General features: G+C 46.8%; 96 protein-coding genes, 1 pseudogene and 1 riboswitch (1 of these 98 running past the window's edge). Of the genes and pseudogenes, 15 read left to right on the forward strand and 82 right to left on the reverse strand.

Features of this window, described 5'->3' with window-relative positions:
• Window positions 1-81 precede the first annotated feature (81 nt).
• The 10 genes from Q0V21_RS16900 to Q0V21_RS16945 form a co-directional block, all read right to left on the reverse strand.
• On the reverse strand, window positions 82-855 hold the full coding sequence (locus Q0V21_RS16900; RefSeq protein WP_024631358.1) for a sigma-70 family RNA polymerase sigma factor: 774 nt from the start codon (window positions 853-855) through the stop codon (window positions 82-84).
• Window positions 852-1,304: an anti-sigma B factor RsbW gene (rsbW, locus tag Q0V21_RS16905; protein WP_062325833.1), complete on the reverse strand. Its 453-nt coding sequence runs from the start codon at window positions 1,302-1,304 to the stop codon at window positions 852-854. The genes Q0V21_RS16900 and rsbW overlap by 4 nt, the downstream gene beginning before the upstream one ends.
• 18 nt (window positions 1,305-1,322) lie before the next feature.
• Window positions 1,323-1,661 carry an STAS domain-containing protein gene (locus Q0V21_RS16910; protein WP_063566600.1) on the reverse strand — a complete coding sequence of 113 codons (339 nt, stop codon included), beginning with the start codon at window positions 1,659-1,661 and terminating at the stop codon, window positions 1,323-1,325.
• Between the two features lie 86 nt (window positions 1,662-1,747).
• Window positions 1,748-3,421, reverse strand: coding sequence for a response regulator (locus Q0V21_RS16915; protein ID WP_079350059.1), 1,674 nt, complete (start codon window positions 3,419-3,421; stop codon window positions 1,748-1,750).
• A 16-nt stretch (window positions 3,422-3,437) separates the two neighbouring features.
• Window positions 3,438-4,310 (reverse strand): CheR family methyltransferase, encoded by an 873-nt coding sequence (locus Q0V21_RS16920; RefSeq protein WP_301248852.1) that lies wholly within the window; start codon window positions 4,308-4,310, stop codon window positions 3,438-3,440.
• 71 nt (window positions 4,311-4,381) lie between these two features.
• On the reverse strand, window positions 4,382-8,101 hold the full coding sequence (locus Q0V21_RS16925; protein WP_079350061.1) for a response regulator: 3,720 nt from the start codon (window positions 8,099-8,101) through the stop codon (window positions 4,382-4,384).
• Window positions 8,098-9,267 (reverse strand): PP2C family protein-serine/threonine phosphatase, encoded by a 1,170-nt coding sequence (locus Q0V21_RS16930; protein ID WP_024631364.1) that lies wholly within the window; start codon window positions 9,265-9,267, stop codon window positions 8,098-8,100. The genes Q0V21_RS16925 and Q0V21_RS16930 overlap by 4 nt, the downstream gene beginning before the upstream one ends.
• 389 nt (window positions 9,268-9,656) lie before the next feature.
• Complete coding sequence (locus Q0V21_RS16935) at window positions 9,657-10,001, reverse strand: YflT domain-containing protein (RefSeq protein ID WP_301879813.1); 345 nt, start codon at window positions 9,999-10,001, stop codon at window positions 9,657-9,659.
• Between the two features lie 93 nt (window positions 10,002-10,094).
• Window positions 10,095-10,628, reverse strand: coding sequence for a hypothetical protein (locus tag Q0V21_RS16940; protein ID WP_079350063.1), 534 nt, complete (start codon window positions 10,626-10,628; stop codon window positions 10,095-10,097).
• A 65-nt stretch (window positions 10,629-10,693) separates the two neighbouring features.
• On the reverse strand, window positions 10,694-11,206 hold the full coding sequence (locus tag Q0V21_RS16945; protein WP_024631367.1) for a DUF948 domain-containing protein: 513 nt from the start codon (window positions 11,204-11,206) through the stop codon (window positions 10,694-10,696).
• A 219-nt stretch (window positions 11,207-11,425) separates the two neighbouring features.
• Here Q0V21_RS16945 and Q0V21_RS16950 point away from each other — a divergent pair, with 219 nt between their 5' ends.
• Together Q0V21_RS16950 and Q0V21_RS16955 are read left to right on the forward strand one after the other, a co-directional pair.
• Window positions 11,426-11,590 (forward strand): DUF1328 domain-containing protein, encoded by a 165-nt coding sequence (locus tag Q0V21_RS16950; protein WP_017692264.1) that lies wholly within the window; start codon window positions 11,426-11,428, stop codon window positions 11,588-11,590.
• 402 nt (window positions 11,591-11,992) lie between these two features.
• Window positions 11,993-12,496, forward strand: coding sequence for a hypothetical protein (locus Q0V21_RS16955; RefSeq protein ID WP_079350064.1), 504 nt, complete (start codon window positions 11,993-11,995; stop codon window positions 12,494-12,496).
• 114 nt (window positions 12,497-12,610) lie between these two features.
• Here Q0V21_RS16955 and Q0V21_RS16960 read toward each other — a convergent pair whose 3' ends face one another.
• Window positions 12,611-13,501, reverse strand: a complete 891-nt coding sequence (locus Q0V21_RS16960; protein WP_079350065.1) for a cation diffusion facilitator family transporter — start codon at window positions 13,499-13,501, stop codon at window positions 12,611-12,613.
• A gap of 291 nt (window positions 13,502-13,792) precedes the next feature.
• Between Q0V21_RS16960 and Q0V21_RS16965 the strand changes: the two genes are divergently transcribed.
• Window positions 13,793-13,981 carry a hypothetical protein gene (locus tag Q0V21_RS16965; RefSeq protein WP_024631370.1) on the forward strand — a complete coding sequence of 63 codons (189 nt, stop codon included), beginning with the start codon at window positions 13,793-13,795 and terminating at the stop codon, window positions 13,979-13,981.
• A 140-nt stretch (window positions 13,982-14,121) separates the two neighbouring features.
• Here the strand turns inward: Q0V21_RS16965 and Q0V21_RS16970 are convergent, their stop codons facing one another.
• From Q0V21_RS16970 to Q0V21_RS16990, 6 genes are all read right to left on the reverse strand, one after another.
• Complete coding sequence (locus Q0V21_RS16970; RefSeq protein WP_285079744.1) at window positions 14,122-15,747, reverse strand: ABC-F family ATP-binding cassette domain-containing protein; 1,626 nt, start codon at window positions 15,745-15,747, stop codon at window positions 14,122-14,124.
• Between the two features lie 214 nt (window positions 15,748-15,961).
• On the reverse strand, window positions 15,962-17,032 hold the full coding sequence (locus Q0V21_RS16975) for an MBL fold metallo-hydrolase (RefSeq protein ID WP_301879815.1): 1,071 nt from the start codon (window positions 17,030-17,032) through the stop codon (window positions 15,962-15,964).
• Between the two features lie 72 nt (window positions 17,033-17,104).
• A complete protein-coding gene (gene cydS, locus Q0V21_RS33020) occupies window positions 17,105-17,314 on the reverse strand; it encodes a cytochrome bd oxidase small subunit CydS family protein (protein WP_483312379.1) in 210 nt (69 codons plus the stop codon).
• A complete protein-coding gene (locus tag Q0V21_RS16980; RefSeq protein WP_024631373.1) occupies window positions 17,311-18,345 on the reverse strand; it encodes a cytochrome d ubiquinol oxidase subunit II in 1,035 nt (344 codons plus the stop codon). The genes cydS and Q0V21_RS16980 overlap by 4 nt, the downstream gene beginning before the upstream one ends.
• Entirely contained in the window at window positions 18,342-19,688 is a 1,347-nt protein-coding gene (locus tag Q0V21_RS16985) for a cytochrome ubiquinol oxidase subunit I (protein WP_024631374.1), read from the reverse strand. Before Q0V21_RS16985 ends, Q0V21_RS16980 begins: the two co-directional genes overlap by 4 nt.
• Window positions 19,689-20,017: 329 nt before the next feature.
• Window positions 20,018-22,828: an ATP-binding protein gene (locus Q0V21_RS16990; protein ID WP_301879817.1), complete on the reverse strand. Its 2,811-nt coding sequence runs from the start codon at window positions 22,826-22,828 to the stop codon at window positions 20,018-20,020.
• A gap of 380 nt (window positions 22,829-23,208) precedes the next feature.
• On the opposite strand from Q0V21_RS16990, the gene Q0V21_RS16995 reads away from it, so the two are divergent.
• Complete coding sequence (locus Q0V21_RS16995) at window positions 23,209-23,907, forward strand: response regulator transcription factor (RefSeq protein WP_301879818.1); 699 nt, start codon at window positions 23,209-23,211, stop codon at window positions 23,905-23,907.
• Window positions 23,908-23,947: 40 nt separating this feature from the next.
• Here Q0V21_RS16995 and Q0V21_RS17000 read toward each other — a convergent pair whose 3' ends face one another.
• A complete protein-coding gene (locus Q0V21_RS17000; protein ID WP_079350070.1) occupies window positions 23,948-24,388 on the reverse strand; it encodes a hypothetical protein in 441 nt (146 codons plus the stop codon).
• A gap of 225 nt (window positions 24,389-24,613) precedes the next feature.
• Here Q0V21_RS17000 and Q0V21_RS17005 point away from each other — a divergent pair, with 225 nt between their 5' ends.
• From Q0V21_RS17005 to Q0V21_RS17015, 3 genes are all read left to right on the forward strand, one after another.
• Window positions 24,614-25,756 carry a virulence factor gene (locus Q0V21_RS17005; protein ID WP_079350071.1) on the forward strand — a complete coding sequence of 381 codons (1,143 nt, stop codon included), beginning with the start codon at window positions 24,614-24,616 and terminating at the stop codon, window positions 25,754-25,756.
• Window positions 25,757-25,898: 142 nt separating this feature from the next.
• A riboswitch (Lysine riboswitch) is annotated at window positions 25,899-26,115 on the forward strand.
• A gap of 115 nt (window positions 26,116-26,230) precedes the next feature.
• A complete protein-coding gene (locus tag Q0V21_RS17010) occupies window positions 26,231-27,697 on the forward strand; it encodes an amino acid permease (protein WP_301879819.1) in 1,467 nt (488 codons plus the stop codon).
• A 177-nt stretch (window positions 27,698-27,874) separates the two neighbouring features.
• On the forward strand, window positions 27,875-28,519 hold the full coding sequence (locus tag Q0V21_RS17015) for a class D sortase (protein WP_301879820.1): 645 nt from the start codon (window positions 27,875-27,877) through the stop codon (window positions 28,517-28,519).
• Between the two features lie 130 nt (window positions 28,520-28,649).
• Here the strand turns inward: Q0V21_RS17015 and Q0V21_RS17020 are convergent, their stop codons facing one another.
• The 12 genes and pseudogenes from Q0V21_RS17020 to xylA all read right to left on the reverse strand — a co-directional run bounded on the left by Q0V21_RS17020 (window position 28,650) and on the right by xylA (window position 47,210).
• Complete coding sequence (locus tag Q0V21_RS17020) at window positions 28,650-33,104, reverse strand: SpaA isopeptide-forming pilin-related protein (RefSeq protein WP_301879821.1); 4,455 nt, start codon at window positions 33,102-33,104, stop codon at window positions 28,650-28,652.
• A 177-nt stretch (window positions 33,105-33,281) separates the two neighbouring features.
• Entirely contained in the window at window positions 33,282-34,409 is a 1,128-nt protein-coding gene (locus Q0V21_RS17025) for a transglutaminase domain-containing protein (protein WP_301879822.1), read from the reverse strand.
• Window positions 34,410-34,613: 204 nt separating this feature from the next.
• Window positions 34,614-37,010 (reverse strand): YcdB/YcdC domain-containing protein, encoded by a 2,397-nt coding sequence (locus Q0V21_RS17030; protein ID WP_301879823.1) that lies wholly within the window; start codon window positions 37,008-37,010, stop codon window positions 34,614-34,616.
• Between the two features lie 203 nt (window positions 37,011-37,213).
• The gene (locus tag Q0V21_RS17035) at window positions 37,214-38,164 is read right to left on the reverse strand and encodes an alpha/beta hydrolase (protein ID WP_301879824.1); all 951 of its coding nucleotides are present in this window, start codon (window positions 38,162-38,164) and stop codon (window positions 37,214-37,216) included.
• 162 nt (window positions 38,165-38,326) lie between these two features.
• Complete coding sequence (locus tag Q0V21_RS17040) at window positions 38,327-38,959, reverse strand: bifunctional 4-hydroxy-2-oxoglutarate aldolase/2-dehydro-3-deoxy-phosphogluconate aldolase (protein ID WP_079350077.1); 633 nt, start codon at window positions 38,957-38,959, stop codon at window positions 38,327-38,329.
• Between the two features lie 133 nt (window positions 38,960-39,092).
• The gene (locus tag Q0V21_RS17045) at window positions 39,093-40,262 is read right to left on the reverse strand and encodes an MFS transporter (RefSeq protein WP_301879825.1); all 1,170 of its coding nucleotides are present in this window, start codon (window positions 40,260-40,262) and stop codon (window positions 39,093-39,095) included.
• Between the two features lie 116 nt (window positions 40,263-40,378).
• Window positions 40,379-40,780 (reverse strand): Rrf2 family transcriptional regulator, encoded by a 402-nt coding sequence (locus Q0V21_RS17050; RefSeq protein WP_301879826.1) that lies wholly within the window; start codon window positions 40,778-40,780, stop codon window positions 40,379-40,381.
• 185 nt (window positions 40,781-40,965) lie between these two features.
• Window positions 40,966-42,036 (reverse strand): glycosyltransferase, encoded by a 1,071-nt coding sequence (locus tag Q0V21_RS32865; protein ID WP_367620544.1) that lies wholly within the window; start codon window positions 42,034-42,036, stop codon window positions 40,966-40,968.
• A 423-nt stretch (window positions 42,037-42,459) separates the two neighbouring features.
• Window positions 42,460-43,026, reverse strand: a pseudogene (locus Q0V21_RS32870) (hypothetical protein); the annotation flags it as partial.
• The gene (locus Q0V21_RS17060; RefSeq protein ID WP_301879828.1) at window positions 42,950-43,666 is read right to left on the reverse strand and encodes a glycosyltransferase family 2 protein; all 717 of its coding nucleotides are present in this window, start codon (window positions 43,664-43,666) and stop codon (window positions 42,950-42,952) included. The pseudogene Q0V21_RS32870 and the gene Q0V21_RS17060, both read right to left, overlap by 77 nt.
• A gap of 309 nt (window positions 43,667-43,975) precedes the next feature.
• Window positions 43,976-45,469: a xylulokinase gene (gene xylB / locus Q0V21_RS17065; RefSeq protein ID WP_301879829.1), complete on the reverse strand. Its 1,494-nt coding sequence runs from the start codon at window positions 45,467-45,469 to the stop codon at window positions 43,976-43,978.
• Between the two features lie 424 nt (window positions 45,470-45,893).
• Window positions 45,894-47,210 carry a xylose isomerase gene (gene xylA / locus Q0V21_RS17070; protein ID WP_024631388.1) on the reverse strand — a complete coding sequence of 439 codons (1,317 nt, stop codon included), beginning with the start codon at window positions 47,208-47,210 and terminating at the stop codon, window positions 45,894-45,896.
• A 200-nt stretch (window positions 47,211-47,410) separates the two neighbouring features.
• Between xylA and Q0V21_RS17075 the strand changes: the two genes are divergently transcribed.
• Window positions 47,411-48,577, forward strand: coding sequence for an ROK family transcriptional regulator (locus Q0V21_RS17075; protein WP_079350102.1), 1,167 nt, complete (start codon window positions 47,411-47,413; stop codon window positions 48,575-48,577).
• Between the two features lie 145 nt (window positions 48,578-48,722).
• Complete coding sequence (locus Q0V21_RS17080; RefSeq protein WP_053779005.1) at window positions 48,723-48,920, forward strand: hypothetical protein; 198 nt, start codon at window positions 48,723-48,725, stop codon at window positions 48,918-48,920.
• A gap of 268 nt (window positions 48,921-49,188) precedes the next feature.
• On the opposite strand, the gene Q0V21_RS17085 is transcribed toward Q0V21_RS17080, so the two are convergent.
• Together Q0V21_RS17085 and trxB are read right to left on the reverse strand one after the other, a co-directional pair.
• Complete coding sequence (locus tag Q0V21_RS17085) at window positions 49,189-49,419, reverse strand: glutaredoxin family protein (RefSeq protein WP_024631391.1); 231 nt, start codon at window positions 49,417-49,419, stop codon at window positions 49,189-49,191.
• Window positions 49,420-49,478: 59 nt separating this feature from the next.
• Window positions 49,479-50,420: a thioredoxin-disulfide reductase gene (gene trxB, locus Q0V21_RS17090; protein WP_301879830.1), complete on the reverse strand. Its 942-nt coding sequence runs from the start codon at window positions 50,418-50,420 to the stop codon at window positions 49,479-49,481.
• 253 nt (window positions 50,421-50,673) lie between these two features.
• Between trxB and Q0V21_RS17095 the strand changes: the two genes are divergently transcribed.
• A complete protein-coding gene (locus Q0V21_RS17095; RefSeq protein ID WP_053779008.1) occupies window positions 50,674-51,405 on the forward strand; it encodes a ZIP family metal transporter in 732 nt (243 codons plus the stop codon).
• 148 nt (window positions 51,406-51,553) lie between these two features.
• Here the strand turns inward: Q0V21_RS17095 and Q0V21_RS17100 are convergent, their stop codons facing one another.
• The 30 genes from Q0V21_RS17100 to Q0V21_RS17245 all read right to left on the reverse strand — a co-directional run bounded on the left by Q0V21_RS17100 (window position 51,554) and on the right by Q0V21_RS17245 (window position 93,812).
• Window positions 51,554-52,369, reverse strand: coding sequence for an alpha/beta fold hydrolase (locus Q0V21_RS17100; protein WP_079350083.1), 816 nt, complete (start codon window positions 52,367-52,369; stop codon window positions 51,554-51,556).
• A 242-nt stretch (window positions 52,370-52,611) separates the two neighbouring features.
• Entirely contained in the window at window positions 52,612-54,624 is a 2,013-nt protein-coding gene (locus tag Q0V21_RS17105; protein ID WP_079350084.1) for a heavy metal translocating P-type ATPase, read from the reverse strand.
• A gap of 338 nt (window positions 54,625-54,962) precedes the next feature.
• A complete protein-coding gene (locus Q0V21_RS17110; protein WP_079350085.1) occupies window positions 54,963-56,270 on the reverse strand; it encodes a homocysteine synthase in 1,308 nt (435 codons plus the stop codon).
• Window positions 56,271-56,518: 248 nt separating this feature from the next.
• Window positions 56,519-57,364, reverse strand: coding sequence for a sugar phosphate isomerase/epimerase family protein (locus tag Q0V21_RS17115; protein WP_301879832.1), 846 nt, complete (start codon window positions 57,362-57,364; stop codon window positions 56,519-56,521).
• Between the two features lie 35 nt (window positions 57,365-57,399).
• Entirely contained in the window at window positions 57,400-58,152 is a 753-nt protein-coding gene (kduD, locus tag Q0V21_RS17120; protein ID WP_053779016.1) for a 2-dehydro-3-deoxy-D-gluconate 5-dehydrogenase KduD, read from the reverse strand.
• Window positions 58,153-58,235: 83 nt separating this feature from the next.
• Window positions 58,236-58,994, reverse strand: a complete 759-nt coding sequence (locus Q0V21_RS17125) for a DeoR/GlpR family DNA-binding transcription regulator (RefSeq protein WP_079350087.1) — start codon at window positions 58,992-58,994, stop codon at window positions 58,236-58,238.
• 264 nt (window positions 58,995-59,258) lie between these two features.
• Window positions 59,259-60,098, reverse strand: coding sequence for a 5-dehydro-4-deoxy-D-glucuronate isomerase (gene kduI, locus Q0V21_RS17130; RefSeq protein WP_024631400.1), 840 nt, complete (start codon window positions 60,096-60,098; stop codon window positions 59,259-59,261).
• A gap of 140 nt (window positions 60,099-60,238) precedes the next feature.
• Window positions 60,239-61,882, reverse strand: coding sequence for a glycoside hydrolase family 13 protein (locus Q0V21_RS17135; RefSeq protein ID WP_301879833.1), 1,644 nt, complete (start codon window positions 61,880-61,882; stop codon window positions 60,239-60,241).
• Window positions 61,883-61,917: 35 nt separating this feature from the next.
• On the reverse strand, window positions 61,918-62,616 hold the full coding sequence (gene pgmB / locus Q0V21_RS17140) for a beta-phosphoglucomutase (protein ID WP_079350089.1): 699 nt from the start codon (window positions 62,614-62,616) through the stop codon (window positions 61,918-61,920).
• Window positions 62,617-62,831: 215 nt separating this feature from the next.
• On the reverse strand, window positions 62,832-65,027 hold the full coding sequence (locus Q0V21_RS17145; protein WP_301879834.1) for an alpha-L-rhamnosidase-related protein: 2,196 nt from the start codon (window positions 65,025-65,027) through the stop codon (window positions 62,832-62,834).
• Window positions 65,028-65,082: 55 nt separating this feature from the next.
• Window positions 65,083-65,925, reverse strand: a complete 843-nt coding sequence (locus tag Q0V21_RS17150; protein ID WP_024631405.1) for a carbohydrate ABC transporter permease — start codon at window positions 65,923-65,925, stop codon at window positions 65,083-65,085.
• 14 nt (window positions 65,926-65,939) lie between these two features.
• A complete protein-coding gene (locus Q0V21_RS17155; RefSeq protein WP_024631406.1) occupies window positions 65,940-66,836 on the reverse strand; it encodes a carbohydrate ABC transporter permease in 897 nt (298 codons plus the stop codon).
• Window positions 66,837-66,895: 59 nt separating this feature from the next.
• Window positions 66,896-68,182 (reverse strand): ABC transporter substrate-binding protein, encoded by a 1,287-nt coding sequence (locus Q0V21_RS17160; protein ID WP_024631407.1) that lies wholly within the window; start codon window positions 68,180-68,182, stop codon window positions 66,896-66,898.
• Window positions 68,183-68,209: 27 nt separating this feature from the next.
• Window positions 68,210-70,540, reverse strand: coding sequence for a glycoside hydrolase family 65 protein (locus tag Q0V21_RS17165; protein WP_301879835.1), 2,331 nt, complete (start codon window positions 70,538-70,540; stop codon window positions 68,210-68,212).
• A gap of 156 nt (window positions 70,541-70,696) precedes the next feature.
• Window positions 70,697-71,713, reverse strand: coding sequence for a LacI family DNA-binding transcriptional regulator (locus Q0V21_RS17170; protein ID WP_301879836.1), 1,017 nt, complete (start codon window positions 71,711-71,713; stop codon window positions 70,697-70,699).
• A 239-nt stretch (window positions 71,714-71,952) separates the two neighbouring features.
• The gene (cyoD, locus tag Q0V21_RS17175; protein WP_064640613.1) at window positions 71,953-72,282 is read right to left on the reverse strand and encodes a cytochrome o ubiquinol oxidase subunit IV; all 330 of its coding nucleotides are present in this window, start codon (window positions 72,280-72,282) and stop codon (window positions 71,953-71,955) included.
• Window positions 72,283-72,903 (reverse strand): cytochrome o ubiquinol oxidase subunit III, encoded by a 621-nt coding sequence (gene cyoC, locus Q0V21_RS17180; RefSeq protein WP_079350094.1) that lies wholly within the window; start codon window positions 72,901-72,903, stop codon window positions 72,283-72,285.
• On the reverse strand, window positions 72,904-74,874 hold the full coding sequence (locus Q0V21_RS17185) for a cbb3-type cytochrome c oxidase subunit I (protein ID WP_024631412.1): 1,971 nt from the start codon (window positions 74,872-74,874) through the stop codon (window positions 72,904-72,906).
• A gap of 21 nt (window positions 74,875-74,895) precedes the next feature.
• Complete coding sequence (cyoA, locus tag Q0V21_RS17190) at window positions 74,896-75,861, reverse strand: ubiquinol oxidase subunit II (protein WP_024631413.1); 966 nt, start codon at window positions 75,859-75,861, stop codon at window positions 74,896-74,898.
• Window positions 75,862-76,178: 317 nt separating this feature from the next.
• Window positions 76,179-76,442: a hypothetical protein gene (locus Q0V21_RS17195; RefSeq protein WP_024631414.1), complete on the reverse strand. Its 264-nt coding sequence runs from the start codon at window positions 76,440-76,442 to the stop codon at window positions 76,179-76,181.
• A gap of 348 nt (window positions 76,443-76,790) precedes the next feature.
• Window positions 76,791-78,140, reverse strand: a complete 1,350-nt coding sequence (locus Q0V21_RS17200) for a GH1 family beta-glucosidase (protein ID WP_301879837.1) — start codon at window positions 78,138-78,140, stop codon at window positions 76,791-76,793.
• 16 nt (window positions 78,141-78,156) lie between these two features.
• Window positions 78,157-80,538, reverse strand: a complete 2,382-nt coding sequence (locus Q0V21_RS17205; protein ID WP_301879839.1) for a glycoside hydrolase family 95 protein — start codon at window positions 80,536-80,538, stop codon at window positions 78,157-78,159.
• Window positions 80,539-80,807: 269 nt separating this feature from the next.
• Window positions 80,808-82,505, reverse strand: a complete 1,698-nt coding sequence (locus tag Q0V21_RS17210; RefSeq protein WP_442952279.1) for an ABC transporter substrate-binding protein — start codon at window positions 82,503-82,505, stop codon at window positions 80,808-80,810.
• Between the two features lie 328 nt (window positions 82,506-82,833).
• On the reverse strand, window positions 82,834-84,537 hold the full coding sequence (locus Q0V21_RS17215) for an ABC transporter substrate-binding protein (RefSeq protein ID WP_301879840.1): 1,704 nt from the start codon (window positions 84,535-84,537) through the stop codon (window positions 82,834-82,836).
• Between the two features lie 381 nt (window positions 84,538-84,918).
• Entirely contained in the window at window positions 84,919-86,607 is a 1,689-nt protein-coding gene (locus Q0V21_RS17220) for an ABC transporter substrate-binding protein (protein WP_301879842.1), read from the reverse strand.
• Between the two features lie 185 nt (window positions 86,608-86,792).
• Window positions 86,793-87,695, reverse strand: coding sequence for a carbohydrate ABC transporter permease (locus tag Q0V21_RS17225; protein ID WP_024631420.1), 903 nt, complete (start codon window positions 87,693-87,695; stop codon window positions 86,793-86,795).
• Between the two features lie 15 nt (window positions 87,696-87,710).
• Window positions 87,711-88,694, reverse strand: a complete 984-nt coding sequence (locus tag Q0V21_RS17230) for an ABC transporter permease (RefSeq protein ID WP_301879844.1) — start codon at window positions 88,692-88,694, stop codon at window positions 87,711-87,713.
• Window positions 88,695-89,052: 358 nt separating this feature from the next.
• Window positions 89,053-90,657 (reverse strand): response regulator transcription factor, encoded by a 1,605-nt coding sequence (locus tag Q0V21_RS17235; protein WP_301879846.1) that lies wholly within the window; start codon window positions 90,655-90,657, stop codon window positions 89,053-89,055.
• Window positions 90,650-92,440 (reverse strand): sensor histidine kinase, encoded by a 1,791-nt coding sequence (locus Q0V21_RS17240; RefSeq protein WP_301879847.1) that lies wholly within the window; start codon window positions 92,438-92,440, stop codon window positions 90,650-90,652. The genes Q0V21_RS17235 and Q0V21_RS17240 overlap by 8 nt, the downstream gene beginning before the upstream one ends.
• 193 nt (window positions 92,441-92,633) lie before the next feature.
• Window positions 92,634-93,812: an MFS transporter gene (locus tag Q0V21_RS17245; protein WP_301879848.1), complete on the reverse strand. Its 1,179-nt coding sequence runs from the start codon at window positions 93,810-93,812 to the stop codon at window positions 92,634-92,636.
• A 142-nt stretch (window positions 93,813-93,954) separates the two neighbouring features.
• Between Q0V21_RS17245 and Q0V21_RS17250 the strand changes: the two genes are divergently transcribed.
• On the forward strand, window positions 93,955-94,566 hold the full coding sequence (locus Q0V21_RS17250; RefSeq protein WP_301879849.1) for a TetR/AcrR family transcriptional regulator: 612 nt from the start codon (window positions 93,955-93,957) through the stop codon (window positions 94,564-94,566).
• A gap of 105 nt (window positions 94,567-94,671) precedes the next feature.
• On the opposite strand, the gene Q0V21_RS17255 is transcribed toward Q0V21_RS17250, so the two are convergent.
• The 5 genes from Q0V21_RS17255 to Q0V21_RS17275 form a co-directional block, all read right to left on the reverse strand.
• A complete protein-coding gene (locus tag Q0V21_RS17255) occupies window positions 94,672-95,094 on the reverse strand; it encodes an OsmC family protein (protein WP_053780142.1) in 423 nt (140 codons plus the stop codon).
• 148 nt (window positions 95,095-95,242) lie between these two features.
• Window positions 95,243-95,989, reverse strand: a complete 747-nt coding sequence (locus Q0V21_RS17260) for an amino acid ABC transporter ATP-binding protein (protein WP_079350127.1) — start codon at window positions 95,987-95,989, stop codon at window positions 95,243-95,245.
• Window positions 95,990-96,005: 16 nt separating this feature from the next.
• Window positions 96,006-96,650, reverse strand: a complete 645-nt coding sequence (locus tag Q0V21_RS17265; protein WP_301879852.1) for an amino acid ABC transporter permease — start codon at window positions 96,648-96,650, stop codon at window positions 96,006-96,008.
• Window positions 96,651-96,681: 31 nt separating this feature from the next.
• Window positions 96,682-97,515 (reverse strand): substrate-binding periplasmic protein, encoded by an 834-nt coding sequence (locus tag Q0V21_RS17270; protein WP_301880620.1) that lies wholly within the window; start codon window positions 97,513-97,515, stop codon window positions 96,682-96,684.
• Between the two features lie 176 nt (window positions 97,516-97,691).
• Window positions 97,692-98,324 (reverse strand): TetR/AcrR family transcriptional regulator, encoded by a 633-nt coding sequence (locus tag Q0V21_RS17275; RefSeq protein WP_301879853.1) that lies wholly within the window; start codon window positions 98,322-98,324, stop codon window positions 97,692-97,694.
• Between the two features lie 239 nt (window positions 98,325-98,563).
• Here Q0V21_RS17275 and Q0V21_RS17280 point away from each other — a divergent pair, with 239 nt between their 5' ends.
• Window positions 98,564-99,352 carry an undecaprenyl-diphosphate phosphatase gene (locus tag Q0V21_RS17280; protein WP_256984517.1) on the forward strand — a complete coding sequence of 263 codons (789 nt, stop codon included), beginning with the start codon at window positions 98,564-98,566 and terminating at the stop codon, window positions 99,350-99,352.
• Between the two features lie 461 nt (window positions 99,353-99,813).
• On the opposite strand, the gene Q0V21_RS17285 is transcribed toward Q0V21_RS17280, so the two are convergent.
• The 5 genes from Q0V21_RS17285 to Q0V21_RS17305 form a co-directional block, all read right to left on the reverse strand.
• Window positions 99,814-100,140 (reverse strand): thioredoxin family protein, encoded by a 327-nt coding sequence (locus tag Q0V21_RS17285; protein ID WP_301879854.1) that lies wholly within the window; start codon window positions 100,138-100,140, stop codon window positions 99,814-99,816.
• A gap of 84 nt (window positions 100,141-100,224) precedes the next feature.
• A complete protein-coding gene (locus Q0V21_RS17290) occupies window positions 100,225-101,133 on the reverse strand; it encodes an aldo/keto reductase (protein WP_301879855.1) in 909 nt (302 codons plus the stop codon).
• A gap of 146 nt (window positions 101,134-101,279) precedes the next feature.
• Window positions 101,280-101,459 carry a hypothetical protein gene (locus Q0V21_RS17295; RefSeq protein WP_301879856.1) on the reverse strand — a complete coding sequence of 60 codons (180 nt, stop codon included), beginning with the start codon at window positions 101,457-101,459 and terminating at the stop codon, window positions 101,280-101,282.
• 176 nt (window positions 101,460-101,635) lie between these two features.
• The gene (gene gpmA, locus Q0V21_RS17300; RefSeq protein ID WP_301879857.1) at window positions 101,636-102,379 is read right to left on the reverse strand and encodes a 2,3-diphosphoglycerate-dependent phosphoglycerate mutase; all 744 of its coding nucleotides are present in this window, start codon (window positions 102,377-102,379) and stop codon (window positions 101,636-101,638) included.
• A 72-nt stretch (window positions 102,380-102,451) separates the two neighbouring features.
• Window positions 102,452-103,036 carry a DUF420 domain-containing protein gene (locus Q0V21_RS17305; RefSeq protein ID WP_285079698.1) on the reverse strand — a complete coding sequence of 195 codons (585 nt, stop codon included), beginning with the start codon at window positions 103,034-103,036 and terminating at the stop codon, window positions 102,452-102,454.
• Window positions 103,037-103,412: 376 nt separating this feature from the next.
• Between Q0V21_RS17305 and Q0V21_RS17310 the strand changes: the two genes are divergently transcribed.
• A complete protein-coding gene (locus Q0V21_RS17310) occupies window positions 103,413-104,603 on the forward strand; it encodes a cation:proton antiporter (RefSeq protein ID WP_301879858.1) in 1,191 nt (396 codons plus the stop codon).
• Between the two features lie 149 nt (window positions 104,604-104,752).
• Here the strand turns inward: Q0V21_RS17310 and Q0V21_RS17315 are convergent, their stop codons facing one another.
• From Q0V21_RS17315 to Q0V21_RS17360, 10 genes are all read right to left on the reverse strand, one after another.
• Window positions 104,753-105,238: a DedA family protein gene (locus Q0V21_RS17315; RefSeq protein ID WP_024631438.1), complete on the reverse strand. Its 486-nt coding sequence runs from the start codon at window positions 105,236-105,238 to the stop codon at window positions 104,753-104,755.
• A gap of 13 nt (window positions 105,239-105,251) precedes the next feature.
• Complete coding sequence (pssA, locus tag Q0V21_RS17320) at window positions 105,252-105,797, reverse strand: CDP-diacylglycerol--serine O-phosphatidyltransferase (RefSeq protein WP_024631439.1); 546 nt, start codon at window positions 105,795-105,797, stop codon at window positions 105,252-105,254.
• A 20-nt stretch (window positions 105,798-105,817) separates the two neighbouring features.
• The gene (locus Q0V21_RS17325; RefSeq protein WP_301879859.1) at window positions 105,818-107,575 is read right to left on the reverse strand and encodes a sensor histidine kinase; all 1,758 of its coding nucleotides are present in this window, start codon (window positions 107,573-107,575) and stop codon (window positions 105,818-105,820) included.
• The gene (locus Q0V21_RS17330; RefSeq protein ID WP_024631441.1) at window positions 107,572-108,252 is read right to left on the reverse strand and encodes a response regulator transcription factor; all 681 of its coding nucleotides are present in this window, start codon (window positions 108,250-108,252) and stop codon (window positions 107,572-107,574) included. Before Q0V21_RS17330 ends, Q0V21_RS17325 begins: the two co-directional genes overlap by 4 nt.
• A gap of 241 nt (window positions 108,253-108,493) precedes the next feature.
• Complete coding sequence (gene thiD, locus Q0V21_RS17335) at window positions 108,494-109,306, reverse strand: bifunctional hydroxymethylpyrimidine kinase/phosphomethylpyrimidine kinase (RefSeq protein WP_024631442.1); 813 nt, start codon at window positions 109,304-109,306, stop codon at window positions 108,494-108,496.
• A gap of 105 nt (window positions 109,307-109,411) precedes the next feature.
• Window positions 109,412-110,110 carry an ABC transporter permease gene (locus Q0V21_RS17340; protein ID WP_179132852.1) on the reverse strand — a complete coding sequence of 233 codons (699 nt, stop codon included), beginning with the start codon at window positions 110,108-110,110 and terminating at the stop codon, window positions 109,412-109,414.
• Window positions 110,103-111,026: an ABC transporter ATP-binding protein gene (locus tag Q0V21_RS17345; RefSeq protein ID WP_079350138.1), complete on the reverse strand. Its 924-nt coding sequence runs from the start codon at window positions 111,024-111,026 to the stop codon at window positions 110,103-110,105. The genes Q0V21_RS17340 and Q0V21_RS17345 overlap by 8 nt, the downstream gene beginning before the upstream one ends.
• A 128-nt stretch (window positions 111,027-111,154) precedes the next feature.
• A complete protein-coding gene (locus Q0V21_RS17350) occupies window positions 111,155-112,060 on the reverse strand; it encodes a sensor histidine kinase (protein WP_079350263.1) in 906 nt (301 codons plus the stop codon).
• Between the two features lie 23 nt (window positions 112,061-112,083).
• Window positions 112,084-112,752: a response regulator transcription factor gene (locus tag Q0V21_RS17355; RefSeq protein ID WP_052016671.1), complete on the reverse strand. Its 669-nt coding sequence runs from the start codon at window positions 112,750-112,752 to the stop codon at window positions 112,084-112,086.
• A gap of 187 nt (window positions 112,753-112,939) precedes the next feature.
• A complete protein-coding gene (locus tag Q0V21_RS17360) occupies window positions 112,940-113,782 on the reverse strand; it encodes a DegV family protein (RefSeq protein WP_079350139.1) in 843 nt (280 codons plus the stop codon).
• Window positions 113,783-114,087: 305 nt separating this feature from the next.
• Here Q0V21_RS17360 and Q0V21_RS17365 point away from each other — a divergent pair, with 305 nt between their 5' ends.
• Together Q0V21_RS17365 and Q0V21_RS17370 are read left to right on the forward strand one after the other, a co-directional pair.
• Entirely contained in the window at window positions 114,088-114,864 is a 777-nt protein-coding gene (locus Q0V21_RS17365; protein WP_301879860.1) for an ABC transporter permease, read from the forward strand.
• Window positions 114,861-115,343, forward strand: the 5' portion of a protein-coding gene (locus Q0V21_RS17370) for an ABC transporter permease (protein WP_079350140.1). It continues 318 nt past the right edge of the window; the window shows 483 of its 801 coding nt (coding positions 1-483); the start codon lies at window positions 114,861-114,863; its stop codon lies beyond the right edge, outside the window. The genes Q0V21_RS17365 and Q0V21_RS17370 overlap by 4 nt, the downstream gene beginning before the upstream one ends.

Raw genomic sequence — 115,343 nt, forward strand, 5'->3', positions numbered from 1 at the left:
CCAAAAAAGGACACGTATGCATTCCATTGGAATCACGTGTCCTTCTTTATGCCGTGCTCAATATCATCACCGATCTGCATCTCATAATAAAGAGGCGTTCGACATAATCTGTTTTAATTTCTCAGTGGCTCGCTTCTGGATACGGGATACACTCATTTGGGATACTCCCAGTTTCTGAGCAATTGCCCGCTGCGACTGACCATCCTGAAATGCCAAAATAAGCACCTTTTGTTCCTGTTCCTTCAACTGTCCCAATGCCTGCTGCAAGTCCATCCGCTTCTCGACCGAATCGAAGTCATTTACATCTGAACTGATCAGTTCGCCCAATGTGGCTGCACTCTCATCCTGTGAAAGCGGAGAATCCAGTGACACATAGTGGTAACATTCCCGACCAGCCAAGACTTCGATGGTTTCCTCAGGGGTTAAATCCAGGTATTCTGCAATCTCGTTCACACCTGGTGAACGCTCCAGCTTCACTGTCAATTCATCAATCGCGTGCTGGACAAGTGCTCCCTTTTCCTTAATTCTGCGGGGCACCTGAATATACCATGACTTGTCCCTTAAATAATTTTTCATATGACCAATCATACTCTTCATGGCATAAGGTTCAAACGGAATACCCAGATTGATATCGTATTGCTTAAGCAAACGAATTAGAGCCATCTGCCCGGTCTGATACAAATCTTCATATAGATCGGGTCGGTTCCGCGCAATTTTACCTGCTGCCATTTTCACCATCGGTTCATATTTGCGGATAAGAACTGTTGCAATTTCGTTATCCTGGGTCTGCTGGTATTCCCAGATCAAACCTATAGCTTCAGACATGGACTCTGGGGGAGTCACTTTTTCATTCATACTTTCTCCTCACTTCTTGCAAGACGTTTTACGAGTACTACTTTCGTACCTTTGCCCGTCTCACTTTCCACACTGACATCATCCATCAGAGCTTGCATCAGGTAAAATCCAAGTCCACCGATTTGGGCATCAGACAGTTCTTTGTCATGAAGGCCTGCGCGGGATACCGCCGGGTTAATGTTCTCGAAGCTGGCACCTTCATCTTTGACGGTAATGGCTAGCGTGTCACTATCCACTTCGAACACAACCTCTACCATGCCGCCTTCGTGTGAGTAAGCATACAATACTGAGTTATTACAGGCCTCGGATACAGCAACCTTCATATCCTCAATGTCCTCATAAGAAAATCCCATTTTGGACGCAACACCATATAGATTGAGTCTTACAATATCAACGTAATCAGCTGTCGCCGGTAAATTAAGGGTGACTCTTTGAACTTCTGCATTCATTCCTTTTTCGATCCTTTCCTATTGGGAATTCTTCTGTGAGACAAAGAATTTGGCAATACCCGTCATATCAAAAAGTTTCTGAATTTGCGCAGGAACTTCCTGTACTTCAAAGCGAGCTTCCATTCCATGCCGTGCTTTCAGAACAGATAACAGGATACCAATCCCTGTACTATCGATGTACTTCAGATCCTGCATGTTAATAATCAAATCTTGTTCCTTATTGTCCACGAGTGGCTCCATCACCAAACGGAATTCAGGAGCAACTGACAAATCCAGTTCGCCAGTCAGATACACCGTGCACACACCATCAAGTGTTTCTGTTCTTGCATTGAATTTTTCATTTTTGTTTGTATTCATTAGACATCTCTCTCCTGATCAATGGTTTCTTTACCTAATAACCCATCTACAGCACATATGAAACAGTAATCGAATTAGCAAATATTTCAATTGGCCTGATTTATGGCCGATGTTTTGGATTTGAACAATCGCCTTTCTTCCTGAAATCGGGACAACTTCTGTTTCACATTGCCCATTTTCACAGGTTTGCTGATGTAATCGTCCATACCTACAGTGGAACATCGCTGCTGAATACCATCCATGACATTAGCGGTCATCGCTACAATAACCGGCTGCTGGTCTTGAGGCAGGCTCTCACGAATTCGGCGAGTACACTCCAATCCATCCATCACAGGCATTTGTAAATCCATAAATATATAATCATAGTTGCGATTCGCCAACACCATATCCAGTGCCTTCTTGCCATCCTCGGCGATATCTGCAATGAGTCCAAGCTTGCTCAGCATGATGGACATTAGTTTCTGATTAATGGGGTGATCATCGACGATTAATACGCTTGGATGCATTTCATAATTTTTAATATCCGTATGCTGATCTTCCCCCATACCATTCGTGAGCTCAGTTTCGACATAACGCTGCGCCTGAATGGTAAATACAAACGTTGCTCCACGCATCTCCGTCGTATCCAGATATATCTGTCCACCCATCATTTCAACAAGCGTTTTGCATATAGCCAACCCCAGACCGGTTCCTCCATACTTGCGCGTCATGGATGTATCCAGTTGGGAAAACGGCTGGAACAGGCGGTCGACTTTGTCTAGAGCTATACCTATTCCGGTATCTTTTACAGCAAACTCCAGCGTCATTCGCCCGTCCTTTTCTTCATTAACGGATACGATCAGATACACACCGCCATGGTCCGTGAACTTGATGGCATTCGCAATCAAATTCAACAAAACCTGACGCAGCCTTGCCATATCTCCATAGATCAATTGAGGTACCGAATCTTCCAGGAAATATTCCAGCTCAATATTCTTTTTGCCGGCTTCTGCCGCAAACAGTTTCAGTACTTCACGAATACAGGAAACAAGTTCAAACGGATGCTCTTCCAGTTCCATTTTTCCGGATTCCATCTTGGTAAAATCAAGAATATCGTTAATCACCGTAACAAGTGCATCCGCACTACGACGTACAATATCCACGTATTCCTTCTGATCTTCCTTCAGCTCCGTTTCCATCAACAGATCAACCATACCGATAACGCCATTCATGGGTGTGCGAATCTCATGACTCATCATGGCAAGGAACTCGGTCTTCGCGTTTGCAGCGATTTCCGCTTCCTCTTTGGCCTGAATGAGCTGCTGATTCATCTTCTCCAGTTCCTGCGTCTTCTGGTGCAGAAGCATGGTCTGTGTTTTCAAACGTTTATTCGTGATAAACATTTCCACAAAGCCCTCGATCTTGGACTTCAAAATCTGAGGAATAAACGGTTTGACCATATAATCAATGGCCCCCGCGGAATAACCTGCAAATAAGTGCTCTGCCTCTCTGCTATTGGCAGAGATGAAAATGATCGGCACGTCCTTGGACTTGTCACGCGCCTTGATTAATTTTGCTGTCTCAATTCCGTCCATCCCAGGCATCTGCACATCAAGCACAATGACCGCAAATTCGTCTTTCAGCAAACAGCGGAGCGCCTCTTCCCCGGAGGTTGCCTTGACGAGCTTGTACTGTTCCGATTCCAGAACCGCTTCGAGAGCGAGCAGGTTCTCGGGGCGGTCATCTACCAATAATATGTGGATTGGTTCATTGAGCCCCATGACTAAGCCTAACCCCCTATTTAATCTTCCGGTATATTTTTTCCGTCCGGTCTAACGGCTCGTAGGCATCGCTGAATTCCGTAAAATGTATTGATTCTTTAGAACCCAGAACAAGGATGCCAAAGTGGCTCAAACTTTCATGAAAAAGTCCGTGCACATGGTTCCGCAGTTCATCATTGAAATAAATCATGACATTGCGGCAAAAGATCACATTAAACTCGTTAAATGAACGGTCTGTTGCCAGATTATGCTCGGCAAAAATAATATTTTTGCGTAAATAAGGATGAAAAATAACAGAATTATATTTGGCTGTGTAATACTCTGAGAATGCACGGGTGCCCCCGGCTTCAAGGTAATTTGTAGTGTATAGTTTCATTTTCTCGATGCCATATACGCCTTCCTTGGCCTGCTGCAAAGAGCGATCATTCATATCTGTCGCATATATTCTTGCCTTGTCATACAGTCCTTCCTCGTGCAGCATAATCGCCATGGAATAGACTTCTTCTCCTGTGGAACAGCCGGCATGCCATATTCGGATATACGGATATGTTCTTAAGATCGGAATAATCTGTTCGCGAAACATTCGGAAAAGCGTAGGATCACGAAACATTTCCGTCACGGGAATGGACAAGTTCTGTACAAAACGATCAAACGCAGAACGGTCATGCAGCACCCGTTCTTGTAACCCGGAAATGGTCTTAACGCCTTCGGCATGTGCATAATGCCAGATTCTGCGCTTTAATGAAGGCAACGCATAGTTTCTAAAATCATATCCATATAAACGGTGCATACCTTCCAACAGCAACTCGATCTCGATCAGCTCACGCTCTTCATCTTGCGGTATGCGGATCGATTCTGCCTCCGCCTCGGTAGGTTTCCACGGTGTCATATTTTCTCTCCACTTCTTCATTTGTTACTTGCGTATTAGATGTATTGTCTTTCATTACCCAAACTATTGGGTTACGAATACAGCCATACCCGCATTAAGGATAACAATTGATCCGTTTGGATCGGTTTTTTCACATAATCGGATGCTCCAGCCTCAATACACTTGCCACGATCATCTTTCATCGCTTTTGCGGTTAAGGCGATAATTGGCAATTTTTCGAATCTTGGTATTTGTCTGATCCGCGTCATGGCCTCATAACCATCCATTTCCGGCATCATCATGTCCATTAACACCAGATCGATTTCCGGGTTCTTATCCAGAATCTCCAGAGCTTCACGGCCGTTCTCTGCAAATGTCACATCCATCCGATAACCTTCGAGCACACTTGAAAGGGCAAATACATTACGGATGTCATCATCCACAAGCAATATTTTCTTACCTTCAAACAAGGTTTCCTTGTTATGCAGTTTCTGCAGAATTCGACGTTTGTCTTCCGGCAGGTTGGCTTCTACCCGGTGCAGGAACAAGGTCGTCTCATCGAGCAGACGTTCAGGTGATTTCACGTCCTTGATGATAATGGACTCCGCATATTTGCGAAGCTTCATCTCTTCTTTACTGTCCAGTTCTTTGCCTGTATAAATAATGATCGGCAGATCATTCAAATATTGATCGTCCCGAATCTGATCAAGCAATTCAAATCCGGTCATATCTGTCAGCATCAAGTCCAGTACCATACAGTCATAGCGTTGACTGTGCAATTCATTCAAGGCCTCACTGCCGGTGGACACTGCCGTAATTGCAACATCATCGTGGCCGATCAGTTCAATGATTGCTTTCCGCTGTATTTCATCATCTTCCACAATCAACAGACGTTTCAATTGATTCTCTGTATAGGATTCGATATGCGAGAAAGCTTTATCCAGCGAATCTTTACTGGAAGGTTTTTTCAGATAAGCAATGGCTCCCATCATCAAACCTTGTTTCATATCATCGATTACCGAAATCACATGTACCGGGATATGACGTGTCGCGGAGCTGCTTTTCAGTTCGCCCAGAATTGCCCAGCCATCCATGACAGGCAACTGAATATCAAGGATTATCGCATCCGGCAAATATTGACGGGCCATTTCGAGTCCTTTGTCTCCCTGAAGCGCCACAATCGCCTTAAATCCTCTGCCTCTCGCCATATCCATCAAAATATGCGCAAAATTCACATCATCCTCAATGATAAGGAGAATCTTGTCGCCTTCCATCAGGTTCTTCTGATCATCTTCCAGCTGGGCAAGTACAGGTGAGTCGGGTTGAGGCATTTTCATAAACGAATTACTATCCGGATCCGATGTAAGGACCTTCTGTCTGCCTGAACGCATCGTCCACGTCTCTCTTGCAGACTGTTCGATCTCAGAAGAAGCAGCAGCTTCTGTCATAGCTTCGTCCACCTGAATCTCTTCTTCGTGATTATCCGGCAGGTACAGAGTAAAGCTGCTGCCCACACCTTCGGCTGATTCGACCTGAATGGCGCCACCAAGCAGGCGAGCAAGTTCGCGACTGATGGACAGTCCAAGGCCCGTTCCTCCATATTTGCGGCTCGTTGTACCATCCACCTGCTGGAATGCTTCAAAGATCAAATCCGTTTTGTCCGAAGGAATTCCGATTCCGGTATCCTTCACGGTAAAGCCTACATATTCCTGATTCGTATTCAAGTATCCAGGAAGCTCTTCCATTTTCATCTTCCGTCCAATCAGGCTTACCGATCCCCGGTTGGTAAATTTGAACGCATTCGACAACAGATTCCGCAAAATCTGCTTCACGCGATGGCTGTCGGTATATACCCATTCCGGCAAATTGCTGTCGAACTCAATGTTCAGGCCGAGTTCTTTTTTGTTCGCCATGGGGCCGAAATTCTGTTGAACAAAGCTGGTCAGTTCTTCCATGCGAACCGTCTCATAGTTGATGTCCATTTTGCCCGCATCCACCTTGGACAGATCCAAAATTTCATCAATCATTTTCAGCAGATCTGCACCCGACATATAGATCGTTTGAGCATATTCCTGCTGTTTAACACTCAGATTTCCATCCTTGTTCTCCGATAACAATTGGGACAGAATCAAAAGACTGTTAAGTGGCGTACGAAGTTCATGCGACATATTTGCCAAAAATTCGGATTTGTACTTGCTCGTCATCGACAATTGCATGGCTTGCTGTTCCAGCTGTGTTTTCGTTTTCTCAATCTCGTCGTTCTTCTCTTCCACTTCACGAACTTGTTCTTCCAATGCTCGTGTCTTGGCAATCAGTTCGGTATTGAAGTGCTCCAATTCTTCCTGTTGACGCTGAAGAAGCTCTTCCGAACGTTTAAGGGCCCCCGTCTGCTCTTCCAGATTTTCATTGGAACGACGCAGTTCTTCCTGCTGGGTCTGAAGTTCTTCAGATTGAACCTGTAATTCCTCCGTAAGCGCCTGGGATTCGCGAAGCAGTTCCTCCACCCGCAAACGGCGGCGAACGTTGTTAAGAATGACGCCCAGATTCATAATCAGCTGCGAGAACAGCTGTGTATGCAGATTCGTGAACCCTTCAAACGAAGCTAGTTCGACCACACCAATCAGTTCATCTTCAAATACGACAGGATAGATCATCACACCCGAAGCACGCGATGATCCCGTTGCTGATCCAATGTTCACATAATCCTCCGGAGTTTTTTCCATGATTATTGGAGTCATATCCAATGCGGCTTGTCCAATTAATCCCTCTCCGATACGGTAAACCTCTTTGCCAACATCTTCATTCTCTTCAAACGCATAAGCACCATAACGTCTCAGTTCGTCCGGATGCTTCTCTTCATCGATCAGATATACGACGCCCAGTTGAGCTCCAAGTACAGGCGTAAATTCACTGATAAACATCTGTGAGATCTGGCGAATGGAGCCAATACCTCGCAGCAATTCCGGAACTCTGGCTATGTTGGAACTCATCCAGTTCTGATCTTGCTGTGCTTGTAAATAAGCTTTCTCAACTTCCAGTTTCTCTTCCAAATCATTGGAGACATCCTTGAACACACTGGCAATCTGCCCAATCTCGTCGGTGGACTTCACCTGTATACGACGAATAGTTCGATAGCGACCTTTACCAAAACTGGTAATCATCATCGACACCGTATTCAGACCACGCGTAATACTAGGCAGTACCCACATAATAACCCCGAGAGCAAGCAGTAGCCCCGCAATCATGATGCCTACTGTAATCTGAACTGCCCGTGTATATGCTGCATTAGCAGCCTTAATTTCGCTATCAATCTCCTGATCCTGGAAACGGGAAAGTGCATTTAGACTGTCCACAGCTTCCTTTTGCACAGCAAGACCCGTTGAATTCCTGTAGTTGTTACCATCTTCCGCACGTCCTTGAGACATCAAGCTGACCTGTCTGCCAGCATAAGAATTATAAGAATTCCAAGCCACATTCACACGGTCAACCAGTTGATGCTCCGACGCACTGTCAGCCCGTTCACGAACTTCCTTAAGGTAACCTTCTCCCCGTTCCTGCATTTCCTTAAGCTCATTTTCTGCAGTGCCGGTTGAGTTATTCGGGTTAAGCAACAAGTTAGCCAGCACTTTCGCGATATCATTAACCTCTCCACGTACGGATGAGGTGTATCTGACCTTTAAATATCGCTCCTGATACATTTGGTCAACCTGTTTATTGCTGCTGTTCAGCCGTTCGTAGCTCACAAACGTAAGCACGATCAAGATGGCCATCAGAGCGGTAAAGCCGATCAGCAGTTTATTTCTGATTTTCATTCAGCTTCGCCCCCTTTATTTAAGGTAATCCAGACCAAACATTTATCATCATCCCGCTCTTGCGGAATTTCATCATCGAAGAATAATGCCTGCATGGCCGCTTCATCCCATTGGTGGGAGCCCGCCAGTTGTTCCTTCAGAAATGCCTGCTGCATTTCCTGGTCGCCCTGAACGGCTTCGGTTAATCCATCCGTATACAGCGCAATGTGCCCGTCACCTTCATAGTGAATCGTCTGTGGTTCAATATCCATCTTGTCGAACAAACCGACAGGACAGCAGACGCTGTCAAACGTGGTCACACTTCCATCATGACGGAAAAAGAGTGCTGGTGGATGACCTGCATTCACGTAGTCAATCCGCTTCATTCGGGTATCTACGACCAGATAGATCGCTGTAAAATAGTACTGCACCAGCTGCTTTTCCAGATGCAGCTGATTAAAGCGACGATTCAGCTCCTGAATGACCTTCTCCGGGTCTACATACGTTGTAACGGTGTCTTTCAGCACGGAAGCAATAAACATCGTAAATAGTGATGAAGATATTCCATGCCCCATCATATCCAGCAGCAGAACTCCATATCTGCCTTCACCAAGCGGATACCAAGAGTAAAGATCACCCGCGAGTTCAAACGAAGGTTTGTAAATGGCATTAACGTGAAATAGCGGATCTTCAATAGCAGGGCTTAACACGGCATTCTGTACCATCGCCGCAAGTTTCAGCTCATCCTGAATCCGCTGATCCCGCTCTTTATGCCAGTCCTTCTCTTGCTTCAGACGAAGCGCAAGACGGATTCTGGCCATCAGTTCCACTTTATTGATTGGTTTGGTCACGTAATCGGATGCCCCTGCATCCAGCGCCTCGGCCAATTTCTTGGAATCTCCGATTGCAGTAACCATAATAATAGGTATGTCCTTGAGATTCTCAAATTTCTGCACAATGCTGCATGCTTCGATTCCATCCATCTCCGGCATCATCATATCTAGCAAAATCAGGTCAATATCCGACGGTTTGGGACGAAGTTCATTGTTTTCCTCCCCAATCCCTAGAACTTCAAACATTTCCATGGCAGAACTTGCCGTTACAATGTCACGATAGTTTTCTTTTTTCAGAATTTCTCGAATGATAATGACATTCGTCGGATTGTCGTCAACAATAAGTATTCTCATTTCTATCTCCTTATCTGTGGCGTCCGGGTTTGTCGATTCTTATCAGGTCCGCTAACAACCTTAATTATACAAATTTCGCATTCAAGACAGCGGTAGACATAATAATTCCTAGTCTAACTATAATCGTATTATCAAAAAACTTCTATCAGTAAATGGCACCATCGTAGGAGAATTCCCCCGCTTGTCACCCTGTTTTTGCTGCGTTCTGATCCCGCTTCCAAACTTGCAAAAACATAGATAAGGAATGGGGATATCCCCATTCCTTATCTATGTTTTTGGTTAAGCATTCTGCATCATCAACTGTAAAACTTCTTTGATTCAAACAAAATACTCGATTCTGAAGCTTGTCCCTTGTCAGAAGGCTCCAGCTTACGTTTGTATCGGCTATGCTATTCTTTCTTTTTGGCAATCACAAGCACTTTGCCTTTATCGAGTTCACTCTCATAAAAATCTGCCTCAGCTTCGGTGAAGCCCATCGAAACAATTTTGGCCCGGAGTTCATCGCCACGGGAGCGGAACAGATTCGCCATGGAATCAAATAAGCCTTCTTCCTTAATACCAATCTCTTTGGCGTCGGCCGTATCGGCAATCCGATCTGTACGATCCTTTTCATGGGCCAGAACGAAGATATGATCAGCAAGGTATCCGGTAATCTGCAATTCTTTCACCGCTTCTACCGCTTGGACTCCGTTTTCTACCACTTTTGCATAAGCTTGCGCATTGGTTGAATTCATCGTTTCCACTCTCCTCTGATTGATCTTCTTTATCGAGCTACTTAATATATAACCATATGGTATGGGACTGAAACGTTTCTGGATTAACCACTCCTAGGAAACTGATTCATCAAAGAGATCTATTCCTTCAATCTGATTGGAGCCTGGCTTCATATACACTTTCAGCGCCTGACTTCCCCGAAGGAATACTTCTCCATCCTCTGCTACATAATACGGCTTGCCCAAAGCATCCCGAATGTCCTCAATATCCATATCAATCCACTCCTGATTAAGCTTCAGACGTTTCTCGTAAGCATCAATATGCACATAATTGACCACTCCTGTATCTTCGCAGAGCCCAACGGTTACATCTTTGAATTCATACTCCGGACAACCCAGATAGGGATCATGTTCCTTATGAACCGGTTGACCTTTATTGGCTAAAATATCATCGATGCTGTCATCCAGAGAAATGTCATTCAGAGTCCGAAAATGCTGGACAGTTCCGGAACGATCAGCAGCCAGAACTATTTCTGGTGTCTCCTCTTTCGCTACCGTCCATTGCATATCATGAGCAGCGGGTACCGCTGCCGGTTGAACGGAAAAGGGAGAAATTACGCTAAACATAACAAGCAGTAGTTTCATCATGATTCTCACCCTTTCTTCAGGTTCATCACCGCTCTGAAGACTTCTTTGATTACAAAACGGTCATGCTATTTCCGCATACGTTGCCATACATTAGCGGCTACATCCACATATTTCAGCCAGCTTTTTGCGCCCTTGGCATCTTCATGATATGTAGCTTCATAGGATTGCAGTGTCCGATCTGTCGATGTAGCAGGCGGCGTCTGTACTACATTTGCTACTTCTGATCGTTTGCTCTGTTCACTGCTGCTGCGTTTCGTCTGAAACTTGGCCATCAGCGTGGATGATACCTGCTTAGCAGCTTCCGTCACTTCGTTCAGTACTTCTCCCAAATTTTGTACAGATTCCATAACAGGATCAATTTGTTTCATTTTGTGCTGCACATCAACTGTAATATCATTGGCATGCCTTACCGTCTGTTTTACTTCATAACTAAGCTCATCAATCGTCTTTTGAACTTCCTGCAGTGTCTGTGACACATTGTCGAGTGAACCCTGAGCGGACTTCAAGGTACGAATTAAAAAGAATACAAGTACTGCAAATGCAATTGCAATTAAAGCCACACTAATTTGATAGATCATAAAAGAACCTCACTTTCCAGTATAAATCGGTTTAGTTATTGCTTAGTTACCCGACCAATTCCGAGGCGAAACAAATAGAAGATGAACTGTGAAATCAGCACAACCTGGTAAAATATCACAATGTTTCAACCCGAAAGGCCTCGGTTAAAGAACAACTACACACGGCAGTGAGACGAACACTTCTCGCTACCAAGTTCTATAAACGAAAGGATGATACCCATGTTGAAATGGTCGGTACTATTTCTAATTATTGCTCTTGTTGCAGGTATTTTCGGATTCTTCGGTATTGTTGAAGCAGCTGCTTCTATTGCCAAAGTACTCTTCTTCATCTTTGTTGTACTGTTCGTCATCTCCCTGATTACGGGACGCAGCCGAATGCGATGAATGGGGCTTCCCCCCCTTATGAACAGCACACGATACATACAAAAGCCTATCGCGCTTGCAAAAGCCGGTAGGCTTTTGTGCGTTCATAGCATCTTTTTAGCAACAATGATGCCCAAAGCAAATTACGACTTATCTCTATTATGTATTACGCTCCCTTCTCGTCTATTCCACCCCCTCTCCCCGATTAGATCATAAAAAAACAGAACCATTATGACGTAGTCAACCCGGTTTTCTCCCACTGAAGTATGATATATATAGGCTCTCCTTATACCCACTTATGCTCCAGTTGACACTGGAGAAACCAAGAAAATATTGTTATAATTTGTGTTTCACAAGTGAGCTCGCTTGGTTACTTTTAACACAGGACAACAAACTACATACCTAACCGAGGAGGAAAAACAAATGAAAAAAATCGTAAGTTTTGCCGCTGCTCTGACTTTGATGGGTTCCATGGCTGCTGCCGCAGGTGCTGAGGAAGCGGTTACCGGGACGGTAACTCCAGAAACTGGAACACAGGCAACCACAACAACGCCTGCGGTTGAAGTGAACAAACCTGCTGTAGACACTGTAGAAGGCACAGCTGAGACTGTAACTGGCACAACAGTGGACACCACGGGTACGGAGGGTACTTCAACAACTACAGAAACTACAACTCCAACAACGAACGACAAAATGTTTGATGAACCTGTTGTAAAAGCAGGAGATGAGGTTCTCGTCCCTACGATGCTGCTCAACCTGTTGGAGCGCACATGGTTCTATGACGCACCTAATGGCAAGCCGATCGGTGCACTGGGTTCCCAAATCATCGATACAACAGGTGAAGTTGTAGATGGATTCGACGGCGGTCAGTGGGTACAAGTATATACGTGGAAAGGCAAAGCTTGGATCCACGTTGCTATTCAATAGTATCGTATAATCGTTCTAACGATAAGTAAAGATAAGTAAAGAGGACAGCGCTCAGGCAGCGGCTGTCCTCTTTTCATTTCATAAGCGTTTATTTCGGGTTTGTCTATCCCGGTCTCAAGGGCTTCCCGTGGTTCCTTCTTTCATCTTAGGCTCCACATGTACATGTACATGCATAATATTATGCGAACGTTTCAATCGCTCTTCGACCCGGTCACAGATCTGATGACCCTCGATCAGGCTCAGTCCTCCATCCACCTCAATAACCACATCCACCAATACATGACTACCATGCACACGCGCCTTCACGTCCTTGATCATCTCTACACCAGGCACCCGAGCCACAGATGATCTTAGATCGGTCAGGTCTTTCTGATCAAATCCGTCTGTCAGACGATGTGTTGAATCCCGAAAGATCTCCCATGCTGTCTTACAGATCAACAGACCTACAGCAATTGCAGCTACTTTGTCCAACCAAGGAAGACCGAATTGTGCACCGATGATTCCGATTGCAGCCCCGATGCTAACCCAAGCATCCGATCGATTATCTTTGGCTGCAGCCATCAGGGCCTGACTGTTAATTTGTTTGGCAAGACGATGATTGTAACGATATACGCCCAGCATCACCAGTGCACAGGCAACCGCAACCGCTGCTGACCACAGGTTCGGTGCAACAAAGTTCCCTTCATACCAGGAACGAACCGCTTCAACCAATACCTGCAGGCCAACCATGGCCATAATAAATGAAGCAATTAGGGCAGCGACCGTTTCCGCTCTAAAGTGACCATAGGCATGATCGGAATCAGGCGGCTTCTGGGATATGCGAAGTCCGATCAATACAGCAACAGACGCAACAATATCTGTAAGGTTATTGAAACCATCTGCCAGCAAAGCACTGGAAGCAAATAAATATCCGCAGATCAACTTAAAAGCAGACAAGACCAGGTAGGCCACAATACTGACCCAAGCCCCGCGCTCTCCTTTGCGTATTTCTTCATAGGCGTTCAAACCGGGCGACACTCCTTTAACGTTTCGTATTACGGTTGTTCCATGTTACCAAATGCGTCCTGTGTGGGTCTATAGAAACAGTGTTGCCAAGCTGCATTGCTGTAGGGGAGCCGAAACAAAGTTGCCAGACCGCAGGGCTGTAGACGAAGAGAAAAAATGTTGGTCCAGTCAAAAAAGTGAAGGATTTCAGCATTTTATCAGGTTGCCCTTGTGGGGCTTTTGTAAAACGTATAAAATGAGTACATCCCGTCCAATTCGGACGGCTTACTGTAAGACCGGGAGGGAATAACGATGAGCGATAATACTGAACCGAAAAAAGTCAGTTTGCAGGATGCTATACGCCAAAAACTGGCGCAGAAGAAAGAACAGGCAAACACAGGTAACCAATCCAGTGCCTATTTTGAAGGCGGCCCCAAAGCAATGAAGAGCCAGAACAACAAAAAGCCTAACAACCAACGCCGCCGTACTGGCGGGTCATAGACCGTAAGAAGCTCTTGTATGAGATGTTTCTAAGGTTACAGGATCACCCTGTATGACCAAAAAAAGAACCGCAGGCCCTCCACTGGAGAGCTTGCGGTTCTTTTAGTTCACCATACGCAATGTAGACAGATTAGCTTATCTTAAGCTTCTACTGGATACATTTTGTTACGCAATTCTTTAATTTCGTCACTTTCCAGATACTCATCATAGCTCATTTGACGGTCAATGACGCCATTTGGCGTGATTTCGATAATCCGGTTAGCAATGGTTTGAATGAACTGATGGTCATGCGATGTAAACAGCATGGTGCCGTCAAAATCAATCATACCGTTGTTCAGTGCGGTAATGGATTCGAGATCCAAGTGGTTCGTTGGCTCATCCAGAATCAGAGCATTGGCGCCCGTTTGCATCATTTTTGCCAGCATACAGCGGACTTTCTCGCCCCCGGAGAGTACACTTGCTTTCTTCAGGGATTCCTCGCCTGAGAACAGCATACGACCCAAGAATCCACGCAGGTACGTTTCATCCTGATCCTTGGAATATTGACGCAGCCAATCTACGAGACTCATATCTACTCCGTCAAAATACTTGGAGTTGTCTTTCGGGAAATAAGCCTGGGTTGTCGTAATCCCCCAAGTGTATTCGCCGCTATCCGCTTCTGTTTCACCCATAAGGATATCAAACAACAACGATTTGGCATTACCGTTCGGGCCAACAAAGGCGATTTTATCCCCTTTATTCACCACAAAGCTGAGATCATTCAGCATGTTCACACCATCAATCGTTTTGCTGATGCGGTCAACGGTCAACAATTGTTTACCCGCTTCACGCTCCGGCTTGAAGTTGATGAACGGGTATTTCCGGTTCGATGGACGAAGGTCATCCAACGTGATTTTGTCGAGCTGTTTCTTCCGTGAAGTCGCTTGCTTCGATTTGGAAGCATTCGCAGAGAAACGTTGAATAAAGGCTTGCAGCTCTTTAATCTTCTCTTCTTTTTTCTTGTTGGCATCACGCTGCAAAGCAAGAGCCAATTGACTGGATTCATACCAGAAATCGTAGTTACCTACGTACAGCTGAATTTTACCAAAGTCGATATCGGCGATGTGTGTACATACTTTATTCAGGAAGTGACGGTCATGGGATACCACAATAACAGTACCTTCATAATCCATGAGGAAGTTCTCCAGCCATTGAATGGATTCGAGATCCAAGTGGTTGGTAGGCTCATCGAGCAGCAGGTTGTTTGGACGACCAAACAATGCTTGTGCCAGCAGGACACGAACTTTTTCGTTACCGCTCAGATCAACCATTTTCTTCTCATGCATGTCACGTTCGATACCCAGACCGATCAGGAGTGCCGCTGCATCCGGCTCAGCATCCCAGCCGTTCAACTCAGCAAACTCACCTTCAAGCTCACCTGCGCGCAATCCATCTTCTTCTGTAAAGTCCGCTTTGGCATACAATGCGTCCTTCTCCTTCATGATGGAATAGAGACGGCTGTGGCCCATAATTACCGTTTCGAGAACCGGATACTCATCATATTCAAAGTGGTTTTGCTTCAAAACGGCCATGCGTTCGCCCGGGGTGATGTGCACCTCTCCCGAGTTCGATTCAATTTCACCGGACAAAATTTTCAAAAATGTTGATTTGCCGGCTCCGTTGGCGCCGATCAGACCGTAACAGTTGCCTGGCGTGAACTTGATATTCACATCTTCAAAAAGTGCACGTTTTCCGTAGCGGAGCGTGATGCCGCTTGTACTAATCATTAAGCATACCATCCTTTATTTAATATTCTGCATACTGCATGAATAGCAACTAATTCAATCATGGATTCAATATCCCGTAGCCTATTCTGGCACCATATTATAACACAAAAAAGCGGCAAATTCGAAAATTGGCCGCTTTTTAATCGCTAAAGATTTGGTAAATGTACCGTTCATGCGGGTATACCCTTACATTAGCATATCTAGCTCACTTTTGTTAGTCTTGTTTACTTTCTTCGTGCCGGATGCGGAGTGTCTCACCATGCCCCAGCACCCGAATTCGCTCTGGGTTGATTCCCAGTCGTTCTCGTTCCGCTTCCATTCGATCGAGTGCTTCCTTGGGTGTATCATCCGCCAGCTTAAACGTTCCATAATGCATGGGGACCATAAGCTGAGAACCTGTTTCTACAAAGCCCTGCAGCGCTTCTTCCGGCGTCACATGCTGGGATGTCATGAACCACTCGGGCTCATATGCGCCGATTGGCATCAGGGTGATACCGATGTCGAAGCGTTCACCAATGGTTTTGAATCCCTGAAAGTATCCTGTATCCCCCACAAAATAAATAACAGGCGGGCCGCCGGGAGGATTAGCAGCTGATGCTGATGCTTCTGATGGATCATCCGTTCCAACTGCTCGGGAATTTTCATGAGCACGGTCTTGGCTCGTCGCAGCAGTCTCTTCAGACGGGACAACTGCGGGATGATGCTGTTCCAATACATAACCGCCCCAATGGGACGTGTTGGTATCAAATAAGGTTCGGCGCGTCCAGTGCTGCGCAGGTACAAAGGTTATTTTGACCCCGCCAAGCGTAATATGTTCCCACCATTTCATCTCATGACACCGATGGAATCCTTTGCGCACCATTTTGCGCTTCAATCCATCAGGAACGATGAGCAGCGTCTTGGCCGTGACCAATTTCCGCAGCGATGCGAGATGCAAATGATCATAGTGGGAATGTGAGATCAAAATAATATCCAGTGGCGGAATATCGTGAATCGGAATGCCAGGAGCACCGAGTCTGCGCTGAAATCCCATTTTTTCGGCCCAGACCGGGTCTGTCACGATGTTTAGTCCATGATATTGAATAAAAAATGTGGAATGTCCAATCCAGGTAATCGTGGTTTCAGCCCGGTTGGCGTGCAGATAATCCAGTTCAGGCGGGTGCTTGGGCACGGTGTAGGAATAATCCTTAACTTTGTTGCGCCGTTGCTCCCTCCATTGCTTGAATTCCTTCAGCGTTTTGTCCGTACTTACATTATCAATGTTGTTATAACGGATTTTCGGCATGAAAGGGCCCTCCTCCCCTCCTCTGTATCTTAACAAAAGATTACCCCGAATTGGAAAGTACGTACCAACGAATCAATCCCTTGGATTTTTGCATTTCGCCAAATAGATAAACAAAAACGCAATTGCAGCCACAATGATCAGTGGTGGGGCGTACATAATCGTAAAGGTCTCAAAAAAACTCAACCCCGTTATACCGGGAATCCCCGTCACTCCCGCGTCAGAGCTGAGAAGCAACCTGGGAAGCATGATGAACAGCATGTTGGGAAGCATGAACGGACTCATCCTTTCTTTTTACCAGCATTACCGCGCACATAATTGGCATCAAACAGAAACAGCTTCATAATGAGCACGAGTGAAGGAATGAGCACCAGCAGTCCAAGGCTGAACGCCGTAATAAGCGCAATACCCATCGTCTTGTTCGTAAAGCTGTCGTAAATATTAATGTACGGATACAGAATGTATGGAAGATGCGAGCGCCCATAGCCGTACCAGGCAAAGGCAAACTGCAGCATGACAGCGATAAAGCACCAGCCCATATATTTACGTTTCCATACCAGCGAGACGGCGATCACAAAACAGATAAAAGATGCGATGAACATCCAAGAGATATTCAACATCTGCTCAAAGTGTGCTGGATTTTGTTTGTTGATCTGCAAAAATGCCAGAAAGCTGGCAAAGATCGTAGGCAGACTCCATAGGAGCGCATATTCCCGCAGGACTTCAAACGCAGTCTCATCCTCCGCCCGCTTGGCGTAGTAGGAAAGAAACATCGCAGAGATATACAGCACGCTTACCAAAGCAAGCAATACAACAGACCAGGTATACGGATTCGTCAGAAACTCACGCCAGCGAAAAAATACCTGATCACCCACCTGCTCAATAATTCCACCTTCGGAAATCGCCAAAATGGTGGAAAATACCGCCGGAATCAGCAATCCCGTTGCTCCGTACAATGCCATGTAGATCCGGCTGTTCTGCCCATGGTTCCCGTAGGTATTATAGGCGTAGTACACGCCCCGGATGGCAAGCAGCACAATGGCCAATGAACCTGGAACAAGCAGCGCTGTCCCGTAATAAAAGGCGCTATCCGGATAAAATCCGACCAGACCGACAACAAAAAAGATCAGAAACACATTCGTCACTTCCCACACCGGGGAGAGATAGCGCTGAATAATGTTATGAATTTTGTTCTCGTGTCCGCTTAATATGCTGTAAAAGCTGAAAAATCCGGCTCCAAAATCAATCGAAGCCACGATCAGATATCCAAACAGAAACGTCCACAAGATCGCGATGCCTGCAATTTCAAAACTCAATGCACGATCCCTCCTTCCAGGCCGAGAGACTCCAGTTCCTTCTCTGCTTCCTTGTTACGGAACAGCTTGCTGAGTACCCGGATCGCGGAGAAGCAAAGGATCAGGTACAGCAGAATAAACAGAATCAGCATCCACCCCACGGAGGTTGACGTTGTTGCGGCTTCCGACACCTTCATGTAACCGCGCAATATCCAGGGCTGCCTGCCGACCTCGGCAAACATCCAGCCCAGTTCAATGGCAATCATGGCCAGCGGCCCGAGCAGGACGATACCGAGCAGCAGCCATTTGGGATAAGGCTTGCGCCCCGGCAGCCAGCGACGGATTACATAGAGCACCGGGATCAGCAGAATAATCACGCCAGTCGTCACTTTCAGGTCAAACATATAGTGAATGGACAACGGCGGCCTGAGATCGGCCGGAAATTCTTCCAGCCCTTTCACTTCCGTGTCGGGTCTGTTTCCCGCCAATATGCTGAGTGCATAGGGAATCTCAATGGCGTATTTCACTTCATTGTTCTCGTCAAGAATGCCCCCGTAGACCAGCGGCGCCTTCGTCATTGTTTTGAAATGCCACTCCGCGGCGGCCAGCTTCTCCGGTTGGTATTTCGCCAGAAATTTACCGGAAGAATCTCCGATCATGACCGTGCTGACCGCAAATACGAGCGCACATACCGTTGTGAGTTTAAGTGCTTTTTTATAATAGACATGGTTCCGCCCCCGCAGCAGACTGAACGCGGCGATACCTGCGAGAACCCCTGCACTTAAGGTATACGAAGAGGCAAGCACATGAGATACCTTCGTTGGGGTAGCCGGATTCAGCATCGCGGCAATCGGATGGATATCCTTCATGATGCCATTAATCAGGGTAAACCCCTGAGGTTGGTTCATAAAAGAGTTTACCGTTGTGATGAATATCGCAGAGGCAGAGGAACCCAACGCCACCGGAATAAGCAGCAGCATATGCGTATATTTCTTTTTGAAACGGTCCCATGTGTAAAGGTAAATGCCCAGAAAGATCGCCTCCACAAAAAAGGCGAACGTCTCCATAAACAGTGGCAAGGCAATCGCCTGCCCCGCTACTCGCATAAACATCGGCCACAGCAGGCTGAGCTGCAAACCGATGGAGGTGCCTGTAACCACACCCACGGCAACGGTAATGACAAAACCACGCGCCCATCTGCGCGCCAGCAAGGTGTAATGGATATCATTGGTGCGCAATCCGCGCCATTCAGCCAAGGCAATCATGAGTGGAACACCTACACCGATGGAGGCAAAAATGATGTGCACAAACAGGGTAAGACCGGTAAGCATCCGGCTGAGTAGAACAGGGTCCAGGGATGACATGGGGTTACACTCCTCTTTCACATAATCATTATGTACGACTTCATACCGTCTAGATGACGATATAACTCAATAACTCATGATCCGGATAATACTTTTGACAACGGCATATAGCACAATCACGGCTGCGACCAAGCAGACGATAATAAGGGTTTTCTCTTGTTTACGGAACATAGACCTGCCGTCCTCCTTTTGCATGCAATGCAAATTATTGGCTCTATAGACAGTTTGCAAAAGAAGTTGTTTTTTTATCCGGGAAATTTTGAAAAACAAAAAAAGCCCTATCGATTTCAGGATGAAAGCATCCTTTCCGATAAAGACTTTCTCTTGCCTTACACGAGTTCGTCTTGCTTGGGCAATCGAACCTTGAACGTACTTCCTTTGAGCGGCGCGGATATAAAGGTTAGCGTACCCTGGTGATCCTCTACAATTTTGCGCGAAATGTAAAGCCCCAGTCCCGTCCCGCCAATCTGGCGATGATCCGAATTGTCCACACGATAAAACTTCGTAAACAGTAGGTCCTGCACGTTCTCTGGAATACCTATGCCATAATCACGTACATCGATGCATAACCATTCTTTTTCTTCCCACAGCGTAATATCAATTCGGTCTGCTCCAGGCGAGTACTTGACCGCGTTACCAATCAAATTATGGAGTACCTGAACCATACGGTTCTGGTCGGCATAAGCAAAAAAATCTCCATTAAATGCATGCACATAGATGCGCTGAATGGATTGCATATTCCATTGCTCAGCAACACCCTCAACCAGTTCAAGCAAAGGTACATAGGTCTTGTGGTAGGTCATGCCATCATTGTCCAAACGTTGAATATCAAGTACATCATCCAGCAGACTACTCAGCCGCGAACCTTCCGAGGATATGGTTTCCATGAACTCCTGACGCTGTGAAGCAGGAAGATCATACATCATCATTAGTTCCACATAGCCCATAATGGTCGCTACAGGGGTACGAAGCTCATGCGAGACCACACTGATCAGTTCGTTTTTCATCCGGTTCAGACGTTCTTCCTCCGTACGATCACGGAACACCAGCAGAAATCCATGGTTTTTACCGGGAACATCCACTTGCTTCATGTACAGGGAAAATACACTTTTTTCCACATCATTGAATATAAATTCAGTTTCAACAAAAGCCTGTTCCCCATCCAGAAATGCACGCGTCTGCTCCATCAAATTGAAATCGGGGGTTAACACCATGGTGTCAATCGCATTGGCTAGATCCTCAATGGACCTGCCTGAAAAATCTCCGAGGCCAAACATTTCTTCAATTCTTCTGTTCACTATCGTGATGGTGCCAGACCGATCAGACATGACCAGACCTTCCCGAACGGATTCTATGAAATGCTCGCTAATGTCCCGCTGCTCCTGAATGGCAACTTTTTCGTGAAACAGTTCAGCATTCAGCTTCTCCAAGGCCAGCGCATGACGTACACGTTCTTCCTCAGCTCTTGTCCGCTCGGTAATATCCTTGATAAACAAGTTATACAGCGTTTCGTTATTGCCCAACTGAATTTCTACAATTTTGTACTCAATCGGAAAAACTGAACCATCCCGGCGTATGCCTGAAATCTCTTCCACAATGACATGCCGTTTACCCAAAATAAACTCAAATCTTTCCAGCATTTTTTTGATTTCCATATAGCTCGCTCCCTGGAATAGGGATATGGCTTCCTTCTCGAATAACACTTCTTCCCGTTTCAGTCCAAACATTCTTTCGGCTTCGGGATTAAACTCGATAATCAGTCCGTTCGAATCCACAGCAATAATGGCATCGATGGATGAATCAATAATCGCTCGTTTGATCTCCTCACTGTTCTTCAGCTCTTTTGTTCGTTCTTTGACTCTATCTTCCAGGGTGTGCTTGTCCTGGCGAATCTGTTCGAATTGTTCAAGGAGCACATCGGCCATTTTGCGCAGATTGCCAATCAAAATCTGTACTTCTGTTACATGACTGGTCGGCCACTCCATTTTGCCATTACGAAATAACAGCCTTGGCAGAGACCCAGTCATGCGTGTAAGGCGCTTCAATGGACTTACCACTTTTCGACTGAGCGGAGCGGCTACAATCATGGAAACCACGAAAATGATAAACAACGATTGAAGTGTGGTCAGATAGATCGACTCGATCCGTGTATAATAATGGGCTGAACTGGTCTCAACGAATACTCGGTATGCTGTACTTGTAGTCATATCTGCTTCATACATAAACGAAGCCTCTTTCCAGTGAGTAAGCACATCACTGTAATAAGCATCACCGGAGCGAAATAAAATGCTGTTCTCCCCTGGATTCAGAAAACGATATTTATTGAAATCCAGATGTTCTCCTACCCGAAGTGTATCCAGCCCTGAAGCAATGACCCTATCATTGGAATCCAGAATAATGACGTTTACGTCCAGCAGATGATGATACCGCTCCATGGTCTGCTGCATGTTCTCATTGGTTAAATATTGTTCATTCAAATCCTTGATAACTGCATTGGCAGCATGTTTCAGATTCAGCATGATGGTATCATTTATTTGCCCCAATTGTCTGCGACTATCCGCGGACAACAGGATAAGGGAAACAACGACTACAAAGGCTACAACGTATTTAAAAGCAATTCTCGTGAGCGGAATGGTTCCTGTTCGTTTCGACTTCAGTTCACCATTTATAATCCAGAAGTCCACCACTATGCCTGCAATCAGCGCGTTAACCATGCTGATTACAGCAACATGCATATAGCCATACTTTAATTCGTCAAGACTGATGCCCATGATGAAATATCCGTAAAAAATCACTGGCAGTAACATCACAACCCAAAATACGGCGTTGGCTTTTATGATGCTTCCATTTTTCGAGCGTATCTGCCACACCAGCATCCAGATCAATTCGATGAAATGAGCTCCGATCATAAACAAGCTGTTAGGGACCAATTCTGTGCATAACACACCCAAAGAGCTGATCCCTATATAGGTAATGAATCCGTAAATAGCCCCATGTAAGCGCAGGGCAATAAAAGCTGCGGCTATGCCGAACATTAGCTGTACACCATAAAATAAAGTTAAGGGAAATATCGTTCCCAGCGTCCCAAGGCTAATAAGTATGGCAGTGCCCAGCCACGGAATACGGAGTTTGATTATCACCCAATCTAACACCTTGCTAGCCTTTATGTAGTCCATAGGTAGTTGCCCTCATGACTGATTTCTATGTTTGTATTCAACAACAACGTTGGTTCCTCCCGTAAAATAAAGCTCGTAAAATCGACTTTTTTCCCTTTCATCGGTCTGATACATTATACTGTAATTACCTCTCCATGTAGCTTTGGGAAATTTTTAATGATCGGCAAATAAGCTACATTCATGGTAAAATACTGAGGTTTGGCTCGAACTCTATAGAATTCTCTACATATGCATCCTATATTCTGGAATACAAACATTAAAAAATTTGCAGTATTCCCTCACAAAATTACGACAAATTTCTAGAAATTTCTTAACAAATTCATTTCATCAGGAGTGTGACCTCAATGGCTATTAAAGTACTTCTTATAGAAGATGAGAAAAATCTGGCCGACATGATTGCTTTCTTTCTTGAGGAGGAGGGTTACATAACTGAACGGGTTCATCATGCACGCGAAGCACTTCAACTTTTTCCACGATTCCAGCCTGATATTGTAGTAACTGACTTGATGCTGCCTGAAACGGATGGCAATGATCTGGTTGATGCGTTTCGTCAGCACTCCACTGTGCCCATACTCATGATCTCAGCTAGCACCATGCTGAATGATCGGCTCAGAGCATTGCATAATGGTGCGGATGATTTTCTATGTAAACCCTTTAGTCTGAAAGAGTTGGATGCCCGCATGAAGGCTTTACTCCGCAGGTCGGCAATTGCCTACCCGAACAAACCGGTAAAAGAGGACAAGCCTGCTGAAGTCGCTGGACATGTCAGTGTGAATGAGTACAGACGAACCTTGTTTGTGGATGGTCATGAAATCGAGGTTACGCATATCGAGTTTGAGATTATGAAGGAATTGTACCGGAATCCCGGCAAGGTATTTACCCGCAATGAACTTATGGATCGAATTAAGGGCTCAGAGCGGGCATATCTTGACCGTACAATCGATGTGCACATCTCCAGTCTGCGCAAAAAAATTGAGCCCGACCCCAAAAATCCACGGTATATCAAGACGGTTTGGGGAACGGGATATAAATACGTCATTTAGTACACGGCGAAATAACATAACGGCTCATGTCCTCTCTCTGTCATCGTCTCATCGACCGGGTTGAGGGCAGAGCTGTTTTTGATTTGCAGGCAACAGAATACAGCCACCGCTGGATTTCCATGATCAGTCCTTCGGGTTCTTTCTCTTGCCAGAGAATCAACTTCATCAGACCGGTGCCCGTGATAAGCTGCAAATGGCGCTTGCGAATCAGGGATTGGAAATCTGTTATCATCAGTAAAGGAATCTGAGGCACAAATGCCCGGATGGCATTCGCTGCTGAAACGGCTTGCCCGGCGTCCTGATAATCCACAATACAATAACGGGCTGTTCCCCATTTCGACCCGACCATGCTTTCCACATTTTTTTCTGTCTTAATTGCTGACTCCCTCTTCTCGTCTGTTATCCATTCATTCAACAATTCAATAATATGATCATAATCAATACCACGACTTCCGTCCGAAAGTACGGTAATGGGTTCCATAACGATTACCTCCAGTTCATTCTCTTGTCTTATTGTGCCAATCTTCATTTAAAAATGTTCGTGTTCGCACATAAAAGAAGTGTTAACTATCTTCGTACATCTTCACAAACGCTGTAAGGTTCATTACCCATTTCGCAGTTTGCAGTAATTCATGTAAAATAGGGATATGCCCGTGCCCATTGCGGGAACTTTAAGTATGAATCCGGTACAGGAGGTTATGAACCGATGAATATTGTTTCCATTGAACCAACACCCAGTCCCAATACAATGATGCTGCATCTGGATGAACGTCTGGAGGACGGGATTCGCAGAACATATACACTGGATAACGAACGGTCTGCTCCGGCGTTTATTCGCCAGATGCTACATATTCCCGGAGTAAAAAGTGTATTCCATACGACTGACTTCGTAGCGCTCGACCGCAAGGGAAATGCGGACTGGTCCGTCATTCTTGGCGAAGTTCAAAGTCGTCTGGGGCAGCAGGGAATTGATCTGGATTGGATTGAATCTGAAGATGCCTCTGGTGAGCACTTCGGTGAAGCACAGGTATTCGTTCAATTCTTCAGAGGCGTGCCGATGCAAATTCGGGTCAAAGCCGGCGCGAAGGAAGAACGAATCTCGCTCTCGGATCGGTTCGTCAAAGCGGTTACTGAAGTCGCCAGTGCAACGCTGATCAAGGAACGGAAACTGAGTGATTATGGCGTTCGCTACGGGGAATTGCCTGAAATTGCAAGAGAAGTGGAACAGGAGCTGGAAGCAGCATATCCGCCAGAACGTCTGGAACGAGTGATCCAACAAGCCATTGAACACGGCACCAATGCGGAAGAGTTCGTGGAACGTCGCCGCCAGCTGGATGGGGCCGAACTTGAAGAGGCTCTAAATAGTGAGGACTGGAATGTACGTTATGCTGCATTTGATGGTATGGAGCCTACAGCAGAACGTCTGCCACTTGTAGCCCATGCACTCCATGACAGTAAAATGCAGATACGCCGACTGGCTGTCGTATATCTCGGTGACATCCGTACACCGGAAGCGATGGAACTGCTGTACGAAGCTTTACAGGATAGTTCGCCTGCTGTACGCCGAACTGCCGGAGATACCCTCTCCGACATCGGTGATCCCGCAGCAACGGCAGCCATGACAGCTACGTTATCCGATAAAAGCAAGCTTGTACGCTGGCGTGCAGCCCGCTTCCTGTACGAAGTGGGGACCGAAGAAGCAGAGCAAGCACTGCGGAAGGCAGCAGATGACCCTGAGTTTGAAGTTAGCCTGCAAGCCAAAATGGCACTGGAACGGATCGAATCCGGGGAACAGGCAGCCGGAACGGTATGGCAGCAGATGGCCGGGCGTAACAAACCGTCAGAATAGTCCTTTGGATTCATATCCAACAATTGTTATTGCACTGGAATACCATGGGGGTTATACTAATTGTCTGTTTACCAAACAGAACATGGAGCGTTACGTTCTGTGATTTATAACTTCATAGACAATAGATACACCTCATCCATGATGATGAGGTAGAGGTCGCGGGTGCGATCAGTACGTTGAAGGAGGCGCTAAGGAGCCGCTTATGAATTCAGCCGAAAGGTGCACCCGCCGAAGCCCGCAGGACGTTCCTTACGTTGTCCAGCGCGGCTGGGGCTGTTGCCGAAAGGTGCAGAACTGTCACAGATGAAGGATACCTTTCTCGGAGGGTATGATTTCTTCTGTGTTGAGCTATCTTAAACATTCGGGACGAGGTGCGGACAATTGATATAAAGACCGCAGGCTAATGCCTGCGGTCTTTTGTGTTATTTGCCATTGTTCTGAACCCATTAGTACGCTGAAAGAAGGAGTGTTTCCATGCAAGATCGCAACAACCAAACCACAACAGGGCCCACCCTGAAAAAAGGACTACGCGCACGGCATATGACCATGATTGCACTCGGTGGCTCCATTGGTACAGGGCTGTTCCTCGCAAGTGGAACCGCCATTTCCAATGCAGGTCCCGGCGGTGCACTGATTGCTTACGCTGCCGTCGGCATTATGGTTTTCTTTCTAATGACCAGTCTAGGAGAACTGGCTACCTTCATGCCTGACTCCGGTTCATTCAATACGTATGCGGCCCGCTTTGTCGATCCGGCCCTTGGGTTCGCCATGGGCTGGAACTTCTGGTACAACTGGGCAGTCACCATTGCGGCAGAGCTCGCTGCGGCAACCGTACTCATCAAATACTGGTTCCCTGACAGTTCATCCATGCTGTGGAGTCTGTTGTTTCTCGTATTAATCTTTGCCCTGAATGTGTTGTCCGTCAAAGGATATGGAGAGTCGGAATACTGGTTCGCCATTATCAAAGTCGCTACAGTCATCATCTTCCTTACCGTTGGTGTGCTCATGATCTTCGGCATTATTGGCGGAGAAGCGGTTGGATTCAGCAATTTCACAGTAGGTGACGCACCATTCCATGGCGGATTCTTCGCGGTTCTCGGTGTATTTATGGCCGCCGGGTTCTCTTTCCAGGGAACGGAGCTCATTGGCGTCGCAGCCGGTGAAAGCGAAAATCCGCGTAAAAATGTCCCTCGTGCTATTCGGCAAGTGTTCTGGCGCATTTTGATCTTCTACATTCTGGCGATTACTGTCATCAGTCTGATCATTCCTTACACACATCCGGATCTGCTCAAAGGTGATCTGAACAATATCGGAGTCAGTCCGTTTACCCTTGTCTTTGAAAAGGCAGGTCTGGCCATTGCTGCTTCTGTCATGAATGCCGTTATTCTGACCTCTGTACTGTCAGCCGGGAATTCGGGCATGTATGCTTCAAGTCGTGTCCTGTATGCTCTTGCTCGAGATGGCAAAGCACCTCGCTTTCTCGGTCGGCTGAACAAAAAGGGCATTCCAATGAATGCCCTGCTCTTGACTACAGCGGTGGGTATGCTTGCTTTTCTAGCCTCCCTTTTCGGTGATGGCATTGTATACACCTGGCTGCTTAATGCATCCGGTATGTGTGGCTTTATCACCTGGCTTGGCATTGCCATCAGCCATTATCGCTTCCGCCGTGCTTATGTAGCTCAGGGACGGGATTTGAACGATTTGCCCTACCGTGCACGCTGGTTCCCATTTGGGCCGATCTTTGCTTTTGTATTATGTATCATCGTCATTGTTGGACAGAACTATCAGGCGTTCACGGGCGATCAGATCGATTGGAGCGGAGCCCTCGTCGCTTACTTGAGCGTTCCATTGTTCTTGGTATTATGGCTGGGTTATAAATTTGTTAAGAAAACAAAAGTCGTACCGCTACAGGAATGTGATTTTACTCCATCTTCAGAATGATTATATCCAAGCAATGATATTGATCAGCATTGGGTTACTCCAATTAAATAAACAGGCAGCCTTCCTTCTTTCTATGTAAGAAAAGGCTGCCTGTTTGATTTGTCCAGGTTTTGTATATGTCCCTATGTTTACAATAGAACAGTTAATCTATTTTTGGACAAAAGGGGTACACGTACAATGAAATTCTTTTTTTCCATGCTTGTTGTTCTGGGGATCTTACTTCTTTTCTTGCCTCTTCTGCAGGAAAAGTATTTTGACTGGCAGCAAGCGGAAGTTATGGATGAGCTGAAACAGCTACAACTCGACCTAACTAAAATCAATGAATCTTTTGAACAAGCCAGACAGGATCCTGCCTCAATCGATGATGATACCGAAGACAAAGAACAGGAAGGTTATCCTCATGCACTGGGGGTTATTACAATTGATGAAATTGATGTGCAGCTGCCCATTCTGGAGGATGCAACCGAAAACAATATGAAGGTTGCAGCAACGCATCTTGTGGAGACGGCCCGCATCGGGACTGAAGGAAATGCAGCGATAGCCGCCCATCGTGCTCACAAAAAAGGACGCCTGTTCAACCGAATGGGAGAATTGGAGATTGGTGACTGGATTAAAGTCACTCTGGCAGATCAGACCCATATCCAATACAAAGTGGATCAGATATCCGTTGTGGAGCCTACGGACTTGTCCGTACTTGAGGACCCGCATCTGGGACAGGTGCTGACCTTGATTACCTGTGATCCATTAGTAAATCCAACACATCGGCTGATTATAAGAGCGGTCCAAGTGACTTCAGAGGTTGCTCAGCGTGACCTGTCTTAAACATGAACATGCTGTAAAAAAACCAAAAACACCCCTGGCAAGCGCGCGGTGATTCTGAATCTCCGAAACGCTTGTGCTGGGGGTGTTTTGTTGTAGGTGTTAAGAAATATCCGAGGTTACATGTTCCCGTCTACGGATTCATCTGTTGTCTTCGACGGAGATACAAGTATCCCATACTGCCGAGAATAATCATAAGAGTCCCTACAAGAGTGTATCCCCATGTGCTCTCTTCTCCTGTTTTAGGCAACATGCCTAGGAAAGAACCGTCCTTCCCTTCCTCTGCTCCTGCAACATTCGTATCTGCAGGGGAGGATGTATGATCCGCTCCTGGGCTGGTAGCATCGCCAGCATTGCCAACAGCTGAAGGATCCTCTTCGTCAACAACAGTCGAATCTCCTGGTTTGGAAGGGGACTCTCCCCTATCCGGATCCGTCCCCTGGTCGGTTCCATCCTCTGGTTCTGAAGTTTCAGGCGTTACCACCGTGCCTGGAACCGTTGTGTCCGGAGTTGATGGATCTGGCGTTGACGTCCCAGGATTCGGTGTCCCTGTACTTGGCGTTCCCGGATTATAAGGCTCATTTGGCCCGCCCGGTACGGGAATGGCGATATTCGTCTTTTCCACCACTACAGTTTCCGTCTGTTTATTTGTAATCTCAAATTCAACTGGCGTTTGGTCCAATCTATACCCTGTTGGTGCTTTTATTTCAACCAGCTGATACTTATTGGGTTCCAAGTCTCTCAGAACAATCTCACCATTGGAATTGGTAGTCAGTTTGGCTTCATCAATGCCTGTAACCACTTTGAATTCCCAAACACCGTTGGCATCCATCAGAGCACTTTGAGCACGCAATTCAAAAACGGCTCCTTGCAGATGTTGCGATTTGCCTGAATTAAATTTAATCAATTGAACAGAACGGTCATTTTCTTTATTTTCAATCGTTAATAAAGTTACTGGTTTGGTAATCGGTACAGCCGTTTCAGGTTGTTCAATAACGAAACCTTCTGCCTTGGTCTCTACCAATGTATAGGGGCCATACGGCAAGCTGTCAAACTCAATCACTCCGTTAAGATCCGTCACTTTTTTGGCAATCACATCCGCGTTACTGTCAAGCAGTTCAAATTCAATTCCGCTTAATACGGACTGATCCTTGGCATTCACTTTTGTAACGACCAGCTTGCCACCCGAGCCCTGCACATTCGTATGAGATAGGGTGAGTATCCGGGTTTGATTCGCTGCAATTGTAAACGGAACTGGTGTTGCATCCAATTGATAGTACGCAGGCGCTTCCCTTTCTATCAATTCATAGTCCCCTGGTTCGAGATTTCCTTTGGCGATCCTTCCATCATCACCTGTCGTTAACTCCGCAATTTTATCTCGGGACAGACCATTCTTCAAATACAATTCAAATGTTGCACCTTTCAAAGTCTTCGATGAATCCTCAGAATCCACTTTCGTTAATTCGAAGCCCTGTCGAATTTTTTCATTTTTAATTTCAAAGGGTTGATCCGGGTCTTTGAAATCAATGGTTTTCCCTGTGAAAGCTCCATACTCCGGATCAATCAAATAGCCATTCGGTGCAGATACTTCCTTTAACTTGTATGGCAGACCATTGGTTTGATCGTTAAATCTGTATTTTCTGGAGGTCTGGACCTCTCCATTGACATCTGTTGGTTTCAACGTTTCCAGAAGCGTCGTTCCGGACGCATTATAGATGGCGAATATCGCTCCCTCAAGCGGAAGACCTGTATCATCTACTTTATAGATCTTCATTTTACCGACACCTGTAGATGCTCCACCACCAGCTCCGGCCATGGAAACTCGAATGCCTGTCTGATGATCTGATCCCGTTACCGAGGAGGACTGACCTGCGAATTCAACTTTATTTCCTATTCTTTCCCCGCTATCGGCATTAATAAAGGATTGATACTCCAATATAAAAGCAGTCTTCATCTCATTCTTAAAGGTAAATGTAAATGTATTGCCTTCCACAATCAGTTCATACTCATCAACATCAACCAAACCAGCTTTGGTGGACACATTCCCTGAGTTGTTCGCAGGCAGATCGGTCGCATATAACTTTAACGTATCTGCAAGTAGAATCTGATTATCTGATAACGTATCCGTTAATACGGAACCTGCGGCTATATAAGATTGGCTTGGGTTGATATTTACAGTCCAGGCAGCCTTATCACTTGAACCTAATTGCTGTCCTGTTTTGTGTACGTAGACGCCACCGTGTTCAGGTATGGCCGACACTGACTTCTCAAATCGTACCTCTCCCCCCTCACCATCCGTCAAGACAGCATGATTGGAATAGGTACCCTCTACTGCAAAATTCCCATCCAAACTGGTTTTATACACAACCCGATAGGCTGACTTTCCAATATTTCCGAGGTTTAATGCAAAACCTTTACCGTCCAAGTTCAATTTGAATTGCCCAGGTAACAGTGCAACTTCGTCACCAATGGCAATGACGTTATTCGCTCCCGCTAGTGTGAGCTTATTTACTTTCAAAGAGCCCTCTACATAAGATTGATTACCTGTGTACGCATCCTTAAGAATAGCGTTCTGGATATCATATAAATTATAATTCACATCAATCGTCCAGGTAATCGTTTTGTCCTTCGCGCTGTACTCGCCCTTCTTGTTGCCGTTCTGTATCGTGTAATCTTGGGGTTTGACTACAGCCGATTTGGTAATCGAAGCTTGTGGTACATTCGACTCCTTCCAATTCAAAGTAGCCTGGTTACGATATTCATTGTTAGTTGGCATACCTGCCGTTGGATCAAAGCTGGTCTTATAAGTGATCACATGCTCTTTATTAATCATACCGTCAGCCTTCAATTGAATAGAGAACCCTTTTTCAAAATGTATATCATCTGGATCAGCTACTGGCTCAAGTTCAAACCGATCCTTTTGATCCCCACTAATTTGAAGACTGCCCGGAATGAGCTTCATATGTCTTCCTGCGTAATTGTCCGTAATGACGATATCCGTCATCTCCTTCAGATCACGGTTCAGAACAATCTTCCACTCGATCTCCTTGGTATTAAAATTTTCACTTTGAACACTTTTCGCAAAAATGATTTCCTGAATGTCCTTTTTGCCTTCTTTTTCTGTACCGTCATACATATTGACCGTATTCGTTACCGTAGCATCTGTATAGACGCGATTTATCGTTTTGGTTTGATATTCAATTTCATAAGCCTTGGTGATGTCATTTTTAAATTGTAATTTAAAGCCATCATCAAAGCCTGTCCCCACTCCTGTGAGTGTATATTCATTGGAATTCACTAAAGTAGTACCCGCTGGCTTGCCATCACCGTCGATGTCTACTTGATGTACTTTTACCGAACCATCAACCAACTCATGTTTCGTTGTGTCATAACGATCTTCAATCCATGCGTTCGCCTGAATAATCCCTTGTTGATTGTAATTGTATTGCACTTTCCATGTGATCGTCTGGGTCACTGGATTGTATGCACTTTCTTGTCCGGATTTTTTCAAAGGCTCATTAAAACTCACCCTCACGCTACCAATGTCAGTTTCATCATGTTCGCTCTGATCACCTGTAAGAACCACCTTATTTTCATACAAAACGTTCGTAAAAGGTGCAGTTGTTGGTGCTTTGATACTCGTTGTATACTTCACGCGGTATGCCTTATCAATATTCCCCAAAGCGATCGGAAACTGAGTTTCTGTTCTAACTGTACTTCCTTCTTTGACAGATCCGTCTAGTTGAATATGCAATTCGCGAATCTCTATATTCCCCTTAAGTGGACCTGCCGCGAGCGTGTCATTCAGAACGGTATTGTTAATGCCCTTCTCTCCCTGGTTGAAATCGACAGTCCATTCAATCTCATCCGAGTTGAAATTATTCTTATTTGCGATCCCCGATTTCGTGAGTTTATCTATGGCTGTATTCAGAAAATGCACATTAATGATGCCTTGTCCAACGGAACTAAAGTCTATTGGCTGTTTCAAGCCGCCATCCATCTTGCTTTCATCGAATTTGATCCAAACGTAGAAATTCCCCTCCAGCTTCTCACCTACGATACGGTCATTAAACGTAAACGTGATCTCTCCATCCGGATTGACGACATATTCCCCAACTCCACCATCCAAATTCCCTTTTAGTTGCGATCCAATTTTGAATTTGTCTGGTAAACGAAAAGTAAAAGTGGAACCATCACTATAAGTATGGGTATCGTTTGGAAGCCCCCATGTGAAGACCACAGCCACCTCATCCTTAACGCTAGGTCGTATATCTTCGATACGCTCCCCTTTTATATTCATATTTCCATTTCCATCGTACTCCGGTATTTGATTATACATTTGAACACTTGTAATTAAATTTTCCTTTATGACTTCCGCAGATTCATTAGACTCGGGAGAATCCATTGATACTCCATTATCACCGTTCCCCGCGACAGGCTCAACAGAACCTTCTTCTGATGCTGTATCCATAGTTACAATTGCTGTCATATCATCCTGAGCATGCATGGTTGGTGTAAACATCCATCCTTGCATCATTTGTGTGATCAGCAACAAAGCTATGATCACCATGCTCACTTTTTTGTTCATTTTTTGCAAATCCTCCTCTTGCGTAATGTTGGCATACACCAACAAAAAGAATAGCAAAGAGACATATACAAAAAATAGACAACGCCCTAATCGACGTTCTTCTAACACAAAAAAGAACGCTTCTCAACGAAGCGCCCCTGTCTTAAAACACATTTAAATTCATCATTCCAGCTGCTGTCACATGGTCCAGGTAATCTTCACACGCAGATCGACGGTATCCTGCATGTTGGACACGTAATACGATATCGACTTCATGCCAAACTGATACAAATCCTGCAAATCCTCTACTAGTCCTGTTTCAGTACCCTTGTATCTGAAAGTCAGCGAGGTTCCGCCATCCTTAAGCACACTCTGAACTTTTGTTTTCAGCGCGGAATGACCACTAATCGCATCGCTTTCGTCGTATAGCGAATATTCCAGCGCATGATACAGCTTCTGATACGCGGTTGCTTTGCTGCCTCCTGCCTTCATCAACGTTTGCAAAGCTTCACGATAGGGGGCAGATGCAGCAGGATACTTGCCTTTAGCTGTCCAGACATGGTCACGTGCCATCTCATTATCACTGAGCAAATAATAACTGTGACTTACCTTCCCTTTGCGATCAGGAGTAGGATCATCCCATGTCGTGTCCATATGGTACCACTTGCCGTCCAGCTTGACGAGATTCCAGGCATGTAATTGATCACCAGCCGTTCCTTCCACAATCCGGTTATCTATACCCACCTGCTCCAGCATGCGATAAGCCAGCAAAGAATATCCTTGGCATACGGTGCTGCCGGTAACAAGTCCGTCGTATGCAGTATATTTCTGCAAGGATGTATCGTAGGAAAGGTTAAGCACAATCCAGTCATGAATGGCTTTGACCTTCTCATGATTCGTCATACCCGGCACAATAATTTCTTTCAGCACATTGGTCACCTTGCGGTTCACATAATCGGTCTGTTCTTTGGTTTCCCGATATGCCAGCTTCACATGTACCTCTGCGGATACATTGGAGCCTTTATAGTTAAATGCGTAACTTTTAACGGTATATTGAATATAGGGATCACTGGTCATTGCTTCGTCAATGGAGCTCTGCAACTGTTTCTTGAGGCCTTTCACATTGCCTTTGTATGTAAAAACAAGTTCCTCCGTTCGCTGGGACATCGCGGTAAGCAACGTCTCACGCAGATCCGTATTCGTGGATATGTCCGATGTTCCCGACGCCGCGTATAGCTGATCCAGATCGACTGCATGTGGCAGCGCCACAGCGACGAGACAGCCAGCCAATAGCAGGGTTATCACTCGTTTTCCGTGCTTGCCCATGAAAGGATACCACCTCTCTTTGCAAAGTTCTCATGCCTCATTGTATCACAAAAGGGATTGACGGCAGGCTTCTAGTTTTGTCGAAAAGCATCAAAAGAGACCCTCCGCAGAAGGTCCCTCTGTCTTCAGCAAAATAAACCTAACCTACCCGTTAATCTCATCATATGACGCTTCCGGGTATTTATGCAACAAAACAAACTCTGCTCAATATAAGCGATTGCCGCTCATAAAGGTATCCGTCTTGCCCTGAAGCTTGGCCAGACGTTCCAATACCTGCGCCGCTTCCGCAACCGTCACTTTACGTGCAGGCATGAAGCGACCTTCAATTGAAGGCAGTAATCCCAGCTTGATGCTAAGAGAGACAGCGCCTTTGTTGTTGACTGCATTGGCATCTGCCAGGTTGGGAAGGTCCGATGGCAATGTGTAGAATCCAGCTAATTTCTCATAGCGCAAAATGCGCACGAGCAATACTGCCAACTCTTCACGAGTCATCTCTTCTTCAGGATTTAGCTTCGTTTCAGGGTCGGCACCCGCTAACCATCGCTGATCGATCAATGTCCGCACAGCTTGGTAATAAGGGCTCTCCGGAGTGATGTCAGCATATAGATTGCCACTCCCGTTACCACTGTAGTACATATCCATATTCGGATTAACTGCTCTTGCCAGATAGGTAAACCAGTCTCCCTTGGTGATGACCCGATCCGGGAATACACGTCCCTGTTCATCTGCAAGAATTACGGCATGTTGGGTCATGTTCCGAAGTGCAGCCTCCGCTACATGACCGGAAATATCACTAGGTTCAACATTCGCTGCGACACTTCCTGTACCGTATAAGAACTTCCATTCTCCAGTGTTAGCATCAAGTACTTCATAGCTGGCGGTAACCGAATTTTCATTTCGTGTAGGCTGGTAAACCAGGTTTACGCCCGAGGGAACGACCTGTCCGCTACTCATCGCATAACCTCCGTAGCGTGAATAAGCCAGTATCAACTTAAATGCTTCCAGATATGTCGATTTTGCCTTCTCATAACTGATGGCTGGTTCGGTGTCTCTAGGCAATTGTTCAGGCGTTGCAGCAATCCTTGTATAAAATTCGTTAATGGCCCCATCCTTCAGGACCTGTACCTGTACTGTATCATCCATAACTGCAATTCCGTTCATATAGCGCTGGAACATAAATGTACGTGCACCTTCAAATTCAAGCACGCTGGACAACCGGAATTCTTCCGATGCATTGGGAACCAGTGCAATCACCTTATTGATGGCAAGCTTCTCGGCTTGTGTCCGGGTTACGGACTTAGTCTCATTCTCATCCGCTGGTTTCTCCTGCGCAGCACCCGGCTCCACCCGTTGATACAAGCTGTAACTATAAATCTGTCCAGTAAGCGCATCTACCTGTGCTGAAATATCTCGCATGAACATGTAGGATACATTCGCATTTCGATTGCTCCAGCTCAGGCTCCAGACTTGATTGTTTGGACTCCCATACTCGCCTTTGCTTAACTGACTATGCTCCAACTTGTAGCCTTTTGGAATATCGAAATTCTTTTTAATGATGTTCTCGGCCTGTTGTGCGTTTAACTTCTGGCCTTTCGCCGCGACAAAAGGAGCTATACTTCCTTTTAAAGATTTATTCAGTTGTATAGAATCGTCACCGATAGCTTTTCCAGTCATTGCGTTAATCGGCTCCAGAGTATTGGCCTCCAGCGGAACCATGCTGGAATTCTTCGGCATATAACCAAGATAGTACTGTTGTCCTTTAAACGAAGATAGACGATCATTCGAGATATAAGCAAGCTGTACATCAAACTGCTCCTCAAATCGTTGTCTGGCCTTTTCTTCCGATGCTGCCGACTTCGATGAAGGATATTCAGCTTCAGTTGTACTTCTTGAATAGCCTGTCACTAGGCCACTTTCATCCACACTTATGTAGATCGTCTCTGCCTCAGACAACAACCCTTCGTGCTTGAGTTGGTAACCGTAGCGATACTCCGTTCTGCCGAACAAAGATTGCTGTGCAGTGGATTGATACTGATCTCCGAGAGAAGCATAATCATTTTCTTTCAATCCGGGAATGGCTTTGTACAGTAATGCTTCTGCCTGCTTCTCAGCCTCGTCTTTGGTCAATTTGACTTCAGAATCTGCTGATTGCTTATCCAGTAATTCAGACGGCAAATGTACACTTAACACTTCCCCTGTGCCCGCATGTACCGTTGCGCTGAATCCCATCGTATGGTTTCCTTCGACGATTTGAAATCCGATATCCCACGCCTTGTAATCCGGTGGTGGAAAAGAGTTCGGTGAATCAAATCGTGCGGATGAGATCGTCGCCTTTTTTAGCAATGGAAATAATTTCAGTATATTCTCGCTGGCTTGTTTGGAGGAGATTTTGGCTCCTTCAGGCACCTCGTTGTCTGTTACTCCAAGTGGTTGTTCCGTTTCCCCCGCAGCGGATTCTGTTACCCGTTCCGCTGTCGCTGCCGACGCGCTGCCTGCAAACCCTGGTGTCTGTGATGCCAGAAGCAATGTTGCCATGGCCGCTGTAGCCGCTTTGGCTGTGAACATTTTGAATCGTCCATTAAAATTCCAATCAAAACTCAAATCTGGACCTCTCCCTTCAATTTCATACAAGGATGCATGCAAAATAAACCTCGCATGAATATTGCCAGTCTATTCTATGATACCATAAGCTTCCTTTTTAATCGTCATTTTCCCAACAATTTTACAAATGTGAATTTCTGCATATTGTATAGAAAAAGCAAAAAACGCCAACCAGGTTGGCGTTTCAACGATCAGCCGGAGCATTAAGTAGGCTGAATTTTCTCTATATTGACGTTCGGTAGAACAGATTCGTTGGACTGAGCCTGCACCTGTACATGATTTTTCAAAAACGGAATCACCGTATTCCAGAACGCAGGATCTTCTTCTGAACAGCTGTGCCCTCCGCTATTGACCCATAGATGCTCTACGGGCGGATCCGCTTTGGACATAAAATATTCAAGTTCGCTTGGTGGAATAAAGTTATCCCCTTTGGAATGTACCATAAGCATCGGCAGCTGCATACCCTTGCGCCGTTCATTCAGCAGCATCACGGGATCGCGCTGGCGATACGTTTTCAGAGATTCACCAAGCCGCCAGAACCAGATTCGCGGAATCAACTGCGCCAACGGAAACAGAGGCAGGCGTCGCCGTCTCAGCTCCGCACTGACGATAACCTCGAATTGGGATGGCATGGAGTCTGTAATCACTGCGGATACAGGAATGCCCTCCGTCACAGCAAGGATCGTCCCTAGACCGCCCAAGGAGTGTCCAAGCACACCGATCGCCGCAGAATCAATTTCCGGCCGTGACGATGTATATCGCAAGGCTGACAGCAGATCGTCGCGGAACAGGTAGGCTGAAGCCGCTTTAACCGGATCGCTGGCTCCATGGCTTCGAACATCGTACATAAAGAGAGCGTAACCTGCTTCCCAAATGGGACGTGCATAACGGAGGACACGTGATCGGTTGGAGCCCCATCCATGTGCAATAATAACCAGCGGCCAAGGCTTCGGGACATGAGCTCCAGCCGGAATGAACCAGCCATGAACTCTCCCGCCACCACTTTCAAAGGTTATATCCTCAAATGGCATGGGCGGTGTGAGCGTAATCGGAATCTTTTTGGGGGTCTGACTATTTACGGCTGCCTTCCATAAACCACCCGCAGTTACCGCGGCAACAGCAATCATCCCGCCAATCATCGTTTTAGCTTTCACTGGTGTCACTCCTCTCCGTTTTTCTGGCTAACTCCATCATACGGCATCAAGATCAACAGGACGTTAATCCACATCACTTCTTATATTATCTATGGATACAGAATCTCTCCTTACATATATCCCGATGTGTCTGGTCCACTTCCGTTCGGTTGGTATTCTGGTTCAACCTTCGATTTTCGCTATGTCCACAAATGCACGTGTGCAAGCAGCAATCTGCTCATCATTCCCTGCTGCAAGAGCTTCTCGTGGCAGAAGTGCACTTCCAAGGCCCACTGCTGCGGCACCCGCAGCATAATAATCTGCAATGTTATCCAGAGTGGCTCCTCCTGTTGCAAGCAGCGGAATATGATTCAGTGGGGCTTTGATTTCACGTAGATATGGAATGCCCAGACTCGCCATGGGGAACAACTTCACCACTCTGGCTCCTGCTTCATATGCAGCAACAATCTCCGTTGGCGTCATTGCCCCGGGCCAGATCTCCACTCCATGTTCTACAGCATATTCAATAACTGACAGATCGACATTCGGAGACACGAGAAATTGGGCACCCGCTGCAACGGCTTCTTTCGCCATCTGCACATTCAGTACCGTACCTGCTCCAATATAAGCCTTACCCTCATGTCGTACGCGCCAGTCTGCAATAATATCGTGTGCACCGGCTGTGTTTAGCGTCACTTCCATCAGACGGATTCCCCCATCTGTCATCCCCTGCCCTGCTGCCTGAGCAGATTCCCTGCTAATACCACGAACAATGGCTACCAGTCTCGATTCTAATAATACTTCCGTCAGATTCATGCCAACTTCCCCTTGTTTCATAGATTCGGCAGCCGAAGACAAGTATTCGTTATCACCGCTTTTCCGTTAGTCACTATTGTAAAGCATATCGTCCCCTGGATGTAATCATTTGATCCAATATTCACCCCACCCTTTATAGAGACATTGAGTTTGAACTTGGCTTTGTAGTCAACGTGAAGGAAACAAGGGCAATCGCCAGTGCCAGCAGCAAGACCACACCGCCAATCCACCCCAAATTCTGAACGGAATTATATTTCACAATCACACCTCCCAATCCGGCACCAAGAGTCATACCTATGTTCATTACTGCCGTATTGTAACTCAGGACTGTTTCAGAAGACTGCGGTCTCAATGTAATCAAATAAAACTGATTCGCAGGAGTTGTGATCCAGGCAGCGGTGCCCCAAATCATAATGGTCAGAAGAACACCTATGGTGGAGCCTGCTGTGATTGGTAAAATAAAGAGGGCGCCAGCGTGAATAATCAAACTGATTGGAATCGTGCGAACAGGTCCCCATCTATCTACCGCATAACCACCAAGACGAGAACCTATGAATGCAAATACACCCAATACGAGTAACGCGGTACTAATCATCTCAATCGAAAAATCGGCTACCGAACTTAAAAGTGGAGCGATATAGGCAAATACCAAGGTGTAGCCCAGAATCCAGAATACAGTCGTTAATAATCCGGTTATCACCTTTTTATCTTTGATAATCAATAGTTGTTGCTTCAGCGAGAGAGGCGGGTTGCCCTCCATTTGTGGAATAAATCGATACAACAGCATGAAATTAATAAATGCGATGATTGCAATCATGATATAAACATAGTGCCAATCCATATAGGCAGCAATGAAAGTGCCGATCGGCACACCCAATACCAATGATACGGTAAATCCTGTAATGACGGTTGCAATGGCGCTACCCTGCTTACCTGGAGGGGCCAGCCTTGCGGCATAGTTCGTGGCTATGACAAAATACAGACCACCACTCGTAGCCAATACGATGCGAGAGAACATAAGCATGCCGAAGTTCAGACTAAAGAATGCAATGATATTGCCCACGATAAATATGAGCAGCGAATAGAGAAGCACTTTTTTACGTTGAAATTTGGAAGTCAGCATGACCAGCGCCCATGCTCCTAAGGCATGAGATAACGCATATGCGGTGACCAATTGTCCCGCTAAGGAGATGGATACCTGCAGATCACGGGCGATGATATCCAGGACGCCAGAGACGACAAATTCGGCTGTACCTACAACAAAAGCTCCTAATGCCAATAAATAAATGATGAATGAATTCATTTCAGTCTCCTTAATTTATAAAGTGTAGAGTGCAAATCTTCCGGTTACACTCGTAAGCAATATTTATTCAAAGATATAAAAGACAAATTATATCTATTATATGTACAAAAAAATATTCATTGCACCATTGATATTTTACTGGCAATAGAAGATAATTTCTGATTTTTAAGCACTTCTTCCATCTGCCCTTCCGCAAGAATCATCGTTTCCTGAATCAAACATCCCTGTTTATGATGGCGACAGCAATCAAATAAAGATGTTTTACCCTCAATGGCCTGTATGATGTCCAAAAACGTAAGTTCCTCCCACTTTTCCTGAAGTGTGTATCCGCCATGGGCACCAGATGAAGAATGAATCATGCCCTCCTTTGTCAATATCGTTAAAATTTTGGACAGATAGGTAGGTGAAACGTTCTGCCACTTTGCAAGCTGCTGCACACCCGCTGGTTTATCTGATTTGGATGCCGCGAGAAAAAGCATCGTGTGCAGGGCGTAGTTGGTAGCTTTAGTATATTTCATGTGATTTCCTCCTCTATAATAGACTTAATATATCTACAATAACCCCTATAGTCCTAAGACGTCAATAACCTCCTTTTATGAAAGTGGCACTTTGCGTCCACCTCTTCTTCATAAAAGGAGGTTATCGTCATATTTAACTGTATTACTAATGCCTATACCTACGCTGCCACACATATATACATGCTCTATGCATTTTCCAGAATACTGTCCTTCTCCAGGTCCTTAAAGTAACGTTCATTATACAGCATACTCGGATGTGTGGGATGGTACGTCAAAGCAATATCATTATGCTCCTTCGCTTTTGCCCGATTGCCCATCCGGTCATAACACACACACATTTGTAAATGCGGCATCCATGTCCAAGCAGCTTCGTTCAATACGACCATCGGATCCGTCGGGCGTATGGCGCGGGTCGCCTGTTCATACCAGTATAAAGCTTTGCGATAATCCGTACGGTCGGCAAAATATCCACCCAATCGGCAGCAAATCTCTGCCCTCGGCAAATCAAAGGCAAAGGATCTCAGCAATGCGGAGACTTCCTTTTCCGAATGTTCAAGTGCTGCCTCGCAATCCGCTATCTTCTGGCATGCTGCAATCTGATCCTCCACCCATCCCAGCCCGGTGTCCAGGAATTTCACGTAGTAGTTCACTGCATCCTCAAAATGCCCGTGGTCTTTCAGTTCATTGCCAAAATAATATAAGTCACGCGGGGAGAATTCCTCCCCTGCTTGTTCGCGTTTGCGATAAATCTTTAGATTGCGATCCGTGTATTCCTTATCCTTCTTATGCGTGACTGCCACATCACTATGCAGCAGATGACCGGCCACTTCCAGATATTCATGTACTGCACCAATCCAGCGATAATTCCGATCCCGGCGCACCAGTCTGTTCCGTCGCAGACTGTATGCCACCTTACCCTCCGCCGTAAAGGACAGATGATAATCCATCGTGACACTGTCCACAGCAGGGTCCAGGGAACGCTTCAGTTCAATGAGCTTCACCCGGTCGTCCGGTTCAAACACATCATCTGCATCCAGCCATAATATATATTCACTTGTTGCCTGTTCAAAGGCAAAGTTCCTTGCCGCCGCAAAATCATCCACCCATTCAAAATCGATGATGCGTTCCGTATAACGAGCTGCAATCTGGCGTGTCTGGTCCGTGGAACCTGTATCCACGATCACAATCTCGTCAGCGATTCCGTTAACCGAGTCCAGACATCTGGCAAGGGAGGCCTCTTCATTTTTGACAATCATACACAGCGAAATACTGATCGATTCCTCACCACGTATAGCTCTGCGATTAAAAGCAGCTACCCCTGACAATTCCGATAGTCGGTAGATATGGTAGGCGGGAAAATGGGTATCCACGTATAAACGGAAGCCCAGTGCCTGAGCACGAATGCAAAAATGACGATCTTCACCCCAGAAAGATACGTTGGGAATCTGGTCATAGGAAACCCCGGCCTCCAGAACGTTCCTGCGAATAAGGGTGCACGCGCCAAGTCCCCCCACTTCATAACAACCCGGGGTACGCAATTGCCTCAGAAACGTATCGGTTTGTGTATTCTCGTCCTCAACTTCCGCTCCTGTAACCGGGTTGCCTCTCTTGCGGAATAGCGCGTACTCGTCCTGCAACCAGACTTGCGGCATTTCCCTTGTTCCCGGCTGCCATCGTGTCCAAAAAATATTGGAGACAATCTCCTTCCCGCTGGATACGAGTTGTTCCAATGTCCGAGGGTGCAGTACGAGATCGGAATCAATCAGGAATACAGCATCGTACTGATGATCACGGGCATAGGCCAATATACGATTTTTCAAACCTGCTACCCGCCAGATCTGTTCGTCCCGCCAATAATGCCCACCCTCGTCCTTGTTGTATATTCCTTTTCCCTGGTTGGCATCCGTTTCCTTCACATCTGCATCGATAAGAATCCCTTCATGCTGGAGTACAAACTCACGGAGCATATTGGATGCTGCTTCCTCTTCATTGTCGTTCACAAACAGATAGTCTGTCGTTACCGTCGTTCGCTCAAGCGATTCTAGGGACTGAAGATATTCACGGAGTACCCCAGCCGTCTGCCGAACAGGACTTGCGATAAGAATCTTTTCCTTTGGCTCTTCTTTACCTTTTTCTTTTTCCTTCTTCAAATGGATTGTCCTCCTTCCCTTATTCCGACCATTGCAGGAGTCTTGGCTCTGTATCCAAAATAGATTCGTACTGTTCCTTCCAGCCATATCTCGCATCCGGGTCCAATGCCTGGTAACGCTCGTATTTACGAATTCGGTCCTCTGCACGTGCCCAGCCATAATGCTTCACCCGAGGGGAATGGCATCCATAGGCAAAATGCTGAATAGTTAGTGGAAAACGGCCGCAGTGCTGCGGAGTTTCCTTCCATTCATAGCTCCATTCCGGGCGATATCGGACCAGAAACGGCCGATAATACGCATGAGCCTGCCAATATTCGTCATCCCGGTAATGCGTCTCGCTCCACATATCAAACAACCTGAAATAAATGGCGTCCTCGGTCCCACCCAACAGTTGATTCCGAACAATGCCAAAATCGGTCGTCAGAATTTCGTCCGCGTCCAGGTTCAAAATCCATTCCGGTCCGGTAGCCACCGTGGTCTCCCACTGCTGCTTGCGTAAACTCACCTCATCTGCAAACAGAGAAGCCGGGTTCACAATCAACGTAAGGGGAATACCCGCTAGCATTTCCTGGCATAAAGCAACGGTATTGTCCGTACTGCCGTCATCAATAATCACCGCACGATCAATCCACGGCCGGTGAGTCTCCAACGCCTGTCTGAGATACCTGTGTTCCTCATTGCGGACAATCATGGACAAGGTGACATGCGGCCTCGTGGTTCCTTCGCAATCTTCCAAATCCCCACCTCCAGGCTGAGTCTGTCACGCGTTATAACTGATGTGATATGGCTGTTTAATTTGGCTGAACCCCTGTTAAGCTCAATATCTAATCTATGCGCGTCTGGAAGAGGGTTATGTCTGGCATGTAGACCTTTCATGACGTTTAAGAAACTTGAGCATATGATATGTGCCTCTTCACGAGCAACAACAAAAAAGGCACCCGCTTTGGCAGGTGCCTCCCTAATAAACTATTTCATTGGTTTAATATTTAATGATCTATTGAGATGTCAATCTGGTGAGATGTCGATCTGGAAAAAGTCTGAATAATCAACGATATGCTGCCAGTCGATCATTCAAGCTGCGTGTTTGCCCATATACACCCTGATACAATGCAAACAGTCCATCATATACGGCAACCGTTTCCGGATTTGGGGCATAGGATTTGGCTGGACGAATGAACGCCGCCGCACATTCCTGCAAGGATAGGAACCAGCCACAGCCATAAGCTGCCAGCATCGCCGCGCCCATTGCTGGTCCCTGCTCACTTTCCAATTTCACAATAGTTGCATTGAAAACATCGGCCTGCATTTGCAGCCAGGCTTCGTTTTTGGCGCCTCCACCAATGGAGATCACTTCATTTACTGTTTTGCCAGCATTACGCAAAATATCGATGGATTCACGCAGCGAGAACGTAATGCCCTCCATAACAGCACGTCCAAAATGCTCCAGCTTATGTCCGGCATCCATGCCGATAAAGCTGCCGCGAATGTTTGCATCTGGATGCGGCGTACGCTCACCAACAATATAAGGCGTGAACAGCAATCCGTTGCTTCCAGCAGGAATCGCATCAATGCCCTGCAAGAGTACATCAAATGATTTGTCCGCAGCAAATGTATCTTTGAACCAGGACAAGCTGTATCCAGCCGCAAGGGTTACCCCCATAATATAGAAGGCATCTTTCTCGCCGTGGTTAAAAAAGTGCACTTTGCCTTCGAAATCGAGATCCTTACGCTCTTCATAGGAAAGCACAACCCCGGACGTTCCGATGCTGCACATCGTCTGTCCTTCACTCAGAATGCCTGCGCCAATGGCTCCACATGCATTGTCCGCACCACCTGCAAATACTTTGGTTGCCGCTGCAAGTCCTGTTTGCTCCGCAATCTCAGGCAGCAATGTGCCCACTTCCTCAAATGACTCTACAAGACGTGGGCACAAGGATACCGGCAGTTCAAAAGCTTCCGCGATCTCTGTGCTCCACTGCTTGCCTGCAACGTCCAGCAGCAATGTGCCCGCTGCATCCGAATAATCCATGGCATAATCACCTGTCAGGCGATATCGCACATAGTCCTTCGGCAGCAGGAACAGGGCCGCTTGTTGCAGCAATTCCGGCTCGTTCTCCTGTATCCAGAGGATTTTGGGCAGTGTAAAACCTTCGAGTGCACGGTTGCGGGCAATGCTTAACAGTTTCCCGTCCAGCACCTTCTCAATGCGGCGGCACTGAGCCGTTGTCCGCGTATCGTTCCACAGAATGGCATTACGCAGCGGTTTACCCTCGGCGTCCACCAGTACCAATCCATGCATCTGCCCGGAGAAGCTCAGTCCTTCGATTTCCGAAGGATGTACACCGGACACTTCCAGCAATTTGCGTAGCGAAAGAATCGTCTGCTCTACCCAATCCTCGGGATTTTGTTCACTGTATCCAGCCTTGGGCTGGTACAACGGATAAGCCTCGGATGCTTCAAACGCTACTTTCCCTTCACGGTTAACCAGCACAGTTTTAACTGCGCTTGTTCCCAGATCGACACCAATTACGTAACTCATGAGTTAACTCCTCTCGTTTGTAACAGGATTATATAAATGAAACCTTGATGCTCATGTGGCCACTCCGTGATCAGAAAACCCTCGGATCGCCGTTACCCCCGGATTTCCTTTATACCCTTTAGCAAGGGAGAAATCCGGGGATAAATGCGCACGCTCCGCTTCCTCGGGTCCTTTCTGCTCACTCCGTTCTGCATGCAAATTATTCATTTATATCAAAAATTTAAAAACCGTTTAGTTTGTTTAATCAAAAAACCGTCCCCGCCTTCCCAGGGGAAAGTCGGGGACGGTCCGAATGTCATGCTTGTTCAGGCGTTCCGTGGTACAAGCTGGTCCCGCACAGTGCAGGCGAAGATCTGTTTCAGCCACACCCGAGTATTCTCAGGTAGGCTGATATCCCTTCATCCTGCATTTTGCTTGACTTCTATTAGTCAGCCAGGATGTATTGGTTGAGTTTCGCTCTCAGCAATTCCTGACGTCCGGATTGGTTTTTGCGTGGGCTTTCGTTGTTCAGCGCGTACTCTGCAAGGGAAGCCAGTGTTGCTTTACCCGCAACCACATCTGCACCGATACCTTCGCTGAAGCTGCTATAGCGTTTTTCGATGAAGTCATCGAACACGCGATCTTCAATCAATTTCGCTGCTACTTTCAGACCTTTAGCATACGTATCCATACCAGCGATGTGTGCCAGGAACAGATCGTCTGCTTCGAAGGAACCACGACGTACTTTGGCGTCGAAGTTCACACCACCACGGCCGATACCGCCGTTTTTCAATACTTCATACATAGTCAATGTAGCATCGTACATATCCACCGGGAACTCATCTGTATCCCAACCGATCAGCATGTCGCCTTGGTTGGCATCGAGGGAACCGAGCATGCCGTTTGTGCGGGCAACGCGGATCTCGTGATCGAAGGTGTGACCAGCCAGTGTAGCATGGTTAGCTTCCAGGTTCAGTTTGAAGTGTTTGTCCAAACCGTATTTTTGCAGGAATGCAATGGAAGTTGCTGCATCATAGTCATATTGGTGCTTGGTTGGCTCTTTCGGTTTAGGCTCGATCAGGAATTGTGCATCAAAGCCAATTTCCTTCGCGTAGTCTACTGCCATGTGGAACATGCGGGCAATGTTGTCTTGCTCCAGCTGCATGTCTGTGTTGAGCAATGTGTCATAACCTTCACGACCGCCCCAGAACACATAGTTTTCTGCGCCCAGACGTTTACCCACTTCCAGACCTTTCTTGATTTGCGCTGCAGCATGAGCGTACACGTCTGCGTTGCAAGTGGAAGCTGCACCAAACATAAAGCGCGGGTTGGAGAACATGTTCGCTGTGTTCCAGAGCAGTTTTTTGCCGCTGGATTTCATGTGACCTTCAATCAGGTCTACGATCGTATCAATGTTGCTGTAGAACTCACGCAGGCTGTTGCCTTCCGGTGCGATGTCCACATCGTGGAAACAGAAGAACGGGAGATTCATTTTTTCCAAAAATTCAAATGCCGCTTCCACGCGTACTTTCGCGAGGTCCAGACCGGAGTATTTATCCCAAGAACGAACAGCAGTTTCCGCACCAAACGGGTCACTACCACCCGCTGTTAATGTATGCCAGTAAGCCATGCCGAAACGGAAGTGCTCTTCCATTGATTTCCCAGCGACAACTTCTTCCGGATTATAATGTTTAAAAGCAAATGGATTCGTGGAATCTTTACCTTCAAATGCAATTTTATTAACGGATTCAAAATAGGCCATGTAGAATGCCTCCTCAATAGTTTTAAAAGTAATCGTTTACAACGTTATCCTATCACATCGGTTATACTTTGTCTATTGGTTAAACAAAGTAAAAATAAAAATGTTTTTTGCGCGTTTGTTTACGCTATAATAGTCGAATAGCTTGTTTACGGATAACGGGTCTGAACCCTTTTATAGAAGAATAGGAGTGCCTTATGGATATGAAAATTACCGGAGACCAGATGCTGGTCAAAAAAATAAACAAGTCGATCGTCCTGGATACGATTCGTCGTCATGCTCCCCTCTCCCGTGCTCGGGTATCCGAGATTACAGGACTGAATAAAGCCACGGTATCCAATCTGGTTGCTGATCTGATCAATGATGAGCTCTTGCAGGAGATTGGGCCTGGGGAATCCAGCGGTGGACGCAAACCTTTGATGCTGCTATTTCGGGGTACAGCGGGATATGCCGTAGGCTTGGAGCTCAGCGTGACCCACTTAAAGGGTGTGCTTACCGATCTGGAAGGTCATATTATCACAGAGTACGCCGTTAAGCTGGAACATCATGATGTGTCCTCTGTATTTGAACAGTTGAAGCTTGCCGCAGAACATCTGATATATGCGGCCCCTCCCTCCCCTCACGGCGTGATCGGCATGGGTATTGGAGTGCCGGGCATGGTGGACGAGGAAGGAACGGTGCTGTTTGCGCCCAACCTGGGGTGGGAGAAGGTCCCCCTGCGTGCCATGCTGGAAGATGCGTTCGAGCTCCCAGTGACAATCGATAATGAAGCCAATGCAGGTGCGCATGGAGAATTAAATTTTGGTGCAGGCATTGGAGTACGTCATCTGATTTATATCAGCGCAGGCATCGGGATTGGTTCAGGCATTATGGTGGATGGCGAGCTGTACAAAGGAGCCTGGGGATATGCGGGAGAAACAGGCCATATGTCCATTGAAGCAGAGGGCAGACCTTGCTCCTGTGGCAATCGTGGCTGCTGGGAGTTATATGCTTCGGAGAAAGCTTATGAGCACCCCGATCATCAGTTGATTTTGCCTGCACATACTACACGGGAATTGATTGATTATGCACAGCAAGGCCATGAAGATGTATTGAAGCTGTACCAAGAAATCGGTCGTAAACTAGGCGTGGGCATCACCAATATTGTCAACAGCTTCAACCCGGAGCGTATCATTATCGGTGGCCCTCTTTCTGAAGCAGGACCATGGATTGAAACGGCACTGAAACAAGTGGTGGAGGAGCGTACGTTGCCCTATCACCGCCGCAGTTTGCAGATTGAATGGGCAGCCCTGGGTAGTCAGTCCACGCGTGTTGGTGCCGCTTACTCAGCCATTTCCCAATTTTTAGGTAAAATAAGAGTTTCCGTCTAATAATCGATGAAAATTGACATCATTTTGCCCCATTTCCTCCCTTTTTGTTAAAGAAATCCAGAGGTATAATAGGGTTATGTGATTTTTGTCATCGCGGCATGAATGTCGCTATGTTAATTCCGATAACGAAACGGAGTGAAAATTCGTGACCTACGTGGATACTTCAGATATCTCGGCGCAAATGTTTGTCACCGTACTCCTGTTCCTGATCGTGCTTGCGCCGCTGTTCAGCCTTGGCATACTTCGATTGTTTCAGAGCAAAAAGAAGGCTGGTTTCATGTACATGCTGTCAGGCGTACTGGTGTATGTTGTATTTCAGACCTTTATGAGTATCTTTTTTTAGATAAAATAGGTATGGTTTTAATGTCAAATCCCTTTTTACATCCACAAAAGAGTTCATGAAACATGTGCTCTGTTGTAGCTGTGAAAGGGGTTTTTTCATCATACAGACGGGTTGAACTGCACTAGACCATTCAGTGTGATGAACTACCTAATTCAAATAAAAGAAGCCTCAGTCCTGAACTGGACCAAGGCTCCCCCAATATATATTCAAACGGCTCGCGCGAACCGGAATAGCTCCATGTGACTTGAACTTACCCTATAAGGGTAAATTAAGCGTCCAGCGCTTTGGCAAATTGGGTTTTGTTCATACCCAGAATGCGGTGTTCACCAATAACAGTCAGAGGCACGGCACGTACGCCCATATCCCATACTTGTTGGGCGAACTCGTCGCTTGTCTCGATGTTGCGCTCTTCATAAGAGATGCCTTTGTCAGCCAGGAAGCTTTTTACCGATTTGCAGTTTGGGCAGTTGGTTGATGTGTATACAATTACGTTTTCCATGTTTATTCACCTCATATTGTTTTTTATAGACTAATCTATTGATATATACAGCTCTTCCCTTACAGGACTACTGCGCTGTGCTCCAAGCTTTCAATATATTTCTCTGTATCCATCGCAGCCATACATCCACTACCTGCTGCTGTAATCGCTTGTTTGTAACGGGTATCCTGTACGTCACCACAAGCAAATACGCCTGGGATATTCGTCTCGGAGGTGCCCGGTGTAGTCAGAATATAACCGTGCTCATCGGTTGTGATCTGTCCGCCCAGGAATCCGGTGTTTGGTGTGTGACCAATCGCTACGAATACACCACTAGCCGGGATGATTTCTTCTTCACCTGTTTCGTTGTTCAATACTTTCAATCCAGTTACGCCGTTGTCGCAAGCCAGCACTTCAAGAGGGGTGCGGTTCAATGCCATCTCCACTTTCTCGTTGCTGCGTGCACGATCCTGCATGATTTTGGAACCACGCAATTCCTCACGACGGTGTACCAGGGTTACTTTGGAACCGAAACGGGACAGGAAGCTCGCTTCCTCCAGCGCGGAGTCGCCACCGCCAATAACGATGATTTCTTTGTTGCGGAAGAAGAATCCGTCACATGTCGCACAAGTGCTGACACCACGGCCCACATTCGTTTCTTCGCCAGGAATACCGAGGTATTTAGCAGAAGCGCCTGTAGACAGGATCAAGGTTTCCGATACAAGCTCACCCATACCTTCAACCTGAACCTTGAATGGACGCTCGCTCATATCGATGTTGTTTACCCAGCCTGTACGGAATTCTGCACCGAAGCGTTCTGCTTGTTTGCGCATATTGTCCATCAGTTCAGGACCCATGATGCCGTCAGGGAAACCTGGGAAGTTCTCCACTTCGGTTGTTGTTGTCAGTTGACCACCAGGTTGCGGTCCTTCAATAACGAGTGGATTCAAGTTAGCACGTGCCAGATAGATTGCTGCTGTCAGCCCTGCAGGGCCTGTTCCAATAATAATTGATTTATACATGTATAGTTCCTCCCCCGGGTTCTGCAAAAAGGTCAGGCTCTCCGGCATCAAAAGCAATTGCTTTTGCATACACTAGAACAAAAGCCTAGATCATGTCCACTTGACCTGCCTATTATGACAATTAACCTATGCAGAAACGGAATTCTAATTTATAATCATTCTAATCTGTTGTTCATTATGAGCGCTTTTATGTACGGTGTCAATGCTCGGCAGCGATTATGAAGAAGTCTTCATCAGGAGGGAAAATGGAAGCATGAACGATGCACTCATTGGCAGCTTTATCTCAGCCATGTCTACCGGCCTTGGGGCCATACCTATTCTATTTATGCGCAAAGTAACCCACCGTCTGCGTGATATTTTGCTTGCCTATGCAGCAGGCATCATGACCTCTGCCTCGGTGTACAATCTCATTCCGGAAGCGCTCGGGCAATCCAATCTGTTCGTACTAGCCCTCGGTATTATGCTCGGCAGCATGGTCCTGCTTGTGCTTGAGATGAAGATTCCACATGTGGATCTTGAAAATCCCGAGAAGATGCCTTTCAAAATTGAAGCCAAAGCCTTCATGATCATTGCAGCCATCACCATGCATAACCTGCCCGAAGGGCTATCGGTAGGTGTCAGCTACGCGAGCAGTGACGCAGGACTTGGCAATCTGATTGCCTTTTCCATTGGATTGCAGAATGCGCCTGAAGGATTCCTGGTTGCCCTCTTCCTTGTCAATCAGAACATTGGTCGCTTCAAGGCGCTCGGCATCGCCACGCTGACGGGTGCAGTTGAAATTGTTACAGCCATGATTGGTTACACACTCAGTAGTCTGGTATCCGGTCTGGTCCCTTATGGTCTTGCCTTTGCAGCGGGTGCAATGATGTTCATCGTGTACAAGGAACTGATTCCCGAAAGCCACGGCGATGGCAATGCGCGGGCGGCAACGGTTTCCTTTTTGCTCGGACTGATCACGATGATTGGCCTGACTGAACTTTTCTAATGAAGGGACAGCCCTCACATGAACACAACGATGGACGGCAAAAAAAACCTAAAAGGACAGCGGCTCGCTGAACTTCCAGGTTCTTTTTTTGTTCACAAATGAAGATTGAATGAAATCGTTGGAACGATCTGTAAAGATCGGTTGACCATTACAATCCGGATTTGATAAATCGAATCAATTCGGCATTGAATTTTTCCAATTCATCATAGAACGCCCCATGACCGCTCTCCTCAAAAGCAATCAATTGAGAACCGGCAATGCCCTTATGCATCTCTTCGGCGAACTCAAACGGACAGATCTCATCCTTTTTTCCGTGCAAAATGGCTGTTGGTACCTGAATCGAACTCAGATCCCCGCGCAAATCCTCATCCCGCAGGGCAATCGCGCTGTTAATCGTGCCGTAAGATGAGGCTTCCATGCCCAAAGCATGGAACCAATCCATGAACGACTGGCTGTGCTGCTTCGCGAAAAACATACCGCCAAACGTCTCCAGCAGCTTCGGACGATCTGCGAAGATCGGCTCGATAATCTGCTCGGTCAGCTGCGCCGGAGGCAATCCATACGGATAACCTTCGCGCTGTGTGAACACCGGTGCCGCCGCTGACAATAGCGCCAGCTTGGATACACCATGTCCCGCATGGCGGGCCATATAATGCACGGCAATCGCTCCACCCATGGAGAAGCCTGCAAGTACAGCATCCGTCAGTTGCAGGTCATCAATCACGGCACGAACATCGTCCGCCATGCGGTCATAATCATACCCTGTCGAAGGCTTATCCGATTTGCCGTAACCTCTGAAATCGATGGCAATCGCACGAATACCCTGATTCGGCAATACATTTAATTGATACTCGAACATTTTATAATTGACGGGCCAGCCGTGCAAAAAGATAACCGGTGTTCCTTCACCAATTTCTTCAACAAATATACTCACATTCGGTTCTACTTGTACGTAACGCCCCATATTGCACAGCTCCCTCATCGTCAAATCGTTACAGCGGCAAACGGCCAGTCTGTGCGATTAAAATTTTATATGGTTAATCTTCAATAGAATAAACGCTCTATAATTCTGTTCCATTCAGAACGCCCATCTAGAATCTTCTCTTTTGAATCATTACCCGTTGACTTGAGATTCAAACGCTGAATTAAGCTTCATTAATTGAGGAAGCACCGTCCCAGACGTAAACTTCTTCTTATCTCTTCTCATTAGCGCAGCAATCTCAACCCGTTCAGAATAACCAGAATTGTGCTGCCTTCATGGCCTACCACACCCAATGGCAATGCAACGTCCTGCAGGAAATTGCCCGCAATCAGCGCAAGAATAACCGTAATGGCAAAAAACATATTCTGCTTCACCGTCCGCTGTGCCCGTCGAGCCTGCCTGATCACCCAGGCGATCTCTTCAATATTGTCATTCATCAGCACCACATCCGCCACTTCCAGTGCCGTGCCACTACCCGATACACCCATGCCCATACCAACCGTTGCCGCCGCAAGTGCAGGCGCATCATTTACGCCATCCCCAACCATCAGCACTTGCCCATACTGTTCACGAAGCAAATGCACCTGTTTCACTTTACCTTCGGGCAGCAAACCTGCATATACCAAGCTCACGCCTGTTTCACGGGCGATCACTGCTGCTGATTCAGGGCGGTCGCCTGTCAACATCACTACTTTCACGCCCATGGCTTCCAGCCTCTTCACCGCGGCGGCCGCTTGTGGCCGAACTGTATCCCTCAACGCAATTAGTCCTGCCAATTCCCCGTTCGCTGTTACAACCGACACCGTTTTGCCTTCTCCCTCCAGACGGGAGCGAATATCCTTCCATACAGAAGCGTCTTTCACCGCTTGCTCGCCTAATCCATTCTGATTGTCGTTTCCGTATATCACATTCTCCGACCCCATTGAATCAATGACGTCCGTTTTGCCAATTTTCCAGAGAACACCGTCTACGTTTCCCTCAATTCCCCAGCCTGTCAGAGCCTGAACCTGTTCGGCAATCGGCAGTACGATGTCCTCTTTGGTCGCTTGTTCCACAATGGCACGAGCCAGCGGATGCATCGAAAGGTTCTCAATGGCGGCTATCGCACCTAGCAGCCGTGCCCGATCATAGCCCTCTGCGGTTACAATGTCTGTTACTTGTGGTGTGCCCATCGTCAACGTCCCCGTTTTATCAAAAGCAACCACCCGGGTCTGGGCCATGTTCTCCACATGAGCACCACCCTTGAACAGAATACCGCGACGCGCACTGCTGGACATGGCTGATAACATGACCGGCATTATGGAAGAGACCAGTGCACAAGGTGAAGCCACCACCAGAAAGACCATGGCTTTGTAAAATGCGTCATTCCATGTCCAGCCAAGCAATAACGGCATTCCCCCAATGACCAACAACGTTACAGCGACAACAATACGGGCGTATATCCCCTCGAATCGCTCAATAAAGCGTTGGGAATCTGGCACTTCCGTCTGCGCCTCTTCCACCAGTTTAATGATTTTGCCAAACAACGATCCTTCAGCGGATTTAGTTACCTCCACATACAGAGCACCTTCGCCGTTCACAGTACCTGCAAATACTTCGTCACCAGCGGCTTTATCCACCGGTAAGGATTCTCCTGTAATCGAGGCCTGATTGATAAAAGAGCTCCCACGAAACACCACGCCATCTGCCGGAACTAACTCGCCTGGTTTGACCAATAACAGATCGCCAGGCTGCAAATCTTCGATGGATACTAGATTCATGTTCCCATCCTCAATCCGCAGCGCTGTTTCCGGCTTGAGCGCCAGCAGCGAAGAAATATCCTTGTGACTGCGCTCCGTCGCATAACTTTCAAGGGCACCACTTAACGCGAAAATAAAGATCAGCATGGCACCTTCATTCCAGTAGCCAATGGCTGCCGCTCCGAGCGATGCTGCAATCATGAGCAGATTCACATCGAGGTCACGATCCTTGACCAATGTCTCTATACCTTCTTTGGCCTTGGTCCATCCACCTATCGCATAAGCAACAATATATAACACCACGGATACGGGGTCGGACCACGATGCTGTTGCCCACGCCATGAGCATCAAAAGCCCACTACCCAGAGCAGCTTGCATTTCCTTGTTGCGCAGCATGGCCCGAAAGTCCGGTTTGCGTCCCCGGCCCGGACCGGGTGTATTCGCTGAACGTTGTTCAGCTTTTGCTTTCGTTTGAACGGGTTGGTGTACTGCTTGCATATGAATCACAATCCTTTCTGAATATGGGGTTGTGGACTGCATTTTTAATGCAGCCATGTTCCCTGAATGTTGTCGTATTGAGAATGAGAGCCATTGTTAATGCCCTAAAAATGGCACATGCTGCTGCGGGAATCCCGCAGCAGCATGGCAATCAAATGAGAATGATAATCATTTTTGTACTTATGCAATTATTTTTACCCAATACAACTTTTGCTTTATTATATGCCTGTGCTTTGCATTTGTAAATGGGTATTCCCCACCTTCGGTATAAAATAAAAAAAGCCACTCGTCCATAAGGACAAGCGGCCCGTGTGAATTTAATTTATTAACGTTATGAATTAAACACTAACGCTTGATTGCTGACTTGCTTTAATGGCTTGCTCCAGATCGTAAATAATATCCTGAATATTCTCTGTACCCACAGATAAACGAATCAGCTCCGGATTAACGCCTGCTGCAGTCTGCTCATCTTCTGTCAGCTGTTGGTGCGTCGTACTTGCCGGGTGGATAATCAGTGACTTGGAGTCACCCACGTTAGCAAGGTGAGAGAGCAGTTTGACACTCTCAATTAATTTGCGACCCGCGTCAACGCCGCCTTTGATACCAAAGGTCAGAATGGCTCCCTGGCCTTTCGGCAAATACTTCTGTGCCAGCTCATAGGAAGGGTGACTTGGCAAACCAGCGTAGCTGACCCATTCCACATCCTCATGCTTCTCCAGATATTGCGCCACAGCCAGCGCGTTGCTGCTATGACGTTCTACACGCAGATGCAGAGTCTCCAGTCCTTGAATGAGCAACCATGAATTGAAAGGTGAGATCGTAGCACCAAAGTCACGCAGCAATTGCACACGAGCTTTGATAATATATGCAATTGGTCCAACGGCGTCCGTATACACCACGCCATGGTAGCTGGAATCCGGTTCTGTCAGTCCCGGGAACTTGCCACTCGCTTTCCAGTCGAATTTGCCGCTGTCCACAATAACACCACCAATGGATGTACCGTGACCGCCAATAAATTTGGTGGCCGAATGAACGACAATATCAGCTCCATGCTCGATTGGACGAAGCAGATATGGACTTGGGAATGTGTTGTCTACAATCAAAGGAATGCCATGTTCATGAGCAATAGCTGCCACGGCTTCAATGTCCAGTACGTTGCCTTGCGGATTACCGATCGTTTCCGCGTACAATGCTTTGGTCTTATCCGTAATCGCCGCCCGGAAATTTTCCGGATCGCTGGAATCTACAAACTTTACATCCAGGCCAAGTTTCGGTAGTGTGGTTGAGAACAGGTTGTACGTTCCCCCATACAGACTTGCTGCGGAAACAATCTCGTCTCCGGCACCTGCGATGTTTAAGAGGGAGAACGTAATCGCTGCCTGACCGGAAGCAGTAGCCAAAGCACCAGCGCCTCCCTCAAGCGCAGCAATACGTTGTTCGAACACATCCGTGGTCGGGTTCATCAGACGGGTATAGATGTTGCCAAACTCTTTCAATCCAAACAGATTGGCTGCATGCTCCGTATCACGGAATCCGTAGGATGTTGTTTGGTACAACGGTACAGCACGTGCATGGGTGGTCGGATCAATCTCCTGGCCTGCATGAATTGCCAATGTTTCAAATGAAAGCTCACGCTCGTTTGACATAAATCTGTTTCCTCCCTTAACTTATACGGTTTGGCAAATCCCTAGATGTCATGGCATGATGGCGTATGTTTTCCATATTCTCTCACAAGATGTCGCTTTTGAAAAGAATTATTTCCGATTTTTCCGATGAGAAATGTTAATTATGGATGGCTTACGAACGCTATACCAAAAAAACCTTTGCTCCCGCAAAGGTTCTCCGAATTGTTTGCAACTATCATCTACTGGACTGATGCCTCACTCATTACCGTTTATACCCGAACCCCATTCCATATCTCACGTAAATGCTTGGCCGCTGGAACAGCTTCTTCCGCCGTTACCCCTTCTAGTGAAATATCGATGTGTGGTTTATAGGTCTTTAACAGTTCAAAAAATAACGGATAATCTAAAATGCCCTCGCCGGGCACAGGATTGAACTTCTCCCCTTGCGCATTGAAAGCCACATCTTTGGCATGGATGACAATGATGCGCTGATACAGGGATTCCATCACTTCACGCAGGAATGCAGACTGGTTAGCCACATGCGGCTGTTTGATCAGATTACAAGGATCGAACAGCATGCCTAGATTGGATGAAGGAATCTCTTCAAACAGGCGGATCATATGTTCATGCGTATGCAGCGTATGGGTTGACACAGGCTCAATCGCCGCATGAACGCCCCACTTTTCTGCCTCTTCCGCCAGTTCCTCTACCGTCTCCCGCAGCACCGACCACGCCTTTTCTTCATATCCATCCGGATGAGTATCGTGATACGTATCCAGGCCGCCGGTCTCCGTTGCCACCATGCTGCAACCAAAATCCCGGGCATAGCGCAAATGTTCCTTGAATCGATCCATGTCTGCACGACGTGCCACCGGATCAGGATCAATCGGGTTAATGTAGCAACCCAGTACTGCAATCTTGACCCCGCGCTGTGCGAATTGATCTCCGATCTCATTCGCCAGTCCAGGGCTCAGCTTGCCATTGCCTGAATCCACATCCGACAACGCCTTGGCTAATGCCAGCTGTACCGAATTAAATCCGTTATCCGCGATGGTCTGTGCAAGCTGTGCTGTAGGCTGTTTGCCAAACGTATGCGCAAGAATACCAAGTTTCATGTCACTGCCTCCTTTGCAATCGGACGCTCGCAGGTTTAACGAGCCATCCAGCCGCCATCCACATTCAGTACGTGACCATTCAAATAATCCGAAGCCGCCGATGCCAGGAATACCACCGGTCCTTTCAGATCCTCAGGTGTTCCCCAGCGACCAGCCGGAATCCGTGCCGTGATGTCACGGTAACGATTTTCATCGGCGCGAATCTGAGTTGTATTGTCTGTTTCCATATAGCCTGGTGCAATCCCGTTGATCTGAACGCCTTTACCTGCCCACTCATTCGCGAGTGCTTTCGTTAAACCGGCTACCCCATGTTTACTGGCCGTGTATCCCGGTACGTTAATTCCGCCCTGATAGGACAGCATGGATGCAATGTTGATGATTTTGCCGCTCCCGCGTTCAATCATATGTCTGCCGGCCAATTGGCTCAGGAAAAATACCGTATTCAGGTTAAGACCAATGACATCATGCCAATCCTGTTGTCCGTGGTCAGCTGCAGGCGTGCGACGAATAATTCCCGCATTGTTGACCAGAATATCGATTCTTCCCTGAAAGGCTAATGCCTTCTCAAACACCCCGGTCAGTTCATCCTCACGGCTCAAATCAGCTTCAATCACATAGGCTTTACGTCCGAGAGCTTCAATGGCACGCGCTGTTTCCGATGGATTGGAGTAAGACACCAGCACAACATCTGCCCCGGCTTCAGCAAGGCCAATCGCCATTCCTTGCCCCAGTCCTCCCGATGTACCAGTGACAAGTGCAACTTGTCCGCTTAAATCAAATGGGTTCATGAATGATTCCTCCGCATGCTTAATTGGTATACAAACCCTGTACTTCAGCTTCGGCAGTCACGTAACCACTGTGGAACTGAAGGTCAGCTCTGATAATCCACTTCGATGCCATTTTGCCTGTATAGGGCTGCTGTTTCCTCATCCAGACGACTGTCGCTGATGATGCAATCCAGCTCCGAACAGTGTGCAAAGGTCCGAAGGGCAAATTGTCCAAATTTATAATGATCCACGACGCCATAGACCTGCTGAGAAGCAGAAATCATTGCTTTTTTCAGTGGAACCAGATCTCCTGTGTATATGGAAAGTCCAAATTCAGGATGAAGTGCCGTCGTTGAGATAAACGCTTTATGAATGTTAAGCCCGGAAATGAAGGCCGCCGTATCGTCTCCCACCAGCATATTGCGCACTCTTGCTCCGCCTGGCACAACCAGCCGCACCTGTTCCTTTTTGGTCAGCTCCGCAATAATGAACAGATCATTGGTAACCACAGTAATCGATTGATTGTCCAGGCGCTTCGCCATCTCCAGTGTGGTGCTTCCGCCGTCCAACGCAACAATATCTCCTGGGCGGATATACGCAAGAGCTCGCTCGGCAATCTCCGTTTTCTCGGAATGATGCTTTTCCGTTGCTCCACGACTCGTAAGAATACCATACTGGTCGTTCTGAGCCAGCATCGCACCTCCATGGACACGTACGAGCAATCCCATACTTTCCAGCTTATCGAGATCCTCTCGTACAGTTTTGCCCGTCACCTGCAGCAGCTCACTCAGATCACTGACGGTGACTTCCTGCCGTTCCAGCAGAGCCTCCATAATTTTTTCATGTCTTTTCAATGGATTCATCACAGATCAACTTCCTATACATCTTTATTAAGGTAACAAGTTTAACACATAACACTTCAGGTACAGAAAACCTTCCGATCGCTCTTATCCCCAGATTTTTTTGATCCCCTTCTTCAAGGGGAAAATCCGGTGATAAAGACAAGCTTATGCTTCCGAAGCAGCTTTCTTTCCAGAATGCTTTTAGCTTCGCTTCTTCAGGTCCTTTCTGTCCCCTCCGTTCTCGTGTCTTCTTGAGTTCAACTTAAAAAAGATATTTGTAATTTATTATTTCAGGTCCTTCATTGCCACGCCGTCCATATCCTCGAACGTCTGGTTTTCACCAGCCATTGCCCAGCAGAAGGTATAGCTGCTCGTACCGACACCACTATGGATGGACCAGCTTGGGGAAATGATGGCCTGACGGTCACGTACAACCAGATGCCGTGTTTCGTTTGGCTCGCCCATCATGTGGAATACGACGCCATCTTCCGGCAGGTTCCAGTACAAGTATACTTCGGAACGGCGGTTGTGGGTATGTGCAGGCATGGTGTTCCACATGTTGCCCTTGTCGAGTTCCGTAATGCCCATCACCAGCTGGCAGCTCTGGATCCCGCCTTCTCCCTGGTGGATATAGCGATAAATCGTCCGTTCATTAGAGCTTTCAATGCTGCCGAGATGGTTCGGCTGAGCCTGCTCCTGGGTTGCCTTTTGCGTAGGATACGTATGGTGCGCAGGTGTGGATACAAAATAAAACTGGGCCGGCTGTTCGTTGCCGTTGCTCTTAAATACAACTTCTTTTACACCTCTGCCGATATATAGGCACTCTTTTGCACCGATCTCGTATCCTTGACCGTCAGCTGTCACGGTTCCGTGGCCTCCAACATTAATGATACCGATTTCACGACGCTCCAGGAAAAAGTTCGTTCCGATATCCTTCAGATTCACTTCAAGTGCGATATCCTTGCTTTGAGGTACAGCCGTTCCTACAATATAACGATCTACATGAGAGTATACCGTCACCAATTCATCTGTTGCAAACAGCTGCTCCATCAGGAATTCCTCGCGCAGACGGGCAGTATCATACGTTTTTACTTCATTCGGGTGTGCAGCATATCGGTTTTGCATCATTTATCCATTCCTTTCGTGAGTCAGATAATGTTCATATAAGTTTATTTTAGTTCATTGTGTATCTTTTGTGTACCTTTTTTTATAAAAAAAGAACCCGACGGGGAAATCCCCGTCAGGCTAAGTTAACTTGCGATGGTTTATAGGGCGTAAATAAGTGCCTCGTAAGGAAGCAAACGAAGGGTGCCAGTACTAACCTCATCAGAGGTTGGCCGATTCAGATTGCCAATGACCAAGCGGGCACTCGTGGTTCGATCAGCGAATGAAGCAGGCAGACGATAGGACTGCTCCTGATCCGAATGATTGAGAATGACAAGCCATGTCTCTCCATCCAGACTGCGGCTATAGGCATATACATGCTCTTCCCCTGCCGATTGGTCACGATAATCTCCATAGACCATAACCGCGTGCGTTTTACGCAGGGCGATCAGTTGCTGATAATATGCAAATATGGAGTCCTGCGCGGCCAAATCCCGCTCCACATTAATTTCTTCGTAGTTGGGATTCACCTGCATCCAAGGCTGACCTTCGGTAAACCCGGCGTGCTTGGTGCTGTCCCACTGCATTGGTGTGCGGGAATTATCCCGGCTCAGCGGCTGAAGACTGCGAAGCACTTCATCTGGCGCACGGCCTTTGCCTATCTCTTCCTTATACTTGTTCTTCATGGCAATATCATGATATTCATCAATGGAAGAGAACCGGACACCCGTCATGCCGATCTCCTCTCCCTGGAAAATGTACGGTGTGCCCGGAAGGGTATGAATCATGGTCGCCAGTTGTTTGGCTGATTCCACACGGTATTGTCCATCATTGCCGTACCTTGAAACCTGTCGTGTGTGATCGTGATTGTTCAGGAACTGGGAGTTCCATCCTTCATTGCGGAACGCTTCGTACCAGCTCTCCTGAATTTCCTTGTACCGTGCCAGATCCCATGTAGGCATGTCATCTGCCACCTGGAAGTGGAATAATGTATGCAGCTCTTTCCGGTTATCCCCCACATACAGAAGGCCATCCTCTGGTGTGACAAACGGAATTTCCCCCACAGTCATGATGTCATAATGCTGGAGAACCTCCCGGTTCATTTCCTGCAAATATTCATGAATGCCCGGATTATTGCCCAGATAATCAATATGCTCCGGGTGCTCCGCATCCGGGAAGCCTTCCAGCTTGGCCAGCAAATTAATGACATCCATGCGGAAGCCGTCAATGCCCTGATCCAGCCAGAAACGCATCATCCGATAAATCTCCTGACGCAGTTCAGCATTTTCCCAATTCAGATCAGGCTGCTCCTTGGCAAAGGAATGGAAATAATACTCCCCTGTCCGCTCGTCATAAGTCCATGTCGACGGTTCGAAATAGGAACGCCAGTTGTTCGGCGGGCCATCCGTCTTACCCGGCTTCCAAATATACCAGTCCCGTTTCGGATGATCGACGGATGAACGCGATTCCGCAAACCATGCATGCTGCTCTGATGTATGATTGACCACCAGATCCATAATGAGCTTCATGCCCAGTTCATGGACCTTGTCCAGTAACTGCTTAAACTGCTCCATCGTTCCGGCTTTCGCCATAATGCGGTAATAATCAGCGATATCGTACCCGTTGTCTTTATCCGGTGATTCATAAATCGGATTAAGCCAGATGACATCAATACCTAGACTTTTGATATAGTCGAGCTTGAGCATCAAGCCTTGCAAATCCCCGATGCCATCCCCATTCGCATCCAGGAAGCTCCGCCAGTAGACCTGGTACACAACGGCTTCTTTCCACCACGCCCGGTTCATGCTGCATCTCCCCTTTCTCGCATTACTTTACTTCATTAAACTTCTTTCAGCGAGTTCTCTCTCAATGTGCTTACCAGAAAAGACAGCGTTAGCTGTGTCGTATCCTTCAACACCACGTCCGCTCCGGAACCTTTGAGCACAGCTTCTTCGCCAATACCCACAGCGATCATGCCTGCGGCTTTGATGGCCTCAACGCCCGCCTGCGCATCCTCGATGCCGATGCAGGCCTTCACGTCAGCACCCACTTCTTCTGCTCCTCGCAGGAACAGATCAGGTGCGGGTTTGCCGTGTGGTACCGAATCCGGATGTACCACATACCGGAACAGCGAATCCAGCTCCAGCGCCTTCAAAATTTGGGGTGCGTTTTTGCTCGCGGAGGCGATGACCGCCGGAATGCCGGAGGCTTGCAGCTCAAGCAGCAATTCCCGAATTCCAGGGTAGGTGTGTTCCGGTGTCAGCGAGTCCAGCAGCGATACATAATGTTCATTTTTACGGCTTGCGAATTCTTCCTTTTCCTCTGCCGAATACGTATTTTCTTTACCACCCAGACGCAAAATGCGCTCCAGCGATTCCCCGCGGCTAATGCCCTTTAACTGCTCGTTGAACTCGCGGTCAAACGGGATGTCCAGCTCTTCTCCAAGCTGCTTCCATGCAACATAATGGTACTCTGCCGTATCGGTGATGACACCATCCAAATCAAAAATAACGGCTTGAAGTGCTCCGTTCCCTTTCATCTTTCCGTTCCTCCCCATGTCATTGCTCTAGATAAGTTCAACTAAAAGTTATTTACACTGGCCACTACGATGACAGAACAACCTTTCGATCGCTGTTATCCCGAGATTTTTTTGATATCCTTCTCAGAAGGGAAAATCCGGGGATAAAGGCGAACGCGCTGCTTCTTCAGGTTATTTCTGCCCTCTCCGTTATCGTGTAAATGTTTAGTTGAACATTATAGTTGCCATTCAATTCGTTTCTCGTTGCTTTCCCGTCTCTCACCCTTCCAGTCCAGAACGACCGTCCAGCCTGATTCGTTGAAAATGCTCGCAACCCGTTTGCCCTCACGGGATTCAAAATGAATATTGAACTCTGCTTCGCCTACCATCAGATGCTCCAGACTGCACTTCTTGTCAGCCCACGCCTGTGGCAATACAGGTGATATCGTCAACTGGCGCTTTTGTGCTTCCGGCTGAACTCCGAAGAAATGCCGTACTACAGGCACGGCAAATGCATAGATCGTCCATGCCTGCACTACACAGCCGTAGTCCGGGGACATCTCCGAGAACGAACCCGGCAGTACACGTGAGAAGCTTTTCCCCATCCGGCGCAGCAAATCCAGCGCGTGATCCGGATGCCCGTAAGCCGCTTCGGCAACGGCATGCGCTCCGGTAGAGATTGTCATCGTACCCTGTTGATACATGGCAGCAAGATAAGTACCGTATTCACCGATGAAGTCCCGGTTCCGCATCGCTTCCAGAGCACGCTGTGCTTTATCCTGATCGGCAATTCCCGCTTCCATCGGCGTAACAATAACCCAGTTTTTGTTCAGCAGCCAGCCACGATCATTCTGATCGTCTCCCGCATCAGCCAACAATCCTTCCACGTACTCCCGGTAGTCTGTGATCCCCTGCTTTTCAGCGAGAGAAACCATGTAATCCACCTTGGGCACAATATCGGAAATAGGTGCAACCGCATCCGCATAAAGGCTATCTTTTTCGGACCAATACACATCATTCACCGCGCGTACCGCTTGTTCCGCGAGTTTTTGATAGGTCTGGTGCCGCTTCGTTTCACCCAAATAGAGACTCATGTGCTCTAGCGCCTGAAGAGCCTTCGCTGTATATACGGCACTATCAATCAGCTCCATATTCAAGCCGGCAATCTCGATGATACCGTAACCGGAAGGGAACAGATCTCCGTCCGGATCCATCTCGTCCAGCAGCCAGTCGATGCCCTGAATACAGTAGTCGTAATGCTCGCGCAGAAGTGCATCGTCCCCCGTCCACAGGAACATTTCCCATACAAAGGCGATATAGTGTGCCGTCTCCTGCGTGTTTCCGCGATTAGATACGGCTCCGATCGTAGTCACTTCATGCACAAAACGTCCATTACCATTTGCTTCTTTCGATTTCTCCAGCAACAAATTCAGCGTATCACGCACCAATTGATGGTCTCCCGTAGCAAGCACACCCTGAAGCGCATACGTACTATCACAGCCGAACCACCACGGATACGTGGGTCCACCTGCCGTCAATCCGCGACCGATTCCGTCCACTTGCTGTACCAGCCACTGATTATTGCGCTTCACCCAGGCAAATTGCTCGTTCAGCTCATCTTCACCTTCAATGGTAAGCACTGAGCGCTGATCCAGCTTATCGTAGAACTGCTGCTTCTGCTCTTTCAAACGAACGTGGTCACGTTCAATGACTGCATAAGTCTGCTCACAAGCTTCACGGGACGACTCTGACCCGGCAACAAATAACCGGAAGCGGAACACATCCTTCTCCTCCAGCGAGCACTCTGTTACAAAAGAAATCCCTGTGCCTTTGCCTGCCGTCAGTTCCGGTCCATAAATCTCAGGCCCAACTGTCATTTCCGTTCCCGGCAGGTCACTGCCAATCATGGCATACCAGTCTTGGGCGTCATCTTTTACGATGACCTTGCGTGAAGAAATGGCTTCTGCCGTTTCACCCACTCCTGGGATGATTCCGATCTCATCGGAATACCAGACCGGACGTAGATCGGTACGTGACAGCAGTTCCAGCTTGAGCCGGGTTGTTCCTTTGCCGTAAGCGCTGATCTCATACTCTGCGACCATGCCTTTTTCATAATCAGGGGCAAATTGACTGCGTTCGATGGATACCGGAATGTGACTCAAACCATGATCATAATCGAAACGGCTTCCACCCCATGATTCGCTTGTAAATCCGTCTGCCCTTGCCCATACGGCAATGTTGCGATCGAGATCGGTTACCTTCAGCCAGAAACCGTCCAGCAGCTTGATCGGATGAAGCCATACACCGCCCATTTCGTTAGCCATATGATGCCCGAAATCAGGAAAATATCCGTCCTGGGTACCGCAAATTTTTACGTATTCACCTGCGTTATAATACAAATTAAATGGATGTCTGCTTGTTAATGTGGCCATGGTTGTCCTCCTCTGCGGTTTGGCTCACCGCTTATCTCTTCTGTAATATGGACGATTAGCCCTTGATTGCAGAAGAGATGGAAATGCCTTCAATAAAGTATTTTTGTGCAACAAAGAATACAATAAGTGGTGGAAGCATAATCAGCATCGTCGCAGCCATCAGCATGTTCCATTCCACGTTATAAAGCCCTTTGAACATGGACAATCCGAGAGCCAGCGTATATTTCTCACTGGAGTTCAGATAAATGAGCGGTCCCTGGAAGTCATTCCATACACCCATAAAGGTAAAGATAGAAACAGCAATCAGCGGCGGCATAGACAACGGCAGCATGATTTTGGTGAAAATCTGCATTTTGTTGGCTCCGTCCACAAAAGCGGACTCATCGAGATCCCGCGGAATACCGCGCATGAATTGACGGATCAGGAAGATGTTGAATGCCCCGCCCCCGAAGAATGCAGGAATAATGAGTGGTAAAAATGTATCAACCCAGCCGATTTCCTTGAACATGATGAACATCGGAATCATCGTTACCTGCGAAGGCAGCATCATCGTCGCCAGCAGCACCAGGAACAGCGTGCGTTTGCCGCGGAAATTAAACCGGGCAAAACCATACGCACATAGGGCAGACGAGAACACGGTACCGACTAATACCGGAATCAGAATAATCAGCGTATTTTTCAAAAATGTAAAAAACGGGATGGCCAGAACGGCATTTTTATAGTTGGACCACATCCATACAGCCGGAAAAAAATCATCTTTGAACACCTCGGCAGGCGTTTTAAGAGACGTTGCAAACGTCCATAACAGCGGGATCAGCACGACGGCCGCACCAGCGAGAAGCATGAGCATAGAGAATAGTTTCGAGTAGACCGGTTTCCGTGTCGTTGCTTGATTCATCATTTGTCCTCCTCTCAATCCTTTTCGTTATCGCCCTGGTAATAGACCCACATCGAAGAACTGCGGATGACCAGCAACGTAAACGCCAGAATGATGATGAACAATACCCAAGAGAGTGCCGAAGCATAACCCATTTCAAAATCGGTAAAAGCTTTATTGTACAGGTACAAGTTGTAGAACAGGGTCGAGTTAAGCGGTCCCCCGTTGGTCATAACAAATGCTTGTGTGAAATACTGGAATCCGCCGATGATACCCATAATAACGTTGAAGAAAACCGTTGGAGAAATCATAGGCAATGTAATGTTGAAGAACCTTTGAAATGGTCCCGCCCCATCCAGATTGGCAGCTTCATACAGCTCTTCGGGAACTCCCTGCAAGCCGGACAAATAAATGATGATCGTGTTGCCGACACCCCACAACCCCATGACAATCAGTGCGCCCAGTGCATAGCTCGGGTCTTGAAGCCAAGCCGGCCCCTGTACTCCGAAAAAGCCAAGCGCACGGTTCAGAATCCCATATTCCGGATTGAAAATCATAATCCACATCATGGATGCCGCTACAGCCGGAATAACAGATGGCATGAAATAGATCAATCGGAAAAATTTCATGCCTCTGTTCCGCATATTCAGCAGCAAGGCGATTAGCAGAGAAGCTACTTGATACAGCGGTACGGATACCAACGCAAAAATAAAGGTAACTTTCAACGATTGGTAGAACAGCTCATCATGGAACATCGTTTTGAAGTTATCCAGACCGACCCATTCGATCGACTTTACGCCGGTAATAATATCCCATTTGCTAAAAGCCAGCAGCAGGGAAAACAACATTGGACCAATGGTAAAGAGCAACAAGCCTATAAGCCAAGGTAAAATGAACCAATACCCGGCACGCTCGGATTTAGAATTACGCATAGCTGCCTCCTTGATGAAGAGGGTGAATCAGCATGGCCGCCGACTCACCCGCATGGTTTTTACTTGATTTTGCTGTCAACATTCTTCGCAGCTTCATCCAGAGCGCCTTTGACATCCTGTTTGCCAAGCAGCACTTTTTCCAGTGCCTTGGTGAATTCTTCAACAAACACAGGTCCGTTTGTAGAACGCATGGTTACCGGTTTTTTAGCATAATCCATCATTTCGATGACCGGTTTGTCTGCTACTTCTTTGGCTTTGACTTCGTCCAGTTCTTTCACAGTTGCTGGCAATACTTTACCGTTCGCAGAGCGAAGCTTCTGTGCATCTGTGCCCGAGAGCCATTTCACGAGTTCGTATGCAGCTTCTTTATTTTTACCAGCTGCGTTAATCGCCCAACCCGCACTTGCGATGATGCTTGAACGAGTACCGTCCGTATTTTGTGGAATCAGTGCAGAACCATATTGAACATCGGATTTGTCGAGATCACCCTTGATCCAACGACCTGTAATCATCATGGCGAGCTTGTCTGTCATGAACATCGATGAATCTCCGCCAAGTGTTTCGGAATCCAGTGGTGTCGGGGATACACGGCTATCTCCTTGAGACCAGGAAACGTATTGATCCATTGCCGCAATCGTTTTGTCACTGTTCATGTAACCTTCAGCAGCCGTTCCATCCTCATTCGCGATGTCTGTACCGTAATCCCAAAGGTACGTATAGATTGGATATTCCCATTTACCAGCATTGAATCCGAATTGCGTATATTTATTACCATCTTTTTTGGTCAGTTTTTGTGCAGTTGCGATCATGTCATCCCATGTCCACTCATCTGTTGGATAAGGGATTCCCGCTTCGTCAAACATGCGTTTGTTGTACCACAGGGCAAGTGGGTTGAAATCTTTAGGCAAATAGTATTGCTTGCCTTCGATTTTCATATTTTCAATCAGATCCTTTTGGAAAATATCCAGATTAAAAGAAGTATCTTTGCTCAGATAATCATCAAGTGGTTCAATTACACCTTTATCAACGTATTTGTAGTAGTCGCCTTCACCAACCAGAAATACGTCTGGTGCTTGACCGGCTGCCAGGGATGTAGTGAGCTTCGTTCCATAACCTTCACTTGGAATTGGCTCAAACTTCACTTCGATATCCGGATGTGCCGCATTAAACTCTTCAGCAAGTTTTACTTCATCCGCACCGGAGTTGACATCTCCCCAAACCGAGAAGGTAAGCTTCACTTTTTCTGCTTTGCCTCCCTCCGCACTGTTGCTTCCACCTGAAGAGCAAGCAGACAATACCAAAACCAAAACAAGCATCATGACCAAACTTGCGGACCCTTTTTTCATTTGAATGACCTCCCACATGGATTTATATTAAACCAAGGTTTGAAACCGTTTGCTGAAAGTAACTTGCTGACCGGACAGAAGGAGAGAAATTTCTTCCTCTGCATCACTCTCGATTAGAATACCCTCGGGCGTGATTGTGATATGCAACAACTGGTTTTGCCAGTAGAGCGGGAATTTCAGGCTGCTCCAGGACTCAGGCAGCTTTGGATCGAGGTGAAGCTGACCATCCAACATACGAACTCCGGCAAATCCCATCACAACACATTCCCATATTCCGCCCAGAGAAGCGGAGTGGATGCCTGCATCCGAAGAGTGCATATGCGGTCCCAGATCAATCTCGGACGCCCGACGGAACAGATCGTAAGCGAGCGGACGGTTACCGAAGTCACTGGCAAGGATACTGTGCGTCGACAGGGACAATGAGGAATCATGCAACGTTTTTTCCTCGTAGTAATCGTAGTTGGCACGTTTGATATCCGGTTCGAATTTATTCTCAAGCAGGAAGAACAGCATCATGATGTCAGCCTGCTTCGAAATTTGCATTTCACCAACCTGATCCAGGTTGTAGTCATTGAAGATGCTGGCGACTTTGGTCTGATTTTTATAAGGAGTAAGATCAATGACTTTCTTCTGCAAGTAAGTATCATCTTGTGGAATAAGTCCTTGCTCATTTGGCCCTGGCAGATACATCTGGTCCAGCTTGTTCCATGCTTCCCGAGCAGATGTCAGATCAAGCTTCGCCGACAATGCCTTGAGCAACTCTGGTTTCTCCTGTTGAAGCTTCTCAAAATATTGAATGGCCAGCTCCATATTAAAGTGAGCCATATGGTTAGTGAATGCATTGTTGTCCACATGTTCCTTATATTCATCCGGTCCAACAACCTCATTGATGTGATAGCGGCCCTTGGCCTCATCCCACTCCAGACGGCTGGCCCAGAACGTTGCTGTGTCAAAAATGATCTCGTAACCATATTGATCCATAAACGCTTCATCCCCGGTAGATTGCACATAATGCCAAACGGCATAAGCAATATCGGAGGTGATGTGCTGTTCAATGAAGCCCGACCAGATTTTCGTCTGTTCGCCGGTTACGATATCTACATCTCCCCATACCGGTGTAACTTCGCCATCTTCGATCCAGGCAGCTTCCCATGGGTACATGGCTCCTTCGAATCCGTTCTCCTTGGCTTTGCTTCTGGCTCCATCCAACCCCTGATATCGATATTCCAGCAAGGATCTTGCGATCTTGGGGTTGCTGTAGATGAAGAATGGAAGGATGAAGATTTCCGTATCCCAAAAGGAATGTCCCTTGTACCCTTCGCCACTTAACCCTTTGGCGCCGATTCCCATGCGATTATCATGAGCAGGTGTCATAATGACGAGGTGGTAAATGGCAAAACGAATGGCAAGCTGGTCATATCCGCTTGTGCTGTCCACCTCAATGTTGTACGTGGACCAGGTATCCGCCCAGGCGTTAGCGCTTTCACGAAATAGCTGATCATACCCTTTTTGTGATTCCTGCTTCAGCTCTGTCAGCGCCGATTCACGCATTTGCTCCAGTGAATATCCACCGTCTCTGTAAACCAGATCACGGCTGGTATGCACATTCGAGATTTTCTCCAGTGTCACCGATTGTCCGGCTTCCACGGTCAATGTGCCTTCAATACCTACCTTGCGGCGTCCCATCGTTTGACGCAATTCCGGCTCAACCTTTTCACCATTCAGCTGCCAGTGGTGCACCGTATTGGTTACAAAATCAACTGCCGATTGTGTCGTCGTTGACGTCATTTGAATATAAGTCTTTTCAAATATCCGTTTTTCGCCTTCCGTGAAATGCTGCGCACCCGAGTTCGTCCATTGTCCATTAATACCGGACGCAATGTGAACATGCGCTTGTCCATCCAGTGGCTTGATGCTTACGGATGAACCAACCAGATGACGGTTGCTCAAGGAAACAAAGCGGCGGAATTGAAGATCAAAGCTTTCTCCTGTCGGGCTCTGCCAGACTACATTACGGGTCAGCTCACCGTTCTTGAGATTCAGTTGACGACTGTAGCTAATCGTTCTTCCTTTTTCCAAGCTGAAGGTTTCCCCATTAAGAGTGATTGAAAGCTCCGTCACATCTGCTGCATTGGGGAGTTCTGTTACTTCATGCTCGTCAAATTTATTGAACGTTCCAGTCACGAACCAGTTCCGTACCTGTCCAACATAATTTTCGTCCGTTGCGGAGCGAAGCCCCATGTAGCCGTTTCCAAGTGAAAGCACAGCCTCGCCTTTCCCTTGATGAGCCGGATCAAACCCCGTTTCAGTTACCAGCCAGTTACTCCATTCTCCTTGTCCTGCATCGTATTTCAGCAATTTGTATTCCCCCTATGTCTATCTTATGTTGTATCCGAAACGTTTTGGATTAGAGTGAAAATAATACCGAAACGTTTCGGATATAATAAAACATTTCGGTGCTCTTCTCTTCTCATTTCATTTTGCAATACCTCGCGAACGTATTCTCAGCTAAACTCAGCGACCTGGTTTGGCTGTCGAGGATCTCAAAACCAATTCATTTTGCAAAATATTAAATTTGGGGCTATCTTCCGATTTCAGCATGCCCATCAGCAGGTTTGCAGCCTCATGTCCCAACTGATACATATTCTGTCCGATGGTCGTGAGTGGTGGTTGAAAATAGGCGGCTGTTGGAATGTCGTCAAATCCAACTATAGACAATTCATCCGGTATAGAGATGCCTAGTTCATTCGCAGCCTTCATTACACCCAGAGCCATCATGTCGCTTGCACAAAAGATTGCGGTAATTTCCGGGTAAGCCTTTAACAATTCAGAAGCTTGTTGCTGTGCTTCCTCTTCCGTAAAATTCCCGTTTACAATACATTCAGGCTTCAGGCTTAATCCTGCATTGCGCATTGCATCGGAATATCCTTCATAACGCTCCTTGGATACAAAAGCCTCGGGGTAACCGTTCACCATGGCAATCTGCCGATGCCCCAAACCAATAAGGTGCTCTACAGCAGCCTGTGCACTTTGTTTATGATTTGTTGATACAAAACCAACATACTCACTGTGAATGGGTATATCAATCAATACACAAGGAATGTCACTGTCCAATACTTCCTGCAAATATGGATCATCCGTTTTCACTCCCTGAAGAATGACACCATCCACTTTTCGTTCCCTGCACAGCTGTGTGTACGTTTTCATCTTTTGCTTCGCTGTATTCGTGCTAAACAAGATCAGATCATAATCTGAGTTGGCAGCGCTGTCATTAATACCGCAAAGCACTTCGAAAACAAAGTTGTTATCGATGTTTTTGTACGTCATGCCTGATACGAGCAACCCCAGCGTTTTGGTTTCCTTCATGACCAGGCCTCTCGCTAGACCATTTGGACTATAGTTCAGGGTTTCGGCGGCTTCCTTAATCAGTTTGCGCGTACTATCGCTGACGTCCGAGTACCCATTCAATGCTCTGGATACAGTCGTAATCGAAAATCCCGTCATTTGTGATATGTCTTTAATTGTAGCCAATTGCTTTCCTCCAAAACGTTTCGGATTACTTATATTTCTGAGTATACGGATTCAAGAAAAAAAATCAAGAACTATTTTCGACAATATTCTCATCTTTTATAAACGCGGAAAGTCTCCTTCCTTAATCTACCCGCAATCAGTATAAACAAATGGGTAAAAAAAATCTCCCGACCTTTTAACTAAAGTCGGGAGATCCGTTAATCTATTGCAAAAACATTTCGATAAAGATTCAATACAACTTAATGTGCAACTGTATTGTTCAACATGATCCAGATGGAACCAATAACGATGGTCAACATGATCAACAGACCAAAGATCAAAGCCATTACATTCCAACGCGGCTTCTCCGATTCACGGATATGCATGAAGAAGAAGAGTTGAACCACAAACTGAAGTCCTGCTGTTACCAGAACGACACTCAGCGTTGCTGTTCTGCCCATCATGTCATTCAGTACCACTACCAAAGGGATAATGGTCAGAACAACGGACAGAATGAAGCCGATGACATAGGACTTGAGTGAACCATGCTGTTCGTGCCCATGGGACTCATGTGAGTTATGCTCTGCCATCTACATCACCCCCATCAGATAGACGATCGACAGGAGGAAAATCCAGACGACGTCCAAGAAGTGCCAGTACAAGCTGATTACGTTGATTTTACCGCGAGTTACATCGGTAATTCCACGTTTTTTCAGTTGCAGCATCAATCCGATCATCCAGATCAGACCGAGCGATACGTGAAGTCCGTGAGTACCCACGAGGGTAAAGAACGCACCAGAAGATGCACTCGTTGTATAACTGAACCCTTCATGAATCAACTCAACAAACTCCATTACTTCCAGGGCGATAAAGCTCGCACCCAGAACAGCTGTAACCGCCAGCCAGCTGATTAATTGCTTCACCTTGCCTTGGTTCATGGCAAGAACCGCAAGTCCACTTGTAAATGAACTTGTGAGCAAGATAAATGTCTCGGCAATAACGCCAGGCATTTTGATCAATTCAGACAACACCGGTCCGCCCGCCGAATTGTCACGCAACACAATAAAGGTTGCGAACAATACGGAGAACAGGATAACGTCGGAAATCAGGAAGAACCAGAATCCGAGTATTTTTAATTCTTGCGGGTCATGGTGACCATGGTCATGATCGTGTGTATGGTCATGACCGTGCTTTGCGGCTGCTTGAGCCATTTATACCGACCCCCTTAACGACGCTTCGGTACGCTTAATTTCGTCAACCGGAATATAATAATCCGTATCGTATGAGAATGAACGAGCGATCATGCAGATCCCTACGCCAGCGAGTCCAAGAATTGCCATCCACAGCCATCCGAATACAAAGCCGAAACCGGCGATGAACCAGAATATAGACATGATGAACGGAATCGCGGAATTTTTAGGCATATGAATCGGCTCAAGCGGCTGTTCAGGTGGATAGATGCCTTTAGCACGACGTTCTTTCTCTTCCCACCACTCATCAATATCATCTCCGCGCGGTGTAATGGCGAAGTTATATTCAGGAGCAGGTGAAGGAATTGACCACTCGAGCGTACGACCACCCCATGGATCGCCGGATGCTTTGAGTGATTTGTATTTCCGAACGCCGTCTGCGATTTGTGCAACCTGGAACAAGAATCCGACACCCATCAGGAATGCCCCGATTGTGGATACAAAGTTCAGTTCCCACCAGCCGGTATCCCAGCCATAGGTGCTCAGACGACGTGTCATCCCCATCAAACCGACAGCGTACTGCGGCATGAAGCAGACATAGAAACCGATATTCCAAGTCCAGAAAGCCCATTTGCCCAGTTTTTCCGGGAGTTGGAATCCGAACATTTTAGGCCACCAGTAGTACAGACCTGCAAAGTATCCGAATACTACGCCACCAATCAATACTTGGTGGAAGTGGGCAATCAGGAAGTAACTGTTGTGGAACTGGAAGTCAGCAGGTGCAACGGACAACATAACCCCCGTCATACCACCGACGATGAAGCATGGTATAAATGCCAATGTCCATAACATCGGGGTATCCATGCGTATCCTACCCCTGAACATCGTAAACAGCCAGTTAAATATTTTAACCCCTGTTGGTATGGCAATCAACATCGTTGTTATGGCGAAGAATGCATTGACGTCCGCTCCCGAACCCATCGTGAAGAAGTGATGCGCCCATGTAAAGAAGGACAGGAAGCTAATGATCAGCATCGCAAATACCATCGATTTGTAACCAAACAATTTTTTCTTCGAGAATGTACTTACAATCTCGGAGAACACACCGAATGCCGGCAAGACCACAATATATACCTCAGGGTGACCCCACATCCAGATCAAGTTGATATACATCATCGGATTACCGCCCAAATCAAGTGTGAAGAAATGCGCCCCCGCAAACCTGTCGAGGAAGAGCAAAGCAAGTGTCACGGTCAAGATTGGGAATGCAAACAGAATGATAATACAAGTGGAGAATACCGACCATGTAAACATCGGCATTTTCATCCATTTCATGCCTGGCGCACGCATTTTAATGATGGTAACCAGGAAGTTGATACCGGTAGCCAGGGAACCGATACCCGAAATCTGAATACCCCATATATAGAAGTTCTGTCCCACCCCCGGGCTATGCGATAGCTCCGATAAAGGCGGATAACTGAGCCAGCCTGCATCCGGTGAGCCACCGATAACGAAGGACAGGTTGAACAGCATTGCTCCCAGGAAGAATAACCAGAAGCTCAATGCATTCAGGAACGGGAACGCAACGTCCCTTGCCCCGATTTGAAGCGGTACAATAACATTAAATAAACCGAACATAAACGGCATCGCCATGAACAGGATCATGATCGTACCGTGAGTCGTAAAGACCTGATTATAATGCTCGGGATGTAAGAAATCCATGTTAGGCATAGCTAGCTGAAGACGCATCATCAGTGCATCCACACCACCACGGAAAAGCATGATAATGGAAGCAATAATATACATAATACCGATCTTTTTGTGATCGACGGTAGTTAACCAGTTACGCCAGAGCCAGCCCCATTTTTTGAAATAAGTCAGCACCGCTACGATGGTAATCATCGTAATTCCGATCGCCACGTCCGCACCATAAATCAGCGGATCACCGGTAACGAAAAACTCCGATGCAAACTCCTTAAGTCTCTCTAACATTGGGGGCCTCCTTTCGAATCTTTAGTTAGCACTCTTGTCCACGCCGTTCGTAGTAATTTCTTTGGTACCTGAAGCTTCATCCGAACTTCCACCATGTTTGCTGTGGGCACTTTGACCGTCAACAACATACTTGGTCACGATGTCCTGGAACAGCCCTTCTGGGAAGGAAGAATAATAAGCTACATTGCTTGTTCCCGGTTCCGCCAGAGTTTTATATGTCTCTTGCGTCAGCGGTTGAGATTGCTGCTTCACTTCTTTCACCCATTTGTCGAAGTCTTCTTCCGAAGTAGCATTGACATCAAAGCGCATTTGGGCAAAGTGTTCCCCGGTAAAGTTGGCACCTGAACCCCAATATTGACCTTCATGATCAGCTTGCAAGTACAAGGTCATCGCCATACCCGACATCGTATAAATCTGTCCACCAAGCTGCGGGATCCAGAACGAGTTCATCGGTGAATCCGCGGTGAGCTCAAATTTAACGGGCCGGTCTGCCGGGATATTCAACGTGTTGACCGTTGCAATACCTTGCTCCGGATACATAAACAGCCATTTCCAGTCCAGTGAAGAAACTTGAATGGTAACCGGTGCTTTCTCGGAAGCCAATGGCTTCGAAGGTTCCAGATCATAGGTGTAGCGAATCGTTACAACCGCCAGCAATCCAATAATAATAATCGGAACGGTCCACCAAATTGCCTCCGCTTTTGTGCTATGAGACCAGTTAGGCTCATATGCAGATTTATTGTCCGGTTTGTCGCGGTAACGCCATACAATTACTGCAGACAAAATCAATACAGGCACAATAACGACTGCACACAGAATTGTCGAAATGACAATTAAATCTCTCTGCGAAGCGCCAACAGGCCCTTTCGGATCCAGAACAACGTACTGCCCGCCTGCCAGCATTGGCCAGACAATCAATGCAATTGTAACCAACGTCAGGACAACCGGAATGATTATCCGAATTAGCGACCTAGGTTTCTTGTTCATCTTGATCCCCTCTCCTTAAATTCGCTCATACTGAAAAAACAGTATACTACTCTCTTCCTTCTAAAGATATCAGAAATGAGCAACTTTTTTGTTCATGTTAACAAATTTGTCGATTTTACACCTAAAATGTGTGAATTTTTTCTCACAAATCACTTGCATACTTGATATTTCCTCATTGTAATCTTTACACTTCAAGTCACAAAATAAAACCCTTTGCAGTCCCGTTGAACATGATCAACGAATCCGCAAAGGGCTTTATTGACTGGGATTCCGGGTGCTCATCCAGTCTTATTATGAACGAATTAACGCAGGATTATTTAATCGGCGCCTTCGTCTTCCCGGCGTGTATGAACAAGTCCAATCGATTTGGCAATAACATAAATAAATACACTGCCAACCAAGAAACCGATACCGACCATTAATCCGAGGTTGCGATCATTAAAATCATTCAGGTTGATCAGGCACATAACTACTCCCGTAATAAGAGCAATCCAAGCCAGAACTGTCATCGTTAACACCGCACGCCGCATATTTTTATCTTTGCGCTCCAATTGGCTTACCATTGCTGTCTTCGATGCCATAGTAAACACTTCCTTTTCCCTTTTTGTAAGTGCTTTCCTTATACCAATATACCACATCAGTATGATTTTTAGTCAACAAATGTTCAAATTTATTTCGCAATTTGGACACTTTATTTGTATTTTGGCTGTTGACAAGGATCAGATCACTTCTACTTACTTCTTATAACCCAAAATCGCTCGTCTCATAACATGAAACAGTCCAGACCTTATGAAACCTTTATGAACATTAAGGGTCTTTGCTGAAATAAAATAAAAAAAGACGGTGCCTCGGATTTTCCGAAGCCACCGTCTTTTCTTCTGAGTAAACATAAATATCCTGCATCTAACCATTAACCAAATGTTATTATTTCATTTAATTCGAGTTTCCAACCAATTATTTTTGATGACATTCTGATACCAATAGAAGCTTTCTTTGGGTGTTCTGACCAAGGAACGGAAATCCACATGCACAAGACCAAAGCGCATACGGTATCCTTCCGCCCATTCAAAGTTATCCATCAAAGACCAAGCCATGTAGCCTTTCAGGTTGATCCCATCGTTGATAATCCGATGAATTTGCGCCAAATGCTGCTCATAATATGCAATTCGGCGATCATCATTTATTTTACCGTTCTCCAAATCATCATTGATGCAAGCACCATTTTCTGTGATGTAAACATCCACATTTCCGTATTTTTGCAAATAGTGCATGAACTCATACAATCCGCGTGATTCCACAGGCCAACCAATATCGGTCTTGGTAAGTCCCATATCGACCTCTTCGGATTGCAATGCACCCGCCTCAGGATTGAAACGATTGATTCCCATGGTGTAGTAGTTAATTCCTAGAAGATCAATGGGCTGCGAGATAATTTCCATATCGCCTTCCTGAATCGGGACAGTTGCACCAGCCTTTTCAAACCAGTCAACCATAAATTGTGGATAAGCTCCTTTGTAGATCGGATCCAGGAACCAATCTGTATTCAGTGCAATCGCCCGATCACACGCTGCCTGATCTTCCGGAGATTTGCTGTAAGGCTCAGCCCAGCATACATTGGGAGCAATACCAATCTGTCCTGTTGTTCCCAAGCGACGGAACGATTGAACGGCTTTACCATGGGCAACCAACAGTCCGTGAGCAACATTAATCGATGTTTGCAGGTCCTTGTTGCCAGGAGCATGAATACCGAGCAGGTTGGACAGAAACGCAATACACCAGGGTTCGTTGAAGGTTAGCCAAAAATTGATTTTTCCGGAAAACTCCTTGAAGATGACTTCAGCATATTTGACAAACGCATCCACCGTCCTGCGGTTGCCCCATCCTCCAATATCCTCCAGCGTCTGAGGCAGGTCCCAATGATACAACGTACAGAAAGGTTCGATTCCCGCTTCAAGCAGCTTATCCACGAATCGATGATAGAAGTCCAACCCTTCCCGATTGATCTCGCCGTCTCCATCCGGAACAATACGCGGCCAGGCGATGGAGAACCGATAGGTATTTATACCAAGCTTTTTCATCAGCTCGATATCTTCCTCGTAGCGATGGTAGCTATCACAAGCCACATCACCATTGTCTCCATTAAACACTTTGCCAGGCGTACGAGCAAACGTATCCCAGATGGACACCCCGCGCCCGCCTTCCTGCGCTGCACCTTCTATTTGATAAGAAGCTGTTGCTGTTCCCCAGCGGAAATCTTGTGGAAATTGAAAAATTGTCATCGTTTACTCCTCCGTCTCATGATGACACGCGGATCCTCTGTCCTGCGGTCATGGTTAAAATAACTACATAATCACCTTGAGGTGTAAGCTGCGCCTTGGCCTTGTCGTTTCCTTCCACATGCAGTGGAAATGCGCTTCGAATGGTTACCGAACCATCGTAATCTGCCTTAATTTCGGCGCTTGAGAGTCTGCCATCTGTCCACTCGATTGCCACTGTGTATGAACCACGTGCTCGAAGCCCCTTCACACTGCCACTGACCCAGTTCTCAGGTAGTGCTGGCAGCAGATGTAATTCTCTCAAGTGGCTTTGTAACAACATCTCTGCAATACCGGCAGTACCACCAAAGTTGCCATCAATCTGGAACGGTGGATGATCATCGAACAGATTGGGATGCGTGGATCGGGCCAGCAGCGTACGGACAAACTGATGCGCCAGCTTGCTATCCAGCAGCCTCGCATACAGATTGATCAACCAGGCACAGCTCCAACCCGTATGCCCGCCACCTCGTTCGATGCGACGTTCAAGAGACACTCGTGCTGCTTCCACCAGTTCCGGTGTATCCAGTCGATTGATCTGCTCCCCCGGATACAGACCATACAGATGGGAGACGTGACGATGCCCAGGTTCGGATTCAGCAAAATCCTTAAACCACTCCTGCAGCTGCCCCTCACTTCCGATACGGAATGGATAGAGTTTGCTGCGTGCCTCGCTCCACTCATTCGCCAGTTGATGATCCACTTCGAGCAGTTGAGCTGCCTCAATGCATCGATCGAACAACTCACGAATTAAAGTCATATCCATCGTCGAAGCCATGGAGATGCTGCGAGCTTCACCATCCTCGGTGAGGAACTTGTTCTCTGGAGAGGTAGATGGAGCTGTAACCAGATATCCGTCCGGTCCCTCTACCAGCCAGTCCAGACAGAAGAGTGCCGCTTCCTTCAGGATTGGATACGCACGTTCTGCGAGGAATTGCTGATCGCGAGTAAACAGATAATGCTCCCATAAATGTGAAGTCAGCCACACACCGCCCATCGGCCAGAACGCCCAACTTGCGTCCCCCCCTGTAGGCGTGGATGTCCTCCAGATATCCACATTATGATGGGCTGTCCAGCCACGCGCCCCGTACAAGATGCGTGCTGTTCTTCTCCCCGTATCGCTTAGATCCTCCAACAAGCCAAACAGTGGCCCATGGCATTCGCTCAGGTTGCATACTTCTGCCGGCCAGTAATTCATCTCGGTATTGATGTTAATTGTGTAATCACTGTGCCAGGGCGGCTCCACCTGATGGTTCCAGATTCCCTGCAGATTGGCAGGCTGGCTTCCTTCACGTGAACTACCCATTAACAGATATCTGCCGTATTGAAAATAAAGGGCCTCCAGACCGGGATCATTAGCTCCAGCCTGATAAGCTCGCAACCGCTCATCTGTAGGTAATTCTTCTTTCGCTGATGCGCCGAGATCAATAGATACTCTTGAAAATAAATCACTATGATCCATCACATGTCGCTCCCGAAGTGCTTTCATGCCATGAGTCATCGCTTTGCTGATTACCTCTCTGCATTCCTGCTCCAGCAGCACGTCATCCTTCACAGGCGCCACATCGTAGCGTTCAAAGGAGGTCACTGCTGCCAGGTAAAAAATAACCCGATCTGCTCCCTGAACATGAAGTCTCCCGTCCTTAACCGACACTTCAACTTTCTTGCCCGTCGCGGTCGCGGCCAATTGCACAGCATAAGCCGTTCCCCGATCTTCTTCGTAGATGACAGACTCTGGATGATCCCTGAAATAATTCGATTCAACATGACTCGGACAGCGACTAAACAGTGTAAGTCCATCGTCCGAAGTCTGCACGTTATACGGATGTGGACTGTCCAGCGTAACGCTGACATTAACAGCTCCCTCACGATCGGCAGTGATGGTACAGACCATGAGGTCATCCGGTGCACTGGCATATACCTCACGTACATAACGAGTCCCTTTATATGAATATTTCGTCGTTGTAATTCCGGTGTGGAGACTAAGCTCCCGCTCAAATTCATCATATGGGATCTCATCCAGTTCAGCGTGCTGCAGTTTAAAGTGACCCATCGGCTGATACGCTTCCACATCTCGTCCGAGCATTTCGCGGTTCAGCAATTCTTCAGCTTCGCTATATTGACCAGACATGATTAGTTCACGGGTCTGTTTCAGGTAACGCTGACTGCTGTACTGAATGGTGTCACGTGGAAATCCGGACCACAATGTATCTTCATTAAGCTGGATTTGTTCATCTGCTGCTCCGCCATACACCATACCTCCGAGGCGACCATTCCCGATAGGCAGTGCCTCTTCCCAGCGAGTGGCCGGCTGACGATACCACAGACGGTTTTCTTTTGTTCTCTCATTGAATGGGGACATAGATAACTCCTGTTCATGAATCAGCTATTTTTTGTTTGGTAACTAAAACGTTTTCGTTACAAGCAATAAAACACATATTTTCCGATAAAAATTGGCCTGAACCTGTGTTAAAGGCATGACCCAAGTGTCGATTAACTGAAAGTGCTTACAGTAAGAAAATTATATTGGATTTCGAATTTTGCGTCAATGTTAAACATCACATGAACAGCAAAAAAAGACCCTTGGTCAGGGCCTTATTTTGTATATCAATCTGGTTACTTAAACTTCTGTTAGTTTACGTCTTTTCCTGTCCACAGGGACACACGATCCTTAACCCAAACGGTGTACTGTTTCTCCATTTCGACTGCACCTGCTTTATCCAGTTCAGTCAGGAAACCATCATATACTTTATCGAAGTCTTCTGGCTTGGAAAGAACAGCTTCAGGAATACGTTTGCGCACGATATCCTGTGTTTTTCGGAACGTTACCTCATATTCTGTGCCTGAAGGTACAGGCATGTTGTATGCTGCGCCCCAGTCTTTCAGTTGCAGATCATCCTCAGAAGGATAGAATTCTTTCCATGTTGTAATGCCATATGCTTTCAACGTTTCTTTCTCTGCCGCAGTATATCCAGCCTGGATCTGCTCAGGGAAGTTCGTTGTGTAATAGTTATCCGTGGAATCTTTCACGCCATCACCATATCTCGCACTAAACACGCTATACATTCCGATTCCTGTTTCTTTGGTAAAGTTAGAGTTGTCATTGGTTTTACGGTCCTGGATGTCTTGAGGGATCACCCGTTGACCATTTTCTACATTATAGTGCTCGCCTTCAATACCCCAGTTTCTCAGCACCTGACCTTCGTCCGAAGCGAGCCAGTCCATGAATTTGATAATGCGTACCGGATCTTTGGCCGAAGTTGTGATGCCGATGCCATATCCGTCAAATCCGGTTGGCTGGAACGTATGGTCCACAATATCCTTGTTCAGGGATACAGAGAAGTGAGCATATGTGCTGTCATCTTTGCCCGCTGATTTGAGTGCATTTTCTGCTTCTTGATAATTCCACTCCTGGTCAATCAGACCGAGTACACGTCCACTTGCAATTTTAGATTTATATTGGTCATCCTTTTGGACAAATGTATCTTTGTCCAGCAGTCCTTCATTGTACATATGGTTCAACCAGCGGAAATATTCTTTCTCCTCTGGACGTTTGTAATGGAGCGTAGCTTCATACGTCTCAGGATCAATGTAATATTCTCCATCATCCGGTGCTCCTGTTGCTTGGAAGGCCGGGTTCGTTACCGTAATCATAATCTTCCAATCATCAGCATTCAGCGTCAATGGAATGGTCGGCTGCCCGTCAATTGTTGGGTGTTTTTTCACATATTCTTTCAATACATTCTCGTAATCCTCAAGCGTTTTTACTTCAGGGTATCCAAGCTCTTTCAATACTTTTTGCTGAATTTCAAATCCGCCTGTTGCGTCAAAAGCAACATTATCAACACCCATATTCGTTGGGATTGTATAAATGGCCTGATCCTCCGAACTGTATTTCAGCCGGTTCATCTGGTCCCCATATATTTTTTTCAGGTTTGGAGCATGCTCCTCAATCAAATCCGTCAGGTCAATCATTGCCCCTGCATCTACCAGTTTAGACAAGTTACCTTTTGGAAAAACGATATCAGGGTACTCGCCGCTAGCCGCCATAAGTGCAATTTTCTGGTCTCCACCATTGTTTACATCATACTCCGCTTCAATTGTAACGCCTGTTTGCTTGGTAATCTCTTTACCAACTGCATCCTGCATCTTGTTCCAGGTTGGACTTGCATCCGCACCAAAGAATGTGATGGTGACGGGTTCGGTTCCGCTGGACTCGGAGGCTTCTTTACTTCCCGAATTTCCGCAGCCAGCTGTAACCAGCATTGCACTTGCGAGCATCAACATTGCAAACGTCTTGGGTGTATTGCCTTTCATTTTGCCTCTCATTGTCTAGTCCCCCTATTATTATGAAGGTTTTATCTGTATAACAGGCTTAAGGCCTGAGGATACCGCCGTAAGACACATTTCTGTATGCGCTTACTAAAAATTAAATTTGTACTCTTTTTTATCAAAAACTTAACTCATGAAAACTCTCTTCTAACATTCGTAAAACGTTTTCGGAAAATAATTTAAAACGCTTACTGAAAGTGCTTACATTAACGATTATATGCTATTCACCCCCTTTCGTCAACAACAAAAAAGGCCCCTTTATAAGGGCTTTAAAGGGACCCATTTTGATTTGAAAATGATCATTTATCCTGCCTTGTTTTCAGTATTATTTCACGTCTTTACCTGTCCAGAGAGATACACGTTCCTTGATCCAAACGGTATATTGTTTCTCCATGTCTACCGCACCTGCTTTATCAAGTTCAGCCAGGAGATCATCATACACTTTGTCGAAGTTCTCTGGTTTGGCAAGGATGGCTTCAGGGATACGTTTACGGATAATGTCCTGCGTTTTCTGGAACGTTACGTTATAATCCGTATCGGAAGGTACAGGCATGTTATATGCTGCGCCCCAATCTTTCAGCTTCAAGTCATCTTCAGAAGGATAGAAATCTTTCCACGTTGTAATGCCATAGGCTTTCAATGTTTCCTTCTCTGCGGCAGTATAACCTGCTTGGATCTGCTCAGGGAAGTTCGTTGTGTAGTAGTTACCTGTGGAATCTTTGACACCATCGCCATATCTAGCACTGAAGATGTTGTACATTCCGATACCTGTTTCTTTGGTGAACGCCGAGTTGTCATTGACTTTGCGATCCTGCACATCAGCAGGGATAACGCGGTTACCATTTTCAACGTTGTAATGTTGGCCTTCAATACCCCAGTTTCTCAGCACCTGGCCTTCATCCGAAGCGAGCCAATCCATGAATTTGATAATACGTACAGGGTCTTTCGCAGTTGTGGAAATACCGATGCCATATCCATCGAATCCGGTTGGTTGGAATGTATGGTCCACAATATCCTTGTTCAGGGATACAGAGAAGTGAGCGTACGTATTCTCGCCATTGTTAACTGATTTCAATGCATTCTCAGCTTCGCCATAGTTCCATTCCTGGTCAATCAGCCCCAGTACCCGACCGCTAGCGATTTTGGATTTGTATTGATCGTCCTTCTGCACAAATGTATCTTTGTCGAGAATGCCTTCATTGTACATTTTGTTCAACCAGCGGAAGTATTCTTTCTCCTCTGGACGTTTATAGTGCAGCACCGCTTCATACGTTTCAGGGTTAATGTAATATTCACCGTCATCCGGTCCACCTGTTGCCTGGAAGGCCGGGTTCGTTACCGTAATCATAATCTTCCAGTCATCGGCATTCAGCGTCAGCGGAATGGTTGGTTGTCCGTCAATGGTTGGATGTTTTGCATAATATTCTTTCAGAACTTTCTCGTAATCCTCAAGTGTTTTTACTTCTGGGTAGCCAAGTTCTTTCAATACCTTTTGCTGAATCTCGAATCCGCCTGTAGCATCAAACGCAACATTATCTACACCCATGTTTGTTGGGATCGTGTAAATGGACTGATCTTCCAAACTGTATTTCAGACGGTTCATCTGGTCCCCATAGATTTTCTTCAGGTTTGGTGCATATTGATCAATCAGATCTGTCAGGTCAAGCATCGCACCTGCATCCACAAGCTTAGACAAGTTACCTTTAGGATAGATAATATCAGGGTAATCACCGCTGGCAGCCATCAAAGGTATCTTCTGGTCGCCACCATTATTCACATCATACTCCGCTTCAATTGTAACACCTGTTTGTTTCGTAATTTCTTGGCCGACTGCGTCCTTCATATTGTTCCAGTTTGGACTTGCGTCAGCACCAAAGAACGTAAAGGTGATTGGACTGGTCGTATCCCCAGTGTCCGTTGGTGTCTCTGAAGCCGTAGTTCCTCCTCCGCTACCACTGCATCCTGCTGTAATGGCAAGAGCGCTGGCTAACAGAAGCATTGCGAATGTTTTTGGTGTTTTGCCCTTCATGTGTAATCCCCCTTATGGATAAAATGAAGCTATCTATTGTAGAACAGGCTGACCTGCACATACCGATATCGGGTGATTCTGATTGTAAAACGTTTGATTTTATAACATAAAAAGCGTTTTCTAAATGAAGTGAAAAACCCACACTCAATTCAACAATTCGGGATGCTATTCCTTACCTATTCTGACTGAAGAGATTCATGTACAAGTCCTGATAAACCAGTAATGAAAGTGCTTTCATAATTGAATAATAATCCCTCTAAAAGTCCTTGTCAATAGTGAATTCACAAAATTGAAAACGTTTTTCGGAAAACGTTTTAGGTATAAAAAAGAACCCAGTTTCCTGGGCCCTTTCTTTCAAAAAAATCAGTCGGCTAAAACGCATTATTTGCTCTCTTCACCGCTCCACAATTGAACACGGCTTTGGACAAGTTCAGTGTATTGTTTTTCCATGTCCTCTGCTCCGGCTTTGTTAAGTTCAGCAATCATACCGTCATAGATGGCATCAAATTGCTCTGGTGAACTGAGGATTGCTTCTGGGATCCGTTTACGGATAATATCCTGTGTTTTTTGGAAAATAACGTTGTAATTTGAGTCACCTGGAGTCGGCATATTGTACGCTGCTCCCCATGGTTTAACCGGGAACTCATCTTCACTTGGGAACAGATCTTTCCACGTTGTTGCTCCGTATGCTTTGAGTGTCTCTTTCTCCGCATCGGAATAGGCCGCTACAATCTGTTCAGGGAAATTCGTTGTGTAATAGTTATCCGTTGAATCTTTGACACCATCTCCATAGTGACCAGACATATTGGTGTAGAGGCCAATACCTGTTTCCTTCTGGAATACGGCAGCATTGTTCGTTTTTTGGTCCAGCACATCCGCAGGAATCACACGTTTGCCATCTTTCACTTCGTACTGCTTGCCTTCAATACCCCAGTTCATCAGCACTTGACCTTCCTCAGAAGCCAGGTAATCAAAGAATTTGATTGTACGAACCGGGTCCGGATTCGATGTTGTAATCCCTACACCCCAGCCAGATACAAAACCAGGGTCCTGGAAGGAATGATCCTTGATATCTTTAGACAGTGTTACTGGGAAATGTGAATAGGTAGCTTCGTCTTTACCCGCTGCTTTCAATGCGTTCTCCGCATCGGAATAACCCCAATCCTGGTCAATGACGCCCAGCACACGTCCACTTGCAATTTTGGATTTGTATTGATCCGTTTTCTGTACAAAGCTGTCCTGATCGAGCAGTCCTTCTGCGTACATATGGTTCAACCAACGGAAATACTCTTTCTCTTCCGGACGTTTGTAATGCAGACTTGCCTCATATGTCTCAGGATCAATGTAGTACTCGCCATCATCGGGCGCGCCTGTTGCTAAGAATGCCGGATTCGTTACGGTAATCATAATTCTCCAGTCATCCGCATCCAGGGATAACGGAATCGTTGGTTGTCCGTCAATCGTTGGATGTTTCTCCTTATATGCCTTCAATACATTTTCGTAATCCTGGAGCGTACGTACTTCAGGGTATCCCAGCTCTTTCAATACACGCTGCTGAATTCCAAATCCGCCACCTGCATCAAAATACTTCTGGTCTACCGCATAATACGTAGGCAGTACATAAATTCCTTGATCTTCGTTGCTATATTTCAGCCGGTCCATGTAATTACCATACAGCTTCTTCAGATTGGGAGCATATTGCTCGATCAGATCAGTCAGATCGACCATGGCCCCAGCATCCACGAGCTTGCTTAGCTCTCCTTTGGGTGACACAATATCCGGATAATCTCCGCTTGCTGCCATCAAGGATACTTTATCCTGACCACCACTGACGGCAAATTCACCGTTAAGGGTTACTCCTGTTTTCTCTGTAAGGACTTTCCCCACTTCATCCTTCATACCGTTCCAGTTCGGACTGGGATCTACGCTAAAAAAGTCAAAAGTAATTGGAGATGTATCCCCGCTTGTGTCCTTAAACGACGTATCGCCGCTGTTTCCTCCACCGCAACCTGCGAGCAAAGACATCGCAAGCACTGGAGCCAGTGCAATCTTCATTTTGTTTCTTGCCATAATGGTAATCCTCCCGTTTCATATGTCTGTCTATTCGGGACTTTTTTGTCCCTGTCTATAGCTTCATGAATGCCACTCCGCAGCCCTATACGGTGAAGCGCAGGCCAAATGGCTGCGCTTCGGGCATCCTGATGCTTCTTGTATAAATGTACGGCCGCTCTATGTGGCAACCTGTACAGACTTGCTTATGCTTTTACTGCACCCAATGTCATACCGCCCACAAAATACTTCTGCAGGAACGGATACACAATCAGGATTGGAACGGTAACAACAATCGTAATTGCCATCTTGATGGATTCCGGTGAAATCTGTGTCATCTGCTGTGCCATGTCATTGGCGTTACGCCCGGCTCCCGAGCCTTGCTGTGTACTTTGCAGTACTTTCATCAGCTCGTACTGGAGCGTTGTCAGATGAGCCTTCGAACCATTATACAGGTACGTATCGAACCAGGCATTCCACTGGCCTACAGCCAGGAACAACGCGATGGTTGCAAGTACCGGTTTACAGAGCGGCAAAATGATTTTGTAATAGATCTTAAAGTCATTCGCACCATCCAGCTTCGCAGATTCCTGCAATGCATATGGCAGGCCATCAATGAAGGAACGGATAATGAACACGTTAAACGCACTGATCATGCCTGGCAATACATATACCCAGAATGTACCGATCAGGTTCAGGTCACGCATCAGGATGTACACCGGAATCAGACCACCGGAGAAATACATCGTGAGTGCAAGTGTAGTCGAAACAAATTTTCTCAGTTTGAAGTCAGGCCGACTCAGTGTAAATGCAATCATTGAGGAACTGATCAAGCCGAGCAATGTACCTACAATGGTACGCAGAATGGAAATCTGCAAACCTTGCAGCAATCCTTCGTATTGGAAAATGGTTTTATAGTTCTGCAATGTGAATTCGCGAGGCCACAAGTAAATTCCACCACGTACGGTATCTGTAGAGTTATTGAGCGAGATAGCCAGTACGTTCAGGAATGGATACAGTGTTACAATCAGCACCAGGGTCATCGCGAGGATGTTGAATATATCGAACAGCTTATCGCCCCGAGTAGCATTGAATGCTTTGTTCGCCATAATGTCGTCCCCTCCCTACATGATGCTTTCTTTGGTGAATTTTTTGAACAATCCGTTCGCTGTAAACAGAAGGATGATACTGACAACGGAGTTGAATATGCCTATGGCTGTACCATACGAGAATCGTCCCATATTCAAACCATAATTGAGCGCGTATAGATCCAGAACTTCCGAGTAGTCGGTGACCAGACTGTTGCCAAGCAAGAACTGCTTCTCGAAACCGATACTGATCAGATGCCCGATCGACATGATGAAAAGTACGGAAATCGTGGTCCGTATGCCTGGCAGCGTGATGTGCCACATTTGTCTCCAGCGGTTCGCTCCATCCACACGGGAGGCTTCGTAGAGCTCTTGGTCAATACCCGTAATGGCTGCGAGATAGATAATGGCGTTCCAGCCCGTTTCCTTCCACATATCTGAAGCGGTTACAATGTACCAAAACAGGTTCCCCTTGGCCATGAACTGGATCGGCTGGTCAATAATGTTTAGGTTTACCAAAAGGTCATTGATAATCCCTCCATCGGTGGAGAGCATCTTGGTAATAATCCCTGCCACAACGACCCAGGATACAAAGTGAGGCAGATATGATACCGTTTGCACGGCACGCTTGAAGAACATGCCTCTCATCTCATTCAAGAGAATCGCAAAGAAAATCGGCACGATAAAACCGATAACCAGTCCCATCAAGCTCATTGCAAGCGTATTTCGAAGTACCAGATAGAATCGATCATCACTGAACAGCTCTGCAAAGTGTTTAAAACCAACCCACTGTTGATCGCCGAACGATCTGGCCGGTTTATAATTTTGGAAAGCCATCGTCCATCCCCATAGCGGCAGATAGTTAAATACAAAAACCCAAACTACGAATGGCAATGACATGAGATAGAGATACTTTTGCTGTTTCATGCTGTCCCAAATTCTGTTCCGCCGTTTTTGTGTTGGCGGATTGGGGTCACTGCTTCTTTTCGCGGAAGCGGATTTATTTGTTAGCGTTTCCATCTCCGTTCCCCCTCCTCTGTTTTATAAAATAATCATACCTGATAGAGCGTTTTCAAAATACCAGCTGGATTTTAGAGAAAATCATATAAAAATTAGATATCCCCCTATAAAATCCGATATTATATCTATAAAATTAGTGATAATGACGCTGTCTATTATTTATTAATGAAATTAAAAGGGAATTTAATTTGAAAATGGTAATTTTCGAAAACGTTTTATAGAAATCGTTTACTTTGCACAAATTGAAAAGAAAAAAGGACCTCAATGGTCCTTCAAATAGAGACTTTATGTTCGAAAACGTTTTATAACTAATTTGGAGAAATGCCTAGCGACAGAAGCACCTCCACTAAATCATGGCCTACTCCTGTTCCGGCTCTCCTGAAGAGTCCTTAGACTGTGATCTGGCAAGCTCTCTAGCATGCTTGTATGCGGAAGGTGATTCCCCTACATACTTCTTGAATTTGCCGTGGAAATAATCCACGTTGGCATACCCTACTCTTGCGGCAACCTGGTGAACCTTTAACCCTTCATCGAGCAGTTCCTTTGCCTTCTCCATTCGAACCTTATCGAGAAATGCATTGAAATATTCCCCGGTATGGTTCTTGAACAGCTTGCCCAGATAACTGCTATTGTAGTTAAATACCTCTGCGAGTACCTCCAGCTTGAGATTTTCGCCGGGATTACGACGGATAAACTCAATCATCTGTTTCAGTACCGTATCCTTGCTGCCTCCACCCATGCGCTGAATAAGCCGGTTCAGGTGTTCAGCGGCCATCCCTTTGAGATCCAACAGCGTTAATTGATGGTAAACCTCCGTAATGAGAACGGAATGCTCCTGCATAATGGATTGCATATGCTGATTGGCTGCTGCAAGTTTGTTAATCGCCAATGAAAACACTTGGGAGAACGCCGTCTTAATCGCTTGTTCTGTCTGGTGATGCGGAACCAGGCGTTCTTCCATCTCCGTCAGCACACGCATTACGGACTCACTGCTCCGAATGTCGAGCGCATAATACAGCTTGTCTGCCAATTCTGCTTCATCCGGTTCACCACTTTCTTCCCCAAGCACTACAACGGGCCCAGACACACCTTCGCTGTTCTCCTCTTCGTTCCATAACATCACGCGTTGTTCCGCAAACAGAAAACGTCCGCCTAATACTCCGTTGGCCTGAGTATAGGAATGTGCGATGTCTGCTGTGGAATTCACAGGTTGACCTGCTGCCGCGTACATGTGAATATTCCATTCTTCCAGCATGACTTTCAATTCATCATATAAACTGTGAGCAGACTGTACAGTCAAAATAGGCTCTTTGCATAGCAGTCCCAGTCCGGAATGGAATGAAAACACAATACCCCGATCTTTCTGGTCAAAAGCTTCCGCCAGTCTGCGTTTCACCACACTACCACGCTGTAAATCAGGTTCGGCATGCATCTCCAGCAGCACAACCTGATACTGCGGCCAATTCAACCCTAGCGCATTTGCTTCCATCGTGCCTGCACCTTCCAGGCTATCAAAAAGCAACGCTTCTATTTGATGCTCCCGGTAGGCTGTATCCTCACCAGCATGGCGGGCCAGTGTTTCCCTCTCCCGTTTCAGCATCACAGAAATCCGCTCCAGCTCACTGATAATCTCCTCTTCATCCACTGGCTTGAGCAGATATCCATCCACGCCAAAACTGATAGCTTTTTTGGCATAATCAAAATCGGCGTATCCACTCAGGATCAGAAAGTGCGAACCCGGATGGGTCTGCCGCACTTCTTCAATGACATCCAGTCCGGTCATGCCGGGCATGCGAATATCAATGATCGTCAGGTCCGGTTGCAGCTCTTCGAAGCGGGTGATGGCCTCACGCCCACTGGCAGCTGTGCCGATCACTTGAAAGCCGTATTGTTCCCAATCAATAATCGTTGTCAATCCTTCACGTATGCTCGGTTCATCATCTACCAAAAATACTTTATACATGCTGGTCTCCTCCTGCTGGCAAGGTGAAAGAAACCTCTGTTCCTTCCCCGTACACACTCTTGATCTGTAATCCGTATGGCTCGCCGTAGGTCAACGTTAAACGTTGATGTACGTTACGCATGCCGATCCGGCTCTTCTCCTGCTCTTCCGGTCCACAGATGAACTGCATCACTTCAGCCAGACGCTCCGGCGTAATGCCTGCCCCGTCGTCATCGACACGCACCTGCACTTCATCTTTCACCAAACGAATATCTATACTCACACGGACCGTGCCCTCTTTATTTTCCAAACCATGCACAATCGCATTTTCAACCAGAGGCTGAATGATCAAAGGAGGGATGTACATCTTCTCCACCTCCGGGTCGATATGGATCTGGAAAGCAAGACGGTCGCCGTAACGGAATTTCTGAATTTCCAGATAAGAACGTACCATCTCCAGTTCGGCTCTGAACGTCGTTTTGCCGCTACCAATCTCTAGACTCTTACGCATAAGCTTGCCCAGCAGCCTGACGATATTGGCAATCTCCGCCTCCCCTTTGATATGGGCTTTCATGCGGATCGACTCCAGTGCATTAAACAAAAAATGAGGATTGATCTGGCTGGCCATCATTTTCAGTTTAATCTCTTTCTGTGCGATTTCCAATTGATTGTTCTGTTCCGTTGCCTCTACCACCTGTGTCATCAGTTCATTAATACTCTTCACCATGTAATTGAACTGCCTCGACAGCTGTCCGATCTCATCATTCCCGTCAATACGGGAGGTGACATTCAGATCACCCAGCGCGAGCTTGTTCAGATGTTTACTCAAGCGTAACAATCGGTTCGACGTGAGAAATGAAATGATATATACAAGCAGCAAGGCAATGACCAGCACTAGCGTAATGAAAAGCATACCGATCATGCTAATCGTATTGGCATCTTTGACGATATTTTTGGTGGCAAATACCGAAATGATTTTCAGGCTATTCATGCTTGATCCAGGACTGATCTCATCAATGACAATGTTGGATGGCTCTCCTTGAAAATCAGCTTCAATTGTGCCCTTTGCCTGATTTTGCAAATCTACGCCAAAGTCCAGTTCATCCAACGTTTTACCCACCAGATCGGTATTTTTGGCCGCAACCACATAACCCTGCTCGTCCGTAATCAACGTCTCGAACGGTTCTTGACGTAATAATCCATTCAACTCATCCTGATTGATCACAATCATCAGCACACCCTCGGTCCGATATTCGGCAAAAGGCACTTTGCGTACCAGACTGAGCTTATGCACAGGATTATCTCCCTTGTCTGGGATGTAAAACCAGCCGATACTGGTCGTTTCCAACGCCTTCTGATACCAATAGCTCTCTTGGGTCTGCTCGTCCACCGGGATAAACTCCAGATTGTTGATCAGCGTCGGATTGGTCGAGTAAAACCGAATGCCGGCAACCTCACGGTACAGACGCTTATATTCCTGAAAATCTTTATACGCGAGGTAAGCCGAAGTCAGCTCCACAACGCTTTGATATCGTTTGTTCACAATTTCCTTCAGTTCATTGTTGAACATCAAAATGTTGGAAATATCTGTGGGTACACGCAGCAGTGTGGCGGTCTGACTCTTGACCTTTTCCACGTTGTTGATCGTCTGTCCAATGGCATTGTCCAGCGCCTGCTTGCGAAAGTATCCGGTTACAGCAAGTCCAATAATCAGTACCGGAATCATGACGACAAGTACATAGGATATGAGCAATTTATGCTTTAATTTAAGATTATTGGATGTTCGTATGAGCCTTCTAAACATATCTGCACCTTCCGTCGCTTATAAGCGCTTACATATAAAGGTCAGTACATATTACGCCTGCCCTTCCAATTTATCATACCACATAACAGCAAAAGCCCTGCAAGAGGGCTCCGAAAAAAAGGCTGTATGTTGAATGATAAAACAAACCATATGCTTATATAGGTCATTCTAATGTAGGAAGGAAGTCAGAAGCTTATCGGCTGCGTGTTGAGCGGAATCCATGTCCTTTGGCACGCAGCGCAACAATCAGAGCCACAAGGGATAGAAGCAGAATAGCCCAGGAAAAAGACGAAGCTCCCCATTGATTCAGCAGTACACCTCCCGCCAATCCGCCAATGGCAATAGCCAGATTCCAGACGGTCGTATTAATCGGCATAACGATATCCACACCCTGCTCCCCGGCTGCTTGGGCAAGCGCGGTCTGCAACAGTGTAGCCGCGCCACCAAATGTCAGACCCCACAGCGCAACAGAACCAAAGACAACGGCAGCGTGCTCACTCCAAAGGCCCAATACAAGTGCGATCAGCGCAAAACCCGCAAGACTGATGAGAACCAGCATACGCAACCACCGATCGATCAGAAAGCCTGTAATCCAGATGCCCACCAATGCCATCAGGCCAAACACAAGTAACATGAGTCCGACCTTTGATTCCAGACCAACATCGGCGAGGAAAGGAGCAATATACGTGTACAGAATATTATGAGCCAGCATCCAGGTCAGTACGACCGCCAGAATGGGAATTACGCCTGGGGTCAGCAGCACTTTTAATGAAGAAATGCGTTGATCAGCAGACTGTCCTGGATAATCGGGTACTTTCCAGAGCACCCAGAAAATCAGTACAAACGCCAGCAATGACATTAGCCAAAATACCGAGCGCCAGCCCATATAGGAACCCAGCAGTGTACCTGCCGGAACACCGAACGATAAGGCAATCGGTGTACCGATCATCGCAACAGCCATGCCCCTGCCCTTGAGATGATCAGGCACCATCCGCAGCGCATAACCGCCAATTAGGCCCCAGGAGACACCTGCTGCAACACCGGCAAAAAAACGAGCGACAAGTGTCAGTACATAGTTTGACGAGAGGGCTGTAATGGTGTTGAAGACGAGAAAACCGATAATCGCTAGAAGTAAAAGCGGTCGGCGTCGCCAGCCTCTTGTCAGCACGGCCACAGGTATGGCGGCAATCAACGATCCAACTGCATAAAATGTGACAAGCTGCCCTGCCCCTGCCTCAGAGACCTGCAGTCCTTCCTTGATTTGTGGCAGCAACCCCGCCGGAAGTGTTTCAGTCATGATGGCTATAAAGCCAGCCATAGCCAAGGCTAGCAGTCCTAACCACGGGAAGCGTAGAGAATATCTATCGGACATCTGTGCAGCTCCTTTTCAGATAATATAGGACAATAATCAAATTATGGATCGATCATTCCTTATATTATCCACCCCCCTTCACCTTGTCAACGACTTTTGGATCGATTAGTATATAATTAAGAAAAACAAGGGGGAATCTCTTATGGCAAGAACCGGACGTCCGCGCATTTTTGATCGGGAAGAAGCCTTATTGCAGGCAATGATGCTCTTTTGGGAACAAGGATTCGAGGCCACCTCATTGCTTCAGCTGCGAGCGGCCATGGGGGATATTTCTGCTGCCAGCTTCTATGCGGCCTTTGAGTCCAAAGAAGCTCTGTATAAAGAAGCGGTAGAACGATATATGGGTACGTTTGGACGCGTAACGGAAAGCTTCTCGGATCTTACGCTGTCTCCAAGGAAAGCGATTGAAACAACTTTAAAAAGTACCGCCAAAATGCAAACAGACAGCGCTCATCCATCCGGCTGTTTAATTGTGCTGTCAGCCAGCACATGTTCTTCCAGAAACAATCATATTCGTGATATCGTCGCTGAGAAAAGAAAGCTGACTCGCGGCCGTCTGCAGGCATGCATCCAGCGTGCTGTGGAGATCGGTGAACTGCCAGCCTCTACTGATGTATCCATGTTGACTACTGTTTTTGATACTTTTATGCAAGGTATTTCTACACAAGCCCGGGACGGCGTCCCTTTTGCAACGCTTGATCAGGCCATCACGGAAATTATGGGCATCTGGGACCTGGCTCAACAGCCTGCCTGACCTGTTTACTGACTTTTTCTTACTGACCGATGAGGTATAAAAAAAGCCAAAAAGGCACTCCCATGATTGGAAGTGCCTCTCAAGTATAGAGTTTTCACATTTGCATTATGGACGCGGAGTGTCTACCCCATTCAAAATCAGCTTGGGATGAATATCTGCGCTCAGCGAAGCGGAAACTGCACAATACTTCTCTTCAGCCATTTGGATGGCTTTCCAGATCCGGTAATCCGGGATATCGCCGTCTACTTTGAAGATCAGGTCAATGGCAGTAAAACCTTTTGGCATGCCTTCACTGCGTGTACCTTGTGCTTCAATCTCAATGCCAGTAATTTTGTCCAGGAAAGCGTCCAGAATCATCGTGATATCAATCCCCATACAGCCTCCGAGACCCGCCAGTAACAATTCCATGGGTGTAGCACCCTTGCTGTCACCACCATAGGCAGCTGTGGCATCCATGCCAACCGCGTAGCCAGAGGGTCCTTCGGAAGTAAACGCGCGTTTGCCTTTCCATACAGTTGTTACATTCATGATGTTTATCCTTCTTTCTTAGAATAGTTTACGCTCTTCAGATATCCGTTCCGGGTACGGATCGTTCTTCTGGAGACAAAAGCGAACGCTACGCTTCTTCAGAATCGATTCCGTCCCCTTCACTCAGTCTGCTTATCTCTGAAAATTCTTAGAATTCAGTAATTTGCTGCAAAAATCTGCGTGTACGCTCCTGCGTTGGATGTTCAAAAAAGGCCTGTGGACTTGCTTCTTCCACGATCGATCCATCCGCCATAAAGACGATTTTGTTCGCCACATTCCGGGCAAACTTCAATTCATGCGTGACCACCAGCATCGTCATGCCTTCCTGTGCCAGCTCCTTCATAACGGAGAGTACTTCTCCCACCAGTTCAGGATCAAGGGCTGAGGTAGGCTCGTCAAACAGCATCACTTCAGGCTCCATAGCAAGTGCGCGAGCAATCGCCACACGCTGCTGTTGTCCACCAGACAAACGGGATGGATATGCATCCTGCTTGTCCGACAGCCCGACCCGATCCAGCAGAATCCGGCCGCGTTCGGCTGCTTCGTCCCGCTTGATTTTTTTCACTGTCACGAGACCTTCCATCACATTGCCAAGCACCGTCTTGTGCGGATACAGGTTGAACTGCTGGAATACCATACCGGTTTGTCGGCGGATTTCCAGTACCCTTGACCGCTGGATTCGCTGCGAGTCGGTACTGTCTACCACCACTCCATTGACTTCAATCTTCCCGCCGGAGAGCTCTTCCAGACCGTTCAGACAGCGCAGTAACGTACTTTTGCCTGATCCACTGGGTCCCAGCAGTACAACAATATCTTTTGCATCGACATGCAGATCTATATTTGTGAGAACTTCATTTTTCCCAAAACGTTTGGTCAATCCTGTCGTTGTAATCATCGCTTCTCCCCTCCTATCAGTAAGCCCGGGCCAGCCGGCGCTCCACTTGTTCCAGAATGGCCGAGAAGCCGATACTCATGATCCAGTAGATCACGCCAATCGCCAGATAAAACGGCATATTAACGTAATATTGCGCGACCAGCAGCTGTGCCGAGCGAAGCAGCTCCGTAACCCCAAGAGCTGCCACAAGGGATGTTTCTTTCAGCATGCCGATAAACGTGTTGCCCATCGGCGGGATGGCAATACGAACAGCCTGCGGGAAGATAATCCGTCTCATCGCTTGAGCCGGGGTCATTCCCGTTGCGTATGCAGCTTCCGTCTGCCCTTTCGGTACAGCTTGAATCGCTCCGCGGAACGTCTCGGACAGAAAGGCACCTGCATTAAGACTAAGACCGAGACAGGCTGCCGTGAGTGAGCCCAGGGTTACACCGTAATCGACCAGCCCATAATAAATAACGTATAATTGCACCAGCAGCGGGGTTCCCCGCATGATGGATACGTAGAAACGGGCGATCATCCTGAGCCACATCGGACCTTTCAGACGCGCGATAGCGACGAGCACCCCGATGATAAAGGCAAAAAACATGGAGATTACAGTTACATACAGCGTGTAATACGCCCCCTTCAGAAAGAAGGGGATATTTTCAAATACCAATTCCATCGATCAAACTTCCCTTCGCCCTGCCGGTTCATTATTGCGCAGGCTCTTCACCAAACCATTTTTTGAAGATGGTATTGTACGTACCGTCATCTTTCATTCCTTTGAGCGCATCATTCAGTGCTGCTACGAGTTCCGGATTGTTTTTGCGCACAGCAATACCTGCCTGGTCACTCTTAATCGGTTCACCTACGGCTTTGATTTTGAAGCCGTTGGCATCTACAATGGGTTTCAGCGCATACATGTTGTTGATTGTGGCATCGATCCGTCCAGCATTCAGATCTTTGAGTGAAGAGATCACATCGTCATAGGTTTTAATCGTGAAGTCGCCCACTTTTGGCAACACTTCATTACGCAGATATGTTTCATCATTCGTACCCAGACCTACACCAATCGTTTTTCCTTTGAAATCTTCCAGCTTGGTAATATCATTGTTATCACTTTTCACAATGATTTTGACTTGGTTTGTAATATACGGATCACTGAAATCCAGTACTTTCTTCCGATCATCGGTAATCGTCATCTGGCTGATGATGGCATCCAGCTTTTTGGCTTGCAGACTTGGTGTCAGCCCGGAGAACTCCTGGGATTCAAATTCAACCTTAACCCCAAGACGCTTCGCAACCTCACGTGCGATATCTGCATCGTAGCCATCCATTTCTTTCTTATCGTTCAGGAAGTTGTATGGTGCGTATGTGCCCATCATGCCCACTTTAATGACGCCAGCAGACTTGATCTGCTCCAGTTCATTATTCGCCTGTGCTCCATTACTGCTTCCATTATCCGTAGCTTTACTGCCACAAGCGCTCAGTACCAGCACGGTCATAAGCAGAAGAGCTGTTAAAGTCCAGCCTTTGCGTGATTTCATTCCATATGTTTTATTCATGTCATTAACTTCCTCTCATCCATCTAGTCATGTCTTGTTGAAACTTATGTTTCCTTAGTTCTCTAACTACAGTTGTACCCATTATTCCCTGCTGCTGGCTTAATCATGTGAATATTTAATCCCGTTATTGAAAATAAACCACCGGGGCCATCACACCTTTAAATACCGAGCAGTCCGTAAAACTCAAAGCTTGCCGCCTCCGCAGCGAGCGTTGTTGCGGTCATTGATGAGAACTCGCTGTGCAACTCTTCCGAGCCAAACAGCCAGCGCGTAATCATACCTTCAATCATGCTAACCAGCAGCGCAGCGCGGAGCGGAACATCCATGGACTGTGGCAGCATGCCCAGTTCAATGGCCCGCTGCATGTTGTGACGAAATGCTTGTTCTACCGCGCCCCGTGTCTCTTCAACCAAACGACGTACCGACTCTTCCGACACGATGCCTTTGAGCAACAATTCCATAAAGTAACGATTGTCCGCTGCAAAGGAAAACAGGTCGGTGAACAGCCGTTCCGAAGCTCTCACCATATCCTCAACCGATCCGGCATCTTTGCGGTAACCTTGCCCGATCGCTTCAAGCAGCTCCTCCCTGCCGGTTAACACAATCTCCGAGGCAATGGCTTCCTTGCTTTTGAAGTGCCAGTAAAAGGTGCCTTGCGCTACACCGGCTTCGCGGACGATATCAGAAATTTTGGTCTGATGATAGCCCTGGGTTGCAAAACGCTCCATCGCTATACGTATAATTTGGTCCCGGCGTTCTTCTCCGGGTTCCAAATGATTGTTTTTAGACATTTGCCTACCCTCCCGATTGATCAGTCAGTCAGTTAATGTATATCCTATTGGATAACTAGGTTTTTGTCAATATAGTTTTAAACAATTCATTACAAGCATAAGTTGAAGTTGAGCGCATTTGTGATCATAATAGATGATAGCCTTGTTCAAATGAACGGGCATTGTCACGCAGGACAGCCTTTATGCTGTCATCTGCATTTCAAGGAGGAAGAGAATTGGACTTTATATCATCAATTATTATGGGCATCATCGAAGGTTTGACTGAGTTTTTGCCCGTGTCCTCGACCGGACACATGATTCTGACTGCCCACTTGCTGGGATTATCGGAGGACAACGAGTCAGTCAAAACGTTTGAGGTGGTTGTGCAACTCGGAGCTGTACTTGCTGTCGTTGTGCTGTACTGGAACAAATTCATTGATATGTTCCGCTTCACCGGAGGCAAAAGGAGCTACACCTCCCGTCTGAATCTCATACATATCTTTTTGGCGATGGTTCCTGCCGTGGTCATTGGACTTGTATTCCGGGACTGGATCAAAGCGCATCTGTTTGGTGCACAGACGGTACTGTACAGTCTCGTTATAGGTGGTATTCTGATGATTGTCGCTGAACGTTGGAGTCACCGCAGCGAACGCATTACAACCCATGATGTAGACGATATTACGTATAAACAGGCGTTTGTTGTGGGGCTTTTTCAAATTCTCGCATTATGGCCAGGCTTCTCCCGTTCCGGTTCGACGATCTCCGGTGGACTGTTCGCAGGAGTAAGCCGGGTTGCAGCAGCGGAATTTACATTCCTGGTCTCTGTGCCGATTATGATTGGAGCCACAGGATATGATCTGTACAAAAGTATCGATCACCTGAACAGCAGCGATCTCCCGATCTTCGCGATTGGATTCATTGCCGCATTTATCGTGGCCATGCTTGCCATCAAGACGTTCCTGTCCATTTTGAAAAAACTGAGCCTGACCGTCTTTGCTGTTTATCGCTTCGTGCTGGCAGCCGTATTCTTTATCATTTTAATGATGTAACCCTATCTTCAATTCATGTAACCAAAAAGCCAATGGCGACCTGTTTCCCTACGGAACCTGGTCGCCATTTTTATGTACTAAACAAAATCAGGACCACTTTCTGGCCTGAACTTTATTTAATTTCTTTAGATCCCTGATTCTTTTAATAATATGCTTCCTATTACGCTTTCTTTCTTCCAACAGTTGTTTCACACCTCTCATCAATAAAAGGTATCTCAGGTCATCCTCATGGCTCAATTGATGCATTTCTTTAAGAATCGTATTGCTCATCTCCGTCTCTGTCACCCCAATATTTGTTTATCCTGAACATTATACGAGAGCGTTCTTAACAAACTCTCAACAATTCGATTCATTTGTGAACAGCATCCTTCCTCCTCGCCCCAACATCAAAAACACCTCCTATCAGCGATAGGAGGTGTGTGTTTCGTATAACTAATGCGATCTAAACAAACTGATTCCGCTTATACCTTGGACTCCAAAGTCTGCAGGTATTCCGAGATTTGAGCAGGCGTTTTTGCCCATTTGCTGTGCAGATGCGCAATTTTCTTGCCGTTCTGGAATACCAGCAGACTTGGAATGCCGCGTACACCGTTTTCTTCAGCAAAAGGAAGGAACTCTTCTGCATCCAGGGCATAGAAGGTTTTATCCGCATGCTGGTCGATAACATCCCCGATAAAACGATCCAGGTTTTTGCAATCCGGACACCAGGTTGTATCAAATTTAATGACGGTAAGCCCGTCAGAATTAATTGTATCGCGATATTGTTGCTCACTTTGAATTCTATCCATATGTCTTCTCTCCCTTATTTGATTCTTCATGGTTGACCTTCATTGTACCTCGTATAGTTACAATTGAAAATAGGCTGCCAACGTTTAGCGGTGCTGCTTGTACAGATTAGCGGGGCTGAGCTCCCGTATTTCGTTAATCTCCGCATCCGTAAGTGCTGCTGATTCCGAGGCTGCGATATTATGCAACAACTGCTCTCTCGAACTGGCTCCTGGCACAACAGCGGCAACAGCAGGATGCGCTAGTGCATAGCGAATGGCCGTTTGAGCCATGCTGCGATTGTCTGTAACCAAACGGCTCAGTCCTTGGCGTATGGAATGCAACTCCTCTGGTGTATAATCCAGATAACCTTTATCTGCCTTGGCAGCACCAGAATCGGCGAGAACCCCACTTGCGACGGGTCCACGAGCGATAACGCTAATGCCCTTTTGCTCCAATAAAGGCAATACTTCCTCTTCAGCCCGACGATCTGCTACGCTGTATTGATTCATTACGCTGATAATGGAAGCCCTCTGCACATATTCCCGAATTACGTTAGGACGAATGGAGGATATGCCGTAATACCGGATAAGCCCTTCCTGCTTCAGTTCCTCAAAGGCTTCAATCGTCTCTTCGATTGGATCATCCATTGTACCGCCATGCAGCTGATACAGATCAATATAATCCGTCTGCAGCCGTTTCAGACTGTCTCGAACAGCCTGTTTGATATAGGCTTTGGAAGGGTCCCATGACCAGCCTTCTTTCCCCGGTAGGCGACGATTGCCAACTTTGGTTGCCACAATCACCTGATCCCGGCGGCCCTGAATGGCCTGTCCCACGATTTCCTCGTTTTTCCCCGCATCATAGAGGTCAGCGGTATCCAGAAGATTAACACCACGATCCAATGCTTCATGAATCAAGGCGACGGCAGGTCCCGCTTCGATTCCAAGCGACATACAGCCAAGCCCAATTTCACCAACCATGAGTTCGGACGAACCCAGACGATTTTTCTTCATAAGTTGCACATCCCCTTCCATACGTTCTGCAAGTTTCCATTGTATCATTCTTGCTGGCAAAAATCGCATATGACATATGAGCGCACACAAAAACCCGGGACCGTACCAGCTCCGGGCTTTTCATGCAAAGTCTTCTATACCAAAATCTATTTTACATCCACACGTGAACCTGTTTTGCTTCCATAAGTCGGTCTAGAAGATGAACTTGAATTTTTCATCAGTCCTGACACCGTAGTGAACAGCTTATCCCTTGCCTGTTTGTTCCTCATCAAGTACGTCACGCCTGCTCCAATAGCTGTTACAATGATTCCACTTTTCTTAGACATATGTTGATCCTCCTTCAGGATTAATGTACATTGTGTCTTGCTTGAATTTACCCTGTAGGAGAAAAACGAAACGTCAGATGCCATCTCTAAAATTAAAGAATGGCCTATTATAACTTAAAACAAATGGCCCCTGAGAATTCAGGAGCCATTTTCTAACGTGCTGGCTTAGCATTCAATCAATCGGACGGTGGCGCGACATGAGTCATTTCCTCATGTTTGTACGTAGAGCCATCCGCAGTCAGGTAAAAGTGACCGATCGGATGCAAATCTTCATCCAGTTCGTAGACCAACGGTATGCCTGTCGGAATATTAAGCGCCATTACGTCCGCCTCGGACATTTGGTCCAGATGCATGACGAGTGAACGGAGCGTATTGCCGTGCGCGGAGATTAGCACCCTTTTGCCTGCTGATACAACCGGCTTGATCTCTGCATTCCAGTACTCCAGCACCCGCTTCGATGTATCCATCAAATTTTCGGTACGCGGGATGGTACAGCCCAACCGTTGATATTTGTCCTGATCCTGAACATAACGATCATCTGTTTCGTCCAGGGCCGGGGGAGATATGCTGACGGAGCGTCTCCACTCCATCACCTGCTCCTCGCCATACTTCAGCGCAGTCTGCTGTTTGTTCAGTCCTTGCAGTGCCCCGTAGTGACGTTCGTTCAGCTTCCACGTCTTCGTAATCGGAATCCACATCCGATCCATCTCATCGAGTGCAATATCCAATGTACGAATGGAGCGTTTAAGTACCGAAGCATAGGCGTAGTCAAAATCAAAACCCTGTTCCTTCAGAATCTTTCCCGCTTTCCGTGCTTCTCCGTATCCATCGGTCGTCAGATCCACATCCGTCCAACCGGTAAAACGGTTCTCCACGTTCCACATACTCTGTCCATGGCGAATCAATACAACTCTGTACATAAGCGTGAATCCTCCTTCCATGAAACCATTACCCGCAAGGCGAGCCGGATATGCCCATGATATGTGAAATGATTAATAGTAAGGTGCCATCATCAGATACACAACTACCCCCGTTGAACTAACGTAGAGCCAGATTGGCATCGTCCAGCGAGCAATTTTACGGTGTTTCTTCAATTGATTCGTCCAGCCCCATACCAGAGTGAACAGAGCAAGCGGTACAATGATGGCTGCCAATATGCTGTGCGAAATCAGAATGAAGAAATAGATGGAACGAATGATACCTTCCCCGCCGTATTTGGACGTCTCAGGAGACAGATAATGAAACGACAAATACGTAACTAAAAATAAAAGCGTCGTTGTGAATGCAGCAAGGATAAACCTTTTGTGCAGTTTTACATTCCGTTTGATGATGGCAATTAGTGCCGCGAGCAGAAAGATAAAGGTAAAGCTGTTGAAAACGGCGTTAAACCGCGGCAAAATTGTAATGTCAAAGGCCACATCGCCTTTGTATCCGATAGATGGTGCAAAGAACAACAATAAAATAATGACGTTGGCGAGAATGGAAATGGTAATAATGAGACCTGCGAAATTTTTATTACTGGTCGGGGCAATCTGATTGGATTGAATGTTCGGGTCCCCTTTGTCCTGTTTGCCCAATGAAAAATCCTCCTCATATCCTAACTTCTATGTTCTATCTCATTATATCTTGCCATATCTCGACTGTTAAGTGACAACACTCTGAACAAAAAGCCTTGTCAGGTTCCTTTAAAGTGCCCTCTTAAGGCCATTTTCATTAAAAGCTCGCCTTCACCGGTTTACCCCATCCTGTATTTGTGGTATAATTAATGCAATTAAACACATACGCGTTGAACTGGAGGAGCCTGTCACCAAGGGCCCTCCTTGTCTTTTTTTAAGGCATAAAGCGGCACTTTTACAAGCGCTGTTTTATGCCTTTTTTTGTTCTTTAAGCTTGGAATGATCCCCCCTTGGACAGGTAATCCTATAAACGCTACTGCTGGAGAGGAGCACATCTATGGAATTTATTTTGGTTCTTGCGCTAATTCTGATTTTCACCAAGTTAGCCGGAGATTTATCGGTAAGACTTGGTCAACCGTCCGTATTGGGTAAATTGATCGTTGGTGTCATTCTCGGACCTGCTTTGCTCGGTTGGGTTCAACCGAATGATTTCATCCATTATATGGCCGAAATTGGGGTATTGCTGCTCATGTTCATTGCCGGACTTGAGACCGATTTGGAGCAATTGAAGAAAAACTGGAAGGCGGCCTTTGCCGTAGCCGTTGGGGGTATTATTTTACCTTTTATGGGGGGTTACGGTTCCGCAATAGCCTTCGGCATGTCGCAGACACATGCATTGTTCTTTGGACTTTTGTTCTGTGCAACATCCGTAAGTATCTCTGTCCAGACATTGAAGGACATGGATCAGTTGGGCTCACGTGAAGGCACTACGATTCTGGGGGCAGCTGTTGTAGATGATGTCCTGGTCGTGGTCATTCTCGCTGTAATGATGAGTTTGCTCGGAACAGGTGCTGGAGACACATCCATCCCTCTTCTCATTGGTAAAAAGCTGCTGTTCTTTATTATTATTATCGCTGCCAGCTGGTTCCTAGTTCCACGCATCATGAAATGGATGGCCCCGCTGAAGGTTACGGAAACCGTTATCACCGCGGGCCTGATCATCTGTTTCGGATTTTCGTACTTTGCGGAGTGGATGGGTGTTGCCGGGATTATCGGTGCATTTGCGGCGGGTATCGCCATCTCCCAAACCAACTTCAAACATGAAGTCGAAACCAAACTTGAGCCGATCGCTTACAGCATTTTTGTCCCTGTATTCTTTGTAAGTATTGGCTTGAATGTTACTTTTGAGGGTGTCGGTTCACAGATCTGGTTCATTGTTGTCATCAGTCTCATCGCCATTGCTACCAAGCTTCTCGGCGGAGGAGCGGGTGCACGGCTGACTGGATTTGATCGGGCCTCATCCTTGGCTATTGGATCAGGTATGATTTCCAGGGGGGAAGTTGCTCTTATTATCGCCTCCACCGGACTCGCTTCCGGATTACTGGATCCTGAATATTTCACTAGTGTGGTTATTATGGTTATCATTACAACACTGGTTACGCCACCTCTGCTCAAAATCACCTTTGCTCGTAAAAAAGGCGAAGCCCGTGTTGAACAAGGCATTGAAGACTCGCATTTAAGTGGGTAAAACGAAATGTTATGTACCAGCTCGCCGTGGAAATTCCACGGTGGGCTTTTTTTATATTTTCCATAGAGTTGATTCATGTGGAAACAAAAAAAGACCCCTTACATACAAAAGGTCTTTATCCTCGCCTGTTCATAACAGGCTGTCCCATTTTAAGTTAGCACCCCTACATAAAAACCGATGGATATAAAGACAACACACCATATAAACGCCCCAATGCCGGAGACCAGAACATAACGCCCCATAGCCATACGGCTAATCCCGGAGAAGCAGCACATCAGATGACGAATGCCTGGAATGAAGTATCCCAATATGATGGACCAGTACCCGTATTTCAAAAACCATGACTCTACCCTGCCGAGCCGTTTGGCGTTGACTCCGACCCACTTACCATACTTCTCAACCAGTGGCCGACCTGCCTTTTTGCCAATGGTGTAACTGAGAAGTCCTCCGGTGAACGCTCCGCCAAAGCTGACGACGATGGACACCGAATAATTCAGCACCGAGATGGAGGCGAGATAACCGACAAAGGTCATCATCACCTCATCCGGAATAGGCATGCCAATCACGCCAAGAGCCAGCAGTCCGTAAATTGCGAAATAACCATATTGACCAATAAATTCTCTTGCAAATTCCATACTGACTCGCTCCTTATTTCGGCTCCACAATATCCTTCTCATGGGGGGCTAGCACTTGTTTTAGAGACGGGAATCGGATTTGGCTAACCATAAGACCGGATAATACGATAATGACAAGATAGGCTACACCATGAGTGAAATAAGGACTCCAGAGCGCAAAAAAGGACATCAGACCGCCTGCAAACGTAATCGGCATGCCAACAAAACCATGGCTTGCTGTCTTCTGGCAATTGTAACGGGCGAGACGCAATGCACCACATACCGGGAATAGTGCTGTCAGAGCCATCCCCAGCGTACTTACTTCGTACATAGAGTTCAAATACAGGATCAGCACAGGGGCTGTTCCGAACGAAATAACATCAGCAAGTGAATCCAGCGCTTTGCCGAACTCCCCTTCACAATGCAATTTCCGGGCAGCGAACCCGTCAAACAGATCAAAGAACATCGCTACCCAAATCAGCGTCACGGCCAGCGCAAACTCGCCATGGATAGCCATTATGACAGCCAGCATACCTGAAGTTAGGTTGCCCAACGTTAGAATGGACGGTAAAGATTTCATAGACTTGACTCCCTTTCGTACTAAGCATTAGGAAAAACAATATAAAAACGGACTCCATCCGGCGTATTTTCTACGCCATAGCTGCATCCGTGCAGATCGAGAATTTGCTTCGCAATGGCCAGGCCCAGCCCGGTTCCCCCCATTTTACGATTACGTGAACGCTCCACCCGGTAGAACCTTTCCCAGATATACTGGCGTTCGGCTTCCGAAATCCGCTCCCCTTTATTCTCAATCGAGATTCGAACCTGCCCTTCCGGCCTGCTGATCTCAATCAAAATATCGGTATGGGGAACGGCATGGCGTATGGCGTTCATCATCATATTGTAGATCACTTGCTCCAGCTTGCTGCGATCCCCTTCCACAGACTGTTCTGTGGTAGATACAAGCACAACTTCCAGCCCTTTATCCTTTAACTGCGGCCCAAGACGTCCCGCAATATCCTCAATCATATCTCCAAGAGCCACCGCATCGGTATTCAGCCTAACCGCTTGGGATTCAAGCCGTACCAGATCCAGCATCTCTTCTACCATCGTTTCCATTTTCACAGCTTCATCGGCAATGATCTCAATATATCGCTCTCGCTTGCCCTCACTTACACCATCCTTTAACCCTTCGGAGTACCCTTTGATGATGCTAATCGGGGTTTTGAGCTCGTGAGACGCATCGGCAAAAAATTTACGCTGCCGTTGTTCGATCTGCTGCTTCATTTCCATATCCGTACGCATCTGGCTGTTAGCCTGCCTTAGCTCTTCCAGGGTCTGACCCAGTGTCGTTGATAATGCGTTCAGGCTGTCGGAAAGGCTGCCAATTTCATCATTGCGGCGAATCGGTGATTTCACGGTGAAATCAAGGGTCGACATTTTTTTGGCAACATGGTTCAGAGCGAGCAAGGGTTTAGTGACAATTCGGGACAAGAGCAGGGAAAGGAATACAATGAGTACAAATGCAGCAATACCGAAATACGCATAGAATAGCTGCGTCGCTTTACTGGCCTCTCTCATTTCTTGCAGTGATGTCAGCGAAAAAATAAGTTGCTGCTGGGGTCCTGAGCTGTGTACAGGTGCAATGGTGAGCACATTTCGTACACCGCTCCAGCTATCGGTCCATTCTTCATTGATCATCTTACCATTGGCCAGACTCTGCTGATCTTCCTTAGCCAGCGGGAAGCGGCTGTCCAGTGCCTGCACAAGCAAGCCCTGCCTTTGACTCCAGGTTGCCAGATTAGGAAGAACCACATCCGTTAATACCCCTGACCATTCCTGTACCGGTTCAGCTAATTCCTGAAAACTTTCTGTTCCCCACACAGAAGAGCTGGTATCTTTGATCTTAAATGGATAAACCATCGGTTCCGTCAACCCACTGGCTGGACCTGTTACCGTTAATTGCTGTCCATATTTGAGATGGGAAGCAATCCAGCCTGCATTCTCACTGTTGATAAACAGTGACAAGGATACCTTCACCTGAGTGCCGTCCTCACGGAGCAATGTAATGTGGAACGGATCATTGACCAGCTTGCCCGTATTCGTCAGGATGACCAGATGCGATTGATTCTGTCGCATGAAATTCCCGGTTTCCTTGGCCAGCTGTACATCATTCCAACGTCCAGCTGAATATTGCTGCTCGAATTTGGTCAGATTTTTCTTGATACTGCTAATCTTCTGATGTTGGTAAAAGTCCGGGAACCAGACCAGTTGGGCAATCACCGTGGTTCCATATAGAAGGAGAAGGAACCCGGCCATGACCAGAAACAGCTTCATCGTTACACCGTTACGTCTCATGCCTCAACCTCGAATCGATAGCCGGTACCAATGACGGTACGGATACACTTGGCTTCATCGCCAAGTTTGCTGCGCAGTTTCTTAATATGGGTATCCACAACACGGGAGTCCCCATCAAAGTCGTATCCCCATACCCGGTTGAGGATGGCATCACGGGACAATACAATTCCCTGATTACGAGTTAAATACAGCAGCAGATCATACTCTTTGGGTGCAAGCTCCACCTCAGCTCCATCCTTCTCAAGCCGACGAGCCCAGGGATCGAGCGTTACATGTCCAAACCGGATTACGCCCTGCTCCCTGCTAACTGCACCCTCTACCCGTTTCATTAATGTCTCTGCACGTGCCACCAGCACACGAGGACTGAAAGGCTTCGTTACATAATCATCCACACCAAGCTGAAAGCCATGAATCTTGTCATCATCTTCCGATCTCGCAGTCAGCATTATAATAGGTACGGTAGACTGAGAACGAATATGCCCACATAGGGTCCATCCATCCATTTCGGGCATCAGCACATCCAGAATGACCAGGTCCACTTCATGCATTGCCAGCAATTCCAGCGCCTCAACCCCATGTTCTGCTTCAATCACATTCCATTGTTCTTTTATGAAATAATCGGCCACAATCTCACGAATGCGGCTTTCGTCTTCCACCAGAAGCACTGTTCTGACCATGACCGACTCTCCTTTTAGCATTCTGTTGATAACATAACGATTCCATGTGTCGTCCGTGTGTCCATCCATGTTCTGGAACGGACTCCATCTTATATACGATTAATATATACCAGAAGTTACTAAATTTTATAAGCAGCCGCAAAAAAAGAAGCCGTCAACGAGCAACATCCTGCTCATTGACAGCTACTCAAGTTGAAACCACGCTTTTTCTCCGCGATTACACACTACACGTGCGCACCGCTTAGCTTTGATGCTCCAGTCGGTGTGCCACATGCAATGTTGGGCCAACAAAGCGGTTCAGCGGGAATCCGCCAGCAATCGCTTTGGTCACGAAGGCTTTACCTTCACGAACAGCCTCTTTCACGGTCAGACCGCGCGCCAAACCTGCGGTAATAGCCGCAGATGTGGTGCAGCCTGCACCGTGTGTGTATCCGGAGCCAACAACATCGGCTTCAAACCATTCGTAGTTCGTTCCGTCATAGAGAAGATCCATCGCTTTGCCCGGGTTAATAACGCCTCTGTCCTTGATCAGGACATGCTTCGCCCCGTGAGCGTGAATGACAGCTGCCGCAGCTTCCATCTGCTCCTTGGAGCGGATCAGTCCGCTTTTCGCCAGCTGCGATGCTTCAAATAAATTCGGGGTAACCAGATCAGCACCCGGCAACAGGAATTCAATCATCGCTTCTGTATTCTCAGGTTGCAGCACCTCGTCCGTACCTTTGCAGACCATTACCGGATCGATAACAATCTGTGGCAATCCACTCCGGCGGATATGCTTCGCAACCAATTCAATGATGTCTACAGAACCCAGCATGCCCGTCTTCATTGCATCAAAACCGATACCATCCAGAACGGTACGCAGCTGTGCCTCTACTACATTTAATTCAACAGGAAAGACCTGGTGATCCCACGTGTCAGGCTCCATCGCCACAACAGTAGTCAGCACCGTCATGCCATACACACCAAGCTCCTGAAAAGTTTTCAAATCTGCCTGAATCCCTGCGCCTCCGCTCGTATCCGAACCAGCTATTGTTAATGTTTTTGGAATCGTCATGGTAGTTGCATTCTCCTTCGTCCTTCAGTTGACATTATCCTATCCCTTGTACGAGCGGATGTCAATGGCATCTGAAGCCATACGGAGTATGGTTTCCAGAGGAATTCAGTTCATATCTTTTGTCTCCAGACTGAACATGGACAGTGAAGCAACCCATATTCCTATGGCCCCCAATGTCAGGGGAATCACGATAATCGTGTTAATTGAAAACGTAGGCCCGTTAAAGCCCGAACATACCACCATAACAAGCAAAATGGATGACACCAATGTAGTCGTGACCGAATGTTTACGCATCCCGAAGAATAAGGGAATCAGGGCCATGCCTGCAGCGGAGAGGGAACTGACGACATACTTCAGCAGCAGTACCCATGCATCACGCATCGTCAACGTATCGGGAATGAAGTCATAGAATTGGTTTACCGCAACTAATAATGCCCCCATCAGCACATCGGTTAATAAAATCATCATGAAAGTAAACACAAACACTATAATCAATTTGGCAGCAATGATTTTATGCCGTTTAATCGGGTAGGTAAACATGACATTCATCGTTTTATTTCGATACTCACTGATAATCAGCTTCGCTATGAGCGCACCGCCAAAGATAATAAAAACAGCTCTGGCGAACGTATCGATTAACATGAAGGAAACGGAGTAATCGGCAAAGGCATAATCTTCAGCACCCAAATCGGTGTACCCAATCAGGAATAGAAACAGGATCAGGACGAGAACGGCAATACCTGCGGTTCTGAAATTCCGGGCAAACCGATGTTTGCGCAGTTCCAGCTGGATTAGTTTAAGCAACGTCCTCATCCCCCTTCATTAAGTTCATGAAGTGTTCTTCCAATGAATGTGCCCTTTTGAAAATGGATTCAATCTCAACGCCATGCTGGATCAGCTTACCTGTCAATTGCGATGGAGCGATACCTGGATCATAGATGCGTATGGTTTGGTCATTGACCATTTTATAATTATTCAACTCCAATTGGTGCTCCAGGACATAGGCCGCTTTACGCGGGTCCAGCGTTTGCAGTTCAATGTATTCGCTATGGCTGCCGCGGATGCTGTCCATTGATACTTCCTCGACCAGACGTCCATTCCGAATGACCCCAACGGTGTCCGCAATCTGTTCGATCTCCCCAAGGATATGACTGGAGATTAACAGAGTAATCCGATACTGGGAGCTGAGACGTTTGAATAAATCGCGCATCTCCTTTATACCTAGGGGGTCGAGCCCATTAATCGGTTCATCCAAAATGAGCAGTTCCGGTGTTGTGATAAGCGCACGGGCGATGCCCAGACGCTGTTTCATCCCCAAAGAGAAGTCTCGTACCGGCTTCTTGCCCGTGTCCTTCAGCCCTACATTTTCCATCATGTTGTCAATGACCTTTTTGTTGTAGAATCCCATGTATTCACAATGGAGCTCCAAATTCTCCTTCGCGGACAAATGATCATAGAAAAAAGGATATTCAATGATGCTGCCCATACGCTTCAGCAGTTCATAGGACGTTGGGGTCAGCTTCTCACCGAACAATTCAATCTCCCCTACAGTCGGTTTGACCAGATTGGTCAGCATTTTCATCACAGTCGTTTTTCCAGCTCCATTCGGACCAAGAAACCCGTAAATCTCTCCTTGCTTGATATTCATATTGACGTTGGATACAACCTCTGTCCCTGCATAGGTTTTGGTCACACCTATCGTCCGCGCAATATATGTCATGTTCTTATTCTCCTTTACGTTCGTCCCTGACAGGTTCTTATATCTGTATTGTAAAGAGAAAAGTCTTCTTTTTTATTACTCAAATCTTACAAAAATCTTAAGCTTAACGAAATCCTTATTGAATGCACCTAAAAGGGTTTTAAAACAACCGAAAACGTCGTTCGTTCATAAGGAACACTGCGCAAATCAATGCTCCCACCCATTCGCTCCACCAGCCGCTTCGTAATGGTCAGCCCCAGTCCGCTACCCTGATAGAGACGATTACGGGAATCCTCCAGCGTATACATGCGTTCGAATACACGGCTGTGCTCCTGTTCTGGAATGCCCCTACCCCGGTCCCAGACGCTAAGCTTTACCTGCTCCCCTGTCGAATAATCGAGTGAAAGACCAAGCATCTTGCCATCCGCTCCATATTTCATAGCATTGGTAATCAGATTATCCAGTACACGGTCCAGTGCTTCTTCGTTGGCTCTCACAAAGATATCTGCTTCGGGAATCTCCAGCTCCACTTGCAGACCCAGATTCGTTAACATCTCATAAAAAGAAAGCATCTTCACTCGACACAATTCGCTTACATTAACCTTTGTCAGTGCAAGCTCGGTGTCTCCAGATTCCAGCTTCGCCAAGTCAAAAAAAGAATGAATCAGACGCAGCACCTCCTGCGCCTTATCCTGAATTTTGCCAGTCATGATCACGCGTTCCTGATCTGTTATGGAAGGGCTGTGCAGGAGTGTTTCACTATAACCGAGCACGACCGTTAGCGGTGTCTTCAGGTCATGTGAGATGTTGGAGAGCATATTGCGCATTTCCTTCTCCTGATTGGCATAACCCGCTTTGGCCCGATGGGCATAATCCAGCAGCTCGTTGACATCCTTGAGAAGCTGGCTGATTTGAGCATCGCTATTAAACACAAGCAGGCGCTCAAAGCTCCCTTGCTTCACAATCGCCGTTAATTTCTCATGGATGTAGGACAGATCTTTACTGCGTTTATGCATCCTTACGCTCAGTAGGATAACGATAAAAGCCAAGATCATGGTAGAAACAGCAAAGAGCAGCGTCACCCCGGGTCCACCTCCAGCTTATAACCAATTCCCCACAGCGTCTTGATGTATCGCGGCTCTGAAGGATCAGCTTCCAGTTTCTCGCGCAGACGGCGCATATGAACGTTAATGATATTTTCGTCACCATAGTAGTGATCGTTCCAAACGGAAGCGTAAATCTGAGCCTTGGTAAATACTTTGCCGGGATGGGTTACAAACATCTTGAGAATGCCAAATTCCTTGGAGGTAAGCCTTACAGGTGTCCCATCCCGCTCCACCTCATACGTCTCCATATCGACCGTAATGCCGCCAATCTCAATGCGCTGGGACTTTGGAGGAGCTGTAATCTCAGACTGTGCATTATAATTGGCACGCCGAATAGCCGCCTTGATCCTGGCGGTCAGCTCAATCAACGAGAACGGTTTGCTCAAGTAATCATCAGCGCCGAACCCAAGTCCAAGGGCTTTGTCCACCTCCCCGTCCTTCGCAGACAGGATGAGAACAGGCACCAGACTGACGGCACGGATGGCCTGAAGCACTTCCATACCGCTTTTATGCGGCAGCATCAGATCCAGGATGACCAGATCATAGCCTGGCTGGGATTGGCTGAATTGGCGTTCTGCCTCTAATCCGTCATATGCATAAGAGACGTCATAGCCCTCTTTTTCCAAATAAGGACCAACCATCTCACTAATTGAGCGATCATCTTCAACAAGCAGCAAGCGATAACTTGACACGAGCTTCCCTCCAACATGAACGTTTTCCTTTATTACCTCACAGTTTGCATGAATTGGCAATGAAATACGAAAAACCCGGCCGGATCGCCACTTTATGTTTCAAAGTGAACCACCTGCCAGGTCTAATAAACAAATCCTATACCGTCTCGCTGCGTATCCAGCACAGTCCGATCGTTCCCGCACCTGCATGAATGCCTACCACAGGGATAAAAGGCATAATTTCCGTCTTTAAGCGGGGAAGCAAATCTGCAATCTGCTGTTTGATTGTAACAGCTTCTTCCTGATTGTTCGCATGCATGATGCATACATGCTTCACTTTCCCCATATCCACCTTGAGCACATCCAGCATGCGCTGTTTGGCCCGTTTGAACGTACGAATTTTCTCATTCACAACCACTTTGCCCTCTTCGAATCGTAAGAGCAGATGAATCTTCAACAATTGGCTAAGGATAAGCTGGGTCCCCGACACACGACCACTGCGGTGAAGATGCTGAAGACTGGCCGGGATGAGGTAAAAGGACATGTTATCAATCATCTGTTCGATATGAATTTTGATCTCGGATGCCGTACAGCCTTGCTTCTGCCTTTCCAATCCTTGCAAGATCATCTCCCGCAACGGATACGCACCTGCTCTGGAGTCAATGGCGGTAATCGTCACACCTGCAATCTCGGCAGCCTGCATCGAAGTGTGCAGTGTTCCGCTAAGTGCAGTGGAGCAATGAATAGTAATAATCTCATCGTACTGGTCTTTCAACGACTCATACAGTTCAATAAATTCACCAATCGGCGGCTGTGAACTGCTTGCCCGTGATGCCTCACCAAGTTTCTCATAGAATTGTTCCGATGAAATATCTTCCGTCTCCCGGTAACATTCCTCTCCAAATACAATGCGCAGAGGTACGATGTAAACATGATTCTGCTCAGCAAATAGCGGATCGAGTGTGCTCGTACTGTCGGTGACCCATGCAATTTTCCTCATTCCAACCTTCTCTCTTGCCGGATTGTTGAAGCTGTATCCTCAATCGTCAGGCACATGCCCGGCGGATTATTTATAATTTGAATAGTTTATATTGTAAACGTTTGCGTTCTTGCCCCTCAATTATAAAGGAACGGACAAACCGCTGTCTTGTGGCGCATTGTTGAACAGCCTCATTTCTTCCGGTATATGCCAAAAAAATGTCTTGCCTGTGAAGGAATAAATTGGTATGCTGTTGTCCTTCTCTCTTTTTCGCCTTGACTGAAGTGAACGGAACCGCCGTTCAACCAACTTATCGGAGGTGTCACATGCTTTATTTCACTCTGGCTTCCAAAGCCTACTCCCGGAACCTGCAATACCGCGGAGCTCACATGGTACATAACCTGGCAAGCGCCATGTTCGGTTACATGTACGCCTGCCTCTGGATCGGCATCGGGGCTGACCACTCTCTCGGAGAATATGGGACACAGGGGATGATCAGTTACATTGCGTTTACGCAATCCTCTCTCTGGATCTCAGGTTTTCTCACCAATGGACTGGGTATTCCACTCACGGTCAGGACAGGGCAGATCGCGCTTGATCTCATGAGGCCGGTTCATCTATTCACCCACCTGATGGCACGTGAATGGGGGCAGATTGCCTACCAGTTCGTGTACAAAAGCATTCCGATTTACCTGCTCTTCTCCATCGTATTTTCTCTGCAATGGCCCTCAGAAGCTTCAACCCTGCTATTTACCGCAATTGGTCTTGCCGGCGCATCCTATTTATCCATCTGTATGAATTACATTATTGGCGCCACCGCGATGTGGACTACGGAGTCCTCCTGGCTGCATTGGGGCAATCACGCCATGATGAATCTGCTCGCAGGTTTCTTCATCCCGCTGGAATGGCTGCCAGACTGGCTGGAACGAATCGCCTGGTTATCACTCTATCCTTTCCTGCTCTATGTCCCAACCCGGATCTATCTGGGTTACGAAAACGGCTCCTTGCTATGGGGAACCTTGATTTGGTGTGTCCTCATGACGTTCGTCTGTCTGGCGATAACCCAGGTACTGCGCCGTAAAGTGGAGGTGCAGGGCGGATGAAGACCACTTCCTGGTTCACTTTATATAAAATGCTCATTCGAACGAGCATCCGTAGTCGGATGCAATACAAGTTCAATTTCATCATGGCCTCCGTTCTGGCCGCATTGATTCAAATCTCCGAGTTTCTAATGGTTGCCCTGGTGCTGCACAAATTCGGAGCCATCAAAGGTTGGTCCCTTCATGAAATTGGTTACCTCTTCGCGATCATGACCCTATCCAAGACGTTATATCGAACATTTGGCAACGAAGTGCATCATCTGGAAAAATATTTGGTCGGCGGCGAACTCGATCAACTGTTAACCAGACCCATGCCCGTATTGCTGGCGTTACTGCCCCAAAACTTTCGCATTATGGCCGGTGAGGTGTTACAAGGCGGGTTTATTCTTTGCTGGTCGCTGGCGGGCATGATGCATAGCGGACAGATCGGCTGGACTGTCATCCCCTTCTCTCTGCTCATCATCCTGACCGGGTCCATTATT

Origin of the sequence: Paenibacillus sp. 11B (genome assembly GCF_030487755.1) — a bacterium.
Lineage (GTDB): Bacteria > Bacillota > Bacilli > Paenibacillales > Paenibacillaceae > Paenibacillus > Paenibacillus vandeheii.

Coding starts and splice junctions, on each gene's coding strand:
- Q0V21_RS16900 (WP_024631358.1), bottom strand. CDS start 855: ATGAATGAAAAAGTGACTCCCCCAGAGTCCATGTCTGAAGCTATAGGT.
- rsbW (WP_062325833.1), bottom strand. CDS start 1,304: ATGAATGCAGAAGTTCAAAGAGTCACCCTTAATTTACCGGCGACAGCT.
- Q0V21_RS16910 (WP_063566600.1), bottom strand. CDS start 1,661: ATGAATACAAACAAAAATGAAAAATTCAATGCAAGAACAGAAACACTT.
- Q0V21_RS16915 (WP_079350059.1), bottom strand. CDS start 3,421: ATGGGGCTCAATGAACCAATCCACATATTATTGGTAGATGACCGCCCC.
- Q0V21_RS16920 (WP_301248852.1), bottom strand. CDS start 4,310: ATGACACCGTGGAAACCTACCGAGGCGGAGGCAGAATCGATCCGCATA.
- Q0V21_RS16925 (WP_079350061.1), bottom strand. CDS start 8,101: ATGAAAATCAGAAATAAACTGCTGATCGGCTTTACCGCTCTGATGGCC.
- Q0V21_RS16930 (WP_024631364.1), bottom strand. CDS start 9,267: ATGAGAATACTTATTGTTGACGACAATCCGACGAATGTCATTATCATT.
- Q0V21_RS16935 (WP_301879813.1), bottom strand. CDS start 10,001: ATGAATTCAACCAATGCGCAAGCTTATGCAAAAGTGGTAGAAAACGGA.
- Q0V21_RS16940 (WP_079350063.1), bottom strand. CDS start 10,628: ATGATGAAACTACTGCTTGTTATGTTTAGCGTAATTTCTCCCTTTTCC.
- Q0V21_RS16945 (WP_024631367.1), bottom strand. CDS start 11,206: ATGATCTATCAAATTAGTGTGGCTTTAATTGCAATTGCATTTGCAGTA.
- Q0V21_RS16950 (WP_017692264.1), top strand. CDS start 11,426: ATGTTGAAATGGTCGGTACTATTTCTAATTATTGCTCTTGTTGCAGGT.
- Q0V21_RS16955 (WP_079350064.1), top strand. CDS start 11,993: ATGAAAAAAATCGTAAGTTTTGCCGCTGCTCTGACTTTGATGGGTTCC.
- Q0V21_RS16965 (WP_024631370.1), top strand. CDS start 13,793: ATGAGCGATAATACTGAACCGAAAAAAGTCAGTTTGCAGGATGCTATA.
- Q0V21_RS16970 (WP_285079744.1), bottom strand. CDS start 15,747: ATGATTAGTACAAGCGGCATCACGCTCCGCTACGGAAAACGTGCACTT.
- Q0V21_RS16975 (WP_301879815.1), bottom strand. CDS start 17,032: ATGCCGAAAATCCGTTATAACAACATTGATAATGTAAGTACGGACAAA.
- cydS (WP_483312379.1), bottom strand. CDS start 17,314: ATGAGTCCGTTCATGCTTCCCAACATGCTGTTCATCATGCTTCCCAGG.
- Q0V21_RS16985 (WP_024631374.1), bottom strand. CDS start 19,688: ATGTCATCCCTGGACCCTGTTCTACTCAGCCGGATGCTTACCGGTCTT.
- Q0V21_RS16995 (WP_301879818.1), top strand. CDS start 23,209: ATGGCTATTAAAGTACTTCTTATAGAAGATGAGAAAAATCTGGCCGAC.
- Q0V21_RS17000 (WP_079350070.1), bottom strand. CDS start 24,388: ATGGAACCCATTACCGTACTTTCGGACGGAAGTCGTGGTATTGATTAT.
- Q0V21_RS17005 (WP_079350071.1), top strand. CDS start 24,614: ATGAATATTGTTTCCATTGAACCAACACCCAGTCCCAATACAATGATG.
- Q0V21_RS17010 (WP_301879819.1), top strand. CDS start 26,231: ATGCAAGATCGCAACAACCAAACCACAACAGGGCCCACCCTGAAAAAA.
- Q0V21_RS17015 (WP_301879820.1), top strand. CDS start 27,875: ATGAAATTCTTTTTTTCCATGCTTGTTGTTCTGGGGATCTTACTTCTT.
- Q0V21_RS17020 (WP_301879821.1), bottom strand. CDS start 33,104: ATGAACAAAAAAGTGAGCATGGTGATCATAGCTTTGTTGCTGATCACA.
- Q0V21_RS17025 (WP_301879822.1), bottom strand. CDS start 34,409: ATGGGCAAGCACGGAAAACGAGTGATAACCCTGCTATTGGCTGGCTGT.
- Q0V21_RS17040 (WP_079350077.1), bottom strand. CDS start 38,959: ATGAATCTGACGGAAGTATTATTAGAATCGAGACTGGTAGCCATTGTT.
- Q0V21_RS17045 (WP_301879825.1), bottom strand. CDS start 40,262: ATGAATTCATTCATCATTTATTTATTGGCATTAGGAGCTTTTGTTGTA.
- Q0V21_RS17050 (WP_301879826.1), bottom strand. CDS start 40,780: ATGAAATATACTAAAGCTACCAACTACGCCCTGCACACGATGCTTTTT.
- Q0V21_RS32865 (WP_367620544.1), bottom strand. CDS start 42,036: ATGATTGTCAAAAATGAAGAGGCCTCCCTTGCCAGATGTCTGGACTCG.
- xylB (WP_301879829.1), bottom strand. CDS start 45,469: ATGAGTTACGTAATTGGTGTCGATCTGGGAACAAGCGCAGTTAAAACT.
- xylA (WP_024631388.1), bottom strand. CDS start 47,210: ATGGCCTATTTTGAATCCGTTAATAAAATTGCATTTGAAGGTAAAGAT.
- Q0V21_RS17075 (WP_079350102.1), top strand. CDS start 47,411: ATGAAAATTACCGGAGACCAGATGCTGGTCAAAAAAATAAACAAGTCG.
- Q0V21_RS17085 (WP_024631391.1), bottom strand. CDS start 49,419: ATGGAAAACGTAATTGTATACACATCAACCAACTGCCCAAACTGCAAA.
- trxB (WP_301879830.1), bottom strand. CDS start 50,420: ATGTATAAATCAATTATTATTGGAACAGGCCCTGCAGGGCTGACAGCA.
- Q0V21_RS17095 (WP_053779008.1), top strand. CDS start 50,674: ATGAACGATGCACTCATTGGCAGCTTTATCTCAGCCATGTCTACCGGC.
- Q0V21_RS17100 (WP_079350083.1), bottom strand. CDS start 52,369: ATGGGGCGTTACGTACAAGTAGAACCGAATGTGAGTATATTTGTTGAA.
- Q0V21_RS17105 (WP_079350084.1), bottom strand. CDS start 54,624: ATGCAAGCAGTACACCAACCCGTTCAAACGAAAGCAAAAGCTGAACAA.
- Q0V21_RS17110 (WP_079350085.1), bottom strand. CDS start 56,270: ATGTCAAACGAGCGTGAGCTTTCATTTGAAACATTGGCAATTCATGCA.
- Q0V21_RS17115 (WP_301879832.1), bottom strand. CDS start 57,364: ATGAAACTTGGTATTCTTGCGCATACGTTTGGCAAACAGCCTACAGCA.
- kduD (WP_053779016.1), bottom strand. CDS start 58,152: ATGAACCCATTTGATTTAAGCGGACAAGTTGCACTTGTCACTGGTACA.
- Q0V21_RS17125 (WP_079350087.1), bottom strand. CDS start 58,994: ATGAATCCATTGAAAAGACATGAAAAAATTATGGAGGCTCTGCTGGAA.
- kduI (WP_024631400.1), bottom strand. CDS start 60,098: ATGCAAAACCGATATGCTGCACACCCGAATGAAGTAAAAACGTATGAT.
- Q0V21_RS17135 (WP_301879833.1), bottom strand. CDS start 61,882: ATGAACCGGGCGTGGTGGAAAGAAGCCGTTGTGTACCAGGTCTACTGG.
- pgmB (WP_079350089.1), bottom strand. CDS start 62,616: ATGAAAGGGAACGGAGCACTTCAAGCCGTTATTTTTGATTTGGATGGT.
- Q0V21_RS17145 (WP_301879834.1), bottom strand. CDS start 65,027: ATGGCCACATTAACAAGCAGACATCCATTTAATTTGTATTATAACGCA.
- Q0V21_RS17150 (WP_024631405.1), bottom strand. CDS start 65,925: ATGAATCAAGCAACGACACGGAAACCGGTCTACTCGAAACTATTCTCT.
- Q0V21_RS17155 (WP_024631406.1), bottom strand. CDS start 66,836: ATGCGTAATTCTAAATCCGAGCGTGCCGGGTATTGGTTCATTTTACCT.
- Q0V21_RS17160 (WP_024631407.1), bottom strand. CDS start 68,182: ATGAAAAAAGGGTCCGCAAGTTTGGTCATGATGCTTGTTTTGGTTTTG.
- cyoD (WP_064640613.1), bottom strand. CDS start 72,282: ATGGCAGAGCATAACTCACATGAGTCCCATGGGCACGAACAGCATGGT.
- cyoC (WP_079350094.1), bottom strand. CDS start 72,903: ATGGCTCAAGCAGCCGCAAAGCACGGTCATGACCATACACACGATCAT.
- Q0V21_RS17185 (WP_024631412.1), bottom strand. CDS start 74,874: ATGTTAGAGAGACTTAAGGAGTTTGCATCGGAGTTTTTCGTTACCGGT.
- cyoA (WP_024631413.1), bottom strand. CDS start 75,861: ATGAACAAGAAACCTAGGTCGCTAATTCGGATAATCATTCCGGTTGTC.
- Q0V21_RS17195 (WP_024631414.1), bottom strand. CDS start 76,442: ATGGCATCGAAGACAGCAATGGTAAGCCAATTGGAGCGCAAAGATAAA.
- Q0V21_RS17200 (WP_301879837.1), bottom strand. CDS start 78,140: ATGACAATTTTTCAATTTCCACAAGATTTCCGCTGGGGAACAGCAACA.
- Q0V21_RS17205 (WP_301879839.1), bottom strand. CDS start 80,538: ATGTCCCCATTCAATGAGAGAACAAAAGAAAACCGTCTGTGGTATCGT.
- Q0V21_RS17210 (WP_442952279.1), bottom strand. CDS start 82,505: ATGAGAGGCAAAATGAAAGGCAATACACCCAAGACGTTTGCAATGTTG.
- Q0V21_RS17215 (WP_301879840.1), bottom strand. CDS start 84,537: ATGAAGGGCAAAACACCAAAAACATTCGCAATGCTTCTGTTAGCCAGC.
- Q0V21_RS17220 (WP_301879842.1), bottom strand. CDS start 86,607: ATGGCAAGAAACAAAATGAAGATTGCACTGGCTCCAGTGCTTGCGATG.
- Q0V21_RS17225 (WP_024631420.1), bottom strand. CDS start 87,695: ATGGCGAACAAAGCATTCAATGCTACTCGGGGCGATAAGCTGTTCGAT.
- Q0V21_RS17230 (WP_301879844.1), bottom strand. CDS start 88,694: ATGGAAACGCTAACAAATAAATCCGCTTCCGCGAAAAGAAGCAGTGAC.
- Q0V21_RS17235 (WP_301879846.1), bottom strand. CDS start 90,657: ATGTATAAAGTATTTTTGGTAGATGATGAACCGAGCATACGTGAAGGA.
- Q0V21_RS17240 (WP_301879847.1), bottom strand. CDS start 92,440: ATGTTTAGAAGGCTCATACGAACATCCAATAATCTTAAATTAAAGCAT.
- Q0V21_RS17245 (WP_301879848.1), bottom strand. CDS start 93,812: ATGTCCGATAGATATTCTCTACGCTTCCCGTGGTTAGGACTGCTAGCC.
- Q0V21_RS17250 (WP_301879849.1), top strand. CDS start 93,955: ATGGCAAGAACCGGACGTCCGCGCATTTTTGATCGGGAAGAAGCCTTA.
- Q0V21_RS17255 (WP_053780142.1), bottom strand. CDS start 95,094: ATGAATGTAACAACTGTATGGAAAGGCAAACGCGCGTTTACTTCCGAA.
- Q0V21_RS17260 (WP_079350127.1), bottom strand. CDS start 95,989: ATGATTACAACGACAGGATTGACCAAACGTTTTGGGAAAAATGAAGTT.
- Q0V21_RS17265 (WP_301879852.1), bottom strand. CDS start 96,650: ATGGAATTGGTATTTGAAAATATCCCCTTCTTTCTGAAGGGGGCGTAT.
- Q0V21_RS17270 (WP_301880620.1), bottom strand. CDS start 97,515: ATGAAATCACGCAAAGGCTGGACTTTAACAGCTCTTCTGCTTATGACC.
- Q0V21_RS17275 (WP_301879853.1), bottom strand. CDS start 98,324: ATGTCTAAAAACAATCATTTGGAACCCGGAGAAGAACGCCGGGACCAA.
- Q0V21_RS17280 (WP_256984517.1), top strand. CDS start 98,564: ATGGGCATCATCGAAGGTTTGACTGAGTTTTTGCCCGTGTCCTCGACC.
- Q0V21_RS17285 (WP_301879854.1), bottom strand. CDS start 100,140: ATGGATAGAATTCAAAGTGAGCAACAATATCGCGATACAATTAATTCT.
- Q0V21_RS17290 (WP_301879855.1), bottom strand. CDS start 101,133: ATGAAGAAAAATCGTCTGGGTTCGTCCGAACTCATGGTTGGTGAAATT.
- Q0V21_RS17295 (WP_301879856.1), bottom strand. CDS start 101,459: ATGTCTAAGAAAAGTGGAATCATTGTAACAGCTATTGGAGCAGGCGTG.
- gpmA (WP_301879857.1), bottom strand. CDS start 102,379: ATGTACAGAGTTGTATTGATTCGCCATGGACAGAGTATGTGGAACGTG.
- Q0V21_RS17310 (WP_301879858.1), top strand. CDS start 103,413: ATGGAATTTATTTTGGTTCTTGCGCTAATTCTGATTTTCACCAAGTTA.
- Q0V21_RS17315 (WP_024631438.1), bottom strand. CDS start 105,238: ATGGAATTTGCAAGAGAATTTATTGGTCAATATGGTTATTTCGCAATT.
- pssA (WP_024631439.1), bottom strand. CDS start 105,797: ATGAAATCTTTACCGTCCATTCTAACGTTGGGCAACCTAACTTCAGGT.
- Q0V21_RS17325 (WP_301879859.1), bottom strand. CDS start 107,575: ATGAGACGTAACGGTGTAACGATGAAGCTGTTTCTGGTCATGGCCGGG.
- Q0V21_RS17330 (WP_024631441.1), bottom strand. CDS start 108,252: ATGGTCAGAACAGTGCTTCTGGTGGAAGACGAAAGCCGCATTCGTGAG.
- thiD (WP_024631442.1), bottom strand. CDS start 109,306: ATGACGATTCCAAAAACATTAACAATAGCTGGTTCGGATACGAGCGGA.
- Q0V21_RS17345 (WP_079350138.1), bottom strand. CDS start 111,026: ATGACATATATTGCGCGGACGATAGGTGTGACCAAAACCTATGCAGGG.
- Q0V21_RS17350 (WP_079350263.1), bottom strand. CDS start 112,060: ATGATCTTGGCTTTTATCGTTATCCTACTGAGCGTAAGGATGCATAAA.
- Q0V21_RS17355 (WP_052016671.1), bottom strand. CDS start 112,752: ATGGTTGGTCCTTATTTGGAAAAAGAGGGCTATGACGTCTCTTATGCA.
- Q0V21_RS17360 (WP_079350139.1), bottom strand. CDS start 113,782: ATGAGGAAAATTGCATGGGTCACCGACAGTACGAGCACACTCGATCCG.
- Q0V21_RS17365 (WP_301879860.1), top strand. CDS start 114,088: ATGCTTTATTTCACTCTGGCTTCCAAAGCCTACTCCCGGAACCTGCAA.